At 61.3% G+C, this 115343-nt stretch carries 99 protein-coding genes (2 of these 99 cut by a window edge); 54 read left to right on the top strand and 45 right to left on the bottom strand.

What is annotated here, in order from left to right:
* From flhA to yegS, 22 genes are all read left to right on the top strand, one after another.
* A protein-coding gene (gene flhA / locus G9Q84_RS09755; protein WP_185160066.1) for a flagellar biosynthesis protein FlhA crosses the window boundary here: on the top strand, positions 1 to 228 show its final stretch. Its footprint begins 1887 nt before the window's first position; 228 of the gene's 2115 nt are visible here — the last part of the coding sequence; the start codon falls outside the window, past its left edge; it ends in the stop codon at positions 226 to 228.
* A gap of 12 nt (positions 229 to 240) precedes the next feature.
* Complete coding sequence (gene flhF, locus G9Q84_RS09750) at positions 241 to 1557, top strand: flagellar biosynthesis GTPase FlhF (RefSeq protein ID WP_032887905.1); 1317 nt, start codon at positions 241 to 243, stop codon at positions 1555 to 1557.
* A gap of 106 nt (positions 1558 to 1663) precedes the next feature.
* Positions 1664 to 2497, top strand: a complete 834-nt coding sequence (gene fleN / locus G9Q84_RS09745) for a flagellar synthesis regulator FleN (RefSeq protein ID WP_003192912.1) — start codon at positions 1664 to 1666, stop codon at positions 2495 to 2497.
* Positions 2494 to 3234 (top strand): RNA polymerase sigma factor FliA, encoded by a 741-nt coding sequence (gene fliA, locus G9Q84_RS09740; protein ID WP_015885174.1) that lies wholly within the window; start codon positions 2494 to 2496, stop codon positions 3232 to 3234. Before fleN ends, fliA begins: the two co-directional genes overlap by 4 nt.
* 170 nt (positions 3235 to 3404) lie before the next feature.
* The gene (locus G9Q84_RS09735) at positions 3405 to 3779 is read left to right on the top strand and encodes a chemotaxis response regulator CheY (protein ID WP_160385018.1); all 375 of its coding nucleotides are present in this window, start codon (positions 3405 to 3407) and stop codon (positions 3777 to 3779) included.
* Positions 3780 to 3797: 18 nt separating this feature from the next.
* Entirely contained in the window at positions 3798 to 4586 is a 789-nt protein-coding gene (locus G9Q84_RS09730; protein ID WP_122754425.1) for a protein phosphatase CheZ, read from the top strand.
* 11 nt (positions 4587 to 4597) lie between these two features.
* Positions 4598 to 6796 carry a chemotaxis protein CheA gene (locus G9Q84_RS09725; protein WP_122754424.1) on the top strand — a complete coding sequence of 733 codons (2199 nt, stop codon included), beginning with the start codon at positions 4598 to 4600 and terminating at the stop codon, positions 6794 to 6796.
* Between the two features lie 48 nt (positions 6797 to 6844).
* Positions 6845 to 7984, top strand: a complete 1140-nt coding sequence (locus tag G9Q84_RS09720) for a protein-glutamate methylesterase/protein-glutamine glutaminase (protein ID WP_032887910.1) — start codon at positions 6845 to 6847, stop codon at positions 7982 to 7984.
* Positions 7984 to 8724 (top strand): flagellar motor protein, encoded by a 741-nt coding sequence (locus G9Q84_RS09715; RefSeq protein WP_032887912.1) that lies wholly within the window; start codon positions 7984 to 7986, stop codon positions 8722 to 8724. The genes G9Q84_RS09720 and G9Q84_RS09715 overlap by 1 nt, the downstream gene beginning before the upstream one ends.
* 15 nt (positions 8725 to 8739) lie before the next feature.
* Entirely contained in the window at positions 8740 to 9627 is an 888-nt protein-coding gene (gene motD / locus G9Q84_RS09710; protein WP_032887913.1) for a flagellar motor protein MotD, read from the top strand.
* Positions 9628 to 9677: 50 nt separating this feature from the next.
* Positions 9678 to 10466 carry a ParA family protein gene (locus tag G9Q84_RS09705; RefSeq protein WP_032887915.1) on the top strand — a complete coding sequence of 263 codons (789 nt, stop codon included), beginning with the start codon at positions 9678 to 9680 and terminating at the stop codon, positions 10464 to 10466.
* Complete coding sequence (locus G9Q84_RS09700; protein ID WP_032887917.1) at positions 10466 to 11266, top strand: CheW domain-containing protein; 801 nt, start codon at positions 10466 to 10468, stop codon at positions 11264 to 11266. The genes G9Q84_RS09705 and G9Q84_RS09700 overlap by 1 nt, the downstream gene beginning before the upstream one ends.
* 80 nt (positions 11267 to 11346) lie before the next feature.
* Entirely contained in the window at positions 11347 to 11829 is a 483-nt protein-coding gene (locus G9Q84_RS09695) for a chemotaxis protein CheW (protein WP_032887919.1), read from the top strand.
* Positions 11830 to 12222 (top strand): DUF2802 domain-containing protein, encoded by a 393-nt coding sequence (locus G9Q84_RS09690; RefSeq protein WP_032887921.1) that lies wholly within the window; start codon positions 11830 to 11832, stop codon positions 12220 to 12222.
* A gap of 266 nt (positions 12223 to 12488) precedes the next feature.
* The gene (locus G9Q84_RS09685) at positions 12489 to 14156 is read left to right on the top strand and encodes a ShlB/FhaC/HecB family hemolysin secretion/activation protein (protein WP_164558513.1); all 1668 of its coding nucleotides are present in this window, start codon (positions 12489 to 12491) and stop codon (positions 14154 to 14156) included.
* Between the two features lie 11 nt (positions 14157 to 14167).
* Positions 14168 to 14689, top strand: coding sequence for a toxin-activating lysine-acyltransferase (locus G9Q84_RS09680; RefSeq protein WP_032887925.1), 522 nt, complete (start codon positions 14168 to 14170; stop codon positions 14687 to 14689).
* Positions 14690 to 14713: 24 nt separating this feature from the next.
* On the top strand, positions 14714 to 22465 hold the full coding sequence (locus tag G9Q84_RS09675) for a hemagglutinin repeat-containing protein (protein ID WP_181643239.1): 7752 nt from the start codon (positions 14714 to 14716) through the stop codon (positions 22463 to 22465).
* An 11-nt stretch (positions 22466 to 22476) separates the two neighbouring features.
* The gene (locus G9Q84_RS09670) at positions 22477 to 22788 is read left to right on the top strand and encodes a hypothetical protein (RefSeq protein ID WP_032887929.1); all 312 of its coding nucleotides are present in this window, start codon (positions 22477 to 22479) and stop codon (positions 22786 to 22788) included.
* A gap of 59 nt (positions 22789 to 22847) precedes the next feature.
* On the top strand, positions 22848 to 23156 hold the full coding sequence (locus G9Q84_RS29270; RefSeq protein ID WP_122754421.1) for a hypothetical protein: 309 nt from the start codon (positions 22848 to 22850) through the stop codon (positions 23154 to 23156).
* A gap of 24 nt (positions 23157 to 23180) precedes the next feature.
* Entirely contained in the window at positions 23181 to 23507 is a 327-nt protein-coding gene (locus G9Q84_RS09665; protein ID WP_032887932.1) for a hypothetical protein, read from the top strand.
* Between the two features lie 33 nt (positions 23508 to 23540).
* A complete protein-coding gene (locus G9Q84_RS09660) occupies positions 23541 to 24086 on the top strand; it encodes a hypothetical protein (RefSeq protein ID WP_122754420.1) in 546 nt (181 codons plus the stop codon).
* A 92-nt stretch (positions 24087 to 24178) separates the two neighbouring features.
* Complete coding sequence (gene yegS, locus G9Q84_RS09655; RefSeq protein WP_122754419.1) at positions 24179 to 25096, top strand: lipid kinase YegS; 918 nt, start codon at positions 24179 to 24181, stop codon at positions 25094 to 25096.
* Here the strand turns inward: yegS and G9Q84_RS09650 are convergent.
* The 3 genes from G9Q84_RS09650 to G9Q84_RS09640 all read right to left on the bottom strand — a co-directional run bounded on the left by G9Q84_RS09650 (position 25055) and on the right by G9Q84_RS09640 (position 27408).
* A complete protein-coding gene (locus G9Q84_RS09650) occupies positions 25055 to 25714 on the bottom strand; it encodes a response regulator transcription factor (protein ID WP_032887937.1) in 660 nt (219 codons plus the stop codon). The genes yegS and G9Q84_RS09650 overlap by 42 nt on opposite strands.
* Entirely contained in the window at positions 25711 to 26604 is an 894-nt protein-coding gene (locus G9Q84_RS09645; protein ID WP_122754418.1) for a sensor histidine kinase, read from the bottom strand. Before G9Q84_RS09645 ends, G9Q84_RS09650 begins: the two co-directional genes overlap by 4 nt.
* Positions 26605 to 26958: 354 nt before the next feature.
* Positions 26959 to 27408: a hypothetical protein gene (locus tag G9Q84_RS09640; protein ID WP_177326444.1), complete on the bottom strand. Its 450-nt coding sequence runs from the start codon at positions 27406 to 27408 to the stop codon at positions 26959 to 26961.
* A 553-nt stretch (positions 27409 to 27961) separates the two neighbouring features.
* Here G9Q84_RS09640 and G9Q84_RS09635 point away from each other — a divergent pair.
* Together G9Q84_RS09635 and G9Q84_RS09630 are read left to right on the top strand one after the other, a co-directional pair.
* Positions 27962 to 28897, top strand: a complete 936-nt coding sequence (locus G9Q84_RS09635; protein WP_032887940.1) for a chemotaxis protein CheV — start codon at positions 27962 to 27964, stop codon at positions 28895 to 28897.
* Positions 28898 to 28936: 39 nt separating this feature from the next.
* Positions 28937 to 29743 (top strand): MOSC domain-containing protein, encoded by an 807-nt coding sequence (locus tag G9Q84_RS09630; protein ID WP_032887942.1) that lies wholly within the window; start codon positions 28937 to 28939, stop codon positions 29741 to 29743.
* A 65-nt stretch (positions 29744 to 29808) separates the two neighbouring features.
* Here the strand turns inward: G9Q84_RS09630 and ppnP are convergent, their stop codons facing one another.
* From ppnP to G9Q84_RS09590, 8 genes are all read right to left on the bottom strand, one after another.
* Entirely contained in the window at positions 29809 to 30093 is a 285-nt protein-coding gene (gene ppnP, locus G9Q84_RS09625) for a pyrimidine/purine nucleoside phosphorylase (RefSeq protein WP_032887944.1), read from the bottom strand.
* Between the two features lie 64 nt (positions 30094 to 30157).
* The gene (locus tag G9Q84_RS09620; protein ID WP_032887946.1) at positions 30158 to 30700 is read right to left on the bottom strand and encodes a 3'-5' exonuclease; all 543 of its coding nucleotides are present in this window, start codon (positions 30698 to 30700) and stop codon (positions 30158 to 30160) included.
* Between the two features lie 73 nt (positions 30701 to 30773).
* Positions 30774 to 32657 carry an acetyl-CoA carboxylase biotin carboxylase subunit gene (locus G9Q84_RS09615; RefSeq protein ID WP_122754417.1) on the bottom strand — a complete coding sequence of 628 codons (1884 nt, stop codon included), beginning with the start codon at positions 32655 to 32657 and terminating at the stop codon, positions 30774 to 30776.
* Between the two features lie 525 nt (positions 32658 to 33182).
* On the bottom strand, positions 33183 to 33944 hold the full coding sequence (locus G9Q84_RS09610; RefSeq protein WP_122754416.1) for an enoyl-CoA hydratase/isomerase family protein: 762 nt from the start codon (positions 33942 to 33944) through the stop codon (positions 33183 to 33185).
* Complete coding sequence (gene atuD, locus G9Q84_RS09605; protein ID WP_032887952.1) at positions 33941 to 35098, bottom strand: citronellyl-CoA dehydrogenase; 1158 nt, start codon at positions 35096 to 35098, stop codon at positions 33941 to 33943. The genes G9Q84_RS09610 and atuD overlap by 4 nt, the downstream gene beginning before the upstream one ends.
* Positions 35099 to 35114: 16 nt before the next feature.
* Positions 35115 to 36731 carry a geranyl-CoA carboxylase subunit beta gene (atuC, locus tag G9Q84_RS09600; protein WP_095185443.1) on the bottom strand — a complete coding sequence of 539 codons (1617 nt, stop codon included), beginning with the start codon at positions 36729 to 36731 and terminating at the stop codon, positions 35115 to 35117.
* A 3-nt stretch (positions 36732 to 36734) separates the two neighbouring features.
* Positions 36735 to 37607: an SDR family oxidoreductase gene (locus tag G9Q84_RS09595; RefSeq protein WP_181643238.1), complete on the bottom strand. Its 873-nt coding sequence runs from the start codon at positions 37605 to 37607 to the stop codon at positions 36735 to 36737.
* A gap of 13 nt (positions 37608 to 37620) precedes the next feature.
* Entirely contained in the window at positions 37621 to 39399 is a 1779-nt protein-coding gene (locus G9Q84_RS09590; protein ID WP_099603030.1) for an acyclic terpene utilization AtuA family protein, read from the bottom strand.
* A 153-nt stretch (positions 39400 to 39552) separates the two neighbouring features.
* Here G9Q84_RS09590 and G9Q84_RS09585 point away from each other — a divergent pair, with 153 nt between their 5' ends.
* From G9Q84_RS09585 to G9Q84_RS09575, 3 genes are all read left to right on the top strand, one after another.
* Entirely contained in the window at positions 39553 to 40176 is a 624-nt protein-coding gene (locus G9Q84_RS09585; protein ID WP_032887960.1) for a TetR/AcrR family transcriptional regulator, read from the top strand.
* A gap of 93 nt (positions 40177 to 40269) precedes the next feature.
* Entirely contained in the window at positions 40270 to 41058 is a 789-nt protein-coding gene (locus G9Q84_RS09580; protein ID WP_099603031.1) for a substrate-binding periplasmic protein, read from the top strand.
* A 68-nt stretch (positions 41059 to 41126) separates the two neighbouring features.
* Entirely contained in the window at positions 41127 to 42140 is a 1014-nt protein-coding gene (locus G9Q84_RS09575; RefSeq protein ID WP_095185446.1) for a GNAT family N-acetyltransferase, read from the top strand.
* A gap of 49 nt (positions 42141 to 42189) precedes the next feature.
* Here G9Q84_RS09575 and G9Q84_RS09570 read toward each other — a convergent pair whose 3' ends face one another.
* The gene (locus tag G9Q84_RS09570; RefSeq protein ID WP_005789991.1) at positions 42190 to 42741 is read right to left on the bottom strand and encodes an RNA polymerase factor sigma-70; all 552 of its coding nucleotides are present in this window, start codon (positions 42739 to 42741) and stop codon (positions 42190 to 42192) included.
* A gap of 299 nt (positions 42742 to 43040) precedes the next feature.
* Here G9Q84_RS09570 and G9Q84_RS09565 point away from each other — a divergent pair, with 299 nt between their 5' ends.
* Positions 43041 to 43793 (top strand): thioesterase II family protein, encoded by a 753-nt coding sequence (locus G9Q84_RS09565; protein ID WP_032887966.1) that lies wholly within the window; start codon positions 43041 to 43043, stop codon positions 43791 to 43793.
* A gap of 51 nt (positions 43794 to 43844) precedes the next feature.
* On the top strand, positions 43845 to 56756 hold the full coding sequence (locus G9Q84_RS09560; protein WP_181643237.1) for a non-ribosomal peptide synthetase: 12912 nt from the start codon (positions 43845 to 43847) through the stop codon (positions 56754 to 56756).
* 336 nt (positions 56757 to 57092) lie between these two features.
* Here the strand turns inward: G9Q84_RS09560 and dsbG are convergent, their stop codons facing one another.
* The 3 genes from dsbG to dsbD are packed head-to-tail and all read right to left on the bottom strand — an operon-like array spanning position 57093 to position 60408.
* On the bottom strand, positions 57093 to 57854 hold the full coding sequence (gene dsbG, locus G9Q84_RS09555) for a thiol:disulfide interchange protein DsbG (protein WP_122754413.1): 762 nt from the start codon (positions 57852 to 57854) through the stop codon (positions 57093 to 57095).
* Positions 57830 to 58681, bottom strand: coding sequence for a TlpA disulfide reductase family protein (locus G9Q84_RS09550; RefSeq protein ID WP_095185451.1), 852 nt, complete (start codon positions 58679 to 58681; stop codon positions 57830 to 57832). Before G9Q84_RS09550 ends, dsbG begins: the two co-directional genes overlap by 25 nt.
* Positions 58681 to 60408, bottom strand: a complete 1728-nt coding sequence (gene dsbD, locus G9Q84_RS09545) for a protein-disulfide reductase DsbD (RefSeq protein ID WP_181643236.1) — start codon at positions 60406 to 60408, stop codon at positions 58681 to 58683. The genes G9Q84_RS09550 and dsbD overlap by 1 nt, the downstream gene beginning before the upstream one ends.
* A gap of 176 nt (positions 60409 to 60584) precedes the next feature.
* Here dsbD and G9Q84_RS09540 point away from each other — a divergent pair, with 176 nt between their 5' ends.
* The 5 genes from G9Q84_RS09540 to G9Q84_RS09520 all read left to right on the top strand — a co-directional run bounded on the left by G9Q84_RS09540 (position 60585) and on the right by G9Q84_RS09520 (position 65349).
* Complete coding sequence (locus G9Q84_RS09540) at positions 60585 to 61265, top strand: response regulator (RefSeq protein ID WP_032887975.1); 681 nt, start codon at positions 60585 to 60587, stop codon at positions 61263 to 61265.
* Positions 61262 to 62584, top strand: coding sequence for an ATP-binding protein (locus G9Q84_RS09535; protein ID WP_099603036.1), 1323 nt, complete (start codon positions 61262 to 61264; stop codon positions 62582 to 62584). Before G9Q84_RS09540 ends, G9Q84_RS09535 begins: the two co-directional genes overlap by 4 nt.
* A gap of 120 nt (positions 62585 to 62704) precedes the next feature.
* Entirely contained in the window at positions 62705 to 63472 is a 768-nt protein-coding gene (locus G9Q84_RS09530; RefSeq protein WP_181643235.1) for an N-acetylmuramoyl-L-alanine amidase, read from the top strand.
* A 161-nt stretch (positions 63473 to 63633) separates the two neighbouring features.
* Positions 63634 to 65046 carry an aspartate aminotransferase family protein gene (locus G9Q84_RS09525; protein WP_122754410.1) on the top strand — a complete coding sequence of 471 codons (1413 nt, stop codon included), beginning with the start codon at positions 63634 to 63636 and terminating at the stop codon, positions 65044 to 65046.
* Positions 65047 to 65127: 81 nt separating this feature from the next.
* Positions 65128 to 65349 (top strand): MbtH family protein, encoded by a 222-nt coding sequence (locus G9Q84_RS09520; RefSeq protein WP_032887983.1) that lies wholly within the window; start codon positions 65128 to 65130, stop codon positions 65347 to 65349.
* Between the two features lie 236 nt (positions 65350 to 65585).
* On the opposite strand, the gene G9Q84_RS09515 is transcribed toward G9Q84_RS09520, so the two are convergent.
* The 7 genes from G9Q84_RS09515 to minC form a co-directional block, all read right to left on the bottom strand.
* Positions 65586 to 67754, bottom strand: coding sequence for a mechanosensitive ion channel family protein (locus G9Q84_RS09515; RefSeq protein WP_032887985.1), 2169 nt, complete (start codon positions 67752 to 67754; stop codon positions 65586 to 65588).
* A gap of 52 nt (positions 67755 to 67806) precedes the next feature.
* The gene (locus tag G9Q84_RS09510) at positions 67807 to 67983 is read right to left on the bottom strand and encodes a hypothetical protein (protein WP_010208820.1); all 177 of its coding nucleotides are present in this window, start codon (positions 67981 to 67983) and stop codon (positions 67807 to 67809) included.
* A gap of 203 nt (positions 67984 to 68186) precedes the next feature.
* On the bottom strand, positions 68187 to 69476 hold the full coding sequence (locus G9Q84_RS09505; RefSeq protein WP_181643234.1) for a M18 family aminopeptidase: 1290 nt from the start codon (positions 69474 to 69476) through the stop codon (positions 68187 to 68189).
* A gap of 172 nt (positions 69477 to 69648) precedes the next feature.
* Positions 69649 to 70284 (bottom strand): RluA family pseudouridine synthase, encoded by a 636-nt coding sequence (locus G9Q84_RS09500; RefSeq protein WP_181643233.1) that lies wholly within the window; start codon positions 70282 to 70284, stop codon positions 69649 to 69651.
* A gap of 96 nt (positions 70285 to 70380) precedes the next feature.
* Positions 70381 to 70635 carry a cell division topological specificity factor MinE gene (gene minE / locus G9Q84_RS09495; RefSeq protein WP_003175252.1) on the bottom strand — a complete coding sequence of 85 codons (255 nt, stop codon included), beginning with the start codon at positions 70633 to 70635 and terminating at the stop codon, positions 70381 to 70383.
* 3 nt (positions 70636 to 70638) lie between these two features.
* Positions 70639 to 71451 (bottom strand): septum site-determining protein MinD, encoded by an 813-nt coding sequence (gene minD / locus G9Q84_RS09490; protein WP_017737535.1) that lies wholly within the window; start codon positions 71449 to 71451, stop codon positions 70639 to 70641.
* A gap of 200 nt (positions 71452 to 71651) precedes the next feature.
* Positions 71652 to 72389, bottom strand: coding sequence for a septum site-determining protein MinC (gene minC, locus G9Q84_RS09485; protein ID WP_032888096.1), 738 nt, complete (start codon positions 72387 to 72389; stop codon positions 71652 to 71654).
* Positions 72390 to 72508: 119 nt separating this feature from the next.
* Here minC and G9Q84_RS09480 point away from each other — a divergent pair, with 119 nt between their 5' ends.
* Positions 72509 to 73444 carry a lipid A biosynthesis lauroyl acyltransferase gene (locus G9Q84_RS09480; protein ID WP_032887990.1) on the top strand — a complete coding sequence of 312 codons (936 nt, stop codon included), beginning with the start codon at positions 72509 to 72511 and terminating at the stop codon, positions 73442 to 73444.
* A 30-nt stretch (positions 73445 to 73474) separates the two neighbouring features.
* Entirely contained in the window at positions 73475 to 74623 is a 1149-nt protein-coding gene (locus G9Q84_RS09475) for a patatin-like phospholipase family protein (RefSeq protein WP_032887992.1), read from the top strand.
* A gap of 109 nt (positions 74624 to 74732) precedes the next feature.
* Here G9Q84_RS09475 and G9Q84_RS09470 read toward each other — a convergent pair whose 3' ends face one another.
* From G9Q84_RS09470 to G9Q84_RS09430, 9 genes are all read right to left on the bottom strand, one after another.
* Entirely contained in the window at positions 74733 to 75518 is a 786-nt protein-coding gene (locus G9Q84_RS09470; RefSeq protein WP_032887994.1) for an outer membrane protein OmpK, read from the bottom strand.
* Positions 75515 to 75910 carry a hypothetical protein gene (locus G9Q84_RS09465; RefSeq protein ID WP_143521257.1) on the bottom strand — a complete coding sequence of 132 codons (396 nt, stop codon included), beginning with the start codon at positions 75908 to 75910 and terminating at the stop codon, positions 75515 to 75517. The genes G9Q84_RS09470 and G9Q84_RS09465 overlap by 4 nt, the downstream gene beginning before the upstream one ends.
* 47 nt (positions 75911 to 75957) lie before the next feature.
* On the bottom strand, positions 75958 to 77304 hold the full coding sequence (locus G9Q84_RS09460) for a nucleobase:cation symporter-2 family protein (protein ID WP_032887997.1): 1347 nt from the start codon (positions 77302 to 77304) through the stop codon (positions 75958 to 75960).
* A 176-nt stretch (positions 77305 to 77480) separates the two neighbouring features.
* Positions 77481 to 78764, bottom strand: coding sequence for a urate hydroxylase PuuD (locus tag G9Q84_RS09455; protein WP_032887999.1), 1284 nt, complete (start codon positions 78762 to 78764; stop codon positions 77481 to 77483).
* A gap of 51 nt (positions 78765 to 78815) precedes the next feature.
* Positions 78816 to 79319: an ureidoglycolate lyase gene (locus G9Q84_RS09450; RefSeq protein ID WP_027603915.1), complete on the bottom strand. Its 504-nt coding sequence runs from the start codon at positions 79317 to 79319 to the stop codon at positions 78816 to 78818.
* A gap of 225 nt (positions 79320 to 79544) precedes the next feature.
* The gene (gene alc, locus G9Q84_RS09445) at positions 79545 to 80540 is read right to left on the bottom strand and encodes an allantoicase (protein ID WP_032888001.1); all 996 of its coding nucleotides are present in this window, start codon (positions 80538 to 80540) and stop codon (positions 79545 to 79547) included.
* Positions 80541 to 80581: 41 nt separating this feature from the next.
* Positions 80582 to 81097 (bottom strand): 2-oxo-4-hydroxy-4-carboxy-5-ureidoimidazoline decarboxylase, encoded by a 516-nt coding sequence (gene uraD, locus G9Q84_RS09440; protein WP_032888003.1) that lies wholly within the window; start codon positions 81095 to 81097, stop codon positions 80582 to 80584.
* Positions 81094 to 82020, bottom strand: a complete 927-nt coding sequence (gene puuE / locus G9Q84_RS09435; RefSeq protein WP_181643232.1) for an allantoinase PuuE — start codon at positions 82018 to 82020, stop codon at positions 81094 to 81096. Before puuE ends, uraD begins: the two co-directional genes overlap by 4 nt.
* A gap of 148 nt (positions 82021 to 82168) precedes the next feature.
* Positions 82169 to 82387, bottom strand: coding sequence for a hypothetical protein (locus tag G9Q84_RS09430; protein ID WP_181643231.1), 219 nt, complete (start codon positions 82385 to 82387; stop codon positions 82169 to 82171).
* A gap of 14 nt (positions 82388 to 82401) precedes the next feature.
* Here G9Q84_RS09430 and uraH point away from each other — a divergent pair, with 14 nt between their 5' ends.
* Positions 82402 to 82755: a hydroxyisourate hydrolase gene (gene uraH / locus G9Q84_RS09425; RefSeq protein ID WP_032888007.1), complete on the top strand. Its 354-nt coding sequence runs from the start codon at positions 82402 to 82404 to the stop codon at positions 82753 to 82755.
* Positions 82756 to 82909: 154 nt separating this feature from the next.
* Positions 82910 to 88087 carry a dermonecrotic toxin domain-containing protein gene (locus tag G9Q84_RS09420; protein WP_181643230.1) on the top strand — a complete coding sequence of 1726 codons (5178 nt, stop codon included), beginning with the start codon at positions 82910 to 82912 and terminating at the stop codon, positions 88085 to 88087.
* Here the strand turns inward: G9Q84_RS09420 and G9Q84_RS09415 are convergent.
* The 3 genes from G9Q84_RS09415 to G9Q84_RS09405 all read right to left on the bottom strand — a co-directional run bounded on the left by G9Q84_RS09415 (position 88062) and on the right by G9Q84_RS09405 (position 90735).
* The gene (locus G9Q84_RS09415; RefSeq protein WP_032888012.1) at positions 88062 to 88703 is read right to left on the bottom strand and encodes a LysE family translocator; all 642 of its coding nucleotides are present in this window, start codon (positions 88701 to 88703) and stop codon (positions 88062 to 88064) included. The genes G9Q84_RS09420 and G9Q84_RS09415 overlap by 26 nt on opposite strands.
* Before the next feature lie 13 nt (positions 88704 to 88716).
* Positions 88717 to 90063, bottom strand: a complete 1347-nt coding sequence (locus G9Q84_RS09410; protein ID WP_032888014.1) for an NCS2 family permease — start codon at positions 90061 to 90063, stop codon at positions 88717 to 88719.
* Positions 90064 to 90300: 237 nt separating this feature from the next.
* Positions 90301 to 90735: a MarR family winged helix-turn-helix transcriptional regulator gene (locus G9Q84_RS09405; protein ID WP_032888098.1), complete on the bottom strand. Its 435-nt coding sequence runs from the start codon at positions 90733 to 90735 to the stop codon at positions 90301 to 90303.
* 82 nt (positions 90736 to 90817) lie between these two features.
* Here G9Q84_RS09405 and G9Q84_RS09400 point away from each other — a divergent pair, with 82 nt between their 5' ends.
* A complete protein-coding gene (locus G9Q84_RS09400) occupies positions 90818 to 91984 on the top strand; it encodes an aminotransferase-like domain-containing protein (protein WP_181643229.1) in 1167 nt (388 codons plus the stop codon).
* Positions 91985 to 91994: 10 nt separating this feature from the next.
* The gene (locus G9Q84_RS09395) at positions 91995 to 92597 is read left to right on the top strand and encodes a glutathione S-transferase family protein (RefSeq protein ID WP_032888018.1); all 603 of its coding nucleotides are present in this window, start codon (positions 91995 to 91997) and stop codon (positions 92595 to 92597) included.
* Positions 92598 to 92601: 4 nt separating this feature from the next.
* Here the strand turns inward: G9Q84_RS09395 and idi are convergent, their stop codons facing one another.
* Both idi and G9Q84_RS09380 read right to left on the bottom strand, forming a co-directional pair.
* Positions 92602 to 94176 carry an isopentenyl-diphosphate Delta-isomerase gene (gene idi, locus G9Q84_RS09390; RefSeq protein ID WP_242461424.1) on the bottom strand — a complete coding sequence of 525 codons (1575 nt, stop codon included), beginning with the start codon at positions 94174 to 94176 and terminating at the stop codon, positions 92602 to 92604.
* A gap of 99 nt (positions 94177 to 94275) precedes the next feature.
* Positions 94276 to 95160 (bottom strand): LysR family transcriptional regulator, encoded by an 885-nt coding sequence (locus G9Q84_RS09380; RefSeq protein WP_122754405.1) that lies wholly within the window; start codon positions 95158 to 95160, stop codon positions 94276 to 94278.
* A gap of 125 nt (positions 95161 to 95285) precedes the next feature.
* On the opposite strand from G9Q84_RS09380, the gene G9Q84_RS09375 reads away from it, so the two are divergent.
* Genes G9Q84_RS09375 through G9Q84_RS09365 form a run of 3 tightly spaced genes read left to right on the top strand, consistent with a single transcriptional unit; the run spans position 95286 to position 98222 of the window.
* On the top strand, positions 95286 to 96578 hold the full coding sequence (locus G9Q84_RS09375; protein ID WP_032888022.1) for a CitMHS family transporter: 1293 nt from the start codon (positions 95286 to 95288) through the stop codon (positions 96576 to 96578).
* Position 96579: 1 nt separating this feature from the next.
* Positions 96580 to 97905, top strand: a complete 1326-nt coding sequence (locus tag G9Q84_RS09370) for an acyclic terpene utilization AtuA family protein (RefSeq protein WP_032888023.1) — start codon at positions 96580 to 96582, stop codon at positions 97903 to 97905.
* Positions 97902 to 98222, top strand: coding sequence for an AtuA-related protein (locus G9Q84_RS09365; RefSeq protein WP_181643228.1), 321 nt, complete (start codon positions 97902 to 97904; stop codon positions 98220 to 98222). The genes G9Q84_RS09370 and G9Q84_RS09365 overlap by 4 nt, the downstream gene beginning before the upstream one ends.
* A 111-nt stretch (positions 98223 to 98333) precedes the next feature.
* Here the strand turns inward: G9Q84_RS09365 and G9Q84_RS09360 are convergent, their stop codons facing one another.
* The 5 genes from G9Q84_RS09360 to G9Q84_RS09340 all read right to left on the bottom strand — a co-directional run bounded on the left by G9Q84_RS09360 (position 98334) and on the right by G9Q84_RS09340 (position 101116).
* A complete protein-coding gene (locus G9Q84_RS09360; RefSeq protein ID WP_032888027.1) occupies positions 98334 to 98705 on the bottom strand; it encodes a glutathione S-transferase N-terminal domain-containing protein in 372 nt (123 codons plus the stop codon).
* A 101-nt stretch (positions 98706 to 98806) separates the two neighbouring features.
* Positions 98807 to 99352 carry a GTP cyclohydrolase I FolE gene (gene folE / locus G9Q84_RS09355; protein ID WP_083357562.1) on the bottom strand — a complete coding sequence of 182 codons (546 nt, stop codon included), beginning with the start codon at positions 99350 to 99352 and terminating at the stop codon, positions 98807 to 98809.
* A 78-nt stretch (positions 99353 to 99430) separates the two neighbouring features.
* Positions 99431 to 99988 carry a Smr/MutS family protein gene (locus tag G9Q84_RS09350; protein ID WP_032888029.1) on the bottom strand — a complete coding sequence of 186 codons (558 nt, stop codon included), beginning with the start codon at positions 99986 to 99988 and terminating at the stop codon, positions 99431 to 99433.
* 74 nt (positions 99989 to 100062) lie between these two features.
* The gene (locus tag G9Q84_RS09345) at positions 100063 to 100383 is read right to left on the bottom strand and encodes a hypothetical protein (protein ID WP_032888031.1); all 321 of its coding nucleotides are present in this window, start codon (positions 100381 to 100383) and stop codon (positions 100063 to 100065) included.
* Positions 100384 to 100525: 142 nt separating this feature from the next.
* Positions 100526 to 101116 (bottom strand): cysteine hydrolase family protein, encoded by a 591-nt coding sequence (locus G9Q84_RS09340; RefSeq protein WP_181643227.1) that lies wholly within the window; start codon positions 101114 to 101116, stop codon positions 100526 to 100528.
* A 239-nt stretch (positions 101117 to 101355) separates the two neighbouring features.
* Between G9Q84_RS09340 and prmB the strand changes: the two genes are divergently transcribed.
* Complete coding sequence (gene prmB, locus G9Q84_RS09335; RefSeq protein ID WP_122681113.1) at positions 101356 to 102264, top strand: 50S ribosomal protein L3 N(5)-glutamine methyltransferase; 909 nt, start codon at positions 101356 to 101358, stop codon at positions 102262 to 102264.
* A 128-nt stretch (positions 102265 to 102392) separates the two neighbouring features.
* Here prmB and G9Q84_RS09330 read toward each other — a convergent pair whose 3' ends face one another.
* Together G9Q84_RS09330 and G9Q84_RS09325 are read right to left on the bottom strand one after the other, a co-directional pair.
* Positions 102393 to 103199: a hypothetical protein gene (locus G9Q84_RS09330; protein WP_181643226.1), complete on the bottom strand. Its 807-nt coding sequence runs from the start codon at positions 103197 to 103199 to the stop codon at positions 102393 to 102395.
* Between the two features lie 99 nt (positions 103200 to 103298).
* Positions 103299 to 104261 carry an alpha/beta hydrolase gene (locus tag G9Q84_RS09325; protein WP_181643225.1) on the bottom strand — a complete coding sequence of 321 codons (963 nt, stop codon included), beginning with the start codon at positions 104259 to 104261 and terminating at the stop codon, positions 103299 to 103301.
* 142 nt (positions 104262 to 104403) lie between these two features.
* On the opposite strand from G9Q84_RS09325, the gene aroC reads away from it, so the two are divergent.
* The 4 genes from aroC (at position 104404) to G9Q84_RS09305 (ending at position 107670) form a co-directional block, all read left to right on the top strand.
* Positions 104404 to 105495 (top strand): chorismate synthase, encoded by a 1092-nt coding sequence (gene aroC / locus G9Q84_RS09320; protein ID WP_032888040.1) that lies wholly within the window; start codon positions 104404 to 104406, stop codon positions 105493 to 105495.
* 4 nt (positions 105496 to 105499) lie between these two features.
* On the top strand, positions 105500 to 106666 hold the full coding sequence (locus tag G9Q84_RS09315; RefSeq protein ID WP_177326446.1) for an MFS transporter: 1167 nt from the start codon (positions 105500 to 105502) through the stop codon (positions 106664 to 106666).
* Complete coding sequence (locus G9Q84_RS09310) at positions 106663 to 107193, top strand: 1,2-dihydroxy-3-keto-5-methylthiopentene dioxygenase (protein ID WP_181643224.1); 531 nt, start codon at positions 106663 to 106665, stop codon at positions 107191 to 107193. Before G9Q84_RS09315 ends, G9Q84_RS09310 begins: the two co-directional genes overlap by 4 nt.
* Positions 107194 to 107400: 207 nt before the next feature.
* Positions 107401 to 107670 carry a response regulator transcription factor gene (locus G9Q84_RS09305; protein ID WP_032888046.1) on the top strand — a complete coding sequence of 90 codons (270 nt, stop codon included), beginning with the start codon at positions 107401 to 107403 and terminating at the stop codon, positions 107668 to 107670.
* A 60-nt stretch (positions 107671 to 107730) separates the two neighbouring features.
* On the opposite strand, the gene G9Q84_RS09300 is transcribed toward G9Q84_RS09305, so the two are convergent.
* The gene (locus G9Q84_RS09300) at positions 107731 to 108009 is read right to left on the bottom strand and encodes a DUF3509 domain-containing protein (protein ID WP_032888048.1); all 279 of its coding nucleotides are present in this window, start codon (positions 108007 to 108009) and stop codon (positions 107731 to 107733) included.
* A 395-nt stretch (positions 108010 to 108404) separates the two neighbouring features.
* Here G9Q84_RS09300 and G9Q84_RS09295 point away from each other — a divergent pair, with 395 nt between their 5' ends.
* The 5 genes from G9Q84_RS09295 (at position 108405) to G9Q84_RS09275 (ending at position 114097) form a co-directional block, all read left to right on the top strand.
* Positions 108405 to 110231, top strand: coding sequence for a long-chain-acyl-CoA synthetase (locus G9Q84_RS09295; protein ID WP_181643223.1), 1827 nt, complete (start codon positions 108405 to 108407; stop codon positions 110229 to 110231).
* Between the two features lie 94 nt (positions 110232 to 110325).
* Positions 110326 to 110841, top strand: coding sequence for an ankyrin repeat domain-containing protein (locus tag G9Q84_RS09290; RefSeq protein ID WP_032888051.1), 516 nt, complete (start codon positions 110326 to 110328; stop codon positions 110839 to 110841).
* 41 nt (positions 110842 to 110882) lie between these two features.
* The gene (locus G9Q84_RS09285; protein WP_032888053.1) at positions 110883 to 111413 is read left to right on the top strand and encodes a hypothetical protein; all 531 of its coding nucleotides are present in this window, start codon (positions 110883 to 110885) and stop codon (positions 111411 to 111413) included.
* Positions 111414 to 111480: 67 nt separating this feature from the next.
* Positions 111481 to 111672 (top strand): PLDc N-terminal domain-containing protein, encoded by a 192-nt coding sequence (locus G9Q84_RS09280; RefSeq protein ID WP_003172956.1) that lies wholly within the window; start codon positions 111481 to 111483, stop codon positions 111670 to 111672.
* Between the two features lie 337 nt (positions 111673 to 112009).
* Positions 112010 to 114097 (top strand): LTA synthase family protein, encoded by a 2088-nt coding sequence (locus tag G9Q84_RS09275; RefSeq protein WP_032888055.1) that lies wholly within the window; start codon positions 112010 to 112012, stop codon positions 114095 to 114097.
* Positions 114098 to 114149: 52 nt separating this feature from the next.
* On the opposite strand, the gene G9Q84_RS09270 is transcribed toward G9Q84_RS09275, so the two are convergent.
* Positions 114150 to 114302: a DUF3309 family protein gene (locus G9Q84_RS09270; RefSeq protein ID WP_015885095.1), complete on the bottom strand. Its 153-nt coding sequence runs from the start codon at positions 114300 to 114302 to the stop codon at positions 114150 to 114152.
* Positions 114303 to 114632: 330 nt separating this feature from the next.
* Between G9Q84_RS09270 and G9Q84_RS09265 the strand changes: the two genes are divergently transcribed.
* Positions 114633 to 115343 carry the 5' portion of an SDR family oxidoreductase gene (locus tag G9Q84_RS09265; protein WP_032888057.1) on the top strand. Its footprint extends 105 nt past the window's final position, so only the first 711 of its 816 coding nucleotides appear in the window; its start codon is at positions 114633 to 114635; the stop codon falls past the right edge of the window.

Genomic DNA, 115343 nt, shown 5'->3' with positions numbered 1-115343 from the left:
CTGCTGGAGCCAAGCATGGCTGAAAAGCTGCAGCGTTCGTTGATCGACGCTGCACAGCGTCAGGAAATGCAGGGCCAACCGGTGATTCTGCTGGTGGCAGGTCCGGTCCGCGCGATGTTGTCGCGGTTTGGACGCTTGGCAGTACCGAATTTGCACGTTTTGGCTTATCAGGAAATTCCTGACAACAAGCAAGTGACTATCGTCGCGACAGTAGGGCCCAACGGCTGAGGGTAGTGGGTTATGCAAGTTAAGCGTTTTTTCGCCGCCGATATGCGTCAGGCCATGAAACTGGTCCGTGATGAGCTGGGCGCCGACGCCGCGATTATCGGTAACCGTCGTATTGCCGGCGGTGTCGAGCTGACGGCTGCCCTGGATTACACCCCCTCGGCGCTGGCGCCGCGTGTACCGAACATGGAGCTCGAAGACGAGCTGCGCAAGACCGCTTCGCGCATCGTCTCGGCCCAGGCTGAGCTGAGCATGCGTGGCGACAGCGATACCACCACCAATCGCCAGTTGTTCGCCGGGCTGCCGCTGACCGCTGCCGAACCATTGGTTGAGCCGACTTTCGTCGAGCCGCCGCGTCCTGCCGCGCCAGCCCCGGCCGCCGCAGTTGACCAGCGTGTGTTCGACTCGATGCGCTTTGAGCTCAACGGCCTGCGCGAACTGCTGGAAGTGCAGCTCGGCTCGCTGGCCTGGACGCAGCTGCAAGGCAGCAAACCGCAACAGGCCAACCTGTGGCGTCGCCTGCAACGCATTGGCTTGTCCGGCCCGTTGTCCCGCGACCTGCTGGCCCTGACCACCGAAATCGAAGAACCACGCCAGGCCTGGCGCATGTTGCTGGCCCACCTGGCGCGGATGATCGCTACCCCGGAAATCGAACCCCTGGAAGAGGGCGGTGTGATCGCCATGGTCGGCCCCGCCGGCATGGGCAAGACCACCACCCTCGCCAAGCTGGCAGCGCGTTATGTGCTCAAGTACGGCGCGAATAATATCGCGCTGGTGAGCATGGACAGCTACCGGATCGGCGCCCAGGAGCAGCTCAAGACGTTGGGCCGCATCCTCAATGTACCGGTGACCCACGTCGACCCGGGCCAGTCCCTGGCCAACGCCCTCGATCCGCTGCTGCGCAAGCGCGTGGTGCTGATCGACACCGCCGGCTTGCAAGCCAGCGACCCGGCGTTGCGCATGCAACTGGAAACCCTGGCCGGGCGTGGCATCAAGTCGAAAAATTACCTGGTGCTTGCAACCACCAGCCAAAAACAGGTTCTTACCGCTGCGTACCATAGCTACAAACGCTGTGGCCTGGCCGGTTGCATCCTCACGAAACTGGATGAAACCGCCAGCCTGGGTGAAGTGTTGAGCCTGGCTATCAGTCATGAATTACCGGTTGCCTACCTGACCGACGGGCCGCGGATCCCGGATGATCTTCATCTGCCGCGCCGTCATCAGTTGGTCAGCCGTGCCGTCAGCGTGCAAATGCAAGAAGAGCCTAGCGAGGAAGCGATGGCCGATATGTTCGCCGACCTCTACCACAACCCGGCAAAACGGGTCGGTTGAAGTCAGGATGAACACCGTGAAATGTACCTACATTGATGGTCTGCAAGCGATTCACGCGGCCAAGCCATGTAGCCTGCGTCTAAGCAAGACAAGGTAAAGAAATAAAATGGGCAGCATGCATCCCGTACAGGTGATCGCGGTGACCGGCGGCAAAGGTGGCGTCGGAAAGACTAACGTGTCAGTGAATTTGTCCCTGGCCCTGGCAGAGCTTGGCCGTCGCGTCATGCTGCTGGATGCTGACCTGGGGCTGGCGAACGTCGACGTTCTGCTGGGACTGACGCCCAAACACACCCTTGCCGATGTGATCGAGGGGCGCTGTGAGCTGCGCGACGTGCTGCTCCAGGGCCCTGGCGGGATCCGCATCGTGCCGGCTGCCTCCGGTACCCAGAGCATGGTGCACCTGAGCCCGGCGCAGCATGCCGGCCTGATCCAGGCATTCAGTGATATCGGCGACAACCTCGACGTGCTGGTGATCGACACCGCCGCCGGGATCGGCGAGTCCGTGGTCAGCTTCGTGCGCGCCGCGCAGGAAGTCCTGCTGGTGGTCTGCGATGAACCCACCTCGATCACCGACGCCTACGCCCTGATCAAACTGCTTAACCGTGACTACGGCATGAACCGCTTCCGCGTCCTGGCCAACATGGCCCAGAGTCCGCAGGAAGGGCGCAATCTGTTCGCCAAGTTGACCAAGGTCACGGATCGCTTCCTCGATGTCGCCTTACAATACGTCGGCGCAGTTCCCTACGACGAGTGCGTGCGCAAGGCTGTGCAAAAGCAGCGTGCAGTCTACGAAGCGTTCCCTCGTTCCAAATGCGCATTGGCGTTCAAGGCTATTGCCCAGAAGGTCGATACCTGGCCGTTGCCCGCCAACCCTCGTGGGCATCTGGAGTTTTTCGTCGAGCGATTGGTACATCAGACGAGCGCAGGACCGGTGCTATGACAGCGAATGGCTACAACGCCTACAAGAAATCTGCCCGTGACAGTCAGGGTGAGTTGATTGAGCGCTATGCGCCGCTGGTCAAGCGTATCGCCTATCACTTGCTGGCTCGCCTGCCCGCCAGCGTGCAGGTCGAGGACCTGATCCAGGCCGGCATGATCGGCTTGCTCGAAGTGTCGACCAAATACGACGCCAGCAAAGGCGCGAGTTTCGAGACGTATGCGGGTATCCGTATCCGTGGCGCGATGCTTGATGAGGTGCGTAAAGGTGATTGGGCGCCGCGTTCGGTGCACCGAAATACGCGCATGGTCAGCGACGCAATTCGTGCAATTGAAGCAAAAACCGGTCGCGACGCTAAAGATCATGAAGTTGCGGCCGAACTCCAATTGAGTCTCGACGATTATTACGGGATTTTGAACGATACCTTGGGCAGCCGCCTGTTCAGTTTCGACGACCTGTTGCAGGACGGCGAACACGAAGGGCTGCACGAGGACGGCGCGAGCGCGCATATGGAACCGTCACGCGACCTGGAAGATGAACGCTTCCAGGGTGCATTGGCGGACGCCATTGCCAACTTGCCCGAGCGCGAGCGGTTAGTGTTGGCGCTGTATTACGACGAAGAGCTGAACCTCAAGGAAATCGGTGAGGTCCTGGGGGTCAGCGAATCGCGTGTCAGCCAGTTGCACAGCCAATGCGCAGCCCGCTTGCGGGGGCGTTTGGGAGAGTGGCGAGCGCGCTGACAGGCAGTGTGGGGAGCATTGCAAAGCGATACCGCGAAGGTGATAGGCCTTCGTGGGTTCGATCCGTGGTGCCCCCGGCAGTCCTTTTTGTGTAATGCCTGTTGATTGAAATGGCGCGTCCAGGTGCTGGGCGCGTTTAAGACTGCTTGGAGGTCGAATTGGACAAGAACATGAAAATCCTCATCGTTGATGACTTCTCAACGATGCGGCGGATCATAAAAAACCTGTTGCGTGACCTTGGGTTCACAAACACGGTCGAGGCGGATGACGGCCTTACGGCGATTCCGATCCTCAACAGCGGGAGCATCGACTTTCTGGTAACAGACTGGAACATGCCGGGCATGACCGGTATCGACTTGTTGCGCCACGTGCGTGCCGACGAAAAACTGCGCAGCCTTCCCGTGTTGATGGTGACCGCCGAAGCCAAGCGTGAACAGATCATCGAAGCCGCCCAGGCCGGGGTCAACGGTTACGTAGTCAAGCCATTCACTGCACAGGCCTTGAAAGAGAAGATCGAAAAGATCTTTGAACGCATCCACGGCTAATGCCATCGCGGGGGAGCTATGGAGCATAAAGAAACGTCACAGGGAGACTTTGAGTCGACCCTGAAAAAGCATGCTCACCAGTTGGTCGACAGCCTTGAAAAAGGCCACTTCGGCGACGCGGTGCAGTTGATCCATGAGCTCAACCAGACCCGTGACCGCGGCCTGTACCAGGAAGTGGGCAAGCTCACACGCGAGCTGCACAGTGCGATCGTCAATTTTCAGATTGACCCGCACATGCCCCAGGCCGAAGAAATCTCGCAGATCACTGATGCCACCGAACGCCTGTCCTATGTGGTCAGGCTGACCGAAGCCGCGGCCAACCGCACCATGGACCTGGTGGAAAATGCCACGCCTCTGGTCAACGGCATGGCCAATGAAGCCCAGGCCCTCAGCGTTGACTGGGGCCGCTTCATGCGTCGCGAAGTCGGGGCTGAAGAGTTTCGTGAATTGGCCCGTCGGGTCGACAGTTTCCTGTCGCGCAGCGAACAGGAAAACCGCACGGTTTCCAGCAACCTCAATGACATTCTGCTGGCCCAGGATTACCAGGACCTCACCGGTCAGGTGATCAAACGTGTAACCCAGTTGGTTACCGAAGTGGAAAGCAATTTGCTCAAATTGGTGCTCATGGCTGGCCAGGTAGACCGTTTTGCCGGCATCGAACATGACCGCGAAGCGATCCTCTCTGAAAAAGATCCACAAAAACATCTCGCCAAGGGTGAAGGTCCGCAGATTCATGCCGATAAACGTGAAGACGTTGTGTCAGGTCAGGATGACGTAGATGACCTGTTATCCAGTTTAGGCTTCTAAGGAGCACCCACATGAGCTTCGGCGCCGATGAAGAGATCCTTCAGGATTTCCTTGTAGAGGCCGGCGAAATTTTAGAGCAACTGTCCGAACAACTGGTCGAGCTGGAAAGCCGACCGGATGATGCGAACCTGCTCAATGCAATTTTTCGCGGTTTTCATACTGTAAAAGGGGGCGCCGGCTTCCTCCAGCTCCATGAGCTGGTGGAGTGCTGCCACATCGCCGAGAACGTGTTCGACATCCTGCGCAAGGGTGAGCGTCACGTTGATTCGGAATTGATGGACGTGATTCTCGAAGCACTGGATGCGGTCAACGGCATGTTCAGCGAAGTTCGCGAACGCGCCCCGATCACGGCTGCCACCCCGGAACTGCTGGCCGCCCTGGCGCGCTATGCAGAGCCAGCCGACACCACGGCAGCGCCGGTGGTTGAGGCCGCGCCTGAGCCGGTGGCGGAGCCTGAAGCGGATGTGACGGACAACGAGTTCGAACAACTGCTCAACTCCCTCAGTGCCGTCAAGGCCGAAGCTGAAGCACCGGCCGCCGTTGCCCCGGCAGCGGCACCGACCAGTGAAGACATCACCGACGCCGAGTTCGAATCCCTGCTCGACCAGTTGCACGGTAAAGGCCAGTTCGCCGCCGATGCGGTGGCGCCTGTCGCGGCTGCCGAAGCGCCTGCGGCCCCGGCCAGCACCGACATCACCGATGACGAATTCGAAGCCTTGCTTGACCAGTTGCACGGCAAAGGCACGTTTGCGGTCGACGCCCTGCCGGAAGTGGCGGCAGCGCCTGCTGCTGCGGCGGCGGCTGCCAGTGCCAAGCCTGCGGACGATGGGTTGATCTCTGATCACGAATTCGAAGCGCTGCTGGATGATTTGCACGGCAAGGGCAAGTTCAGCGAAGTTGCCCCAGCGGCTGCAGTCGCCACGGCAGCACCGGCTGCTGCTAAAGCGGCTGCGCCTGTGGCAGCGGCCAAGCCCGCAGCCCCGGCTCCAGCTCCTGCGCGTGCGGCTGCGCCACCACCGGCGGAAAAACCCGCCAGTGAAGCCGAAACCACCGTGCGGGTTGATACCGCGCGTCTGGACGACATCATGAACATGGTCGGCGAGCTGGTACTGGTGCGTAACCGCCTGGTGCGCCTGGGCTTGAGCAGTGGCGATGAAGCCATGCAGAAGGCCGTATCGAACCTCGACGTGGTGACGGCTGACCTGCAAACCGCGGTGATGAAAACCCGGATGCAGCCGATCAAGAAAGTCTTCGGCCGCTTCCCGCGCCTGGTTCGTGACCTGGCGCGCCAGCTGAAGAAAGAGATCAACCTGGAACTGGTGGGTGAAGAAACCGACCTCGACAAAAACCTTGTCGAGGCCCTGGCCGACCCGCTGGTCCACTTGGTGCGCAACGCTGTCGATCACGGCGTCGAAACCCCTGAAGAACGCGAAGCCTCGGGCAAGTCCCGTGGCGGCAAGGTGATTCTGGCGGCGGAGCAAGAAGGCGACCACATCCTGCTGTCGATCACCGATGACGGCAAGGGCATGGACCCGGCGATCTTGCGCAATATCGCCGTCAAGCGTGGCGTGATGGACAAGGACGCCGCCGACCGCCTGACCGACACCGAGTGCTACAACCTGATCTTCGCCCCTGGCTTCTCGACCAAGACCGAGATCTCCGACGTGTCGGGCCGTGGCGTGGGCATGGACGTGGTGAAGACCAAGATCAGCCAGCTCAATGGCTCGATCAACATCTACTCGACCAAGGGCCAGGGCTCCAAGATCGTCATCAAGGTGCCGTTGACCTTGGCGATCATGCCGACCCTGATGGTGATGCTGGGCAACCAGGCGTTCGCCTTCCCGTTGGTCAACGTCAACGAGATCTTCCACCTCGACCTGTCGCGCACCAACGTGGTGGACGGTCAGGAAGTGGTGATCGTGCGTGATAAAGCGCTGCCGTTGTTCTACCTCAAGCGCTGGCTGGTTGCGTCGGCTGCCCATGAGGAGCAGCGCGAAGGCCATGTGGTGATTCTCTCGGTGGGCACTCAGCGGATCGGCTTTGTCGTCGATCAACTGGTTGGCCAGGAAGAAGTGGTCATCAAGCCTTTGGGCAAAATGCTGCAGGGAACCCCGGGCATGTCGGGTGCGACCATTACCGGTGACGGTCGGATCGCGCTGATTCTCGATGTTCCGAGCATGCTCAAGCGTTACGCCGCACGGCGTATTTGATTCTGGCGGGGCAGGGCGGTAATGCCCGCCCCGCCTAACGGAGTGTTTATGGCAGTCAAGGTCCTGGTGGTGGACGATTCGGGTTTCTTCCGCCGCCGCGTCTCGGAAATTCTTTCCGCCGATCCAAGCATCCAGGTGGTCGGTACGGCCACCAACGGTAAAGAGGCGATTGATCAAGCCATTGCGCTAAAGCCGGACGTGATCACCATGGACTACGAGATGCCGATGATGGATGGCATCACGGCAGTTCGGCACATCATGCAACGCTGCCCGACCCCGGTATTGATGTTCTCCTCGCTGACCCATGAAGGTGCCCGAGTGACCCTCGATGCGCTGGATGCCGGTGCGGTGGACTTCCTGCCGAAGAATTTCGAAGACATCTCGCGCAACCCCGATAAGGTCAAGCAACTGCTGTGCGAGAAAGTCCACAGTATTTCCCGCAGTAACCGTCGCAGCCTGTTCAGCGCCCCAGCACCCGCCCCGGCGCCGGTAGCTGCGCCGTCTGCGCCCACCAGTTCCTCGTTCAGTCGCCCGGCGCCTGCCCCGGTTACCCGGCCTGCGCCGCCGCCGGTACGCACGTCGGCACCGGCTGCCGCGCATGCCCATTCGCCAGCGCCCAAGCGTAAGGCTTACAAGCTGGTTGCCATTGGGACTTCCACCGGTGGCCCGGTGGCCTTGCAGCGCGTATTGACCCAATTGCCGGCCAACTTCCCGGCGCCGATCGTGTTGATCCAGCACATGCCAGCGGCGTTCACCAAAGCGTTTGCCGAGCGCCTGGACAAGTTATGCCGCATCAGCGTCAAGGAAGCCGAGGATGGCGACATCCTGCGCCCTGGCCTGGCGCTGCTGGCCCCAGGCGGCAAGCAGATGATGGTCGATGGCCGTGGCGCGATCAAAATCCTTCCGGGTGACGAGCGCCTCAACTACAAGCCGTGCGTGGACATTACCTTCGGTTCGGCGGCCAAGTCCTACGGTGACAAAGTTCTGGCGGTGGTGCTCACCGGCATGGGCGCCGACGGTCGTGAAGGCGCGCGCCTGCTCAAGCAGGGCGGCAGTGCGATCTGGGCCCAGGACGAAGCCAGCTGCGTGATCTATGGCATGCCCATGGCCATCGTCAAGGCTGACCTGGCCGACGCCGTTTACAGCCTGGACGACATCGGCAAGCATCTGGTGGAGGCCTGCCTCTGATGGATGTATTGAGCCTGATCGGCATCATCATGGCGTTTGTCGCCATTATCGGCGGCAACTACCTCGAAGGCGGCCACCTCGGCGCCCTGGCCAACGGCCCGGCGGCGCTGATCGTGATTGGCGGCACCGTGGGCGCTGCGTTGTTGCAGTCACCGATGAGCTCGTTCAAGCGTGCGATGCAGATCGTGATCTGGATCATCTTCCCGCCACGTGTCGACTTGGCCGGTGGCATCGACCGGGTGGTCAACTGGAGCCTCACCGCACGCAAGGAAGGCCTGCTGGGCCTGGAAGGCGTGGCCGATGCCGAGCCCGACAGCTACTCGCGTAAAGGCCTGCAGTTGTTGGTCGACGGTGCCGAGCCGGAAGCGATCCGCAGCATCCTGGAAGTGGATTTCTACACCCAGGAAAGCCGCGACATCAACGCCGCCAAAGTGTTTGAAAGCATGGGCGGCTACGCGCCGACCATCGGCATCATCGGTGCAGTCATGGGCCTGATCCACGTGATGGGCAATCTGGCCGACCCTTCGCAATTGGGCAGCGGCATCGCCGTGGCGTTCGTCGCGACTATCTATGGTGTGGCCAGTGCCAACCTGGTGCTGTTGCCGGTAGCGAGCAAGCTCAAATCCATTGCCATGCGCCAGTCCCGTTACCGCGAGATGCTGCTCGAAGGCATTCTCTCGATTGCCGAGGGCGAGAACCCGCGCTCCATCGAATTGAAGCTTCAGGGCTTCATGGATTGATGGGGAGTAATGCCAATGAGCCGTCGCCGTCGCGAGCCTGAGGAACACGTCAACCACGAGCGGTGGCTGGTGTCCTATGCGGACTTCATCACCTTGCTGTTCGCATTTTTCGTGGTGATGTACTCCATCTCGTCGATCAACGAAGGCAAGTACAAAGTCATTTCCCAGGCGCTGATCGGCGTGTTCAACGACGCCGACCGTTCGCTCAAGCCGATCCCCATTGGCGAAGAGCGGCCCAAGAGCGTGACCCCGGCCAAGCCGCTGGTCAACGACAGCGACGAAACCGCTGCCGGCGTGGGCGGCACCAGCGATCCGCTGAAAAGCATCGCCGATGACATCAGTGCCGCGTTTGGCGACCTGATCAGCTCCAACCAGATGACCGTGCGCGGCAATGAGTTGTGGGTGGAGATCGAGCTCAATTCCAGCCTGCTGTTCGCCAGTGCCGATGCGTTGCCCAGCGACCAGGCGTTCACCATCATCGACAAGGTGGCGGCGATCCTCAAACCGTTTGAAAACCCCGTCCACGTCGAAGGTTTTACCGACAATGTGCCGATCAGCACCGCGCAGTACCCGACCAACTGGGAGCTGTCCTCGGCCCGTGCCGCCAGCATCGTGCGCATGCTCGCGATGCAGGGTGTGAACCCCGGGCGCCTGGCGTCGGTGGGGTATGGCGAGTTCCAGCCGGTGGCCAATAACGCCACCCTGGAAGGCCGCGCGCGCAACCGTCGGGTGGTGTTGGTCGTCTCACGCAACCTGGATGTGCGCCGTAGCCTGACCGGCACCGGCACCGCCAATGCAACACCGGATGCGGCCTTGAGGCGCGCTGGCACACAAACTGCACCGGCCCCTGCAAAGCCGCCGGTTCGGCAGAGTGCCGTCAATTCTCCGTCACCGGCTCAATAACCTATGCAATGTCTCGGTCGCGCACGTGCCCACCGGGAGGAACCATCCGAATGAGAGTCTGGGCAGTTGCCAATCAAAAAGGTGGAGTCGGCAAGACCACCACCTCCATCGCTTTAGCCGGCTTGCTGGCCGAGGCGGGCAAGCGTGTGGTCGTGGTCGACCTCGACCCCCACGGCTCGATGACCAGCTATTTCGGTTACGACCCGGACGCGCTGGAGCACAGCAACTATGACCTGTTCCTGCACAAGGGCAGCGTGCCGAGCGACTTGCCCGGCCAACTGCTGCTGCCGACCAGTAACGAGAGCATTTCCCTGCTGCCGTCCAGCACCGCGCTGGCCACCCTTGAGCGCCAGTCGCCGGGGCAGAGCGGCCTGGGCCTGGTGATCGCCAAGACCCTGGCGCAACTGTGGCAGGACTTCGATTACGCGATCATCGACAGCCCGCCGTTGCTCGGCGTGCTCATGGTCAATGCCTTGGCGGCCAGCCAGCAGTTGGTGATCCCGGTGCAGACCGAGCACCTGGCGGTCAAAGGCCTGGAACGCATGGTCAGCACCCTGGCGATGATCAACCGCTCGCGTAAACAGGCGCTGCCGTACAGCATTGTGCCGACCTTGTTCGATCGCCGTACCCAGGCGTCCCTGGGCACGTTGCGCGTATTGCGTGACGCCTATCCGCAGACCATCTGGAACGGCTACATCCCGGTGGACACGCGCCTGCGCGATGCCAGCCGCGCCGGGCTGACGCCTTCGCAGTTCGATGGTAAAAGCCGTGGTGTGTTGGCCTACCGCGCATTGCTCAAGCACCTGCTGTCCCAGCAGCTTGTTGCGCAGGTGGCGTGATGAATCGTCCTGTCGAACTCAAGACCCGGCCGCAACTGGCACTGGAATCCTACCTGGATGCCTTGTTGCAGGAAGCCACCGCAGAAGAATTGCCGGAACCGATCCTGGTCCTGGAGCCAGCGGTAGAAGAACCGTCGTCCAGTACCCTTGATGAGTTCCAGTTGGCCGTATTGGAAGAGCAGGCGCGTGATGCCTACGTCGCGCCGGTGATCGTGCCGGTCGCCGTCCCGGTGGTCATGCCCGTCGCGCCGGTGGTGGTCGAGCCCGTGGTGGAAGTGCACCTGCCACCGAATATTACGCCGCCGCCCGTGAGCGGCGATGGTCGTCCGGCCTGGGCGGCGGAGCCTTTCGAATGCCTGCTGTTCGACGTCGCCGGCTTGACCCTTGCGGTGCCGCTGGTGTGCCTGGGCTCGATCTACTCCCTGGCCGGCCAGGAACTGACGCCGCTGTTCGGGCAACCGGAGTGGTTCCTCGGAATCCTGCCGAGCCAGGCCGGTAATCTCAAGGTACTGGACACCGCGCGCTGGGTGATGCCCGATCGCTACCGCGACGACTTCCGCCAAGGCCTGCAATACGTGATCTCGGTGCAGGGTTACGAGTGGGGGCTGGCGGTGCATCAAGTCAGCCGCTCGTTGCGCCTGGACCCTAACGAAATCAAATGGCGCAGCCACCGGGGCCAGCGGCCTTGGCTGGCGGGCACCGTAATCGAACACATGTGCGCGTTGCTCGACGTCGCCGAACTGGCCGAGTTGATCGCCAGCGGTGCCGTCAAGTCGATGCCCGTGAACATACGCAGTTGATTGAACAATAAGGGCCGCACGCGAGTGCGGTCGACGAAGCACACACGCCGTTCGTAACGGCATTTGAAGGGGTCATGGGTATGAATAAGTCAGCATCTGCACAAGGTTTGGATGATCCGATCCTGCAATGGGTTACCTTCAAACTGGACAACGAAACCTACGGCATTAACGTGATGCGCGTGCAGGAAGTGCTGCGCTACACCGAGATCGCCCCTGTTCCAGGTGCGCCGAGCTACGTGCTGGGCATCATCAACCTGCGCGGCAACGTGGTGACGGTGATCGACACCCGCCAGCGTTTTGGCCTGGATACCGTCGAAGTCAGCGACAACACCCGTATCGTCATCATCGAAGCCGACAAGCAAGTGGTCGGGATCATGGTCGACAGCGTGGCCGAAGTGGTTTACCTGCGCCAATCGGAAGTGGAAACCGCGCCGAACGTGGGTAACGAGGAATCAGCCAAGTTCATTCAGGGCGTGTGCAACAAGAACAACGAACTGCTGATTCTGGTTGAGCTGGACAAGATGATGAGCGAAGAAGAGTGGTCGGATCTGGAGAACATCTGATTGTTCCTTGAAGCAGCAGTGATTGTCCTGGCCCTGCTGTGGGCCGGGACGCTGGCGTTTATGCTGCGCTATGTGCGCCAGCAGCGAGAATTGGCCATGCAACAGGCCGAGCGCGATGCGCTGCGCGACCGGCGCATTCTGGAGCTGGTCAAGCGGGTTGATCACTTCCAGCAAAGTGCGGTGAGGGTCGGGGATGAGGTGCATGAACTGCGCGCCATCCTCGCGCCGTTGCCGGACAAGCTGGCGCAGATTGAGCAGCGCGACCCTGCGAGCCTGTCGTTTGCCCAGGCAGCGAAGCTGGTGGGCATGGGCGCGACGGTGGATGAACTGACCCAATCCTGCGGTTTGACTCAGGCTGAGGCGCAATTGATGAGCAAATTGCACAAAAACTGAGGATTAATTTTCACACCTGAAAACCGCTATAACCCTTGAGTTAGAGCGTTGCAATGTGACAGTCATGGCGGCCTGCAGTGGCCGCTTTTGCGAATCAAGTCACAGTGCCATGTTTTGCTGGGGCACTTTTGTGTCGTTGTGGTGACAAAGCCTGCGCATGTAGGAAGTTTCACTCACAAGGATGCGAAATGTCTCTCGTCGCTGTATCTAGAACAAAACCATCAGTTTTGCTGCAGTCGTGCGTTTCCACCTGTACTGCAGTTGGTTTGCTAGCCAGCGCGGCTGCGTTTGCGGCCGAGCCGCAAGCGCCGGCCCAGCAATTGATCCAGCAGCAACAGCGCGAGCGTGCACAACGCGAGCAGCTGGAACCGTCGCCCGACGTTCGCCTGCAAGCGCCCCAAGACACCGAAGCCAGCCTGCGCCTGCCGCGTGATGAAACGCCGTGCTTCAAGATCGACCGCGTGGTGCTCAGTGGCGACCAGGCCGAGGATTTCCAGTGGGCCCTGCGTGCCGCCAACCCGTCCGATGATCCAGTGCAAGGGCGTTGTGTTGGCGCGCGCGGGATCAACCTGACCATGAAGCGCATCCAGAATGCGATCATCGCCAAAGGTTTTATTACCACCCGCGTGCTGGCCCGGGCCCAGGACTTGAATCAGGGCACCCTGTCCCTGGTGGTGGTGCCCGGCCGGATCAAACACATCCGTTTTGCCGCCGGCACCTCGGCCCGCGCCAACTATTGGAATGCGATGCCCGCGTCCGATGGCGATGTGCTGAACCTGCGCGACATCGAACAGGCGCTGGAAAACTTCAAGCGCGTGCCCACCGCCGAAGCCGACGTACAGATCACCCCCGCCGAAGGCGCCGATGCGCAGCCAGGTGAAAGCGATGTGGTGATCGCCTGGAAGCAGGCCGTGCCCGTGCGGGTCAGCCTGTCGGTGGACGACTCCGGCAGCAAGCAGACCGGCAAGTACCAGGGCAACGTCGCGCTGTCGCTGGATAACCTGGCGACCCTCAACGACCTGTTCTACATCAGCTTCAACCACGACCTCGGCGGCGGCGAAAGCGGCGACCGTGGGTCCAAGGGCCACACCATTCACTACTCGGTGCCCTACGACTATTGGCAGTTGAGCCTGACCTCCAGCGAATACGACTACCACCAGACGATCGCCGGGGTGAACCAGGCGTATTCCTACAGCGGCCGCAGCCGGACCAATGAGGTGCAGCTGTCGCGCGTGATCTATCGCGACGCGGTGCGCAAGACCACCGTGTCCCTCGGTGGCTGGAGCCGTACCTCCAGCAACTACGTCGAAGACACTGAAATCGAATCTCAGCGCCGGCGCATGGCCGGTTGGCAGGCCGGGATCAATCACCGTGAATTCATCGGTGCGAACACCCTCGACCTTGGCGTCGGCTATCGCCGTGGCACCGGTGCGCGCGATGCCTTGCGCGCGCCCGAGGAAGAAAACGGCGAAGGCACGTCGCGCTCGCAGATCATTACCGCCAACGCGCAATTGCAAGTGCCGTTCAGCGTCGGCCAGCAGAAGCTGCGTTACATCGGCGGCTGGCGCGGGCAATGGAACCGCACGCCGCTGATTCCCCAGGACCGCTTTTCAATCGGTGGGCGCTACACCGTGCGCGGCTTTGATGGCGAGCAGATTCTGTCGGCGGAACGCGGCTGGACCTTCAGCAACGACCTCGGCCTGAGCCTGGGCAACACCGGTCAGGAGCTCTATCTGGGCGTGGATTACGGCCAGGTTGGCGGGCATTCCACCGAGTATTTGCTGGGTCGCCGCCTGGCCGGTGCGGTGGTAGGCCTGCGCGGCGGCTACAAGCAGTTTTCCTATGACATCTACACCGGCAAACCTCTGGAAAAACCCAAGGGTTTCCAGACCGCCGACGTGACCAGTGGCTTCAGCGCCAACTGGTCATTTTGAAGGAGGCCAGCATGTCGGATGACACCCTCGAAGTGCTTGCGCCCACGGGGCCCGACAGTCCCATCGACGAAGCCCAGGTGTTGGGTTCGGCGGTGTGGTTGTGGATGCACTCGGCGGCGCATCGCGATGCGCCATTGCACAGCCTGTCGACCCTGTTGCTGCCGGCGATCAAGCGCCGTCAGTTCATCCTGATCAGCGAAGCGGGGCGCCCGGTGTTTTTCCTGTCGTGGCTCAACCTCAGTGCCGAGGCCGAGGCGCGCTATCTGCGCGAACCAGCCGTCTGCCTGCCTGCCGCGGACTGGGACAGCGGCGACCGCCTGTGGATCAACGACTGGGTCGCGCCGTTCGGGCATACCCGACGAGTCAGCGGCCTGTTGCGACGGCGGCTGTGGCCCGGGCGGATCTTCCGTTCGCTGTACCACCGAGGCGATGAGCGCGGACTGCGCGTCATGAATTTCCAGGGTATCGCCGTCCTGGACCTGGAGGCGCAAGCCTGGTTTGCCACTCACCCGTTACCCAGCGACGCGCTCTGATCAGCCACCGCGCAAAGGACTTGCATGAATAAGCATCTGTATCGAATTGTTTTCAACCAGGCTCGCGGCCTGCTGATGGTGGTGGCCGAAAACGTCAAGAGCGCGTGCAAGGCTCCCGGCACGACCGGCGCCGTAGCGCGCCCGGGTACGGCGGTTGCCACGCTGACGCCGCTGCGGTTTGCGCTGATGCTGGGCATGGGCTGGGTCGCGCTGGCGGCGCCGGTACAAGCGCAGGTGGTGGTCGATGGCTCCGCGCCGGCGGGCCAGCGCCCGACCATCGGCGCCGCCGGCAACGGCACCACGGTGGTGGACATCACCCGGCCAAGCGGCGCGGGCGTGTCGCGCAACACCTACACCCAGTTCGACGTGGACAAGCGCGGGGTGATCCTCAACAACGGCGTGACCAACAGCCAGACTCAACTGGGCGGGTGGATCGAAGGCAACCGCAACCTGGCCAATGGCAGCGCACGGGTGATTCTCAACGAGGTCAATTCGAGCAACCCTAGCCAGTTGCGCGGCTTTGTCGAAGTGGGGGGCTCCAAGGCGCAGGTGGTAATTGCCAACCCGTCGGGCATCACCTGTGAAGGCTGCGGGTTTATCAACGCCGACCGCGCGACCCTGACCACCGGGCGCGCGCAGTTCGAGAACGGCCTGATCAGCGGCTATGAAGTCTCGGGCGGCAAGATCAGCATCGGCGGCGAAGGCATGGACACCAGCCGCGCCGACTACACCGAAATCATCGCGCGCACCGTTGAGGTGAACGCGGGCATCTGGTCCAAAGACTTGACCATCAAGGCCGGCACCACCGGCGCGGCCCCGACCGACACGCCAACCGTCGCCATCGACGTGGCGCAGCTGGGCGGCATGTACGCGGGCAAGATCACCTTGGTCGGCAATGGCGCAGGCGTGGGCGTGCGCAATGCCGGGCAGATCGGCTCCAGCGCCGGTGAAGTGGTGATCGGCACCGACGGCCGGATCGAAAACCACGGCCAGATCAGCAGCGCCACCGATTTGACCGCCCGCGCCGACAAGGGCATCGACAACGACGGCACGCTATACGCTCAAGGCAACCTGGCCGTGCACACCGCTGGTGATATCGACAACCGTGGCATCGTGTCCGCCCAGGGCAATGCCGCGCTGACCGCCACCGGCGCCAATTCGGCGATTCGCAGCCACGCAGGTTCCGCATTGGCCGCGGGCGTGGACAGTACCGGCAAGCTCGGCAGCAGCGGTTCGCTGACGCTGACCTCGGCTGGCACCTTGACCGCCAAAGGCCAGAACCTCGCCGCGCAGACCCTCAAGGCCAGCGCCGCCCAGGTCGACCTGAGTGACAGCCAGACGTCCGCCCAGACCGTTGAGTTGACCAGCACCGCCGGCAATCTCGACTTGCGTCGCAGCCGCGTCACCGCCGGCCGCGCCCTCACGGCCGACGCTAACCAGGGCGTGCTCAGCGATGCTGCACAGGTAGGCGCTGCACAGATCAGCGTGACCGCGCTGGACCTGTCCAACGTCGGCGGCAAGTGGGTGCAGACCGGCAGCAACGGTATGCAGATGACCGTCGCGCGCAGCCTCGACAACAGTGGCGGTACGCTGTCCAGCGGTGGCGCCCTCGTCGTCAGCGCTGACACCCTGAACAACGCGGATGGCCTGGTGCAGTCGGGTGGCCTTGGCGACTTGTCCGTCACCGCGCGCCAGCACCTGAACAATCAGAAGGGCAAGCTGGTCACCGCCGCGCAATTGACCCTCAACGGCGGCACCCTGGACAACAGCAGCGGGCAGATCACTGCCGGCGGTGCGCTGGGGATCAAGGCCGCGCAGTTGAACAACGCCAATGGCACCGTCGCGGCCACGCAAACCTTGACGGTCAAGGCCGACAGCCTGCAGAACCAGGGCGGTACCCTCGGTTCGGTGGCCGCCGACCTGATCCTCAACAGCGACACTAGCGTGCTCGACAACCGTGGCGGGCGTCTGGAGGCAGCCAAGGCGCTGACCCTCAATGCACTCGGCCTGAACAACCAAGGTGGGGTGATCACCGGCGCGCAACTGCTGCTCAATACCCAGGGCCAGCAACTCGACAACAGTGCAGGCACCGTTAACGCCAGCGACACGCTGAGCGTCGACAGCGGCGCGTTGATCAACGACGGCGGCATCATGCAGGCCAAGTCGGACCTGCGCGTGGATACCCACGGCCAACAGCTGAGCAACCGCAATTCCGGCAGCACCGGCGGCATCCTCGGCCAGCGCGACGTCACCGTGCGCGCCGGTCAAGTGTTCAACGACCAAGGCTTTATCGGCAGCGCGCGCACCCTGGACATCAACGCCCAGCAACTGAGCAACCAGGCGGGCTTGTTGCGCGCCGACGGGCATCTGTTGCTGACCGCCGCGAGCGTGGACAACAGCGCGACCCAGGGCGCGAACCAGGGCATCAAGGGCCAGAGCGTCGATCTCGACACCGATACGCTGACCAACCGCGCTGGCTCAATCGTGTCCGACACCACGCTGAACGTGAAGGGCAGCGGCAGCGTGGACAACGACGCGGGCATCCTTTCGGCGGGCAGCGTGCTGACCCTGGCCGATCGCAACCCGGCGCAGAAAAGCCTGGCCATCAACAACGGCGCGGGCACCCTGATTGGGGGCCAGTCCGTGTTGCTCGACAGTGCCAATTACAGCGGCGCCGGCAAGGTCCAAAGCCTCGGCGACCTGACCTTCCGGTTGACTCAAAACTTCATCAACAGCGGCCTGGTGCAGAGCAACGGCGACCTGTCGCTGCAGACTGGCGGCACGATGACCAACCAGGGGGCGGTGCAGTCCGGCGCGCTGGTGCGCGTGGATGCCGGCGCTATCGACAACGGTGCCAACGGCGTGATCAGTGGGCGGCGTGTGCAGGCCAACGCGGTCAACCAATTCGACAACCGTGGCGTGGTCGACGGCGAGACGACCCGCCTCAGTGCTTCGACCCTGAACAACCTCGGCACCGGGCGCCTCTACGGTGATCATTTGTCGATCACCGCCGGTACGCTCAACAACATCCTCGAAGGCGCAACGGCGGCGACCATCGCGGCACGCAACCGCCTGGATATCGGCGCTCAGGTCATCAACAACCGTGAGCACGGATTGATCTTCAGCGCCGGCGATACGGTGATCGGCGGCTTGCTTGACGCCAACGACCAGGCCAGCGGCCAGGCACAGGTGCTCAACAATGCGAGCGCCACCGTCGAAGCGCTGGGCCATCTGAGCGTCAACGCCAAGCAGATCAACAACACCAACGAACACTTCGCAACCGACCGCGTGCTGGTGTCCAACCAAGTGCTGCAGGAGTACCTGCTGTCGGGCTCGACCAACCGTTACACGCCGGACCAGATCTCGCTGTACAACGACGAGGTGCTGCACCTGGTCACGCCGGAAGGCTACGGCACGCGCTGGAACCGCTATGACTACACACGCAGCGTCACCGAGACGCAAATTGTCAGCTCCGACCCTGCGCAGATGCTTGCCGGTGGCAACCTCACGTTGATCGCCGACCAGGTGCTCAACGACAAGAGCCGGATCATTGCCGGGCAGGCGCTCAACGGCAGCATCGGCCAAGTGATCAACACCGAAGTGACCGGCGAACGGGTCACGGCCGACAACGGCAGCGTGGCCAATTACTATCGCATCCAGCGCAAGGGCCGTGACCGCCAGGGCGTCGGCCTGACCGGTTATACGCCGGCGCCGCTGATCGAGCAGATCTCCCTTAAACCCACGGTGTACACCGAGTACGCGGCCATCAACGGCAGCGGCACCCAGGTTGGCGCGCTGGTTCTGGCCAACGTTACCGACAGCACTGCGGGTACCGGTGAGCTGGCGGGCGCTGGCCGCACCCACGCCGTGAGCCCGATCAGTGAAGTGAAGGCACTGACCCAACTGGACGCGGCAGGCGCGGTGGAGCAGATCCGCACGGGTGGTTTCAACCCCGACCTGCCCAACAGCAGCCTGTTCCAGACCAACCCGAACAGCACCGCCGGTTATCTGGTGGAGACCGACCCGCGCTTCGCTAACTACCGCAAGTGGTTGTCTTCGGACTACATGCTCGGGCGCCTGAACCTCGACCCGGCGGCCACGCAGCAGCGTCTCGGCGACGGCTTCTACGAACAGAAGCTGATCCGTGAGCAAATCGCGCAACTCACCGGCCGGCGCTTTCTCGACGGCTACGCCAGTGATGAGGAACAGTATCGCGGCATGATCGACAGCGCCGTGACCCTGGCGGATCAGTGGAAACTGATTCCTGGTGTCGCCCTGACCGCCGAACAAATGGCGCAGTTGACCAGCGACATCGTCTGGCTGGTGTCCAAGGACGTCACGCTGGCGAGCGGTGAAGTCCGTCAGGTGCTCGTGCCGCAAGTCTATGTGCGGGTTCGCGAAGGTGATCTGGATGGCTCCGGCGCACTGATGGCTGGGCGCACGTTGAACCTTGATGTGCGCGGTGATCTGGTGAACTCCGGCAGCCTGTCCGGGCGCGATGGCGTGAACATCAGCGTGCAGAACCTCGACAACCTCGGTGGCCGTATCCAGGGCAACGACGTGGCCCTGACCGCCAGCCAGGACATCAACAACATCGGCGGCCTGATCAGCGCCAACAGCCGTCTGGCTTTGAGCGCCGGCAACGACATCAATGTGCGCTCGGTCACCACCGACAGCGAGAGCGATCAGGGCACCCGCACTGGCTTGTCGCGGGTGGCGGGGTTGTACGTGTCGGCACCGGCGGCGAACCTGATTGCCACCGCCGGCAACGATATCAACCTGCAAGCCGCGCAAGTGAGCAACACCGGCGTCGGCGGCAAGACGTCGCTGGTGGCGGGCAACGACATCACCCTGACTACAGTGAAAGAGTCCTACACCCAGTCCAACCAGTGGGATGGCGACAACTGGCGCAAGGAAGCCGGACGCAATGAAGTCGGCAGTTCGGTGCAGGCCAACGGCGATGTTCGCGTGGGCGCCGGGCGTGACGTGCAGGTGCGCGGGGCGATGGTCAACAGCGACGCGGGGGCTGTTGCTGTGAGTGCGGTGCGCGACATCAATGTCGAGGCCGGCGAGCGCTTCAACAGCGCCGACGAAGCGCACAAGGTCAAGGGCAGCAACGGGATGTTTTCGAGCAAGACCACCACCACCCGCGACACGGTCAGCCAGACCACCGCACAGGCCTCGACCTTCAGTGGCGAGCAGGCGGTGATGCAGGCCGGCAACAACATCACGATTACGGGTAGCAACGTGGTTTCCACATCGGGCACGGTGCTGGCGGCGGGCAACGACATCAAGGTATTGGCAGCCACCGAGCAACTTGACGAAAAACACATGAAGGATGTGAAGACCAGCGGTATGTTCAGCGGGGGCGCCATTGCCGTCACCGTTGGTTCCAAGCAACAGACCAATAAAGACAGTAGTCAGCAGACTACGGCGGCCGCGAGCAACATTGGCGCAACCGACGGCAACGTGCTGATCAGCGCCGGCGGCGAATACCGTCAGGTGGGCAGCAATGTGAACGCGCCCAATGGCGATGTGTCGATCGACGCGTCCGAGGTCAATATCCTCGAAGCGCGCAACCTCAGTGCGCAGCAGCAGGAGCAGCGCTTCAAGCAGACCGGCGTGAGCCTGACCCTGACCAACCCGATCGTGAGTGCGGTACAGACCGGCCAGCGCATGAACAAAGCCGCTGAACGTACCGATGACAAACGTATGAAAACTTTGGCGGCGCTGAGTACTGTGTGGGCCGCCAGCGATGCGCACACTCAGGTCATGGCCGACCCGGCGGCGGCGGGCGGTATCAACTTGAGCATTGCCCTGGGCATGAACAAGAGCGAGAGCAAAAGCGAGCAGACCAGCAACACCGCAGCCGCTTCGACGGTCGCGGCGGGAGGGGATGTGACGATCGTATCCTCGGGCGGCACGCGCAACAACAACCTGACCGTGCAGGGCAGTGAGATCACGGCGGGCAACAATGCGTTGTTGAAAGCTGACGGCAACATCCTGCTGGCGGGTGCGCAGAACACCATCGAGCAACACAGCACCAACAAAAGCGTCAACGGCAGCCTTGGCATCGGCATCTCGTTTGGTAGCGAGAAAAACGGTCTGAGCTTCAACGCGTCCGCCTCTCAGAGCCGTGGCAATGCCGATGGCAATGACTTGGTGTGGAGCAATACCCACGTGACTGCTGGCAAAGAGGTCAGTCTGATTTCCGGTAAGGACACCACCCTGCGTGGTGCGGTGGTGTCGGGTGAGACGGTCAAGGCCGATATCGGCGGCGACCTGAATGTCGAGAGCCTGCAGGACACCAGCACCTTCGCGTCCGAGCAGAAGAGCATGAGCGCTGGGATCAGCATCTGTATCCCGCCGGTCTGTGCCGGTGCGGCGACCGCTAGCTTCAGCTCCACAAACGCCAAGCAGAAGTCCAACTTTGCCAGCGTGATCGAACAATCGGGCATACGTGCCGGCGACGGTGGTTTCGACATCAACGTGCGCGGCAATACCGACCTCAAGGGTGGCGTGATCGCCAGTTCCGACAAGGCCATTGCCGACGGCAAAAACAGCCTGACCACCGGCACGCTGACGGTGTCCGACATCCACAACGTGTCCGAAGCCAGCGCCAAAACTTCAGGCGTCGACCTGAGTTCGGACATGCTCGACGGCAAACTGGGCACGGCCAAGGCGCTGCTCGCCAACAGCATCAACAACGGCTCGGACTCCGACTCCGCCGACAGCGACACCCGCAGCGCGATCAGCGCCGGCACCTTGGTGATCACCAATGCCGAGCGCCAGCGTGTGGTTGGCGGCATGACGGTTGACCAGACAATTGCCAACCTGAACCGCAACACCGAGGCCGCCCATGTCGCCGTGGGACGGTTGGATGTGGCGGAAATGGGGCGCAAGGTAGCGGCTGAGCAGGAGATCAAGCGTGAGTTCTATCATCAGGTCTCGCTGCTGGCGGATGAGGCGTATCGCAAGATCTTTATCGAGAAGGCGCGGGTGTATGAGGTCTCGAAGGACAAGGAGGGCAAAGTTCAACGTCGCGAACTGAGCGACGAAGAGAAAATGAACCTCAAGAAAGGGCCGGACGGCAAAGTGCATATCGCCAACAATGGCATTTTCAACGATATCGATGGTGCGGCCAAATACGCCGAGCAGCACAGTTCGGCTGATAGCGGGCCGCAATACTTGATCCACTTCGAGCAAGCCAACAACTTCACTTCCGAGCTGATGATCGCTGCTTATCAGAAGAATCTGGAGAATGATTTCTGGGGGTTGTCCAATGCAACGGTGCAAACCAAAGACTACATGACGCAGTTCGGCCAGAGCGGGTTGCACATCGATGGTCACAGCCGGGGCACGTTGACCACTGGCAGCGCCATGGAGTCGCTGGCCCGTGATCCGGCCAACGTGGGCATTCTCGGCAAAACGTCGATGAACTTCTTCGGTGCTGCCTACAGCGTGCAGAAGGCCGACTCGTTGTTAGGGGTCTTACAGAGTCGTTCAGGGGTGAGCTCCGAATCACAGCGCGAGGCGATGGAGCTGCGCTACCAGAATCACAATCTCGATCCGGTTGCGCGCTTGCCGCTCGTAGGGTTCAACCCCGCTACGGGCGGTACGGTCCCGGACGGCAGCGTGCGTGTATGGGAATGGCTGAAAGTGCTTGGCGGCGATAAGACAGTGCACAACTGCTACGGCAATGGAGGGCCCGCCTGCAAGCCCTTCTGGAAAGATTCAACCGATGGCGTTCCACACTTTAAGCGCGCCGGAGAATAAGGAAGAACGTTATGTTGAGAAGTACGTTGCTGTTGACTATTGGCGCTGTGTTACTGACCGGCTGCACGGGGAGGGGCTTTCAACCGCCGCCGCCGGAATTCACCAATTGGAAAAAAAGTGGGGTCTCCCAAGAAGGCGTCAAGAGTGCGATGAGAGCTTGCGGGTATATCAACCTGACAGGCACGGGGGACACAACGCCTATTGACCAGGTACTCACACAGTTTTATTGCATGAAAGACTCGGGTTTCAAGCGCACAGATAACATTGACCTGTGCAAAGAAGGCCGCATTGGTGAATCACCGGTGTGCGAAGGCCGCCGTTAATCGATCACTGAAAGGTCGCAGGGAATGAACGATTAACGCAAACCTTAAGGAACACCCCTATGTCCAGGAGCGGGCTGCTGTTGAGTGTTTGCGCTGTACTGCTGGTCGGCTGCACAGGCAGGGGTTTTCAGCCGCCGCCGCCTGATTTTGTCTATTGGCAAAAGAGTGGGGTCTCTTTAGAGGGCGTCAAGAGCAGTATGCTCGCGTGCGGGTACGAGAATGTGGCGGGCACGGGCGGCGGCTCAATCGATGAGCGGCTTAGGAGCTTCTACTGCATGAAAGATGCGGGCTTCACACGCAAAGATAACTTGGACATGTGCAAGCTTGGCCGTATCGGCGAATCACCGGTGTGCGAAGGCCGTCGGTAACCCATCCCTAAAAGGAAGCAAGGAATGAACGATTTACGCAATGGACTGTACGGCGTCGCGCTGGCATTGGCGGCGACAGGGTTGGGCGGTTGCGCCTCGTCGATGACGGTCACCGGCGAGCCGGGGGTGAGGATGGGCCAGAGCTATGCACAGGTGCTCGCGGTGGTCAGCCGCAACAACGCCGTGACCAAGCAGGTCGATGGCGAAGGCTTCCGGGCGGAGGGTTACTCGTCGATGTTCAAGGACTGCCGCATCAAGTACTTCATCTTTCAGGGCGCCGATGGCTTGCAGCAGGTGAAGTACGAGCCCGCACCGCAGTTGTCGGTCAGCCAGAATTGCCGTCAGCCGTAAACAGCCCTTTATTCCTTTGCGAGTTGACTGCTGATGAGCGTTTTACGTGGGGTTCCCGTGGCGTTGCTGGTGCTGCTGACAGGCTGCGGCCAAGTGGCGAATATCCGTTCCTTGTCTACCGGCTACGTCGCACCAACGTCTGGCGAGACTGCCCGTGTGCGGTTGATCACCGATGGTATGGTGCGCGCGGTGCCGGGGCGTGATTGCCTGGACTGGAATGTACCGGGCGCTGGGGTGATGGCGTCGACGAAAGCGGGCTTCCCCGATCACAACGGCGAGAGCCTGGGCATGCCTGGGCCGATTTACTCGTGGGCGGCTGCGGTATCGTCGGAGTTGGTGGTGCCGGCGAACACCCCGATCGCGTTTCATTACTTGGGGAAACTGCAGTATTCCCGGCAATGCTCCAGCACCATGACCTTTGTGCCTCGGCCGGGGATGGACTACATGGTGCAGGCGTCCATCTATGCGAGCTGTTCGTTCCAGCTGCACGAGCTGCCGCCGGGCGGTAAGCAATGGGTCGAGGTGGAGCCTGCGCCCAAGGGCAAGGTGTCGATGTGCAACGCGATGGATAATTTCTAGCGAGCCAATTATTTTTCGACCTTAATGACTTTTTCCTACTCCTCAAAGGTCAACATCCTTCAAGCACCATTGACTCCAGGAGTACGCCCCCCATGACCACCCCCAAGGCACTGTTGATCCTTCACGGCAAGCAAGCCCTCAACGAGGACGTACGCGCGGCCGTGCTGGCCCGGCGCGAGTCGGGTTTGGAGCTGGCGGTGCGGGTGACGTGGGAGGGCGGTGACGCTCAACGGCTGGTCAAGGAGGCTGTGGACGGCGGTTACACCCACATCATTGCCGGCGGCGGCGACGGCACCTTGCGCGACGTGGCCGAAGCCATGGCCCAGGCCAAGAGCGACGCCAGCCTGGTGCTGATGCCCCTGGGCACCGCCAATGATTTTGCCAAGGCTGCCGGCGTGCCGTTGGAGCCTGCCCAGGCCCTGGCATTGCTGGATGTGCCCCCTAGGGCAATCGACCTCGGCCAGGTCGGCGGGCAGATTTTCCTGAACATGGCCACTGGCGGCTTTGGTAGCCAGGTCACGGCCAATACCTCCGAAGATTTGAAGAAAGTCCTCGGCGGCGCTGCTTATCTGTTTACCGGCCTGACGCGCTTCAGCGAGTTGAAGGCCGCCTACGGTGAGCTGGAAGGACCGGACTTTCACTGGAAGGGCGAGTTGCTGGCGCTGGGTATCGGCAACGGCCGCCAGGCGGGCGGTGGGCACATACTGTGCCCCGGCGCATTGGCCGATGATGGTTTGCTCGACGTCAGCATTCTGCCGGCGCCTCAGGAAGTGGTCGGCACGCTGCTCAATCTGGTGAGCGACGGTGGGATCGACAACATGTTCGTACGGGCGCGCCTGCCGTGGGTCGATATCAAGGTGGCGCAGGGCTTGTACATCAACCTCGATGGCGAGCCGCTGGAAGGTGACGACCTGCACTTCGAGGCCTTGCCCAAGGCGCTTCGCGTGCATTTGCCGGTGGATTCGCCCCTAGTCGTCCAGGCTGATGATCTGCTCGCGCACAGCGAATAACACCAGGCCTGCCACATCAAATATCTGCAGACGCTTCATGATTTGCGAACGGTGGGCTTCTACGGTCTTGATGCTCAGGCCCAGGCCGTGGGCGATCTCACGGGTGGATTTGCCACGCACGATCAGGCGCAGGATCTCCAGTTGGCGTGCCGTGAGGTTATGGCTTTGACCGGCGGGCGTGATCGGCCCCTGGCTGCGCACCAGCGCCTGGTTGATCACGGTGTGGGCGATCGCCGGGCTCAGGTAGCGCTCGTTGTTGCGCAAGGCCTGCAGCGCGTGTTCCAGCTCATTGGCGGTAGTGTCCTTGAGCAGGTAGCCATGGGCACCGGCTTGCAGCGCGCGCATGATCAACTCCGGGTCGGTGTGCATCGACAGGATCAGCACCTTGCTCTTGGGGTGCGCACTCTTGAGTTGCTTTAAAGCGTCGAGGCCGCCGGTGTGCTTCATCGACAGGTCCAGCAGCACAATGTCCGGCAGCAAGCGATTGAACTGCTCCAGCAATTGGGCGCCATCACTGGCTTCGCCCGTCACCGTGTAGCCGGGAATATCCTGGATCAGCGCACGCACGCCGGCCCTGATCAGGGCATGATCGTCCACCAGAAGTAATGTGCAGGTCACTCGATAACCTTAGGGGCGCTGGCCCGTTCGAGGGCGCGGGGCGCCCAGGGGAAGAGCGCTTCGATGCGCGTCCCGTTGCCTGGCTGGCTGCTCACGGACAATGTGCCGCCAAGCTGATCAACCCGCTCGGACATGCCCGCCATGCCCCGCTGGCCTTCCAGGCTGGGATTGATGGCGGGCAAAAAACCCTGGCCGTCATCACAAATACTCAGCGACAGGCCTTCGGGTAGACGTTGCAGGCGCACCAGCAGGTTGTGTGCCTGGGCGTGGCGCAGCATGTTGGTGACGGCTTCCTGGGTGATGCGAAAGGCCGCCACGGCCATTTCTTCCGGGATGCCGGTCAGCCGTTGCTGGCATTCCAGGCTCCAGTGCACCGGGGTGTTTTCCAGGGTCTTGAGCAGGTGCGCGCGCAGGCTGGCTTCGAGGCCCAGGCTGGCGAGCTGTCGGGGGTTGAGGATGGCAGAGACGTCGCGCACCTTGGCCAGGGTCTCGTTCAAGGTGTTGCACAAGACGTTGCACTGGGTTTGCAGCTCATCCGGCATACGGCGCTTGAGCCATTCGCTTTGCAGCTTGGCGGCGGTCAGCAGTTGCCCGATGTCGTCATGCAGTTCGCGGCTGAGGCGGTGGCGTTCGTTTTCCTGCACTTGCAGCAGGCGATCGGCCAATTCCTGGGGCTGGAACTTGATGGATTTGCGCGAGTACCACTGTTGCAGGCCTACCACTAATAAGGTGGCCAGGTTGAGCAGCAGTACCATCAGCGGCAGCGGTGCGGAATGGGCGTAGGCCCACAGGCTCAGCAGCAGTGAGCCAAGGCATAGCGTGAGGATCAAACGGCGTGCATTGCTGCGGGACGCGGACCTTGCGATGAATGTCTTGAGGCTGGCATGCATAGCGGATGGAGCCAATGAAGGTTCGCTGCGGGAAGACCGGTCGACACTGACCGGGCGCTGTTTGAGATACGTTATTGAATCGTTTTCAAAGTTAATAAATTCAGTCACTTTGAGGGGGTGATAGTACCACTACTCTTACCGTCGGTCGCCAGGCGCCTGTCTGGCGGGATTATCTAAGCGCGCAAATATTCAGGGACGATAGTCCCAAAGTTAATGAAGGGGGGATGTATTACTTCAACAGGAATGTAGGGGTTATGGCTAATTGATATCTACGCATGCGCCATTCAGTTTCAATGGGTTGGTTAAACCTGTCGTTTTTAGAAAACTGCGCGTTATTTACGACCTCATAACCGCTCAGGACGAGGGGTGTAAACGCTGCTGCGGTTTATATCTGAAATCCTTTTGTGGGATTTGCAGTGTGACCGTAGCAATCAATGAGGTTTGTTCCGATTCATCCAGTGCCAATAGGCCTGTCTTTGCATCGATAAGCTCCAGTTGCCAGGCCAGCAGTCTCAGGCAGTCTTCCAGGGCGCTCAGGGCCTGATCATGCAGCTGCAACGGGTTTTCGGCGTTGGCGATCACGTATTGGATATGCCGCGAAAATTCGCTGATCGCCTGTAGGGCCAGGCAATCGGCTTTTTCGGCGAGCTTGATCAGGCTGGCTTTCATGCAGTCGATGGCGTCGCTGTCGTTGCGAATCAGATGCAGGTGACTCAGGCACTCTTCCGACTTGGCCAGCAGGTTTTCAGCCTCGTGCAGGAATTCGGGAAGTGCAAGTTGCCACTCGTTACCGTCGTTCATCATGCAAGTCTCCACAACATAAGGTGGGGTGATGAGAGGTCGCATTGGGTGAGTGGCGTAAAACTACTGCTGAAAGATAACTGGAGTCTGTAGGTTGCTTCTGAGCGTTCAGTAGGACGTTTATTTGAATGATGGCGACGGCTGCGCGCGGCCCTCGTGAGCGGGCTCAATTGCACACCTTCAGTTGCCGCGACGTGAGTGTCTGGTAGACCCGTGGAACGAGGGCTTGGGATGGCAAACAAAGCCTGACTCCATTCATGCAATGAGAATGGCGTCACATTAATGACTATTAGATAAAGCGAATATCAGGTTGGGCCTGATTGCTTATAGGGGAATCCCTTACATGGCGGAACTTTACATCGCTTTGAATGTCCGGCAACGCCGATGTACCGCTGTCTGGAGAGGTTCATGCAGTAGAGCATGATGTCAGTGTGACATCAATGAATTTACGTGGCATTTTAGCAGGGGGTCAAGGTCTGGCTTTCGCCGCCGATAACAGCAGTAATGAATTGCACAATCCCTTCGCGCATCTAGCTGCGCACACCAGGAGCTTTTGATGGCCGGCATTCTCGACACAGTAGACCAACGCACGCAACTGGTGGGTGAGAATCGCCTGGAGATCCTCATGTTTCGCCTGGCCGGGCGGCAACTGTTCGCAATCAACGTGTTCAAGGTGCAGGAAGTCCTGCAACTGCCCAAGCTGACCCTGATGCCTCAGCGTCACCCCTTCGTGTGCGGCGTGGTCAACCTGCGTGGCCAGACCTTGCCGGTGATCGACCTGTCCCAGGCCATCGGCATGCGCCCACTGGTACCGGGCCCGAACAGCACCATCATCGTCACCGAGTACAACCGCTCGGTACAGGCGTTCCTGGTGGGTGGTGTGGACCGCATCGTCAACATGAACTGGGAATCCATCCTGCCGCCGCCGACCAGCGCCGGGCGTCAGCACTACCTGACCGCCATCAGCAAGGTCGATGACCAACTGGTGGAGATCATCGATGTGGAAAAAGTCCTCGCCGAGATCGTGCCCTATAACGCCAAAGTTTCCCGTGAAAAACTTGAAGACCCTGTGTTGGAACGTGCCCGTGGCCGCGAAGTGCTGCTGGTGGACGACTCCAACGTCGCCCTGTCGCAACTGCGCGACACCTTGGGTCAACTGGGTGTGAAGATGCACATCGCCAGCGACGGCCTCAAGGCACTGAACATGCTCAAGGCCTGGGCCGACGCCGGCCACGTGATGACCGACAAGCTCCTGATGATCTTCACCGACGCCGAAATGCCCGAGATGGACGGCTACCGCCTCACCACCGAAATTCGCAACGATCCACGCCTGCGCAAGCTCTACGTGGTGCTGCACACCTCGCTGTCGGGCAGCTTCAACGACTCGATGGTGAAGAAGGTTGGGTGCGACAACTTCCTGTCCAAATTCCAGCCCGACAAACTGGTGGATGTGGTGCGCCAGCGACTGATGCTGGACGAAGCCACCGCTTGACCTTAGGGTTGCATCTTTGCCCCTCAGGAATGCAGGCCCATGCTTCGTCTCAGCGCGTTGTACCGTTACCCCTTGAAGTCCGGCAAGGCCGAAACCTTGCAGCACATCGGCCTGGATAAACTCGGGTTGAATGGGGATCGACGCTGGATGCTGGTGGACGAGGCCAGCGGGCGTTTCCTCACGCAGCGGGCGGTGGCGAAGATGAGCCAACTCTCTGCGCTGTGGAACCGCACGGGCGGCCTGACCTTGAGTTCGCCTGGCTACGCGCCGCTGGACGTGGCGCTGCCCGGCAGCGACGCCGAGTTGCGCGGCGTGACCATCTGGCGCGACACCTTGCGCGTACCGGACGCCGGTGATGAAGCTGCCGCCTGGGTCAGCGACTTTATCGGCAAGCCGACACGGCTGGTGCAGATGCCCTTGGACCGTGCCCGCACCACCCAGGCCGGTTTCGGGCGTGATGATGATCAAGTGGCGTTTGCCGATGGTTATCCGTTGCTGCTGATCGGGCAAGCGTCGCTCGACGACCTCTCGCAAAAAATCGGCCGCCCCATGGAGATGCTCCGCTTTCGCCCGAACCTCGTGATCGAGGGCGGCGAAGCTTTCGCGGAAGATGGCTGGAAGCGTCTGCGCATTGGTGATGTGGAGTTTCGCGCCGTGAAACCCTGCTCACGTTGCATTCTCACCACCATCGACCCGCAAACCGGTGAACGCAGCGCCGACCGTGAACCGTTTGTCACGTTGGAGGCTTATCGCAAGACGGAAGACGGCGCGATGTTCGGCCAGAACCTGGTCAACGATGGTAATGGACGCCTGGAAGTGGGCATGCCAGTGACCATTCTCGAATAGCCTTCGGCGCCCATAAAAAATGCCCGTCTCCCATGAGACGGGCATTTTTTTGACCGGGCGAATGCTTAGCCGCGGTACTCGCACAGGTAAGCAGTATCCACGGCGACCTTCAGCTGGAACTTGCTGTTGGCCGGTACGTGGAACTGGCTGCCGGCGGCGAAGGTTTCCCACTCGCTGGCGTCAGGCAGTTTAACGGTCAGGGCGCCGGAGACTACGTGCATGATTTCACGCTGGGCGGTGCCGAATTCGTATTCACCCGGGGCCATCACGCCGATGGTCGCCGGACCTTCTGCGGTGCCGAAAGCGATCGACTTGACGGTGCCGTCGAAGTACTCGTTGACTTTGAACATGGGCGAATCCTCGGAAAAAGGGTCTGGAAAGGTCGGCCAGTATGCCCAAGGGCAGGGGAGCTGCCTAGACCGGTAAAATCAGCGGCAACAGGCGCGCGGTATTGCGTGCATCTTCCAGCGCCCGATGTTGCTGGCCATGGAACTGCATTCCCGCCAATTGAAGGGCGCCATTGAGGCCCAAGGGCTTGTCCAGGCGCCGGGCCTTGGCGAAGCGCTGCTTGAGGTTCACATGAGGTGTCTTGGCGAGTGCACTCACCAGGCTGTTGCGCTGCCATTCGAGCTCAAGCTGCGCGCGGTCATAGTCACCCCAACTCGCCCAGCCTTCCAGGCGCGGTTGATGCTGGCCCAGCCAGCGTTCGAACAGCGGCCACACCTCGGTGATGGGCGCGGCGGTGTCGATATTGGCCTGGGTGATATGGGTCAGCTGGCGGCAAAAGGGCGTCAGCAATGGGCGCCGCAATGGCCGCACAAAGCGCTGGAAGTGGTCCAGTTCGCGGCCCTGGCGGTTCACCAGGCTCGCGCCGATCTCGATGACTTCCATCTCCGTCACGGGCCAGCCGCCTTCATCCGTTGTGGCTTCAAGGTCAATAATCAGCCAATGAGGCATTGTGCAGGTTCCCGTACTCGTCCCTTCCTGATGGGGATAGAGCGTAGCCCGGCCCTGTAGTTCCGCCTAGGGACTATTCGATCTCCAGCAATACCTGCCGATTACGCACCTGATCGCCCGCCATTACCTGCACGGCCTTGATCACACCGTCGATGCCCGCCGTGAGCGGGTGCTCCATTTTCATGGCTTCAAGCACCAGCAGCAGTTGGCCTTTGCCGACACGCTCGCCTGCACGGACCCGCACATCGACAATGGCGCCATCCATCGGCGCCTTGACCGTGCCGCTGCTGGCGTCGGCCTGGCGGCGGGCGACCTGTTGGGTGCGGTTGGTCACGGTCAGGCCAGGTAGCCGTAATTGGTCGCCGTCGAGGTGGTAAGCGATACGGCGCCGGATCCCGTTGAGCACGCGCGTGGCGTAGCGGCCGTCGGTGCTGAGTTGCAGGTCGTCAACGGTGACCGTTTGAAGGTCGCCGTTGACCTCCAGGCGGTATGTCCAGGGGATGCTTGCGTTATTGCGCCATCCCGCCAGACCCAGGGCGTGCTGGTCGGCGCTGTGGTGATAAAACAGCGCGGCGGCCAGGGCAAGCTGTTCTTTCGACGCGGCGGGCGGCGGTATTTCGCGAAAGTGCTCGGCGATAAACCCGGTGCTGAAATGGCCGTCGATAAAGTCCGGTTGCTTGAGCAGGTCGGCCAGCAGTTGCTGGTTGGTATTGACGCCCAGCAGCACGGTGTCTTCCACGGCGCGCAGCAGCTTGCGCCGCGCCTCTTCGCGGGTGGCGCCGTGGGCGATGATCTTGGCTTGCATGGCGTCATAGAACGGGCTGATTGTTTGGCCTTCGCTGACGCCATGGTCAATACGTACGCCTGCGGCCGGCTCCCAGCGCAGCACCTCACCGGTTTGCGGGAGGAAACCTTGGGCCGGGTCTTCGGCGTACAGGCGCACTTCCATGGCATGGCCGCTCAGGGTCACCTCTTTTTGGCTCAATGGCAGTGGGTGGCCGGCGGCGACCAGCAGTTGCCAGGCCACCAAGTCCAGGCCGGTAATCAGCTCGGTGACCGGGTGCTCCACTTGCAGGCGCGTGTTCATTTCCAGGAAGTAGAACTGACCGTTGCGGTCGAGCAGAAATTCCACGGTGCCGGCGCCGACGTAATTCACCGCGCGCCCGGCCTTGAGCGCCGCCTCGCCCATGGCCTGGCGCAGTTCCGGGGTCATGACGGGGCAGGGCGCTTCTTCGATGATTTTTTGGTGGCGACGCTGGATCGAGCAGTCGCGTTCGCCGAGGTAGATCAGGTTGCCGTGGCTGTCGCCGAACAGTTGGATTTCGACGTGACGCGGGTCGATCAGTGCCTGTTCGAGGATCAGTTCGTCACTGCCGAAGGCGTTCTGCGCTTCGGAGCGGGCGGTGCGCAATTGCTCCAGCAAGTGCTCGGGTTTGTGCACCAGGCGCATGCCTCGGCCACCGCCGCCGGCGCTGGCCTTGATCATCAGCGGGTAGCCGATGCGGTCGGCCTGGTGTTGCAGGGTGGCGTCGTCCTGGGCGCTGCCCTGGTAGCCGGCGATGCAAGGCACTTCGGCTTCCAGCATGGCGAGTTTGGACCGGCGCTTGCTGCCCATCAGTTCGATGGCCTCGACGCTGGGGCCGATGAAGATCAGGCCGGAGTCTTGGCACGCGCGGGCGAAACCGGGGTTTTCCGAGAGGAAGCCGTAGCCGGGGTGTATGGCGTCGGCGCCGGTTTTTTCGGCGGCCTCAAGGATGGCCGGGATGTTGAGGTAGGACTGTTGTACCGGGGCGGGGCCGATGCGCACGGCTTCGTCGGCCATCTGCACGTGCAGGGCCTGGGCGTCGGCGTCGCTGTAGACGGCGACGGTGCGGTAGCCCAATGCCTGGGCCGTGCGCTGGATGCGGCAGGCGATTTCACCGCGGTTGGCGATCAGGATCTTGTTGAACTGCGGCATAGGTGTTTTCCCTGGGACTGAGTACATATCCGTTTCTTCGGTAACGGCAATCTATGGTTCCGCGCTTACAAAGGGTGGCCTTCGCCCCAACACTCGGTACCCGGCCGAGGCTCGGTGTGCCAGCTTGTTTGACTGGGCGATCGCAGTTCGAATGTGGGAGGGGGCTTGCTCCCGATAGCAGTGGTTCAGTTACACATCTGTTGGCTGATACACCGCCATCGGGAGCAAGCCCCCTCCCACATTTGGATCTCCACCTATCAGATAGGTCTCACCCTGCTTTTGACCTGCTTTTGATCTGACCCTTACATCCTTTTTGCTGACGAAGTCAGCGGTCTTTTGATCTTGATCTCAGGCGCCCCGTTAAACACGCTGGCCGCACACCGAGCCTGGGCGAGGTGCCGAGTGTTGGGACAAGAGCCTTTTGCTTGTGTGTGGCTGGGCTGGCATTCCGGCTCTTCCAAAAGTGAGTCGCCGTAAGGGCCAAACCATAGGTAGCCGTTACCCAAATAACGGATATACCCCCAATCAACGAGCCCATTCAGGCCGACGCCTCTGCAAAAAAGCCCGAGTCCCCTCAACTCCCTCCGCCCCGCTGACCGCCTCGGCAAACCACTGCGCCCCGCGATCCAACACAACCCCAATCGGCTCATCCACACTGGCCAACAACAACGCCTTGGTGCGCGCGTTGGCGCCTGGTGCGCAGCGCAGCACCTGCCCCAGGACTTCATCCAAACGCTCCGCCAACGCCTGCGGATCGCGCTCGGTGAAGTGCACCAGCCCCAGCCGTTCAGCTTCCTGCCCATCAAATCGCGCGGCGGTCAGTGCCAGTCTCCGCGCCTGGGTCAGACCGATCCGCTTGACCACAAACGGCGCAATCTGCGCCGGCAGCAACCCCAGGCTGGTCTCCGGCAAACCGAACTGCGCCTGGTGATCGGCAATCGCGATGTCGCTCACACAGGCCAAGCCAAACCCGCCGCCGAGCACCGCGCCTTGCAGCACCACGATGACCACTTGCGACACGGCTTCAACCTCTTGCAGCAACGTGCCAAAGGCCCGGTTCAGCGCCTGCAATTGATCGCCTGCGCTGACCAGGTCCTTCACGTCGGCTCCCGCGCAGAAATGCCCGCCGGCGCCGCTCAGAACCACCGCGCGGACTTGGTCGTCGAGTTGGGCCACTACCGATCGCAGTTCGTGGACCATCTCCAGGCTCATGGCGTTGCGGCATTCGGGCCGATTGAGGGTGATGTGCAGCACGCCGTTATGGGGCTCCAGCAGCAAGGTGCTCATGGTTTTTTTCCCGGTAGCGTGCCCATCAATTTGCAGATGATGCCCAGCATGATTTCGTCGGCACCGCCGCCAATCGATACCAGACGCACATCGCGATAAGCACGGGCAACGGGGTTGTCCCACATAAAGCCCATGCCGCCCCAGTATTGCAGGCAACTGTCGCTGACCTCACGGCCCAGGCGTCCGGCCTTGAGTTTGGCCATGGAGGCCAGGCGGGTCACGTCCTGGCCTTTGATGTATTGCTCGGTGGCCTGGTAAACCAGCGCCCGCAGGCATTCGATTTCGGTGGCCAGTTCGGCCAGGCGAAAGTGGATCACCTGGTTGTCTATCAGCGCTTTGCCGAAGGTCTGGCGTTCCTTGCAGTACTCGATGGTGCTGTCGATGCAGTACTCCAGGCCCTTGATCATATTGGCCGCGCCGAACAGGCGTTCTTCCTGGAATTGCAGCATCTGCATCATGAAGCCCGCGCCTTCGTGGCCGATACGGTTGCGCTGGGGGATGCGTACGTTGTCGAAGAACACCTGGGCGGTCTCGGAGCTGTGCATGCCGAGTTTTTCCAGGGGCGGGCTGACGCTGATGCCGGGGGTGTTCATCGGCAGCATGATCAGCGATTTGTTGATGTGCGGCTTGTCGTCCGAGGTGTTGGCCAGCAGGCACATGAAGTCCGCGCTGGGCGAGTTGGTGATCCACATTTTGCTGCCGTTGATCACGTAGTCATCGCCGTCCTTGCGTGCGTAGGTCTTGAGCCCGGCCACGTCGGAGCCGGCGCCGGTTTCCGAGACGCCGATGCAACCGACTTGCTCGCCGCTGATGGCCGGGCGCAGGAATTCGTCGCGCAGTGCATCGCAGCCGAAGCGGGCGAGGGCGGGGGTGCACATGTCGGTCTGCACGCCGATGGACATGGGAATGCCGCCGCAGCGAATGGTGCCGAATTCTTCGGCGGCGACGATCGAATAGCTGTAGTCCAGGCCCATGCCGCCGAACTGTTCGGGTTTGGAAATGCCCAGCAGCCCGAGGTCGCCGGCCTTGCGCAAGATCGCGTGGATGGGAAAGCGCCCGGCTTTTTCCCATTCGTCCACGTAGGGGTTGATCTCGCGATCGACGAAGGCGCGGACGGTGCGGCGCAGTTCCTGATGTTCCTGGGTGAAGATCATTGTTCTTGTTCTCCTGTTAGAAACGCGCCACACCGAAGCTGTTGGGCTGCAATTGCCGCACCTCGGCGTCATGGCAAATATCCAGCAAAAAGCCGAGCAACGTGCGGGTATCCCGGGGATCAATCAGCCCGTCATCCCACAGGTTTGCGCTGCCGTACAGGGCGGTGGATTGGCTGTCGAGCTTCTGCGCGGTGACCTGTTCCAGCATGTCCAGCACCTTGGGGTCGGGCACCAAGCCGTCTTTGAGCTGCTTGGCCTCGGTGACGATACGCAGCACCTTGCCCGCCTGCGCGCCGCCCATCACCGCCGTGCGGCTGTTGGGCCAGGCGAAGATAAAGCGTGGGTCCAGACCCCGGCCACACATCGCATAGTTGCCCGCACCGTAGGAGCCGCCGACCACCACGGTGAGTTTAGGCACCCGCGCATTGGCCACCGCCTGGATCATCTTCGCGCCGTGCTTGATTACGCCTTGTTGCTCTGACTCGGTGCCGACCATAAAGCCAGTGGTGTTGTGCAAAAACAGCAGCGGCGTGCGGCTCTGGTCGCACAGCTGGATAAACTGCGCAGCCTTGCTCGCGCCTTTGGGCGTGATGGGGCCGTTGTTGCCGATCACGCCAATGGCGCGGCCCTGGATATGCAGGTGGCCGCAGACGGTGTGGGCATCGAACTCGCCCTTGAATTCAAGGAATTGGGAACCGTCAGCCAGCCGCGCCAGGATCTCGCGCACGTCGTAGGGTTTTTTCGGATCATCGGGGATCAGCCCCAACAGTTCCTCGGCGCAGTACAGTGGTTCTTTGTAGGTGCGTTTTGGCGCAGACGGCAGGCGGTCATCCCAGGGAAGCAGGCTGACGATCTCACGCACGATACGCACGCCATCGGCGTCGTTTTCCGCCAGGTATTCGGCGGTGCCGGCCGTTTGCGCGTGCATCTCGGCGCCGCCCAGTTCCTCATCGGTGGCCACTTCGCCCGTCGCCGCCTTGAGCAGCGGCGGCCCGGCCAGGAACAGCTTGGCCTTGCCGCGCACCACCACCACGTAATCCGACAACCCCGGTTGGTACGCGCCACCCGCCGTGGCCGAACCGTGCACCACGGTGATCTGCGGCAGGCCCATGGCTGACATGCGCGCCTGGTTCGCGAAGCTGCGTGCGCCTTCGACAAAAATCTCGGCAGCATAGTTGAGGTTGGCGCCGCCGCTTTCGGCCAGGGTCACCACCGGCAATTTGTTCTCCAGCGCGATCTGCTGCAGGCGCAGGGATTTTTTCAGCCCGGTAGGAGAAATGGTGCCGCCCTTGATCGCGCTGTTATTGGCCACCACCAACATGCGCACGCCGCTGACGTAGCCGATTCCTGCGATCAACCCACCCCCGGCGGCGCTGCCGTCCTTGTCGTCGTGGAGTTTGTAGCCGGCCAGGCTGGCCAGTTCCAGGAACGGCGCGCCGGGGTCCAGCAGCAAGTTGAGGCGCTCGCGGGGCAACAATTGGCCCCGTTTGTCGAACTTGGGCTTGGCTTCCTGGGCCTTGCTCAGCAGGTTTTGCTCCAGTTGGCGCAGGTGCTGAATGCTGTCCAGCATGGCCTCACGGTTGCGTGCGAACGCTGCGCTGTGGGCGTCGATCAGGCTTTCAATCACCGGCATGATTTATTTCCCTTCCTTGAGCACGTCCGGCAGGTAAGCGCGGTGAAAACCATTGAACGGTTCGCTCGGCGGCTGGGCCTTGTGCAGCGGCCAGGCACGGCTGCCGAGGCAGGCGGCGCCGTCGATGCGCAGGGTGCTGCCGCTGATAAATGCAGCGGCGGGGCTGAGCAGGAACACAATGGCGGCGCTGACTTCCGATTCGGTGCCGATACGCTTGAGCGGCACGTGTTCACGCAGGGTGGGGATCACCGCCTTGAACGCGCCCTCGTAGGTGTCCATGCCGCTGGAGGCGATCCAGCCCGGCGCCACGGCGTTGACCCGAACCCCGGCGCAGCCCCATTCGAAGGCGGCGGTTTTGGTGAAGTTGTCCATGCCGGCACGGGCGGCGCCGGAGTGGCCCATGCCGGGCATGCCGCCCCACATGTCGGCGAGCATATTGACGATGGCGCCACCGTGTTTGCTCATGGATTGGTTGAACACTTCGCGGGCCATCAGGAAACCGCCCACCAGGTTGGTGCGCAGAACGGTTTCAAAGCCTTTCTGATTGATCGACGCGAGCGGTGATGGGTACTGGCCGCCAGCGTTATTCACCAAACCGTGGACCTGGCCGTGGTCATTCAGGATTTGGCTGACCAGCGTCTTCACCGCCTCTTCATCGCGAATATCGCAGGCGCTGCAATGGGCGATGCCGCCATCTTCGGCAATTTCCGCCGCGACCGCTGCGAGCTTGTCCGGCTTGCGTCCGACCAGGATCACCTGGGCGCCGAGCGCTGCCAGCTCATGGGCGGTGCAGCGGCCAATGCCACTGCCGCCACCGGTGACAATCACGGTGTGACCCTGGAATAGGTCGGCTTTGAAGATCGAGTCGAAGGCCACGGCAACGCTCCTGTTATTGGCATTGATCGGCAATGTGTTGCGGCACCGCAATGGGAATTTCCAGCAGTTGCTGGGCGAAAGCCTTGCCTTGGGGGTCGATGCGCAGGCTGGCAATGCCGCCGCCGCCCAACGCGTTTTCCAGCAGGAAATTCAGGCTGTGGCTGCCGGGCAGATACCAGCGCTCGACGCGGCCGTGCAGCGGGTCGAGCACGTGGCTCATCCAGTCGACGATCACCGCGGGCGTCAGCGCTTCGGCGATCCATGGCAGGTACTCGGGATCACGGGCGATCACGCCGATATTGCTGTGATTGCCCTTGTCACCGGAGCGTGCCACGGCGAGTTTCACGAGGGGCACGCTGGCGTCGGCGCGACCTTGGGGCTTGGGTGGATCCATCGGCGCGGCGGGCAGGGTTGGGGCATCGGTGATGGGTAGCGCGCAAGCGTGGCGTTCACCTTGGAAGTCGATCAGTAACTCGCATGAGGACTTGTCGATCAGAAACGAAAACAACCGAATCAACGGATACACCGTCGGGCGACCCCCTACGATTCCGGTCAACCCCGGCGCCATCCCGGTAGCGGCCTGGGCGATCTCGCGCGCGAACAGCACCAGCGCCTGCTTGCTCGGGTGTCGCACCGCCAACTTGACCACCACTTCACGACAGTCATGACGCATCGCATGTGCGCCATAGGTTGCTTCGCTGCCCAGCAGCTCGATATTCACCTCGGTGTACGGCGCCCAGCCGCGTTGGCTGAACAGTTGCGAGGTCTTGTTGATGATCGCCTGGCTGACCCGCTCGGCCTTGGCCACCGCGTCGATCCCGGCAATCAGGCAACTGGCGGTGCAACGCGAGCCATCGGGATACGTGGCGCTGACCTTGTACTGGTCGGTGGGTGGCGAACCCTTGGCGCCGTGCAGGTGCACGCGGTTTTTTCCCTGCTGCTGCAGTTTGACCTGGCTGAAATCGCAGATCACGTCGGGCAACAGATAGGCGCGTGGGTCGCCGATTTCATACAGCAACTGTTCGGCCACGCTGAGTTCGCTGATCAACCCGCCGGTGCCGTCGACCTTGGTTACGGTGAACTGGCCGTCGGCGCTGACCTCGACGATGGGGAAACCAATGTGTTCGTAGTCCGGCACATCGCGCCAATCGGTGAAGTTACCGCCGGTGCACTGGGCGCCGCATTCGATGATATGCCCGGCCAGGGCCGCTTGGGCGAGGCGGTCGTAGTCGTGCCAGGACCAGTCGAATTCATGCACCAGCGCTGCGCTGACCACGGCGCTGTCGACCACGCGGCCGGTGATAACGACATCGGCACCCAGCGCCAAGGCTTGGGTGATGCCCGGTGCGCCAAGGTAAGCGTTGGCGGACACGCACACCGGCGGCAGCGGTGTGCCGCTGAACATATCGGTCGTGCCCGTGAGGTTTTTCAATTGGGGTTGCAGGTCATCGCCCAGCAGAACGGCTATTTTCAGCGGTACCTGGGCTTTATCGCAGGCCGCTTGCAGGGCTGCGGCGCAGGCTTGGGGATTAATGCCGCCAGCGTTGCTGATTACGCGGATGCCTTGGCCCTGGATATCGGCCAGCAGCGGCGTCAGCACCTCGACAAAATCCGTGGCGTAACCGGCCTGGGGGTCTTTCATCCGTGCGCCGGCAAGGATCGACATCGTGACTTCCGCCAGGTAGTCGAACACCAGGTAATCCAGCTTACCGCCGTGCACCAACTGGGCGGCGGCAGTGCAGGTGTCGCCCCAGAAGGCGCTGGCACAGCCGATACGAACCGTCTTGCTCATGAGAAATCCTTCCTCGAATGGCTGCTGGCGAGACTACCAAGCAAGCGCTTGGTTTGTAAACTCCAGTCACAAGTTTTAGCCAAGCGCTTGCTTGGTTGGCGGCCACGGCCTAAATTGCCGGCCAAGACGTCAGTAGAAGTAGAGGAGAGCAGCATGGATGAGCACAAAGCCCTGCGGGTGATGCGCACCATGGTCGATGGCGGCCAATTGACCGATCCCGACAGCGCCCGGGGCAAGTTGCTGCAAACGGCGGCCCACCTGTTTCGCAACAAGGGTTTCGAGCGCACCACCGTGCGTGACCTGGCCAGTGCGGTGGGCATTCAGTCCGGCAGCATCTTTCATCACTTCAAGAGCAAGGACGACATCCTGCGGGCGGTGATGGAGGAAACCATCCACTACAACACGGCGCTGATGCGGGCTTCGCTGGAGGAGGCGACAAACGTGCGCGAACGTGTGCTGGCGCTGATTCGCTGCGAGTTGCAGTCGATCATGGGCGGCAGCGGCGAAGCCATGGCAGTGCTGGTGTATGAATGGCGCTCACTGTCGGCGGACGGCCAGGCCCAGGTCCTGGCGCTGCGCGACGTGTATGAAGACCTCTGGCTGCAAGTGCTGGGCGAGGCCAAGGCTGCTGGCTACATCAAGGGCGATGTGTTTATCGCGCGCCGCTTCCTCACAGGCGCATTGTCCTGGACGACCACCTGGTTTCGCGCCGAGGGCAGCATGACGCTGGAGCAGTTGGCCCAAGAAGCTTTGTTGATGGTTCTGAAAGCCGACTGAGGCGCAAGCTATTAATTTGCTGGCGGAAAGTTGTCTCGCCAGACAAAAACGCCTAGCTTATCGCCATCAGAGTTTTGAACGGTGTGTGCCTTGATGTTTTCGCCATGGCGGCTGGCTGCAGGACTTACCTTTTGGGCACTGGGCACTGCGTGGTGGATGCCGGCGTCGGCTGCGCAATTGGTGCGCATCGGCGCGGCGCATTTCCCTCCTTATACGGTGCGCCCGGAGCAGGGCGCCGACACGGGATTGCTGCCGCAACTGGTGGAGGCCTTGAACGCCTCGCAAACCGACTACCAATTTGTGCTGGTGCCGACTTCCATTCCTCGACGTTTCCGCGATTTCGAGCAGGGCCGGATCGACATGGCCATCTTCGAAAACCCCGCGTGGGGCTGGCAGAAAATTCCCCACACCAGCGTCGACATGGGGCTGGAGGACGCGGAAATCTTCGTCGCTCAGCGTGAACCGGGTCGCGCCCAGGACTATTTCGCCGACCTTGCGGGCAAACGCCTGGCGGTGTTCAGCGGTTATCACTACGCCTTCGCCAGCTTCAACCCCGACCCCAAGAACATGGCCGAGCACTTCAACGCCACCTTGACCTATTCCCACGACAGCAACCTGCTGATGGTTGCGCGCGGGCGTGCGGACATTGCCTTGGTGACCCGTTCGTACCTGAGTGACTTCATGGTGCGCAATGCGGATATGGCCGCGCAGTTCCTGGTGTCTGAGCGTATCGATCAGGTCTATCACCATTACGCCTTGCTGCGGCCGAAGGCGCCGATCACGGGCCAGGCTTTTTCCGCGTTGCTCAAGCGTCTGCGCGATGACGGCGAGATGCTGAAGATTTTCGAGCCGTACCGCATCGACGTGATGCCGGTACCTTGATCGGCTAAATTTCCTCTCCCGGCTCACGTCACTTCTTTATCTGTCGACGGTTACCGTGAGCCCCTCCCATGTCCAATCTGAATGACCTGTCGGTCCTGCCGTTACCGGCCGGGCCTGCCTTGAATGCTGATGAAACCGAAAGCCACCTGAGCCTGACCCTGGAAGGCCAGCCGCTGGCGCGTTTGCGCCTGGAGCGTGGCGATGACCTGCAGGTGCATTTGCAGACCCCCGCCGAGGTGCCTTCCCCCCGCGCCTTGTGGGCTGCCTGCTACTGGTTGTTTACCAAGGAGCCGACTCGGCAACGTCTGACCTGGCACCTTGAGCATGCGCCCGAAGACGCCTTGCGCAGTGGTTTGCTGGTGGCTAGCGAGATCGCCGGGCAGTACCGATGTGAGCGCACCCTGTTCTGGCAATTGCCCCAGCCATGGTTGGGACTCTCGCCCAGTGGCAGCTACCCGCAGCAGATGATCATCAGCGCCGGCAAGCGCCACCCCGTCCGTGCGCCGAAGCCTCGGGGTGAGGTTTACCGGCGTTATGACGCACGTCTTGGGGCCTGGATTTCCCTGCGCACCGTTGAGGTCGATGTGGATTTGGCGCGCTTCAATCGCTGGCAGAACAGCACGCGCGTGGCGAGTTTCTGGCAGGAAACCGGCAGCCTGGAGCAGCACCGGGAATACCTGGATAAGCTCGCCGCCGATCCGCACACCCTCACGCTGATCGGCTGTTTTGATGATGAACCCTTTGCCTATTTCGAAGCCTACTGGGCCAAGGAAGACCGTATCGCGCCGTTCTACGATGCCGCTGACTACGACCGTGGCATCCACATGCTGGTGGGGGAGGAACATCATCGCGGTCCGCACAAGGTCGCCAGTTGGCTATCGGCGCTGGTGCACTACCTGTTCCTGGATGACCCTCGAACCCAACGTGTGGTGGCAGAACCGCGCGCCGATAACGCGAAGATGATCGGCCATATGCACAACCAGTGTTTCCACTGTGAAAAGGAGTTCGATTTCCCGCACAAGCGCGCGGCGCTGATGATTTTGGGGCGGGAGCGGTTTTTTGAGCGGTGCGGGCTGGTGTGAGCGGTGGGGGCGGGCGTGCTCGCCCCCATTATGGGCAGATCCGTGTGGATCAGACGCGTCGTGCAAACGTATCGCTATGGCTGCCCGACACCTTGCGGCAGTGCACCAGCGCATCGCGAATCATGAAGTTCACCAGCGTTGGTGACACCCCCAACTCCTTGGCGATGTCCTTTTGCGGCACGCCGTGCAGACGGTACATCTCGAACGCGTAACGGGTGCGCTGGGGCAGCTCAGTCAGGGCGTCGGCGATGTTTTCCAGGGTGTTGAAATTGATATGGGAGGTTTCCGGTGAAGCGCCGTGAATAACCACATTCAAGCCTTCCTCTTCCGTCCCGGAGTATTTGAGCTCCAGGGCCTGCTTACGGTAGTGATCGATGGCCAGGTTACGGACGATCTGGAACAGGTAACTCAATTGGGCCTTGAACGAGGATGTGATCGTCGGCGCCGATTGCAGGCGGAAGTAGGCATCCTGCACGACGTCTTCGGCGCGGGAGCGGCAGCCGGTAATTCGTGCTGCGATCTTCACCAGAATCAGTCGGTTGTCGACGAATGCCTGGAGAAGTGGTGAGTCGCACCTGCCTGTGGATACTTGTTCCGTCATGGAAATCACCTTGAAAAATAGGTTGGGGGAGGGCGTCCTTGCTGAGGCCTCCTACACATCGGGCAACAAATTAGGCTGAATGATAATGATTGTCAAATGAGAAGACGAACTAATCTTATGCTTTCTTGTTCGGCGTGAACCACGTCTCGCTCATGCCCGGCGACTAATTATTTGCCGGTGCCGTCCGTTCTTCTGGGTGAAAGGTCCGTTAGTCAGGCGGCCAAGGATCAGCACCCGCAGGAGGACGAGATGGGTTTTTATCGTGCATACAGCGTGTTTCAGTTTGGGGTCTTCGAGCGATGAGCGCGCCGACCCGACTGCGCCTGTTCTGCCTGCCCTATTCAGGCGCCAGCGCCATGGTCTATGCACGTTGGCGCCGGGTGTTGCCCGAGTGGCTGCAGGTATGCCCGCTGGAATTACCCGGTCGTGGCATGCGCATGGACGAGCCCTTGCAGCGCGATATCAAGGCCTTGGCTGCGCAACTGGCGGACGAAATCTGCCACGACTTGAGCGGCCCCTACGCGTTGTTCGGCCACAGCCTCGGCGGCCTGCTCGCCTTTGAATTGGCCCATGCGTTAAACGCACGCAACGTCCCTGCGCCGCTGGCGCTGTTCGCTTCCGGCACTGCCGGCCCGGCGCGTCGCGATGTCAGCGAATACGCCATCGAAAAGACGGATGAGCAACTGATCGCCCGTCTGCGCGAACTGCAGGGCACCGCCGAAGCGGCCCTGGCCAACCCCGAATTGATGCAACTGATGCTGCCGATCCTGCGCGCTGACTTCCTGCTGTGCGGCAGCTTCACCTACGGCGAGCGTGAGCCGCTGGGCATGCCGATCCATGTATTCGGTGGCAAGCAGGACAGCGTACGCGCCGACCAATTGCTCGACTGGCAACTCGATGCCGCCAGCGGCTTTTCCCTCGATATGTTCGACGGCCACCACTTCTTCCTCATGCAGCACGAAAGCACCGTATTGCGCTGCCTGCGGCGCTACGCCGACGAACACCTGGCCCGCTGGCGCAATGGCGCGGCGCGGCAGCTGGTCGCCGGCTGATAGCTACTCAATTTCCGAATTTCCCGTAAGCCGATTTCAGGCAGGAACCCCATGATGGACGCCTTCGAACTTCCCCGCACCCTGGTCCAGTCCCTTCAACGTCGCGCCGCGCAGACCCCGGACCAGGTGGCTCTGCGCTTCCTCGCCGAGTCCGCCGAGCACAGCGTTGTGCTCAGTTATCGCGACCTCGACCAACGCGCCCGCACCATTGCCAGCGCCCTGCAGGCCAATGCCGCGCTGGGCGACCGCGCAGTGCTGTTGTTCCCCAGCGGTCCGGATTACGTCGCGGCGTTTTTTGGCTGCCTGTACGCCGGGGTGATCGCAGTGCCGGCCTACCCGCCGGAGTCCACCCGCCGTCATCACCAAGAGCGTTTGCTGTCGATCATCAGCGACGCCGAACCGCGCCTGCTGCTGACCATTGCCAGTCTTGCCGATGGCCTGGCACAGATAGAAAATGCGCCGCCGGTGTTGAGTGTCGATACCCTCGATGCGCCAGTGGCCGATGCCTGGATCGCCCCCGACCTACAGCCCGACGACATCGCGTTCCTGCAATACACCTCCGGCTCCACAGCGCTGCCCAAAGGCGTGCAAGTCAGCCACGGCAATCTGGTGGCCAACGAAGTGCTGATCCGCCGTGGCTTTGGCATCGACCTCAACCCCGACGACGTGATTGTCAGCTGGCTACCGCTGTACCACGACATGGGTCTGATCGGCGGCCTGTTGCAACCGATCTTCAGTGGCGTGCCGTGCGTGCTGATGTCGCCTGCGTACTTCCTTGGCCGGCCATTGCGCTGGCTGGAAGCGATCAGCCAATACGGCGGCACCATCAGCGGCGGCCCGGATTTCGCCTACAGGCTGTGCAGTGAACGGGTCAGTGAGTCAGCCCTGGAACGCCTGGACCTGAGCACGTGGCGCGTGGCCTATTCCGGCTCCGAGCCGATCCGGCTCGACACCCTGGACCGCTTCGCCGAGAAATTCGCCGCCTGTGGTTTTAGCTCAGACAATTTCTTTGCGTCCTACGGCCTGGCCGAGGCCACGCTGTTTGTCGCTGGCGGCACCCGGGGTCAGGGCATCCCGGCGCTGCGCGTCGACGAGACGGCGCTGGCCGCCAACCGCGCCGAACCGGGGCAGGGCAGTGCGATCATGAGTTGCGGCACCAGCCAGCCGGAACACGCGGTGCTGATCGTCGATCCCCACACCTTGAGTGAGCTGCCCGACAACCGCGTCGGCGAACTCTGGGCCACCGGTCCGAGCATCGCCCACGGCTACTGGCGCAACCCCGAAGCCACGGCCAAGACCTTCGTCCAGCATGCCGGGCGGACCTGGCTGCGCACCGGCGACCTGGGCTTTATTCGCTTTGGTGAGGTGTACATCACCGGCCGCCTGAAAGACCTGTTGATCGTGCGCGGTCATAACCTCTACCCGCAAGACATCGAGCAGACTATCGAGCGCGAAGTGGAAGTGGTGCGCAAAGGCCGGGTTGCGGCGTTTGCGGTGAATGACCAGGGCCTGGAAGGCATCGGCATCGCCGCTGAAATCAGCCGCAGCGTGCAGAAAATCCTGCCGCCCGAGGCGTTGATCAAAGCCATCCGCCAAGCCGTGGCCGAAGCCTACCAAGAAGCGCCGAGTGTGGTGGTGTTGCTCAACCCCGGCGCATTGCCCAAGACCTCCAGCGGCAAGGTGCAGCGTGCGGCCTGCGCGCTGCGTCACGCCGACGGCAGTCTCGACAGCTATGCGCAGTTCCCCGATCTGCAAGGACTGGCGGGCGATGCTGCGCTGGAATCCGAACTGCAACAGCAGATCGCGGCGATCTGGTGCGAACAGTTGCAGGTCGCGACCGTTGCTGCCGACGATCACTTCTTCCTGCTCGGCGGTAACTCCATCACCGCTACCCAAGTGGTCGCACGCCTGCGTGAAACCCTCGGCCTGGAGCTGAACCTGCGCATGCTGTTCGAGGCGCCGACCCTGTCGACGTTTGCCGCCAATGTTGCGCAATTGCAGCAGGACGGCGGCGTAGCCCAAGGTGCAATTCATGCCTTGTCACGCCAGGACGAACTGCCTCAGTCCCTGGCCCAGAATCGCCTGTGGATCACCTGGCAACTGGACCCTCAGAGCAGCGCCTACACCATTCCCGGCGGCTTGCGCCTGCGTGGCGAGCTGGACGAAGACGCAGTGCGCCTGAGTTTCCAGCACCTGATCCAGCGCCACGAAGCCCTGCGCACTCGCTTCTACGAGCGCAACGGCCAGGCCTTCCAGCGTGTTGACGCCAACGTGGCGTTCGACCTGCAAGTCATCGACCTTAGCGACTTGCCCGCTGCGGAGCGCGAAACCCGCGCGCAGCAGATTCGCGAAGACGAAGCACGCACTCAATTTGATCTGGAAAAAGGCCCGCTGCTGTGGGTGACACTGGTGCGCCTGGACGACGAAGACCATCAACTGCTGGTGACGCTGCATCACATCATTGCCGATGGTTGGTCGCTCAACATCCTTATCGACGAGTTCTCGCGCCTCTATGCCGCTGCATCCCAGGGACAATCCCTGGAACTGCCGGCCCTGGCCCTGCAATACGCCGACTACGGCAGTTGGCAACGTCAATGGCTGGCCGAAGGTGAAGGTCAGCGCCAACTGGCGTACTGGAAAAACCAACTGGGGGACGAGCACCCGACCCTGAGCCTGGCCACCGACCATCCGCGCTCCGCGCAGCACATCCGCAGTGCTTCGCGCCATAGCGTGCGCCTGAGCGTCGGCCTCAGCGAAGCGATTCGCCAGACCGCCCAGGCCAATGAGTCCACGCCATTCATGCTGTTGCTGGCGGCGTTCCAGACCTTGCTCTATCGCTACAGCGGCCAGCGCGATATCCGCATCGGCGTGCCCAATGCCAACCGCCCGCGCCAGGAAACCCAGGGCCTGATCGGCTTTTTCATCAACACCCTGGTGCTGCGCGCCGAACTGGACGGGCGCCTGCCGTTCAACCAGCTATTGGCCGCCACCCGCGAGACCGCACTGGGTGCCCAAGCCCATCAGGACCTGCCCTTCGAGCAACTGCTGGAAGCCTTCCCTCAGGCCCGCGAGCAGGGCTTGTTCCAGGTCATGTTCAACCACCAGCAACGCGACCTCAGCGCCTTGCGCCGCCTGCCGGGCATGCTCGCCGATGAGCTGCCGTGGCACAGCCGCGAAGCCAAGTTCGACCTGCAACTGCATACCGAAGAAGACCGCAACGGCCGCCTGAGCCTGGCGTTCGACTACGCCGATGAAGTGTTTGAAGGCGCAACCATCCAGTGCCTCGCCGAGCACTTCATCAACCTGCTGCACGCCATCTGCGAGCAACCCCAGCAAGCCCTCGGCGACCTGCGTTTGCTGCAAGCGGACGAACAGCAACCGTGGAGCCAAGCGCCGTGTGCGCCCGCCCAGCAGTGGTTGCCCGAGCTGCTCAATCAGCAGACTTCGGACAACACCGCGTTGGTCTGGCAGGACGGCAGCCTGACCTTCGCCCAACTGCATGCCCAAGCCAACCGCCTGGCCCATTACCTGCGCGACAAAGGCGTGGGCCCGGACGTGTGCGTGGCTATCGCCGCCGAGCGTTCGCCGCAACTGCTGATCGGCCTGCTGGCGATCATCAATGCCGGTGGCGCCTACGTGCCGCTGGACCCGGATTACCCCGCTGAGCGCCTGGCCTACATGCTCAAGGACAGTGGCGTGCAACTGCTGCTGACCCAGACCGCAGTGTTGGAAAAACTGCCGAGCGCTGACGGCGTGTGTGTCATCGCCATGGACAGCCTGCATCTGGAAAGCTGGCCGACCCAGGCGCCGGGCCTGCACCTGCACGGCGACAACCTCGCCTACGTGATCTACACCTCCGGTTCCACCGGCCAGCCCAAAGGCGTGGGCAATACCCATGGGGCCCTGGCCGAGCGCTTGCAGTGGATGCAGGCCACTTACCAACTGAACGACACCGACGTGCTGATGCAAAAGGCACCGATCAGTTTCGACGTGTCGGTGTGGGAATGCTTCTGGCCGTTAATCACCGGCTGCCGCCTGGTGCTGGCCGGCCCTGGCGAACATCGCGACCCGCACCGCATCGCGCAGTTGGTGCAGGAACATGGCGTGACCACCCTGCACTTTGTGCCGCCGCTGTTGCAGCTGTTCATCGACGAGCCGCTGGTACCCGAATGCACCAGCCTGCGTCGCCTGTTCTCCGGCGGTGAGGCGTTACCAGCCGAACTGCGCAACCGCGTATTGGCTCAGTTGCCGGCGGTGCAGTTGCACAACCGCTATGGCCCGACCGAGACCGCGATCAACGTCACCCACTGGCACTGCACCGCTGAAGATGGCGAGCGCTCGCCGATTGGCCGACCGCTGGGCAATGTGATCTGCCGCGTATTGGACGATCACCTCAACCTGTTGCCAGCCGGTGTGCCGGGCGAACTGTGCATCGGTGGCATCGGCCTGGCGCGGGGGTATCTGGGACGTGCCGGTTTGACCGCCGAACGGTTTATCGCCGACCCGCTGGGCGAGGCGGGTGCGCGCCTGTATCGCACTGGCGACCGTGTGCGCTGGAATGCTGACGGCGTGCTCGAATACCTGGGGCGTCTCGATCAGCAGGTCAAGCTGCGCGGCTTCCGCGTGGAGCCTGAAGAAATCGAAGCGCGCCTGCTGGCGCTGGACGGTATCGCCCAGGCCGTGGTGCTGGTGCGCAATGCCACACTGATCGGCTACTACACCGCAAGCAGAGCGCTGGACGAACAGGACGTGAAAGCCGCCCTGGCCGCCGAGCTGCCCGAGTACATGGTGCCCGCGCAACTGATGCGCCTGGACGCCATGCCCCTGAGCCCCAGCGGTAAGCTGGACCGCCGCGCATTGCCGGAGCCGGTGTGGCAAACCCGCGAACACATTGAACCCGAAACCCCGTTGCAACAGCAGATCGCCGCAATCTGGCGCGAAGTGCTCGGCCTGCCGCAAATCGGCCTGCGCGATGACTTCTTCGCCCTCGGCGGCCACTCATTGCTGGCCACGCAAATCATCTCCCGCACCCGCCAGGCCTGTGACGTTGAGCTGCCGCTGCGTACCTTGTTTGAAGCCAGTGAACTGGGCGCGTTTGCCGAGCAAGTCGGCCTGATCCAGGCCTCGGGCCAGCGCAACCAGCAAACCGCGATTGCCAAAGTTGACCGCAGCCAACCGGTGCCGCTGTCCTATTCCCAGCAGCGCATGTGGTTCCTCTGGCAGATGGAGCCGGACAGCCCGGCCTACAACGTCGGTGGCATGGCGCGACTGCGGGGCGTGCTGGATGTGGGGCGTTTCGAGGCGGCGTTGCAGGCCTTGATCATGCGCCACGAAACCCTGCGCACCACGTTCCCCAGTGTCGACGGCGTGGCCTATCAAAAGGTCTCGCCGCAGACCGGCGTGCGCATGGACTGGCAGGATATTTCGGCGCTGAATGAAACCGAGCGCGAGCAGCGCTTGCAGCAGTTGGCCGATCACGAGGCCCACACGCCGTTCAACCTGGAAACCGGCCCGTTGCTGCGCGCGTGCCTGGTCAAGGCCGGCGAGCAGGAACACTACTTGGTGCTGACCCTGCACCACATCGTCACTGAAGGCTGGGCCATGGACATCTTTGCCCGTGAACTCAGCGCGCTGTACGAAGCCTTTATCGACGAGCGTCTGTCGCCACTGTCGCCGTTGCCGGTGCAATACCTCGACTACAGCGTGTGGCAGCGTCAGTGGCTGGAGTCCGGCGAGCGTCAACGCCAGTTGGATTACTGGACCGCGCAACTGGGCACCGAACACCCCTTGCTGGAACTGCCCGGCGACCGCCCACGACCACCGGTACAAAGCCACCAGGGCGAGCTGTACCGCTTCGATCTGAGCGACGCGTTGGCTGCCCGCGTGCGTGCCTTCAATGCCGAACGCGGCCTCACGCTGTTCATGACCATGACCGCGACCCTGGCCGTGTTGCTCTACCGCTACAGCGGCCAGACCGACCTGCGCATCGGCGCCCCCGTGGCCAACCGTATTCGCCCGGAAAGCGAAGGGCTGATCGGCGCATTCCTCAATACCCAGGTGCTGCGTTGCCAGCTCAACGGTCAGATGAATGTCGGCGAGTTGTTCGAGCAAGTACGCCACACCGTGATCGAGGGCCAATCCCACCAGGACCTGCCGTTCGACCATCTGGTGGAAGCCCTGCAACCTCCGCGCAGCGCCGCGTACAACCCGTTGTTCCAGGTGATGTGCAACGTGCAGCGCTGGGAATTCCAGCAGAGCCGTCAACTGGCCGGCATGACCGTCGAATACCTGGCCAACGATGCTCGCGCGACCAAGTTCGACCTCAACCTGGAAGTGACCGACCTCGACCATCGCCTGGGTTGCTGCCTGACTTACAGCACTGATCTGTTCGACGAACCGCGCATTGCGCGCATGGCTGAACATTGGCGCAACCTGCTGGAAGCGTTGATTGCAGACCCCGATCAACGCCTCAGCGAACTGCCGCTGCTGACCGCCACCGAACAACGCGCATTGCAGGACAGCCTGGGCGTCGAGGCCGGTTTGCATCCTCTCGACCAGTGCATTCATCAGCTGTTCAGCCAGCAGGCGCAAATGCGTGCGCAGGCTCCGGCGCTGACCTTTGCCGGCGTAACCCTCACTTACGCGGAACTCAATGCATGCGCCAATCGCCTGTCCTGGATGCTGCGCGAACGCGGCGTTGGCCCGCAGGTGCGGGTCGGCTTGGCGCTGCCACGCTCCCTGGAAATGGTCATTGGCCTGCTGGCGATCCTTAAGGCCGGCGGCGCCTATGTACCGCTGGACCCGGAATACCCGCTGGACCGCCTGCACTACATGATCGAAGACAGCGGCATCGGCCTGTTGCTCAGCGACGCAGCGATGTTCGAAGCCCTGGGTGAACTGCCGGCCTCGGTGGCGTGCTGGTGCCTGGAAGACGACTCGCCAGTGCTGGCGAATTACCCGGCCGATGAGCTGCCATTTATCAGCCTGCCGCAACACCAGGCGTACCTGATCTACACCTCCGGCTCCACCGGCAAACCGAAAGGCGTGGTGGTGTCCCACGGCGAAATCGCCATGCATTGCCAGGCTGTGATCGAGCGTTTCGGCATGCGCCCGGACGACTGCGAGCTGCATTTCTATTCGATCAACTTCGACGCCGCCACCGAGCGTTTGCTGGTGCCGTTGCTCAGCGGCGCGCAGGTGGTCTTGCGGGCCCAAGGCCAATGGGATGCGGAGGAAATCTGTGGGCTGATCCGCACCCATCGCATCAATATCCTCGGCTTCACCCCAAGCTATGGCAGCCAGTTGGCGCAGTGGCTGGCGACTCAACACCAGACCCTGCCCGTGCGCATGTGCATCACCGGCGGTGAAGCCCTGACCGGTGAACACCTGCAGCGCATTCGCGCAGCCTTCCAGCCAGAGGTGTTCTTCAACGCCTATGGCCCGACTGAAACCGTGGTGATGCCGTTGGCCAGCCTGGCGCCGGAGCACTTGGAGGAGGGCGCCGGCAGCGTGCCGATCGGTAGCATTATCGGCGACCGCGTGGCCTACATTCTCGACGCCGACCTGGCCTTGGTGCCCCAAGGCGCGACCGGCGAGTTGTATGTCGGCGGCGCGGGCCTGGCCCAGGGTTACCACGAGCGTCCGGGCATGACGGCGGAGCGTTTTGTCGCCGATCCCTTTGCCGCCAATGGTGGCCGCCTGTATCGCACCGGCGACCTAGTGCGCCAACGCGCCGATGGTCTGGTGGAGTACCTGGGGCGTATCGACCATCAAGTGAAAATCCGTGGTTTCCGTATAGAACTGGGCGAGATCGAAACCCGCCTGCTGGAGCACGAAGCTGTGCGCGAAGCGGTGGTGCTGGCGCTGGATTCGCCGAGCGGCAAACAGCTCGTGGCGTACCTGGTCAGCGACGCAGAGCACGGCCCATTGCGCGAGGCGCTGAAGGCGCATCTCAAGGCGCAACTGCCGGACTACATGGTGCCCGCGCACCTGATCGTGCTCGACAGTATGCCGTTGACCGCCAACGGCAAGCTCGACCGCCGTGCCTTGCCGCAACCGGACCCCGAGGCCAATCGCCAACAGTACGTAGCCCCGCGCAACGAACTGGAAAGCACCTTGGCCGCGATCTGGTGTGCGGTGTTGAACGTGCAACAAGTCGGCCTGGACGATAATTTCTTTGAGCTGGGCGGCGACTCCATCCTGTCGATCCAGGTGGTCAGCCGTGCGCGGCAGGCAGGAATTCATTTCAGCCCCCGCGACCTGTTCCAGCACCAGACGGTGCAAACCCTGGCCGCCGTGGCCACGCGCTCCGAGCAGGTCACGGCGGAGCAGGGCGTACTCACCGGCAGCTCGGGCCTCACGCCGATCCAGCATTGGTTCTTTGACACCGAGATCCCGGCGCGTCAGCACTGGAACCAGGCGTTGGTCCTCAAGCCGCTGCAATTGCTCGAACCCCATCGCCTGGAGCAAGCGCTGCTGGCGGTGCTGGAGCACCACGACGCCCTGCGCCTGAGCTTCACGCGGCGCAATGCGCAATGGCATGCCGAACATTTGACCGTGCCCCAGGGCGGCGTGCTGATGCAGGCGCAAGTGCGCGATATGGCCCAGTGCACCGCGTTGTTCACCGACACCCAACGCAGCCTCGACCTTGAACACGGCCCGCTGCTGCGCGCCTTGCTGGTGGATGGCCCCGAAGGCCAGCAACGCCTGCTGATCGCGATTCATCACCTGGTGGTGGACGGCGTGTCGTGGCGTGTGTTGCTCGAAGACCTGCAGAACGTGTATCGCCAACTGAGCGAGGGCGAGTCCGTCAGCCTGCCGGCCAAGACCAGCGCCTTGCGTGACTGGGCCGCGCGCTTGCAGGCTTATGCCAGCAGCGAATCCCTGCGTGAAGAATTGAGCGTGTGGCAGGACCACTTGGCGGGCCCGACGGTGGCGTTGCCGGTGGACCGTGCACAGGGCACGTTGCGCAATCGCGATGCCGACACGGTCAGCGTGCGCCTGGATGCCGAACACACCCGTCAGTTGTTGCAACAAGCCCCAAGCGCATACCGCACCCAAGTCAATGACCTGCTGCTGACCGCCTTGGCCCGCGTGCTGTGCCGCTGGAGCGGGCATGACTCGGCGCTGATCCAACTGGAAGGCCATGGCCGCGAAACCCTGTTCGATGAGATCGACCTGACCCGCAGTGTCGGCTGGTTCACCAGTGCCTATCCACTGCGCCTGACGCCCGTGCAAATCGAAGAAGCGGCCGGGCAGGGCGCCTCGATCAAGGCGATCAAAGAGCAACTGCGGGCGGTACCCCACAAAGGGTTGGGCTATGGCGTGCTGCGCTACCTGGCGGACGACCTGTGCAAGCAGGCCATGGCCGCGCTGCCAACCGCCGACATCACCTTCAACTACCTCGGCCAGTTCGACCAGAGCTTCGGCAGCGAGGCGCTGTTCCACCCGCTGGATGAGTCGGCGGGCCTGGCCCATGACCCGGATGCGCCGCTGCCCAACGCCCTGAGCGTCGACAGCCAGGTGTATGGCGGTGAGCTGGTGCTGCGCTGGACCTTCAGCCGTGAGCGCCACGATGCAGACACCATCCGCGAGTTGGCCGAGGCCTATGTCGCCGAGCTGTACAGCTTGATCGCCCATTGCCTCAAGGATGATGCCGGTGGTCTCACACCGTCCGACTTCCCCCTGGCGAAATTGACCCAGCCGCAACTCGACAGCTTGCCGGTCCCGGCCAGTGCCATCGAAGACGTGTACCCGCTGACTCCGATGCAAGAGGGCCTGTTGCTTCACACTTTGCTGGAGCCGGGCACCGGTCTGTACTACATGCAGGACCGCTACCGCATCAACAGTGCCCTGGACCCTGAGCGTTTCGCCCAGGCCTGGCAAGCGGTGATCGCCCGTCATGAAGCCTTGCGTGCCTCGTTCTGCTGGAACGTTGGCGAAGACATGCTGCAAGTGATCCACAAACCCGGCAGCACGCCGATTGAATACCTGGACTGGAGCAACGATCCCGAGGCTGAGCAAGAGCCGCGTCTGCAAGCGCTGCTCAAGGCCGAGCGTGAAGCCGGCTTCGATCTGCTCAACCAGGCGCCGTTCCACCTGCGCCTGATCCGCGTCGGCGAAGCACGCTACTGGTTCATGATGAGCAACCACCACATCCTTATCGATGCGTGGTGCCGTTCGCTGCTGATGAATGACTTTTTCGAGATCTACATGGCCCTGGGCGAAGGCCACGACGCGCAGTTGGCCACGGCGCCGCGTTATCGCGACTACATCGCCTGGCTGCAACGTCAGAACCTGAATGAAGCGCGCGAGTGGTGGCAACAGAACCTGCAAGGCTTTGAGCGCACCACGCCGATCCCGAGCGACCGCCCGTTCCTGCGCGAACATGCGGGCCACAGCGGCGGCATGGTGGTGGGCGACTGCTACACCCGTCTTGATGCCCGCGATGGCGCGCAACTGCGTGAACTGGCACAGGCCCACCAACTCACCGTCAACACCTTTGCCCAGGCGGCATGGGCCCTGGTGCTGCGCCGCTTGAGCGGCGATCGCGACGTGCTGTTCGGCGTCACCGTCGCCGGGCGTCCGGTGGAAATGCCGGAGATGCAACGCACCGTCGGCCTGTTTATCAACAGCATCGCGCTGCGGGTAAAGCTGCCGGAAGACGGTCAACGTTGCAGCGTGCGCCAGTGGTTGAACGGCTTGCTCGACAGCAACATGCAATTGCGCGAGTACGAATACCTGCCATTGGTGACCATCCAGGAACACAGCGAATTGCCTAAAGGCCAACCGCTGTTCGACAGCCTGTTCGTGTTCGAAAACGCCCCGGTGGAAACCTCGGTGCTGGACCGCGCACAAAGCTTGAATGCCACCTCGGATTCCGGCCGCACCCACACTAACTTCCCGCTGACCGCCGTGTGCTACCCCGGCGATGACCTGGGCTTGCACCTGTCTTACGACCAGCGTTACTTCGACGAAACCACCGTGCAAAACATGCTCGGCGAGTTCAAGCGCCTGCTGTTGGCGCTGGTGCAGGGGTTCCATGGCGACATGGCCGACCTGCCGTTGATTGGCGAACAGGAGCGTGAATTCCTGGTTGAAGGCTGCAACCAGAGCGCACACGTCTATCCGCTGGACCTTAGCTATATCGAGCTGTTCGAAGCGCAAGTGAGCGAGCATCCGCAGCGGATCGCCGCCAGTTACCTGGAACAGCAGTGGACCTATGACGAACTCAACCGCCGCAGCAACGGCTTGGGCCATGCATTGATCGCGGCGGGTGTCGGCCTGGATCAACCGGTGGCCTTGCTGGCCGAGCGTAACCTCGACCTGCTGGGCATGATCATCGGCAGCTTCAAGGCCGGTGCGGGTTACCTGCCGCTGGACCCGGGCCTGCCAAGCCAGCGCTTGAGCCGCATCATCGACATGAGCCGTACGCCGTTGCTGGTGTGCACCGAAGCATGCCGCGAGCAGGCCATTGAGTTGCTCGACGGTTTTGACTGCCAGTTGCTGGTGTGGGAAGAAGTGCCGGCTCGTGGTGAGAACCCAGGCATCTACAGTGGCCCGGACAACCTCGCCTATGTGATCTACACCTCGGGCTCCACGGGCTTGCCCAAAGGCGTGATGGTCGAGCAGCGCGGCATGCTCAATAACCAACTGAGCAAACTGCCGTACTTGGACCTGAGCGCGGCGGACGTGATCGCGCAAACCGCGTCGCAAAGTTTCGACATTTCCGTATGGCAATTCCTCGCCGCGCCGCTGTTCGGCGCGCGGGTGGACATCGTGCCGAACACCATCGCCCACGATCCCCAAGGTTTGCTGGCCCACGTTGAGGCACAAGGCATTACCGTGCTGGAGAGCGTACCGTCGCTGATCCAGGGCATGCTGGCCCAGGACCGCATCAGCCTCGACGGCTTGCGCTGGATGCTGCCCACCGGTGAGGCGATGCCGCCGGAACTGGCGCACCAATGGTTGCTGCGTTACCCGCAGATCGGTTTGGTGAACGCTTATGGCCCTGCGGAATGCTCGGATGACGTGGCGTTCTTCCGCGTTGATTTGGCATCGACCCGTGGCACCTATCTGCCGATTGGCACGCCGACTGACAACAACCGCCTGTACCTGCTGGATGGCGCGCTGGAGTTGGTGCCCCATGGGGCTGTCGGCGAGTTATGTGTAGCCGGCACGGGGGTGGGGCGTGGTTATGTCAGCGATCCGTTGCGCACCGCTCAAGTGTTTGTGCCGAACCCGTTCGGCGCACCGGGCGAGCGCCTGTATCGCACCGGCGACCTGGCGCGTCGGCGCAGCGATGGTGTGTTGGAGTACGTCGGGCGTATCGACCATCAAGTGAAGATTCGCGGCTACCGCATCGAACTGGGTGAAATCGAAGCGCGCCTGCACGAGCAACCGCAAGTGCGCGATGCAGCGGTGGGTGTGCAGGAAGGCGTCAACGGCAAGCATCTGGTGGGTTATCTGGTGGCCGCTGATGAAACCCTCAACCCAAGCGAGCGCCTGGACCGCATCAAGCAACGCCTGCGCGCCGATCTGCCGGAATACATGGTCCCGCTGCACTGGCTATGGCTCGACCGCCTGCCGCTCAACGCCAACGGCAAACTCGACCGCAAGGCCTTGCCGGAACTGGAAATCGGCCAGTTGCACAGCCAGGATTACCTGGCACCGCGCAACGAACTGGAAACCACCTTGGCCGCGATCTGGGCCGAGGTGCTGAAAGTCGAAAGGGTAGGGGTACAGGACAACTTCTTCGAACTGGGCGGGCACTCGTTGCTGGTCACGCAGATTGCCTCACGGGTGCAGAAGACCTTGCAGCGCGATGTGCCACTGCGGGCGATGTTCGAGTGCAGCACGGTAGCGGAGTTGGCCGAGTACATCGAGGGGTTGGCGGCCAATGAGATCAGCGCGGAGAAGGTGGATCGGTTGAGTGATTTGATGGCGGAGTTGGAGGGGCTTTAATCTTCGCTGGGTTTGAGGGCCTCATCGGTATCTACACAACTTTCAGTGGTCTGTGCCCCAACACTTGGCACCTCGCTTAGGCTCGGTGTGCCCGAACGAAGGCTCTGGAGCCGACCGGAGTTGGGTCTGGTGTACTGGGTTAAAAATGTGGGAGGGGGCTTGCCCCCGATGAGGGAGTGTCAGTTGATGCATCTTTGGCTGACCCACTGCTATCGGGGGCAAGCCCCCTCCCACACTTGAATGTATTCACCAATAGAAATGTGTGAACCCAAACCACTGTGGGAGGGACGGTGCGACGATTCGACTTGCCCCCGATGGCGTCAAACCAGGCGCCGCTTACTTCGGCCCCATGATCTTCACCAACTTATCCGGCGACGGCGCACCCTGCTGTTGCTGCAGCCCACCCTTGTCATCCAGGTAGAAAATCGCCGGGGTGGCAGACAGTTCCAGTTCATCCATCAACTTCATATTGGCATCGAGCTTGGCTTCGATATCGGCCGGGATTTTTGGCAGTGCCTGCAATTTGCTGCTCTTGCCGGCGGCTTCGTGTTCTTCCAGGGCTTTTTGCGGGTCTTTGGCGGCGAACAGGGCGGCCGATTTCGCGGCGCTGTCTTCGCGGATGATGCCGACCATGATGTGGCGCAACTGCACCTTGCCGGCTTTGACCCACGGCCGGGCCTGTTCCCAGAACATGTTGCAATACGGGCAGTTGGGGTCGCTGAAGAGGTAGACGATACGCGGTGCGTTTTTGTCGCCGTCCTGGATCCAGCTGCTTTTTTCCATCTTGGCCCAGACTTCCTTGGCCATCGGCGCGTACACCAGTTTTTCCAGCGGCGCGGTGCTCAGGTCATCGCCCTGGGCGTCGTACAGGTTGCCGGCGATCACGTGTTTGCCGTCGGCGGTCAGGTACAGCGCCATGCCTCGATTCTGGTATTGCGCGGCATAGCCGGTGAGGCCGCTGGGGGCGTCGAACTTGCCGATGATCTTGGCGCCCTTGGCTTCGATCTGTTTGATCGGTGCCGGCCAGTCATCGGCGTGGGCCAGGTTGGCTGCCAGCGTCAGTGGTAAGAGGCTCAACAGGTGGCGGAGGCTTCGCATGTCGGTTTCCTTGTGGCAGCAGGGGCGGTGTCGAAGGGTTCCATGGCACGGGCCAGGCTGGCCTGGGACAACTCGCCCAAGTGGCTGTTGATGAGGCGTCCATCAGCTTGGTAGAACAAGGTGGTCGGCAGGGCCATGGAGCCCACGGCCTGGCCGAGGCGACCGCTGGCGTCAAACAGCACGTTGTCCAGGTTCAGGCCTTGGGTGGCCAGGTAGGTGCTGACGCTTTGCATGCTTTCGGCCTGGTTGACGAACAGGAAGGTCACGTCAGGGCGCATGCGCTGGGCGCTTTCCAGCACCGGCATTTCGCGGCGGCATGGCGGGCACCAGGTGGCCCACAGGTTGATGACCAGCGGTCCGCCCTGGTAGTCCGCCAGTTGCACCACTTCGCCATTGGCGTTGCGCAAGGTGATGTCTGGCAGGCGTGTGCCTTTTTCATACACGCTCAAGGAAAGGCTGGTCATGCCCCAGAACAGCAGACCGGTGATGACCCCGGCGCTCAACGGCTTACGCAGCGCCGGTCGCCGCCAGCCGTAGAGCACTGCGCCGATGAGCAGGGCGATGATGCCTGGCCAGGCGAGAAAGCCGCCGTCGCGCAGGTCGACCATCTGCAGCCAGTCGCTGCTGTAGTAACTCCAGTACATCAGCACAAAGCTGACGCGGGCCGCGAGCATGCCCAGCAGAAACAGGCTGAACAGCACTGACTCCGGGTTTTCACCACCACGCTTGGCCACGCGCCAGCCCACCAGGGTGGCGAGAATCAACGCGCTGATCAGCAGGATGTGATTCAGCGCGATGGCGAAGGTGCCGATGGTCAGGGTCAGCATCAGAGGGCGTCCCGAGTTTGCGTCCAGCGTTGCAGGAAGGCGTCGGCATTCACTTCGCCGGTGATGCGTTGTGCGCGGCGTTCTTCACCGTCGGGGCCGATCCAGACAAAGCTCGGTGGCCCCGGCACCTTGTAGCGGCCCAGCAGTTCGCGGCTGGCGGCATTGTCGGCGGTGACGTCTAGGCGCAGCAGGCGCACGTCTTTTAGGGCGTCGAGAACTGCGGGTTTGCCGAACACCTGTTTTTCCATGATCTTGCACGACACGCACCAGTCGGCGTAGTAATCCACCAGCACCCATTGGCCCTGGGCCTTGGCGCTGTCGAGTTGGTTTTGCAGCACGGCGGGGTCATTGATGGTCATGAAGGCGTCATGGGCGGAGGGCGCCCCGGCGACCTTCGCGCCGCTGTACACCTTCAGCGGTTGCCACAGGTCGTCGCTGCCACCGGCCGCACCCACCACCAGCACCGCGCCCCACAGGCCCAGCACCAGGGAGCCGGCGCCGAATACCTTGGCCGCCAGGCCGTACTCGCGGGCGAGGGTCCAACCGCAGTAGGCCATCACCAGGGCCAATGCACCCCACAGGCCGACCCACAGGCTTTCGCCAACTACCGGGCGAATCATTAGCACGGCGGTGCCCAGGAACAGGAAGCCGAAGATGCCCTTGAGCACGTTCATCCAAGTGCCCGGCTTGGGCAGGAAGCGGTTGCCGACAGTCACCAGCAGCAACAACGGAATGCCGATGCCGATGCCCATGGCGAACAGGATCAAGCCACCGTGCAGCGCGTTGCCGCTTTGGGCGATATACAGCAGGGCGCCAGCCAGGGGCGCGGTCATGCACGGGCCGACCAGCAGGCCGGACAGCGCACCAAGCACACCCGCACCGATCAGGCTGCCACCGCTTTGCTGGCGGCTGACGTTGTCCAGTCGGTCGCGCAGGAAGGCGGGCAGTTGCAGTTCAAAGAAGCCGAACATCGGCAGGGCGAGCAGCACAAACAGAGCGGCGAAACTGCCCAATATCCACGGCGTTTGCAGCAGGGCGGCGAGGTTGGCGCCGAGCAACGCAGCCAGTACGCCCAGCGCGGCATACACCAGCGCCATGCACACTACGTAGCTGCTGGCCAAGGCAAAACCACGGCGAGGGCTGGCGCCGCTGCCCACCACCAGGCCCGCGAGGATCGGCAGCATCGGCAACGAACACGGTGCAAACGCCAACAGCAGGCCCAGGCCGAAGAACACCAGCAGGCTCCAACCCAGGCTGCGCTGTTGCAGGCCGCTGGCCAGGCTCTGGTCCTGGGCTTGAGCGGTGGCCGCTACGGCAGGATTGCCACCCAAGTCCACGGTGATCGACTGCGGTGGGTAGCACAGGCCAGCATCGGCGCAGCCCTGCCAGCCCAGCTTGATCTGGCCGGTGGCGCCAGCAGGGAGCTTCACTTCCAGGCCCTGGCGGTACACTTCCTGCTCGCCGAAGAACTCATCGCTATGGGCTTCACCTTGCGGCAGTGCCGGCTGTGCGGTCAGGCCCTCGAACTTCATGCGCTGCTTGTACAGGTAATAACCGTCGGCAATCTGCCAATACAGCTGGGTCTCGCCACTTTCAAGAGGTTCGGAGGTAAAGGTGAAAGCTTTGCCCACCGGGAGGAAATCGGGTTTGGTCTCAAACGGGTTGCCCGGCGCGGCTTGGGCCAACCCGGCGAACAACACCAGCAGAAAGGTAAAAAGATGCCGCATGGTCAAGCCTTAGTCCGATACAAGTGAGGCACACAATGTGTGGCGTTGATTAACCGATGATTAACCGGGGCTATTCTAAAGTGTAGGGATTATCTGAGCTTGCCTCTTTTCACGGCATAATCTGCGCTTAATCCGCTGCACCTTTAATCACCCCCATCTTTTATGAAGGGTTCACCATGCACGTACTGGTCTGTGAAGACGACGAACTGATCGCCAGCGGCATCGTGGCCGGCCTCACCGCCCAGGGTTTTACCGTCGAGCGCGTGGCTACGGCTGCGGCTGCTCGGGCGATGCTCAAAGCGGCGACTTTCGACATCATGGTGCTCGACCTCGGCCTGCCCGACGAAGACGGCCTCAAGCTGTTGCAGCAACTGCGCAGCCAGGGCCTGGAGATTCCGGTGCTGATCCTCACCGCGCGGGACTCGGTGACCAACCGCGTCGACGGCCTGCAAGCCGGCGCCGATGACTACCTGCTCAAACCCTTCGACTTGCGCGAATTAGCCGCCCGCCTGCAAACCCTGCTGCGCCGGATGGCAGGGCGCAGCGTCAACTTGATCGAACACGGCCGGTTGACCTATGACCCCAGCAGCCGTGAAACCCTGTTGGGTGGCCAGCCGGTGGATTTGTCCCGGCGTGAGCAGGCGCTGTTGCAGGCCCTGCTGCACAACAAGGGCCGTGTGCTGTCCAGTGAGCAGCTCAAGGACAGCGTCTACGGCTTTAACGATGAGCTGGAAAGCAACGCACTCAACGTGCATATCCACCACCTGCGGCGCAAATTGGGCAATGGCATTGTCGAGACCGTGCGTGGTCTGGGCTATCGCCTGGGCCCGGCGGATGATGGAGAGAACGTTTCGTGAAGAGCCTGCGCCTGCGCCTGACGTTCAAGCTCGGCGCCGCATTCGTGTTGATCTGGGCCCTGGCAGCGGCCTGGATGCTCAACGACCTGCGCAACCAGATGATGTTCTCTCTCGACCAGCGCCTGGTGGCGTCGGCGCGCATGGTGGCGGGGCTGACCGAGCAGATGCCGGGCCTGGCCAGTGTCAGCGGCGGCGCGCATTTCAGTGCCGAGCAACTGCATGTGCCGGGCGGCATGGCCTGCCAGGTCAGCTCCTTGCGCGGGGAAATCCTCGCGCGAAGCCACACCACGCCGGATCAGGGCCTGGAGTCCCAACGCAGCGGTTTTCGCGACCAAGAGATCGACGGCGTGGGCTGGCGCAGCTTTACCCTGTCCCGTGGCGATCTGCTGATCACCACCGCCGACCGCCAGGTGGAGCGCGAGGCGTTGAATATGTCGATCCTGCTGGCGGCATCGGTGCCGGTGGGCGTGGCCATGCTCGGTTGCCTGTGCCTGCTGTGGTTGGGCATCGGCCAGAGCCTGCTGCCGCTCAACCGTATGCGCGATGCGCTGATGCGGCGCAGTGCGGACTCTCTCGAACCCCTTCAGATCCACCCGCTGCCCAGCGAACTCAAACCGCTGCTCGACACCCAGAACCAACTGTTGCAGCGTATCGCCAAGACCATTGAGCGCGAACGTCGCCTCACTGGCGACGCGGCCCACGAACTGCGCAGCCCGCTGACGGCGATCAAGACCCACCTGCAAGTGGCGCGCATGACCGAAGGTGCGGCCCGCGACCAGTCCCTGGCCCACGCTGAGGAGGGCGCCGACCGCCTGCATCGCACCCTGGAACAATTGCTGTTGCTGGCGCGAGTGGAAGGCAGCCTGTCGTTTGACGATGGCGTGCAGTCCAGCGCCGAAGACGTCGCACGGCTGGCGATCCAGGATGCCAATGCTGGCGATAACTCACGCATCGACCTGATCCTGCCGGACAACCTTTCCAACGCTCCGGTGGAAATGCCCGTTGGCCTGGCGGTTGCGGCCCTGCGCAACCTGCTGGACAACGCCTTGCGCCACACCCCGGCGGACACTCGCGTGGAACTCAGTCTGTTCACCCAGGCAGGCAACGTGGTGTTTCGCGTGCGTGACCACGGCAAGCAGATTTCCAGCGAAGACCTGCAGTACTTGACCCAACGCTTCTGGCGTAATGGCAACAGCGAAGGCTGCGGCCTGGGCTTGGCAATCGTGCAAGCGATTGTGCAGCGCTGTTCCTGCTCGTTGACGTTCGACAGCCAGGCGGATGGCCTGCGCGTCGAGCTGGGTATGCCGTTACGGCGCTGATCTTTTTTCATCTGCCAAATAGTTACCGCCCTCTTGAAGTTCAGCGCTTCAGGATGGCGGTAATTTTTTTGCACTTGAACGGGCCGAAGGACTCGGCCTGTACTGAAAAGGACAGTTCTTATGTTAGTCATCGATACCACTTTTCCTGCCAAAGGCTTCAATGAACGCAACGGTGAAACCGTGCGGCAGTTGATCCTGCATTACACCGCAGCTCCCTTCACATCCTCCTTGCAGACGCTGACGCAGGAGGGGGTCAGCGCTCACTATCTTTTGCCCGACCCGGATGAGCCTGGTTACCGCGCTGCCGGGTATGACGAACTGCGCGCGTTTCGCCTGGTGGATGAAACCAAGTCTGCGTGGCATGCCGGTGCGAGCCAATGGGCAGGGTGGGACAACCTCAATAGCCGCTCCATTGGCATCGAGATCGTCAACCTGGCACGGGACGATGCGGGTGTCTTTACCTTTCCTGAGTACTCGCACGAACAGATTGAAGTGTTGAGTGCATTGGTGCGCGACATCCTCGGACGCTACCCGCAGATCGGCCCGACCGACATTCTCGGGCATTCGGACGTGGCCTATTGGCGCAAGAGTGATCCAGGGCCTCGACTGCCTTGGCGGTGCTTGTACGACGCCGGTGTAGGTGCCTGGTTCGATGAGGCGGCGCGGACGATGTATCAACGCCGATTTTGTGTAGGGCTGCCGCCGGAAGTGGAAGTGGAGCGTGCGTTTCAGCGATATGGGTATAAACCGGCGCAGAATCGACAGGCGTTTGAGCAGCGCACGCGGGCGTTTCAGATGCACTTTCGGCCGGGGGATTATCGTGGCGTATTGGATGCCGAGACGTGCGCGATCCTGTATGCCTTGAATGAGAAATACCGAGGACTTTGACGCAGAGCACCGTTCAACGGCATCAGTTAACGATCACCAGCCCTAAATCCCTCAGCCGCTGATGCGTTTCCAGAACAGGAAATCCGTGCGCATGCCCTTGGGCCAGACGCCAACGGATTGGCAGTTTGGTCACCATCATCAGCGTATTGAGGGATAGAGAGATGTCTGTCGCTACCAGCCGTATCGAAAGCGCCCCAGTGCATGTCAGCCCGGCGCCTGTGGAAACGCTCTACCAGTTCGACGAAACACCGCTGCTGGCCCGTCAGCGCCAGCAGGAATCCAATGCGCGCAGTTATCCGCGGCGTATCCCTTTGGCGCTCAAACGTGCCAAGGGCATCTACGTGGAAGACGTGGAAGGCCGCCAGTTCATCGACTGCCTGGCCGGGGCCGGCACCCTGGCGCTGGGGCATAACCACCCGGTGGTGATCGACGCTATCCAGCAAGTGCTGAGTGATGAGCTGCCGTTGCACACCCTCGACCTGACTACGCCGGTCAAGGATCAATTCGTGCAGGACTTGTTCGGTCTGTTGCCGGCCGAGTTGGCGCGGGAAGCCAAGATCCAGTTTTGCGGGCCCACTGGCACTGATGCGGTGGAAGCCGCGCTGAAACTGGTCCGTACCGCCACCGGGCGCAGCACCGTGCTGTCGTTCCAGGGCGGTTATCACGGCATGAGCCAAGGCGCTTTGAGCCTGATGGGCAGCCTGGGGCCGAAGAAGCCCTTGGGGGCGTTGCTTGGCAATGGCGTGCAGTTCCTGCCGTATCCCTACGATTACCGCTGCCCGTTTGGTCTGGGCGGTGCGCAAGGTGTGCGGGTCAACCTGCACTACCTGGAAAACCTGCTTAACGACCCGGAAGCTGGCGTGTTGCTGCCGGCGGCGGTGATTGTTGAAGTGGTGCAGGGTGAAGGCGGCGTAATCCCGGCCGACCTCGACTGGCTGCGCGGCCTGCGACGCATCACCGAGCAGGCGGGTGTGGCGTTGATTGTCGACGAAATCCAGAGCGGTTTTGGCCGCACCGGCAAGATGTTCGCCTTCGAACACGCGGGCATCATTCCGGATGTGGTGGTGATGTCCAAGGCCATCGGCGGCAGCTTGCCGTTGGCGGTGGTGGTGTACCGCGACTGGCTCGACACCTGGCTGCCGGGCGCCCATGCCGGCACGTTCCGTGGCAATCAAATGGCTATGGCGGCGGGTTCGGCGGTGATGCGCTACCTCAAGGAACACGACCTGCCCGGCCACGCGACAGTTATGGGCGAGCGCCTCGGCGAACACTTGCGCATCCTGCAACGCGACTTCCCGCAGTTGGGGGATATTCGAGGTCGCGGGCTGATGCTCGGTGTGGAACTGGTCGACCCGGACGGCACCCTCGATACCCAGGGCCACCCTCCGGTGCACCGCCAATTGGCGCCGCTGGTACAGCGCGAGTGCCTCAAGCGCGGGCTGATCCTGGAACTGGGTGGTCGCCATGGCAGCGTGGTGCGCTTCCTGCCGCCGCTGGTGATCACCGCCGCTGAAGTCGACCGTGTGGCCGAGATCTTCGGGCGTGCCCTGGCCGCCGCCGTGGACAGCCTCTAATTTTTCGATGGCTTGGTACGTTTCTACAGATATCAGTGCTGCGCGTGGTGCGCAGCCAGCTTTTTGCGATGGAGAACAGCAATGACCTCAGTATTTGACCGCGACGACATCCTGTTTCAGGTAGTGGTCAACCATGAAGAACAGTATTCCATCTGGCCCGACTATAAGGTCGTGCCGGAAGGCTGGCGCACCGTGGGCAAGAGCGGCATGAAGAAAGAGTGCCTGGCCTACATCGAAGAAACCTGGACTGATATGCGCCCGTTGAGCTTGCGCCAGAAGATGGATGGAGCAGCGCTCGTTTAAACATGGCGGTTTGTGTCAGGTAGTCAGGCTCTATGGGGTGAGCGCGCGTATTGTGGCAAGCGGGCCTGGTGCGGTGAGCGGGCTTGCCCCGCGCTGGGCTGCAAAGCAGCCCCACTCCAGCCACTGAGTTGTATCAGATACACCGCATTCCACCCGTTCAGGACCGCTTCGCGCTCCAGCGCACGGCAAGCCCGCTCACCATAACAAGCCGCTCGGCAAAGGTGGGTGCGGCGACTTCAAGCGTCCTTCTCTTTCTCCAGCCCACCCGAAGCTCCCGTCACCACCTGCACACTCAATCGAGGTGTGGCCAAATCCAACCCGGCCTCGTCCAGATGCCGTTTCAGCGACAGGTTGAACGCCCGTGACACTTCCCATTGCTTGATCGGCGCCGTCTTGAACCGGGCGCGCAGGATCGCGCTGCCTGACTCAAAGCTTTCCACCCCCTGGATCTCCAGCGGGGACCAGATATTGCGGCGCTGCAGCGGGTCATTGCGCATTTTCTGGCCGACATCACGGATCAGCTTGATCGCGTTATCAATGTCCATGTTGTACGGAATTGCCACCCGGAAGATCGCGTAGCCGAACTCTCGCGAGTAGTTCTTGATGCTCTTGATCTCGCTGAACGGAATGGTGTGCACAATCCCGTCGATGTCGCGCAGGCGCACGGTGCGGATGGTCAGGCCCTCGACGGTGCCGAGGTGGCCGCCTACATCCACGTAGTCATCAATCGCCAGGGAATCTTCGATGATGATGAACAGGCCGGTGATCAAGTCCGCCACCAGCGACTGCGCACCAAAACCGATGGCCAGGCCGATCACACCGGCACCCGCCAGCAGCGGTGTGACGTTCATGCCCATATTCGCCAGGGCGACGATGGCGGCAATGATGAAGATCGTCACGAACAGCACGTTGCGGATCAACGGCATCATGGTCTGCGCCCGCGCATTGGCCAGGCCTTTGCGCGAGCGGGTGAGGGCGTGGTGGATCGCCGTGTCGCTGAGGATCCAGATCAGCCAGGCGAACAGCAGCGTACCGGCTAGGCCGAACAGTTTGACCGCGATTTCATGCCCCTCGCCTTCGGCAAAGCCAATCAGCGACAGGCCCCAGACCCGCAGGCCCAGCTCGATAAACACCAGCCATACCGCCAGGTGGGCCAGGGTGTAGATGAAGCTTTTCAGGCGCTCGGAGTACAGCGCATGGCGCTTGTGCCCGCGTTGCGGCTTGAGAGCATGGCGGCGTACCAGACCGTTGATGACCATGCACAACACCAGCAACACCGTGCACAGCAGCGATTGGCGCAGGGCGGTGCTGGTGTCGCCGGCAGAGACGAACGTGGCAAACAGCGAAATGCCCACCAACAGCAAGGCCGGGAGGTACCAGAACGAACCGATGATCGAGAGGGTGTCGCTGAGGGCGCGACGGGTGAGGCGGCGCGACAGCGGTTGGTTGCGTATCAGGTGGGCGATCGGGCGGCGAAACCGCAGGATAAACACGCCGGTGGACAACGCCGCCATCACATTGGCGACGGTTGCGGCGGTGTGAGACAGGTGTTGGCCGAGCGCGGTTACCAGGCGTGGGTCGCTCAGGGCTTCACCAAAAGCGGCAAAGCTGCCGATCCACCACAGCGGACGAAAGGCCTGGTGCCGCAGGATATACAGCGCACGATGGCGGTGCGGGCCGTCGAGCAAAGAGAACGCGATCACGCAGATGGCTGAGAAACAGGTACCGACCACCAGCGCGTAAGCCAACACCATCGCCAGGGATTTACCCAGGGAAGAGGGCAGTGCGTAGCTCATGTACACGGTGATCACCAGCGCGATCAGCCACGGGCCCAGTTTGCGCAGGGCAAAGCGCACCATGTCCCAGGTGCGCGGGTGTTGCGGCAGTTCTTCAGGCAGACCGAACCGTTCGCGGACGCGGTGGCTGAGCCATATCAGCACGTAGGCCAGCAGGCTCCACACCGCGAGAATAAGGGCAAAGCCAAAAATGATTGGCAGCCATTCGTTGGCCGGCAGCATCAAAGCGTCGAGTTCGTCCTTGGCCTGGTCGATCTCATCGGACCAACGCCCCAGCGGGCTGTCGTTGCCGGAGAACTGTTGCTCCAGGGTCGACAGCGTGCTGCCGATCAGCCCAAGCACGCCCTGTTCGGCGGCCGGCTGGGCTTTTTGTGTGGCGGCGCGGAGTTTTTTCAGATCGCTCAGCAGTTGGGTGCGCTGCTGGTCGTTTTCCAGGGTCTTGATCACCTCGTCCAGCGATTGGCCGAGGGGCACTTCTGCCTGGGGCTGGGACTTGTTAGTGCTGCCGAGCAGGCCGGGCAAACCGACTGCTTGGGCAGAAGTCAGCGGCAGCAGGGTGAACAGGGCGATCAGCAGGTAGCAGGGCAGGGCAAACAGACGGGAAAGCACGAGGCGGTCAACCTTGGAAACGACGGGTTGAGCGAGTGTACGAGTGCACGCGTCATTCGGCCAGTTTGGCGAGGATCTTGTACACCACGGTGCCCAGGATCAGCAGCATACCGATCCACATGCCGAACACGCCGAGGGGCTTGTCGCGAAAGTTGAAGCCGACCGCGAGCATGATCATGCCGATCAGAATAGGGATAAGCATGGCGTGGAAGGAGGACATGGAGATCATGGTGCGACGGCCTTGTCGGAGTGGGAATACTGACAAGTCTAGGTCGGATTGCGGGAAGTGCAGATGATATAGATCAGGTACGTAAACCAAATGTGGGAGGGGCTTGCCCTCGATAGCGGTCTGTCAGTCAGCTTGTTTTTAGCTGACCCACCGCATCGGGGGCAAGCCCCCTCCCACATTTCTGGCTGTATTCAGCCTTTGGATCAAGGCAGGTCGCGACTGGCGTAGAACGCACCCAGTACCTTCACCAGATGCGCCAGGTCATGGCTGCCGCACAGTTCACGAATGGAGTGCATGGCAAACGTCGGCAGGCCGATGTCCACGGTACGCACGCCCAGGTGGCTGGCGGTGATCGGGCCGATGGTCGAGCCGCAGCCCATGTCGCTGCGCACCACAAAGCTCTGTACCGGCACTTCTTCGGCCATGCACAGGTGGCGGAAGAACCCGGCGGTTTCGCTGTTGGTCGCGTAGCGCTGGTTGCTGTTGACCTTGATTACCGGGCCGGCATTGAGCTTGGGGCCGTGGTTGGCGTCGTGCTTGTCGGCGTAGTTCGGGTGCACACCGTGGGCATTGTCCGCCGACACCAAAAGGGATTTCTGAATGGTACGTACGAATTCATCACCCTCCGGCAACAGGCGTCGCAGGGTCTGTTCCAGCATCGGGCCATCGGCACCGCAGGCCGAGCAGGAACCGACTTCTTCGTGGTCGTTGCACACCAGTACGCAGGTTTCGTCGGTCTCGCTGTTGAGCAGGGCTTGCAGGCCGGCGTAGCACGACAATAGGTTGTCGAGGCGCGCGCCGGCGATGAAGTCGCCATTGAGGCCAATTACAGCTGCACTCTGGGTGTCGTAGAAGCTCAGCTCGTAATCGAGCACCACATCAGCGTTCAACCCGTGCTCGCGCGCCAGTTGCTCGGTGAGCACGGCTCGGAAGTCCACGCGCTCGTCACCGGCAAACTGCGCGAGGATCGGCGGCAGTTCGGTCTGGGCGTTGATTGCCCAGCCCTGGTTGGCTTCGCGGTTCAGGTGAATGGCCAGGTTCGGGATGATGGCGATGGGCAGCTTGAAGTCGATCAGTTGGCTTTCGACTTTGCCGTCGCGGCGGAACGTCACGCGGCCTGCCAGGGACAAGTCGCGGTCAAACCACGGCGCCAGCAAGGCGCCGCCGTAGACTTCCACGCCCAACTGCCAGAAGCCCTGGCGTTGCAGCTCGGGCTGGGGCTTGACCCGCAGGCACGGGCTGTCGGTATGGGCGCCCACCAGGCGAATCCCGCCCTGCAGCGGCGAGTGACGGCCGAGCTTGAAGGCGATGATCGAGGAGTCGTTGCGGGTCACGTAGTAGCGACCGTTGGCTTCGGTGGCCCAGGTTTCGCGCTCGTCGAGACGCTGGTAACCGGCCGCTTCCAGGCGCTGGGCCAGGGCGGCAGTGGCATGAAAAGGAGTAGGGGAGGCCTTGAGGAAGTCGATCAGGCCTTGATTCAACGCTTCGCGCATAAATAGCTCCAGACAGCAATGCGCGGAGTTTACCGTTCGGTGACGGGAAGTGCACAGTACAAATGTGGGAGGGGGCTTGCCCCCGATTGCAGTGGGTCAGTCAACAATACAGTGACTGATTCTCCGCCATCGGGGGCAAGCCCCCTCCCACATTTGTTCTGTGTTCACAGCTTTAGAAGGGCGCTGGGCACTCGAAGCGCAAACGCTCGCCACTCTGCGGATGAGTAAAGCTCAGCATGCTTGCGTGCAAGCACAGGCGCGGCCACGCAGCCAGGGCTTGCTCATGGGCATACAGGCCGTCGCCGAGCAACGGATGACCGATCGACAGCATGTGCACGCGCAACTGGTGTGAGCGCCCGGTGATCGGCGTCAGCTCCACACGGCACCAGTCGCCGCAACGTTCCAGCACCCTCCAGAAGGTCATCGCGTGTTTGCCGAACTCGTGATCCACCACATGCCGTGGTTTGGTCGGCGGGTCGTAGCGCAAGGGCAGATCAATGCTGCCGCTGTCGAGCTCCGGCTGGCCCCAGGCCAATGCGGTGTAGGCCTTCTCGGTTTCACGGTCGTGAAACTGGCGGGACAGTTCGCGATGGGTATCGGCATCCCGGGCGAGCAGGATGATCCCCGAGGTTTCCCAGTCCAGGCGATGGACGATGCGGGCTTCGGGGTAGCCGTTTTCCTGCAGGCGGGTGATCAGGCAGTCCTTGTTGTCGTCAGCGCGGCCAGGCACCGAGAGCAGCAGGGTCGGCTTGTTCACCACCAGGACAGCGTCGTCCTGATGCAGGATATGGATATTGGACAGCGGCATTAAACAGCCTCGTAACAAACGCCAACGGCGGCTCGCCCACCCGGTTCCCGCTATGGGATCAAGGTGTGCGAGCCGCCGTGGCGGCCGCCTGTTCGATCAACGATCAGGCAGGGTGATATTGAGTTCCAGAATCGAGCAGCTGCCGTCATTTTCCAGAGCGACATGCACGTCATCGTTGCCGATGTTGACGTACTTGCGGATCACCTCGACCAGTTCCTTCTGCAAGGCTGGCAGGTAGTCCGGGGTGCTGCGTTGGCCGCGTTCGTGCGCCACGATGATCTGTAGACGCTCTTTCGCGACCGACGCGGTGCTTGGCTTTTTGTTGGCGCGAAAGAAGTCGAGAAATTTCATTGTTTAGTTGCCTCCAAAGATACGCTCGAAGAATCCCTTCTTCTTAACATCGAGGAAGCGATGTTCCACGGTCTTGCCCAGCAAGCGATCAACCGCATCGCTGTACGCCTGGCCGGCGTCGCTCTGGTCGTCAAGAATAACCGGGACACCCTGGTTGGAAGCCTTCAGGACGGCCTGGGATTCCGGGATCACGCCCAGCAGGGTCACCGCGAGGATGTCCTTGACGTCCTCGACACCGAGCATTTCGCCGTTGCTGACGCGCTCAGGGTTGTAGCGGGTGAGCAGCAGGTGCTCCTTGATCGGGTCTTCACCTTTCTCTGCGCGCTGGGACTTGCTGGCCAGCAGGCCGAGCATGCGGTCCGAGTCACGTACGGAGGACACTTCCGGGTTGGTTACCACGATGGCTTCATCGGCGAAGTACATCGCCAAATGAGCACCGGTTTCGATGCCGGCCGGGGAGTCGCAGACGACGTATTCGAAGGTTTCCTTCAGTTCAGCGAGGACTTTGCCTACGCCTTCTTTGGTCAACGCATCTTTGTCACGGGTCTGGCTGGCGGCCAGTACGTACAGGTTCTCAAGGCGCTTGTCCTTGATCAGGGCCTGTTGCAGGTTGGCTTCGCCGTTCACCACGTTGACGAAGTCGTACACCACACGGCGTTCGCAGCCCATGATCAGGTCGAGGTTACGCAAACCGACGTCGAAGTCGACGATGACTGTCTTGTGGCCGCGCAGAGCGAGGCCGGTACCGATAGCGGCGCTGGTGGTGGTCTTACCCACACCACCCTTGCCGGATGTAACCACGAGAATCTTGGCCAAGGTGTTTCACCCCTAAGGAAAAAGGACTTTTCAGTCCCTGAAAAACATCTCTTGGAACTCGCTGCAGGCGGACGGTCTTTGTAGGAAAAAGACGGGTTAGCGTAGGAAAAACGCCAACCTTCAGATGTTCCTACACAAGTATTGCCGGTTTCGCTGTGCTATCAGAGTCTAGAGATGCTTGGAAAATGCGGCAGTATCCGTTAAAGACGGATGATGTTCAACACATCGCCCGACAGGCTGACCTGCACCCCGGCCCCCCACAGCGGATCACGGCGCAAATCTTCGGAAACCTTGTACTGGCCTGCGATGGACACTAGCTCAGCGGTCAACTGCTGGCAAAAAATACGGGCCTTGGTATCACCCTTGATGCCGGCGAGGGCACGTCCGCGCATCGGGCCGTATACATGGATGTTGCCATCGGCGAGAAGTTCCGCGCCGGGACTGACCGAGGAGATGACAACCAGGTCGCCGCCTTGGGCGTAAATTTGCTGCCCACCGCGTACGGGAGAGGTGATGATCTTTGTAGGCTTTATCGTCGGCTCCGGTGGTTTTTCCGGTTTTTTCTTCTCTTCACCGACCAATGGTTCGAGCGGACGCTCGCGTGCGCCGGACGGTGGCAGTACTGGCAGTTCAATGGCGATGGCCGCGGCAATGTCTTCGATACGGCTGGCACGAATGGCGAGAGTGCGCAGGCCATGGGAGCGGCACACGCGCATCAGGCCGGGCAGATCGACAGCGCCCTGGCCGGCCGGCAGTTTGTCCAGGGCCAGCACCAGCGGGGCGTTGTTAAAGAAGTTTGGCGCCAGGGCGACCTTGGCGGCGAGCTGGCGGTCCAGGGCGTCGAGGTCGTTACGGGCGAGTTCCAGCACGGTGATGGCGAGCATGCTGCCTTTCAGCTGGAACACGGGATCTTGGTCTAGCGGTTCGGTTTGGCTCATGGTCGGCATAAAGCGGCTTGTCACGAAAAGTGTCGAGACTTATAACGAGAACATCCACTGGCCGCAAGCCGGGTCGAACCGTTGTAGAATGCGCGGCCCTGTCTTTACCGGAATCTGTAATGGATCGCCCGCGTTTTCGAGCTGCATTTTTTCACCCGCGTTTCTGGCTGCTATGGCTTGGGCTCGGCCTGCTGTGGCTGGTCACCCAATTGCCATACCGCGCGCTGCTGGCCATTGGTCGGTTACTGGGCGCGGGTATGTACCGTGTGGCCAGCGAGCGTCGCCGCATCGCCGCGCGTAACCTGGAACTGTGCTTCCCGGAAAAAACCGCTAAAGAGCGTAAGCAGTTGCTCAAGGAAAACTTTGCCTCCACAGGCATCGCCTTCTTTGAAATGGCCATGAGTTGGTGGTGGTCGCGCCAGCGCCTGTCGCGTCTGGCCCATGTCGAAGGGCTGGAGCACCTCAAGCAGGCCCAACTCGATGGCAAGGGCGTGATCCTCATGGCCCTGCATTTCACCACCCTGGAAATCGGCGCGGCGCTGTTGGGCCAAAAGCACACCATTGATGGGATGTACCGCGAGCACGGCAATCCGTTGTTCGACTTTATCCAGCGCCGTGGCCGCGAGCGCCACAACCTTGATTCCCTGGCCATCGAGCGCGAAGACGTACGCGGCATGCTTAAGCTGCTGCGCGCTGGCCGCGCCATCTGGTACGCACCGGACCAGGACTATGGCGCCAAGCAAAGTATTTTCGTACCGCTGTTCGGCATCCAGGCCGCCACCGTCACCGCCACCAGCAAGTTTGCCCGCCTGGGCAAGGCGCTGGTGGTGCCGTTCACCCAGGAGCGCCTGGCCGACGGCAGTGGTTACCGCCTGGTGATCCATCCGCCGTTGACCGACTTTCCCGGCGAAAGCGATGAGGTGGACTGCCTGCGCATCAACCAGTGGGTCGAAACCTCTGTACGCGAATGCCCCGAGCAATACCTGTGGACCCACCGCCGCTTCAAGAGCCGGCCACCGGGCGAACCCAAGTTGTACGAAAAAAGCCGCCGATAAGGCGAGATTTTCCCCACACGGAGTGATGCGATGCGCCCAGCTGAACCGGTAACAGGCTTGATTCTTTCCGGCGGCGGGGCGCGAGCGGCGTATCAGGTGGGTGTTTTGGCGGCGATTGCCGAGCTGTTGCCACCAGGGGCGCCCAACCCGTTTCCGGTGATCGTCGGCACCTCGGCCGGGGCGATCAATGCGGTGACACTGGCCAGTGGCGCGATGGATTTCACGGCGGCGATCCAGCGTCTTACTGCCTTCTGGCAGGGCTTTCGCAGCCATCTGGTGTTGCGCAGTGATTGGCCGGGGGTTATTCGCCAGGCGAGTCGTTTCCTCATCCACAGCCTGTTGGGCCTGGGCGCGCAAGTGCCGGTAGCGTTGCTTAATAGCTCTCCGCTGCGGGACTTGTTGCAAGAGCGCCTGAACCTGGGCGGCATCGACGAAGCCATCCGAAACAAGCATTTGCACGCGGTGGCGGTCACCGCGTTCGGCTATGAATCCGGGCAGGCGGTGACCTTCTATCAAGGTGGCGGCACCATTGATGCGTGGTTGCGCCATCGGCGTATCGGCGTCCCGACGCAACTGACGGTTGAGCACCTGCTGGCCAGTTCAGCGATCCCTTTGCTGTTTGCCCCGGTGAAACTCGACCAGGAATATTTCGGTGACGGTGCGGTGCGCCAATCAGCCCCGATCAGCCCGGCGCTGCACCTGGGGGCGACCCGCGTGCTGGTGGTGGGCGTCAGCGGCAACCCGCGGGGCAATGAGCCGTCGGTGCAGCGCACCTACACCGGTCAGGAACCGACCCTGGCCCAGATCGGTGGGCACATGCTCAACAGCACGTTCATCGACAGCCTGGAAAGTGATATCGAATTGCTGGAGCGTCTGAACCAGTTCAGCCATCACCAGCCAGCCGACAGCGCGGCCCGAGGCCTGGCACCGGTTGAAGTGCTGGTGATTGCGCCAAGCCAGCCGATCGATGAAATCGCGGCAAGGCATCGGCAGGAATTGCCGGCGGCGTTGCGGTTGTTCTTGCGTGGGCCGGGGGCGACCAAGACGAGCGGGGCGGGGGTGCTGAGTTACTTGCTGTTCGAGGCGGGGTATTGCAGCGAGTTGATTGAGTTGGGCAGAAAAGATGCGCTGGCCAAGCGTGAGGAGATCATGCGGTTCCTGGGCCTGCCGCCTATCTGAATGTGGGAGGGGGCTTGCTCCCGATAGCAGTGTGTCAGTCAACAAATAGAGTGACTGACACTTCGCTATCGGGAGCAAGCCCCCTCCCACATTTGTCTTGCATTGGCTTTTAGAAGTGATACTTGACCAGGAAGCTCGCCGTGTCCTGGGTGGTCTTGAATGCACCCGAATCTTCGATCCCGTACTTGTTCTTCCAGTAGTCGTACTCAAAACCCACATACAGCTGCTTATCGCCCCAATGCAGCGCTTTACCCAGGTCGTATTTAACCTGCGGGTTGAAGTGCAGGTTGGCGTGGTAAGTGCCACGGGCGTTTTTGTCGTTATCCACCACCCAATCCATGAAGCCGTCGATCAGGATGTCGGAGCTGCCGACGGGAATGGTGTAGGCCCACACCGGAGTGATTTGCCAAACGCCATCACCCGCGCGATTGCCTTCGGTCTGGCGCTGATAGAAGTTCAGTTGGAAGTAGTCGAAACCAGGGATGTTCAAGTCGAACGCCGGGCCGAGCAGGTACGACTCGTTATCGCCTTCGCCGAACTCGTAAGTGAAGGCCAGCAGCACATCCTTGATCGGTCCGAAGGACAGGTCTTTGTCGAGGATTTTACCGAATGACAACCGTGGGCTGATCTCGCCGTAGTAGGTGCTTGGGCCGACGTTGCCGTCTTCCTTGCCGTTGTAGAAGATACGGTCGACGAACACAAAGTTGTCGCCGTACTTCCACGCGTCGGCGTGTTCGAAGGTGACGGTTTGCTGGATCTGCGGGTTGACGGTAAAGCTCTTGCCCCACAGGTACGTCAGGCTGTTGTTCTGCCACTGCAACAAGTCACCGGCCACGGCCTGACCACCCGCAAGCAGGGATCCTGCCAGCATCAGGCCTTTGAACATAGGTTTCATTCGGTTGCTCCCGAGTTAAGGTTTTGTGGTTTTTCTTCTACGCAGGCGCTCTGGTGTGGCGCCTTTTGGTTCGCTGCAAAAATCGTCTGTTTGGTCAGCTTTAGTGCTTTTAGCAAGAGCTGCGCCAAGGTGTTTGAAACGCCAAAAAATCCCCGTCGGCTGCAACAAATGCAGTCGAATACAGAGGCGTTTTGTGCACCGTGGCAGCAGACATTAGGCCGGGATAAGTTGGCCTTGCAGTCAGCTTTTACATTCGCTGTTTTTTTTTGAGTCGATTCGAGCGGGCGCGGAGAATACTGGCTCCCAAGCCTTGGCTCAAGTGCGCTCTTACAGAGCGTGTCGGGCATAAATGGGGCACGGCTGATGGCCGCCCCCAGGTGGAGGGTGTGCATGGTGGGGTTCCTTGTTCGGTATTGTTTTTGTTGTCGTAACGAAGGAATCAATGCGTATGAGCGACGGCAGGGCGTTCTGAACCGCCGAGGATGTTGAACAGGATATTCAGCGACAACGCGCTGAGGGTGGCCATGGCGATTCCACTGTGGGTAATCGGGCTCATCCACAACGGCAGTTGGGCGAAGAACTCCGGGCGCACTACGGGAATCAGGCCCATGCCGATGCTCACCGCTACCAGCAACTGGTTGCGGCGGTCGGCGATGTCAGCTTCCTGAAGGATCTTGATGCCGGTGGCTGCGACCATGCCGAACATGGCAATCGCCGCACCGCCGAGCACTGCCGGTGGAATCGATGCCACCAGGTACGCCGCTTTGGGCAACAGGCTGAGCACAATCAGGAACGCGCCGGCCATGATCGTCACCGAGCGGCAACGCACGCCGGTCATCTGCACCAGGCCGATGTTCTGGGCGAATGAGGAGTGGGTAAAGGTGTTGAAGAACCCGGCGAAGAACGACGCGCCGGCATCACACAGCAAGCCCCGACGCAGCATCTTGGGGGACACTTCCTGACCGGTGATCTTGCCCAGGGCGAGGAACATCCCGGTGGATTCGACAAAGATAATCACCACGACCAGGCACATCGACAGGATCGGCGCCAACTCGAACTTCGGCATGCCGAAGTGCAGCGGTGTCACCACCTGCACCCACGGCGCCTGGGCCAGGCCGCTGAGGTCGACCATGCCAATGATGCCGCACAAGCCGTAGCCAAGCCCCATACCGATCAGCACCGAAATGTTCACCCAGAAACCGCGCATGAAGCGGTTGATCAGCAGGATGGTAGCCAGTACCAGCGCGGCAATCGCCAGGTAGATCGGCGAGCCAAATGTGGCTGCCGCGCTGCCGCCGCCGGCCCAGTTCACGGCCACGGGGAATAGCGAAAGGCCGATGGCGGTGATCACGGTGCCAGTCACCAACGGTGGGAAAAAGCGCACCACCTTGGACATGAAGGGCGCAATGATCATCCCGAAGAACCCCGCCGCGATGGTCGCGCCGAAGATACCCTGCAAGCCGATACCCGGCATGCCGGCCATGGCGACCATGCTGCCGACGGCGGCAAAACTGGCGCCCATCATCACCGGCATACGAATGCCCACCGGGCCGATGCCGAATGACTGGATCATGGTGGCGATACCGGCCACCAGCAGGTCGGCGTTGATCAGGAAAGCGATTTCTTCACGGCTCAAGCCCGCGGCCTGGCCAATGATGAGGGGTACGGCGACGGCGCCGCCGTACATCAGCAAGACGTGTTGCAGGCCTACCAGAATCAGTTGCAAGAGGGGCAGCCGCTCCATGGCAGGGGCGGCAGGAATCTGCGGTTCGACTAACTCGGTCATGCAACACCTCGGATCTTTTTTATTTTTGTGTTGTGTGGAACGCAATCTCTAAATCACTACAAGTCCCCGGTGGGATGGGGGCTTGCCCCCGATTGCGGTGGTTCAGTCACTGATGTTTTGAATGACACACGGCTATCGGGGGCAAGCCCCTCCCACATTGGAACTGTGTGAATCTGTCAGTTGGTACGCGCCCCCTGGTTGATCCACGTGCCAATCAAATCCCGCTCCTGCTGGGTCATCTGGGTGATGTTGCCCAGCGGCATGATCTGGCTCGCCACGGCCTGCGCCTGAATGCGTGCTGCCTGTTGCTGGATCTGCGCCGGGGTATCGAACATCACCCCAGCCGGAGCGGTGCTGAACAGCGGGCTGGTGGGCTTGGCCGAATGGCACACGGCGCAACGCTCCTGGATCACCCCATGCACCTTGTCGAAATCAATCGTCGCCTGGGCGGGGGCCGGCTCGGCGGCGGGAGCTGCTGGAGCCGCGGGTTTCAAACCACCACCCAACGCCGTTTCAGGCAGTGGCTGGTATTCGATGGCCGCAGGTGCCTTGGCAATCGGCTCTGCCGGTTTTGGCCCAGTGACGTATGCCAGGCTAATCATCGCCAACGCGCCGACCGGTAAGGTCCATGCATACTTCTGGCTGTTGTGACGGGTGTTGAAATAGTGCCGTACCAACACCGCCGCCACCGCGATACCCGCCAGGATCAGCCAGTTGTATTGGCTGCCGTAGGTGCTCGGGAAGTGGTTGCTGATCATGATGAACAGCACCGGCAAGGTGAAGTAGTTGTTATGGCGCGAACGCAGCAATCCCTTGGCCGGCAGGGCCGGATCAGGCGTGCGGTTCTCGGCGATGGCCGCCACCAGCGCGCGCTGCGCCGGCATGATGATGCGGAATACGTTGCCCACCATGATGGTGCCGATCACCGCACCGACGTGCAGGTAGGCGCCACGGCCGCTGAACACTTTGCTGAAGCCATAGGCCGCCGCAATCAACAGCACAAACAGGATGAAACCGAGCAGGGCAGGGCGTTTGCCCAGGGCCGAGTCGCAGAGGAAGGAGTAGATGAACCAGCCGGCGAACAGTGAGCCAATGCCCAGCAATACGCCTTCGGTGCCGCTGAGGCTGCTGCCAGGTGCGAGCAGGTACAGCGTCGGGTTGAGGTAGAACACCACGCACAGCAGCGCGACGCCCGACATCCAGGTGAAATAGGCTTCCCATTTGAACCAGTGCAGGTTGTCCGGCATGGTCGGCGGGGCCAGTTTGTATTTTTCCAGGTGGTAGATACCGCCACCGTGGATCGCCCACAAGTCACCGGCGAGGCCGCTCTTGGGGTTGACGCGGTTGAGGTTGTTTTCCAGCCAGACAAAGTAGAACGAAGCGCCGATCCAGGCGACGCCAGTGATCATGTGAACCCAGCGCACGCTAAGGTTCAGCCATTCCAACAGATGTGCTTCCACAGTCTTTACCTCTCGCCTGTCACCCTTGTTGTCGGGTGATCCGGCCTTCTCTTATTGGTGGGGGGCGAGGATCAACCGCTCATCCTCTTTGAAAAAATGCTCATCGCAGTTATTGCCTGTGCCACTGCGATCAACCACCAGGAAGTCATCCCGCTTTTCGATCGTCAGCACCGGGTGGTGCCAGACGCCGCGATGGTAATTAATGCCCTGCCTGCCGTTGGTGACGAAGGCGCGGACCAAGCCCGATACAGGTGCATCGCCAAGTGGCGCGACCACGATCAGAAAGGGGTTGCCGAGCAGCGGTATGAAAGCCTGGCTGCCCAGCGGGTGTCTTTCCAGCATGCACACGGTCAGCGGCATATCCAGCGCGTCGGCGCGGAAGATGCTGATGATGGCGTTGTCTTCAGGCTGTGCGGTTTCTACCGTTGCCAGCTTGTGAAAGCGCATGGTCGACCCGTTGTTGATCATGAAGTGATCGCTGCCATCGGTTTCGATAACGTCTCCGAAAGGTGCGAAGGCTTCTTTGGTCAGGGGTTCGATCATCAGTGTGCGCATGGCTGTCTTCTTATCCGGATTCTGTGTTGGTTATGCGGTTGCTTGTGGGTGTGATGAACGTGTGTGGTGAGCGGGCTTACCCCGCGCTGGGCTGCGAAGCGGCCCCAACAAGATCACTGCGTTTCTTCTGTGAAAACGCGGTGTCTGCATCCAGGGTCGCTTCGCGCCCCAACGCGGGGCAAGCCCGCTCACCACAACAAGCTACTTTGCCACAGGATTCAGCGTTTACTTGGCGACTTTACCCAGTACACGCAGGCGGCTCACGCCCCCATCCGGGAACACGTTCAGGCGGATGTGAGTGATCGGGCCCAGTGCCTTGATCTGCTCGGCGAAGGTGTGTTCGGCGTGCATTTCCAACTTCTGCGCCGGCAGCAGTTCGCGCCAGAACAGCGATTGGGTTTCGATCTGGCTGTCGGTGCCGCCTTTCACGAAGGCGCCTTGGATCGAGCAGGTGTCCGGGTAGTTGCCCTTGAAGTGCAGGGTGTCGACGATGATCTTCTCGATCTCGCCCGGGTGGCCCAATGCGACGATCACCCAGTCATTGCCTGGTGTACGACGACGAGCGGTTTCCCAGCCATCGCCCATGTTGATGCCACGACCTGGGTTGAGAATGTTGCTCATGCGGCCGAAGTGTTCATCGGAGCACGCCAGTGCACGGCCGCCGTTCAGGGCAGACGCCAGGTCGACCTGTTCGTTGTCGCCCACCGACGACCAGTCGCGGAACGGAATACCGTACACACGCAGACGGGCTACGCCGCCGTCCGGGTAGATGTTGAAACGCAGGTGGCTGAACGCCTGATCGTTGCTGATCTCGTGGTAGTGGTGGCTGTTGCCTTGCAACTCGACGGCCGACAGCACTTCGGTCCACTGGGTGTTGTCATCCGGGTCGCCCGAGGCCAGGAAGCAGGCTTCCAGGGACGCCGACGGCGGGAAGTTGCCGGTGAAGAATGAAGTGTCGATGTCCACGCCCTTGATCGAACCCGGTACGCCCAGGCGGATCACTGCGCTGTCGTAGCCTTCGAAGCGCTTGCGGCGTGACTCCCAGCCGTCCATCCACTTGCCGTTGTCATCGAAAACGCCCTCCTTCCACACGGCCGGGGTCGGCTGGAACAGGCGGTTGGCGTCAGCGAACCAGTCATCGGTCACCGAAAGGATCTTGGTGCCCAGACGGGCGTCGGCCAGGTTGACGAACTTCTCGAAAGGTACGGCGTAAGCTTTCATTCTTCTTGTCTGCCTTATATAGAGTGGCTGGGGATGGTCGTTTAGAGGGTCAGTAAACGGAACAACGCGATCTTGTTGATCTCGGCCAGGGCGCATTTGAATTCGGCGTCCGCCGAGTTGTGAATGCGCGTCTCGAATGCGGCCAGGATCTGGTGCCGGTTGCTGCCTTTCACCGCCATGATGAAGGGAAACTTGAACGTGGCTTTGTAGGCATCGTTCAGCTCGGTGAAGCGCGAGAACTCTTCGGCCGTGCATTGGTGAATCCCCGCGCCAGCTTGCTCATCAGTGCTGGCTTGGGTGAGTTGGCCCTGGACGGCAGCTTTGCCGGCCAGGTCCGGGTGGGCGTTGATCAGGGCCAGTTGACTGGTGTGATCAGCGCTCAACAGGATGTCGCTCATGCGCTGGTGCAGGGTTTCGATCTGGTCGATCGAAGGGTCCTGGCCCAGGTCGAAGGCCTTTTCGGCCACCCATGGCGAGTGTTCGTAGATATCGGCAAAGGCGGCGACAAACTCATCGCGGCTCAAGGTCGATGGCTTCAGGGTCTTGAATGCAGTCATTTGGCCGCTCCCGTGTACGGGTGGGTTTCATGCCAGTGACGGGCGATATCGACGCGGCGGGTGAACCACACGTGTTCATGGCCCTTGGCGTATTGGATAAAGCGCTTCAGCGCAGCCAGGCGCGCCGGGCGGCCAATCAAACGGCAATGCAGGCCGATGGACAACATCTTCGGTGCCTCGGCGCCTTCGGCGTACAGCACGTCGAACGCATCCTTCAGGTATTCGAAAAAGTCATCGCCCTTGTTGAAACCTTGCACCTGGGTGAAGCGCATGTCGTTGGTGTCCAAGGTGTAGGGGATCACCAGGTGCGGCTTGCCGGTTGGGTTGTTCGGTTCCCAGTAGGGCAGGTCGTCGTCGTAGGTGTCGCAGTCGTACAGGAAACCGCCTTCTTCCATCACCAGGCGACGGGTGTTCGGGCCGGTGCGGCCGGTGTACCAGCCCAGCGGGCGTTCGCCGGTCAGTTCGGTAAGGATGCGGATGGCTTCGAGCATATGCTCGCGCTCCTGGGCCTCGTCCATGTACTGGTAGTCGATCCAGCGGTAGCCGTGGCTGCAGATCTCATGGCCGGCCTCGACCATGGCGCGAATCACGTCCGGGTGGCGCTGGGCGGCCATGGCCACGGCGAAGATGGTCAGCGGGATATCGAATTCTTTGAACAGCTTGAGGATGCGCCACACGCCGGCACGGCTGCCGTATTCGTACAGCGACTCCATGCTCATGTTGCGTGCGCCTTGCAGCGGTTGGGCCGAGACCATTTCCGATAGGAAGGCTTCGGACTCTTTGTCGCCGTGCAAAATATTGCGCTCGCCGCCTTCTTCGTAATTGAGTACGAAAGACAACGCGATGCGTGCCTTGCCCGGCCAGTGGGGGTGAGGAGGGTTACTGCCGTAACCGATCAGGTCGCGTGGGTAGTCAGCGCTCACTGCAGTCTTCCTTCTTGTTCGTGGTAGCAAGTGCGTGGCGACCGGTAGAAAAACCTGGTGGCGTCACAGCGATGAGCTGATTGTATACAACTTGATGGTCACTTTGTAAGCCTGTATTTCTGCATTTTTTCCAGGCGGTTGCCACCGATTAGCTTTGCAAGAAACTTGCCTGGTTGGTCAGTAAATGGATGAAAGGGCGTTTAAAAGCAAGGCTTGCTGAGAATTTGCAGTGAGGATAGCTGCGCAAAGTGGTGAGTAAAAGTTTGTAATTTTTATTGTGTACAATTTTTATTAAAAGTGTCTTAATCAGCGCATCGCCGGATTTTGCATGCCCTGTAAAGGTGCGGCCTATTTTCACTCTACTCAAGGGAGCTCCGTTCCATGGGACGACTGACCACACACGTACTCGATGCCGCCCACGGCTGCCCCGGCAGCGCCATCCAGGTTGAACTGTACCGCGTCGAAGGCACGCAGTTGGAGCTGGTCGCCAGCGCCCTGACCAACAGCGACGGTCGTTGCGATGCACCGCTGCTGCAAGGCGATGACTACCGCACGGGTGTTTACCAGCTGCAATTCAGCGCCGGCGATTACTACCGTGCCCGTGGCGTGCAGTTGCCGGAGCCGGCCTTCCTTGATGTCGTCGTACTGCGTTTTGGTATCAGTGCCGAACAGGATCACTACCACGTGCCTCTGCTGATTTCGCCTTACAGCTACTCTACCTATCGCGGTAGCTGAGTCGTCACCTCGCTTCACACCCCCAAAGCTCTTCGTTGGTTTCGCCCGCGCACACAGCGGGCTTTTTTTTGCGCGCAGAAACGTTCAATTATCTAGCGCCTTATTGGCGTGATTGCTCAATAGGCTAGGTGTTTTCCTCGACGAAGACACTGCCGTGACCTCACTTACCGACCCTGATGACGACGCGCTACAGGCCCTGCGTACCCAGCTCACGCTGCGTATCAACAGCAGCCTCCATCCCAGTCGCCTGGTCAATCGACTCGCGCTGGCGGACTTGGGCTGCGCCGAAGCGGCGAGTACCCTCAGCCGTCTTATCAGCGCTGCGCCCCGGGTGCTGCGGGTGGTTCGTGCCGAGCTGCGCAAAGCATTCGAACTGGACCCGGACCGCCTGCTCTTTACCGAACCCAAGCCGCCCGCCGTCGCGCAGAAAACCGACAGCCTGACCGACCGCGCCTTGCGCCTGATGGTGTTGCCGTCGGTGTCGATCAACCTCAATCAGTTCACCGCCCTGAGCGACAAGGACGACCTGAACCGCCGCTTCACGTTCACGCCCCTGGAGGCGCTGCGCCGGGTGATCGCCCTCAACCTGTTTGACCGGCTCGCCCAGGCGCACAACGGTTATTGGCAGGGGTTGGCTGCCGGCACCTGGCTGACGCGTCAGGAGCGTTGGGTGCAGGTGCATCAGCAACTGTTCGCCCACCAGGCCTTCATCGCCCGTCAATTGGACGAGCTGTCGAGCGCCGGGCGGGTCATGGTCCAGGCGTTGGTGGATGCGCCGACGGTGGAGGCGCGCCAGCGTGCGGGCGAGCGTTGGGCCAGTGTGCAAGCGTGCGAGTTGATGTGGCCTGGCGCCGGGCCGCGGTTGATGCCGATCCCTGGCGCCCTGCATATTTATCGTGAGGGCGACCCGATGGGCATGCCCCATGTGATGTATCTGCCGGGCGTGCAGCGCAACTTTTATGAGTACCCCTCGTTCGACCAATTGCAGTGCGCCCTGGTGGCGCTGATCAACGGCGCGCTGTTCGACGACCTGTGGCAATGCCTGCCCCTGCGACGTCGGCACGAGGTGTGTGAGCCGGCCTCGACCGCTGCCGCGGGTCGTGGCGTACGGTTGTCGGGCGATGCATTGGCCTACAGCGCGCAGGCGGTACTGGACGCGCAATGGGAAAACGAACTGGCCTGCGCTGTGTCGATCAACCTCAAACAGGTGTTTTCCGCCACGCCCCAGCCTGCGGTGACGAACGCCACACGCTTTCTCGCCTACATTGAACGGGCACGCCGGCACTGGGTCGGTAAACCACGGCTGGAGCGGTTGCGCCGTGAGCTGCTGGACTGGGACCAGCATCGACGACGCCAGGAAATCATCTTCGCCAGCACCGCGTCGAGCCTGGCGATCAACACGGCACTGCGCCAGGTCAAGCGTTACGAAAAGGGCCTGATGGCGCTGCTCGATCACAGCGACCCGGTGGTGGACACGCCGGCCTGGCTGGAATATGTGGCGCTTGAAGCACAACTCAAGGCCCACGAGGACACCCTGGCCGCACAGGTGCAGGACGCGCAACTGCGGCTGTTCGAGGCGGCGTACTGGGGGGAACGCCCCAGCGGCCAACTCAAGCGCGCGAGCGCTTATATCCTCGGCCTGAAGGACCTGTTGCGCGTTGAAGTTCAACTGCAGCACCGGCTCAAGCGTCTGCGCGCGCCCCATCGAGACCTGCTGCTCGAAGTATTGGAGGCACCGTTGGCCAGCAAGCGCGAGGGCAGTCTTACCCGTGTGCTGTCCGTGCGGGTGGGCGATGACTGGCCGCTGCACAGCGTGTTTGCGGTTACGCGCCAGGCTGCGCTGGATGCTCCCGAGCGGCGAGAACCGGTGGTGCTGTGTGCACTCGGGCGCGAGGGCGGTGTGGCTGGGTTTTCCAGCCTGGGGGAGTTGTCCCGCAGCGTCGAGGCCAGCCTCGGCAGTCGCGATACGTCGCTGTTATGGGGTTACGTCGAGCGACAACAGCGTCAAGCCTTACGCGCACGAGTTGCCGCGCGCACGCTGAAAGTGAGCTATCACGCCATCGACGGCAACCCCCTGCTGCTGGCACTCAAAAGGCTGCTCAAGAGCTATGTTCTGCTGCAGCACAGCGCGAATATTTTCAATGGAATTGAAGACCCTCAACTCAGCCGCCAATTGCTGGCGGTCGAGCTGCATGAGCACCTGCTTGCCCCGGCCAACCAGGCGTTGATCCAAGCACGCGACCATGTTGATCTGGTCCGCAAAGCCGCAGAAGCGAAAAAAAAGCTGCCATCGTGGCTGACTGACGCGACGGCGGCGCAGGTCAACCGCTTCAAGCGTGTGCAAGGTCGTTACCTGAGCAGCGTATTTGCCTATGAAGAGCGCCTCCAGCAGCGCTTGCCCGATGTGCACGCTTTTGCCCGCGACCTGCTGATCGCGCGTTTGCGGGAAGACGGCCTGTACCCGGAGTTGAACATCGACACGCCATTTATCGAAATGCCCGATCAGGTCGATGGCAGGTTTTGTGGCTGGGAAAGCACCTGCACAGTGGGCGATCGCAACGAAGCCCTTACTCCCAGCGCGACGCGCACGCAGTTCAGTCTGCTGCAACTGGCGCTGCACAACCTGGACCCGAAGATGCGGCCCACCTATTGGCGCTTCCGGCACGCCACCTATCTGCAACCGGCATGGAAGCAACGCCTGAGCGTCAGCTACTTGGTCAATATGGTGTCCTCGCTGGACATCGGCGGCCAGTACGAGGCGTTGATCCAGCGCACGTTCCACTCGCCTGACCCGCGTGAGCAGGGGCGCGTTCCGCCACTGTTGAGGCGCGCGTTGGGGGCGGGTATCGACGCCGACCGCTATTCGGCGCTCAGGCAGGGGGTAAGCGAGCAGGGGCTGAGTCTGTTCAATACGGCGATCGGCGCCCGCGCCCCCGAAGATCTGCGCAGAAACGGCCATCACGTGCAGCTCTATGTGGTGCATCTGGCCGGCCACACCCTCCTGCATGATCGCTACATCGCAGGGATCGTGGTCATCCATGACCAGATTTCCCAGGCCTGTGTGGTGTATTGGCCCACCGCGCCGCAGGCAGGCAGCCTTAGCGAATATGCCAGCCTGCAATTGGCGCGCGAGCATCTCAATGGCATGAGTTCGTTGCCCGCGAATGTCACGGCGTTGGCCCGGCACGTCGCGCCCGGTTGGGCGTTCGAAGCGATCGACCACCACGGCCGCAAACCGAGCAAGGGGTCACGGTTACCCGGCCCGTTGGATTTCGTGCCGACTTTCGTCATGTTGCAAGGGCTGTGGCACGTCGCCGAGTTCGTGCGTTCATTCAAGGTCAGGCACCTGGAACCCACGGCGCTTGTCGAGCAGATTGAGCAACAAATCCGTGAGCAGATCGACAGTGATCAGACGAACTGGCTGGTACTGGTGCCGACCGCACACTGGGACGCTCGCGCCCTGTTGTATGAGGCGCGGGTGCTTGAGCAGCAGCGCCGGGCGCAGGCCATCAGCAACTCCGGCAAGACCTTGGAGAAACACCGAGAGCAGCGATTGGAGGAGCGCAGCGATAGCCGTCGGCGTGCCTTGTTGTCGCTTGCCGTGCCGTTCTTCGGCCTGGGTAATCAGCTGTATGAATTGCTGCTGACGTCGCGGCGTTATCACCGCGAGGGCGACCCTCGGGACGCGGTGGCGGTGGCATTTGGTGCGGTGTTCCTGGCAGTTGACCTGCTGCTGACCTTTGTCCCTGGGCCCAAACTCAAACCGGGGAACCTCGCCCGTCCGGGGCTGCGCTCGATAGGCACGGGTCTGCACCGCCTGCATCGCGCAGCGTTCTCGGAGTTTGGCCAGGTCGCGCACGTGCCCAAGTTGCCCGGCGCGGGTACGGCGCTCAAACCCCTGGAACGCTTTCGCGTCCAGGGCCTGCCCCAAGGCGCGATCGCCTTGAAGGGGGCGGGTGAAAAAGGTGTCTACGTGAAGCGCGGCGAGCATTTCGTGGTGGACGGAACGCATCACTACCCGGTCTACCGCCGCGAGGGTGAAGGTTTTTTCCGCCTGAAGAGCAAGGACGCGGCGGGGCAGGATGAATTAATCCTGACGCTGCACGAACCCGGCGAGTGGCTGCTGGGGGCGGACGCGCCGGTCGCCGGCCCGAGCTCGGCAGTACTCAACCCGTGGCGCGCGGCTGCCACGCAGTCGGATTGGCAACCACCGGTGGTACCCACTGCGACCCGGGAACGGATTCACCGCTCAAGCGTGGCGTCCCGTCATTGGTTCGATTGGCGCCTGCATGGCGCCGATGATGTGGGCGTCGGGGCCTCGGTGAACGGCGTGTTTCATGTACACATGGATCCTCCGGGATTCCCTTTCGATGCCATCTATGTCGGGAGCCGCTATGACACGCCGACGCAATCGGCTATTGGCTACTACCGGTTGTTGCATCAGGGTGAGCACGTGCCCTTGAGCGACATGGCCTTTATTTCCAGGAACGAGCCGCTGGTGTCCAGGGCTCGCGTTGATATCGAACACTGGACCAGCAGCGGCCTTGATGAACAGCCGATTCCTGTGTCGCGTACGTCAACGGGCGAATGGCAGCTGCATGCGCCGCTGTTCGATGGGCCATTGGAGCCGTCGGTCGAAAGGGCGTTCCCGACGCTGACGAGCAGCAGCCGAACCTTTGCGGTGGCAAGGCTGATCGAGTTGGCGGACTCATCCCGTTCAGTCACCGCCAGCCATCTGCTTAACGTGCGCGCAACGCTGGACAGCTGGTTAACCCCAAGCCCCGTGCAACTTGGCCAGACCGATGACCTGCTGCGCATGCTGCGACCCACCGAACGGTACGGCGGCTATACCTATATCGGATTCGAAGGCCGGGCGCCGGGCTTCACACGCGTTGACTTCACGCCCACTATCGCGCTTGACGAGGTGCTCAAGGCCGGCGGCGCGCAGCATTCGGCTCAGAGGCAGATTGCCCAGGGTGCAGCCACCCGCGCGACGCTGGAGCAGCAGGGCTTCAGGGTGCAGGAGTGGAGTGTAAAGCGCGGCACGGTCCGCAGTCCCGAGTGGCTGGTGACCCACCCCCAGTCAAACGCGCTGTACTACATCACCTTCCAGTGGTTGGATCGCGGCAGCATCTTGCTCAGGTCAAAGCTCACCCACGCATGGTTCAATCAAGCCATCAAACAACATCGGACTTCCGCCATGGCCGCGTCGGTCCGGGAGGCGCTGAGCGAACAGCGCCTCGTGCGGATGATGGCCGGCATTCAATGGCCGAGGCATGGCAATCGCCCGCCCACGGTGTATTTCGTCAAAGTGAGCCCGCGCGAGCGTTGACCAGTGAAATAACGCCGGCACCACCGAACAGGCTCGCGCTGATGCGGTTGAACCAGCTCTGGCCCGCGCCGCTGCGCAGGTACCGCGCGGCGCCATGGGCGCCGAGGCCGTAGGCGAGCTTGCAGGCCAGGTCGAGCAGAGTCCACGTGGCGATCATGATCAGCAGTTGCGGGAGGAAGGCGTGCTGGCTGCTGAGAAATTGCGGCAGGAAGGCGGCGAAAAACAGGATGTCCTTGGGGTTGCTGGCCCCCAGCACAAAGGCCCGGCCAAACAGCGCGCGAAAGCGCGGCACTGGCGCAGCCTGGGGGACTGTCGCGCCCTGGGAAGGCTGGCGCGATTGCTGCCAGCTCTGCCACGCCAGGTAGAACAGGTACAGCGCGCCGACGATCTTCAGCGCGTTGAACACCTTTTCCGACGCAAGCAGCAATGCGCCCAGTCCCAGCGCCGAAGCGCTCAGCAGACAGATCGAGGCAAACACCCCGCCCAGAAACGCCGGGTACGAGCGGCGCAGGCCGTAGTTGAGGCTGTTGCTGATCATCAGCAACGACAGCGGCCCCGGGATCAGGATCACTACCAGCGCAGCGCCGCTGAACAGCAGCCAGGTTTCCAGACTCATTGCTTGCTCCTTGTTATAGAAAGACGAACTTGGCGATAAAAATCACGCACAGCACCCAAAGGCTGGCGGAAATCTCGCGGTATTTTCCGGTGCCGGCCTTGAGCGCCACGTAGGTGATAAAGCCCAAGGCGATGCCGTCGGCCACCGAAAATGTCAGCGGCATCATGATCGCGGTGACGATCGCCGGAATGCTGTCGGTGGCCTCATCCCAATTGATGTGCGCCATGCTCGCCATCATCAGCATCGCCACGTAGATCAGCGCACCGGCGGTGGCGTAGGCCGGGATCATACCGGCCAGCGGCGCGAAGAACATCGCCGCCACGAAGAGGACGCCCACGGTCACGGCAGTCAGCCCGGTTCGACCACCTGCGGCCACCCCGGCGGCGCTTTCCACGTAGCTGGTTACCGGTGGCACACCGACCATGGCGCCGAACACGCTGGAGGCGCTGTCGGCCTTGAGGGCGCGGGACAGATTGTCGATCTTGCCGTCAGCCTTCACCAGCCCGGCCCGTTGCGCAACGCCCATCAGTGTGCCCGCCGTGTCGAACATGTGCACAAAGAGGAAGGCGAACACCACGCTGATCATGCTCACATTGAACACACCCTTGATGTCCATCGCCATCCAGGTCGGCGCCAGGCTCGGCGGGGTGGAGAGGATGCCGTTGTAGTGCACCAGGCCCAGTCCCCAGCCGGCCAGGGTTACGGCGATGATGCTGATGAGGATCGCGCCGAACACACGGTGGTAGCTGAGGATCGCGATGAGCAGGAAGCACACGGCCGCCAACAGCGGCGCCGGCTCATGCAGCGAGCCGAGCTTGATCAGCGTGGCTGGGCTTTCGACGATGATGCCTGCGGTTTTCAGGCCGATCACACCGAGAAACAGGCCGACCCCGGCGCCCATGGCATGGCGCAGGCTGACCGGGATGCTGTTGAGCAGCCATTCCCGCACGCGTGAGAGGGTCAGGCCCATAAACAATACCCCGGAAATAAACACCGCACCCAGCGCGGTTTCCCAGGTGTAGCCCATAGTGCCGACCACGGTGTAGGTGAAAAACGCATTCAAACCCATGCCGGGCGCCAGCCCAACCGGCCAGTTGGCGTACAGGCCCATCAGCAGGCAACCGAGTGCGGCGGCGATGCAGGTAGCAACGAACGCCGCGCCGTGATCGATGCCGGCGTCGGCCATGATGTTGGGGTTGACGAAGATGATGTAGGCCATGGTGATGAAGGTGGTGAGGCCGGCGATCAGCTCGGTCTTCACTGTGGTGCCATGCAGGCGCAGCTTGAACAGGCGTTCCAGCCAGCCGTTCGATGAGGGGGCAAGGTCCAGCGTCGGGGCTTCGGATTTGCGGCTATCCACAGCGAGTACTCCTCAAGAGTTTTATTGTTATTTCCAGCGCCGGTCACATGAGTGGGCAACAGCGCTTTGAGGTACTGGCGGGCTTTGTTGACCAATAGGTCAAGAACTCGCACGAAGCGAATTATGCTTTTGTATACAAAGAAAGCAAATAATGTTTTCTATTTTGTGTGCGAAAGAGATGAAAGGCAACTCGTGAGGCAAGCGGGCTCGCCACAACCGGCCCGTTCGCCACAGGGGTTACGGCTGACCAGACAGTGCCTGGTTCACCGCCAACCATCCATTCACAGCCTCTTCCCCGGCTTCATTGAACGCTCGTTGCAACAGCTTCACCTGTTCACGGCGCAATGACTGCTCAAAACGCAGCCCTTCCTCGGTCAATTCCAGCAAGCGTTTGCGCTTGTCGGTCTCGGACGCGACGCTGTCGACCAAGTGCATTTCCTGCAATTGGCGCAGCGGAATGTTCAGCGCCTGTTTGCTCACACCGAGCAACTCCAGCAGCTCTTTCACGCTCAAGGCCGGGTAGCGCGAGATAAAAAACACGATGCGCTGGTGCACTCGACTCAGGCCTCGACGTTCGAGCATTTCGTCAGCCTTGGCGGTAAATGCCTGGTAGCCGAAGAAGAACGCTTCCATGGCCTGTTGCTGGCTGTTTTGGTTTTTAAGGTCAAGCATGTTGACGTATCCGCTCAAGCTGTCGTAATTTCGGTCAACCAGTTTGACGTATTTCCCACAGCCTTCGCTAGCGGTGACCTCCATGGCCTTCTCCGAACGTGTTACGCGCCTTAAAAGCTCCTTGATCCGTGAAATCCTCGCCGCAGCCCAGCGTCCGGAAGTGATGTCGTTCGCCGGTGGCCTGCCGGCCGAAGCCATGCTGCCTGCGCTGAACTGGGATGACATGCCGCTCAATATCGGCCAATACGGCATGAGCGAAGGCGAACCACACTTACGTGAATTACTGGCCGCCGAGGCGCGAGCGCTGGGCGTGCCGTGCGAGGCCAGCCAGGTCATGGTGGTCAGTGGCTCCCAGCAAACCCTGGATCTGGCGGCCAAGCTGTATATCGACAAAGGCACGCAGGTTCTGCTGGAAGGCCCGACGTACCTCGCGGCGTTGCAGATCTTCCAACTGTTCGGCGCCGAATGCCTCACTGTCCAGTTGGAAGCCGACGGGCCGAACCTCAGCGCATTGCGCGCCAGCCTCGAACGCCATCGCCCGGCGTTTATCTACCTGATCCCCACGTTCCAGAACCCGTCGGCCGTGCGCTACAGCGAGGCCAAGCGCGAGGCGGTCGCCGCGTTGCTCGATGAGTTCGGTGTGACCCTGATCGAAGACGAGCCTTACCGCGAACTGACCTTCGACGGCGGCAGTGCGCGCCCCATCGTCAGTCGCCTGCAAAGGGCCAGTTGGATCTACACCGGCACTGTGTCCAAAACATTGTTGCCTGGCCTGCGGGTCGGCTACCTGATCGCCAGCCCGGACTTGTTCCCGCACCTGCTCAAGCTCAAGCAATCGGCGGACCTGCACACCAACCGCGTAGGCCAATGGCAGGCGATGCAATGGATCGGCAGCGAAAAATACCAACAACACCTGGTGGAACTGCGCAGTTTTTACCGCCAGCGCCGCGATGCATTCCAGGCCGCGCTGGAGCGCCATTTTGGCGATCTTGCCGACTGGCAAGTGCCCCAGGGCGGATTATTCTTCTGGCTGACCTTGAAACAGCCGCTGGATACCCGCACCTTATTGGCCCAAGCGCTGGGCCAGAACGTTGCGTTCATGCCCGGTGAACCGTTCTTTTCCGAGCCGGACCAACACCTCGGCTCGTTGCGACTCAACTTCAGCCATATCGACCCGGCCCGCCTGGACGAAGGTCTCAAGCGCCTGGCCGCGGTGGTCCGTCAAGCACAGCACGCGCAAGCGGCATAAGGGGAGCCCCATGTATAAGGTTTATGGCGATTACAAGTCGGGCAACTGCTACAAGATCAAACTGATGCTTAACCTCTTGGGCGTCCCGTACCAATGGGTGGATGTGGACATCCTCAAGGGTGACACCGAAACCCCCGAATTCCTGGCCAAGAACCCCAACGGCAAAATCCCCGTGCTGGAACTGGAAGACGGTACTTGCTTGTGGGAATCCAACGCGATCCTCAACTTCCTCGCCGACGGCAGCGAGTTCTTGCCGATCGAACCGCGTTTGCGCACGCAAGTGTTGCAATGGCAGTTCTTCGAGCAGTACAGCCACGAGCCCTACATTGCGGTAGCGCGGTTTATTCAGCTTTACCTGAACATGCCAGAGGATCGCCTTGAGGAATACAAAACCACCCACAAAGGCGGCTACAAGGCATTGCGGGTGATGGAGCGGCAACTGCAAACCACGCCCTATCTGGTGGGCGAGCAGTATTCGATTGCCGATATCGCGCTGTATGCCTACACCCATGTGGCCCATGAAGGTGGTTTTGATTTAGCGCCGTACCCTGCTGTGCAGGCCTGGTTGAAGCGCGTGGCCAGCCATCCCAAGCACGTGGCAATGCTGGACTGACAGGCTATGGATTTGGGGGCGATGGCTGCTCGGGCGCAAGCGCGGTGAAAGGCAATTGGCGCGCAGCGAGTGTGTAAAGCCATCGCAGGCCTGTGTCAGAGCGCTGGGATAATCGCGTCAGGCCCATGATCCAGGTCACTTCTGCGCGGGATACCTTCGAGGGGGCCTCCGGGTGTGCCTGGACGTTGCGCAGTGTCAACAACGCCAAGCCGATGGTCCAGACCATGAACCGACGAATACCTGGATGCCTGGCTGGGATCAGCAACGCAAACTGCAGCGCTCGCTGTAAGTGAGCGTTGGCGGTGCCAACCATTTGCCCTACAACTTGGACATGCTTGGGATCACGGACTCCGGCCTGCAAAACGCAAGGCTGCAGATGATATTCGGCCAGTAGATCCTGCGGCAGCCAACAAACTCCCCGGGAACGATCCTCCCACTGATCCTTGAGAATATTGGTCAACTGCAACCCGGTGCCGAATGAACGTGCCAGGTGTTTCAGGGTTTCGCGTTGCGTTGACAGTTGCGGCTCAAAGTCGATGAAAAACTCGGTTAGTGTCTCTCCGACAACGCCCGCTACGTAATAGCAGTAGCGGTCCAACTCCGTGCGTGTAGCCAATCCCTGTAGACCGGCCTTGTCCTGAAACTCGGCCATCCCTGTGGTCATTATGTTCAGGCAATCAAGGATCGCCCTTCGCTTGGCCGGATTGAGCGTGTCGTTAACGACCAATATCAAAGGCATATGTCTGATCAGCTCGCGCTCGGCTGCAAGGGTTTGCTCCGTCAGGTGCTGAGTCAATTCATCGCTCAAGCATTTTGCGTCCCCCTGGCCACTGATCACCTCAAAATACCGACGTTGGTAATAGCGTTTTTGAGCGGACGTGAGACCGGGTTCGTCTTCTATCGTGTCTGCCATTCGGCACAGCAGATAGGCATTAGCTACTGCCGGGCGAAGTTCGGCCGGCAATTGAGGAATGGTCAAGGCAAACGTGCGCGATACCTGGGGAAGGATTTCATCCTGGTACACGAAAGGCGCGCGGGGATTTTCCATCATGGCCTGCAGTCGCCAGTCTTCCAGCCGACAGGCCGGGTGAGCGAGGATGACGTTGAACCAGGCGGTCAACGCTTCGGGCGCGGTGTCGACCCACTGCTGCAAGGCCGGGATTTCTATCCAGCGCCATTCAGAGGCCTCTGTTGGGTTGGCCTGCGGTTCGCCATCAAACGTGCCGATATAAATATGATCGAACTCATGCTCGATCAAATTCCCTGGGACGCGGGCCTGGTAGGTCAGCGTCATGACCTCACGCAAAGGGCAGGCCAAACCCATCTCTTCACCGAGCCGTCGATGGGCGGCGTGTTCAGTCTCTTCGCCGGGGCGCGGATGCCCGCAGCACGTATTCGTCCATAGGTTCGCGGAGTGATATTTGCCAGCAGCGCGCCGTTGCAGGAGCAGCCGACCTTTGTGGTCGAATATGAAAATGGAAAACGCTCGGTGCAGCAGCCCTTCACGGTGCACCTGCAGCTTTAAACCAGTACCGATTTGACGATCGTTCCCGTCCACCAGTATCAGTGTTTCTTCCATGTCTTAAATCTCGTGTTGTGCGCCGGTGGGGTCCGATTCAGTTTGCTGAAACGCGCCAGTGCCGGCAGGGAAAATACACGGCATAGCCGTGATAGTGCATCAGCCGGGCAGTGTCTGGCTCAGGAGCTCAAAACACCGCTGGGCCGCCGGGCTCAGCCCCATCCCGCTTCGACTGATCAACCCGATCTCCCTGTTCACTCCGGGATGATCGATGTTGATGCGTTTCAACCCTTCCAGACTGTCCGCCGCCGACTCCGGCAGCACACTGATTCCCAGCCCCTGGCGCACCAACGCCAGCACCGTCGACATGTAGTTGGCCTCCATGCCGGCGTTCAGCGTCAGCCGTGTTTCATCAAACAGCGCATCCACGTGCTCACGCACACTGCTGTCGCGCCCGGTGAGGATGATCGGCTGGTCTGCCAATTGCTCCAAGGTCAACTGGCGATGGTGGGCGAGGGGATGATCCAGCGGTACAAACGCACACAACCGATCATTCAGCACCGGCAGAAAATCCAGTCCATGGCTGAGTCGTGCACGTACGCCGATGCCAAAATCCACTTCCCCTGCGCGCACCTGGGCATGAATGCGGTGGGCGACCAGGTCATGCAACCGTACTTCGATGCCGGCGAAGCGTTCGCGAAACAGGCGCAAGGCCGGCGGTAAAGTGCCAGCGCACACTGAGGGCAGGGCGGCGATGGTGACCACCCCTCGGCGCAGGGCGGCGAGGTCGCGCGAGCCGGTGACAATGTTGTCCAGGTCCAGCAGCAATTTTTCCATGGGGCCACGCGCCTCATGGCCGGCAGCGGTGATGCTGACATGGCGCGGGCTGCGGTCTAGCAGGGTGACACCCAGCCAATCTTCCAATTGCTGAACTTGAACCGTGAGTGCCGAAGGCGACAGATGCAGCTCATTGGCCGCCTTGGTAAAGCTGCCGGTACGGGCGACTGCGAGGAAGGCTTGAATATGCTGGATGCTATTTTTCATAGGCGCGGCTTCATTTTGTTTTTCCGAACATACGGTGGTGAATATTCCAATTTACAAAGAGTAACGCGCTTCCAATACTCCAGGGAAAACAATAACCGGCCAAAAAGGCCGTTCTGGAGTAACCCATGCTCGCAACCCTGGGTGTCATTACCATCCTGTGCCTGCTCGCTGCCGTCATGAGCAAACGCCTCTCACCACTGGTGGCCCTGATCGCCTTGCCGATCATCGCCGCGCTGCTCGGCGGGTTCGGCCTGCAAACCAGTGCCTTCATCATTACGGGGATCAAGAACGTCGCCCCGGTGGTGGGCATGTTTGTGTTTGCGATTCTATTTTTCGGGATCATGACCGATGCCGGCATGCTCGACCCCATCATTGATCGCATCCTGCGTACGGTCGGGACGCGTCCAACACGCATCGTCGTCGGTACCGCGACCCTGGCTTTGCTGGTGCATCTGGACGGTTCCGGCGCGGTAACGTTTTTGGTCACGGTGCCCGCGATGCTGCCGCTGTACACGCGGCTGGGGATCGACAAACGCATCCTCGCCTGTGTGTGCGCTATGGCCGCCGGCGTCAACTTTTTGCCCTGGACCGGCCCGGTGCTGCGCTCTTCGGCAGCGTTGCATGTGCCCGTGGCGGACCTGTTCCAACCGCTGATCCCGGTGCAGATCGTCGGCCTGATCTTTGTCTTCGCCTGTGCCTGGTGGCTCGGCCATCGTGAAGAAAAACGCCTGGGCCTGGGCGCTGGCTCCAGCGTGGATGCGATGCCGCAACGGGTGCTCAGCGACGACGACATCAAGCTGCGTCGGCCGCGCCTGTTCTGGGTCAACCTGATCCTCACTGTGCTGGTGATGGTGGTGATGATTGCCGGTTGGGTCGACCCGGTGGTGATGTTCATGCTCGGCACCGTGGTGGCGCTGTGCATCAACTACCCGAATGTCGACGCCCAGCGCGCTCGCATCGACGCCCATGCGAAAACCGCCCTGACCATGGCCAGCATCCTGCTCGCCGCCGGGGTGTTCACCGGCATCATGCAAGGCACCGGCATGCTCAAGGCGATTGCCGAAGTGGCGGTGGCGCAGATTCCGGCCGGCCACGGAAAGCTGATCCCGGCAGTCGTGGGCTTTCTGTCGATGCCGCTGAGCATGTTGTTTGACCCCGATTCCTACTATTTCGGCGTGATGCCGGTGATCGCCGAAGTCGGCAAGGCCTTGGGCGTCGACCCGCTGCAAGTGGCCCAAGCCTCGTTGCTGGGCGTGCACACCACCGGTTTCCCGGTCAGCCCGCTGACCCCTGCGACCTTCCTGTTGGTGGGCCTGTGTAAGATCGAATTGGCCGATCACCAGCGCTTTACCATCCCTTTTCTGTTTGCCGCGTCAGTGTTGATGACCCTGACTGCGTTGCTCCTGGGAGTGATCTGAGATGAAAACCTTGCGTATCGGTTCCGGCGCCGGCTACTCCGGCGACCGCATCGAACCTGCCGTGGAACTGGCCGAACACGGTGACCTGGATTACCTCGTGTTCGAATGCCTGGCCGAACGCACCATCGCCTTGGCGCAACAGGCCCGTATCAGCGATCCACAGGGGGGCTACGATCCGTTGCTGAGTGAGCGCATGCGCCGCGTGTTGCCGTTTGTTGGAAGGCAGACCGCGCGTCGTCGCTTGCGCGTGATCACCAATATGGGCGCGGCCAACCCGGTGTCGGCGGCGCTTGAAGTGCGGCGGATTGCCAGTGAATTGGGGTTGAGCCTCAACGTTGTAGCTGTGGTGGGTGACGACGTGTTGTCAGTGTTGCAGCCCGATCACGTGCTCGATAACGGACAGACCGTTGGCTCACTGGGTGAGCGGTTGATTTCCGCGAATGCCTACCTGGGTGTCGACGGCATTATCGATGCGTTGCACGCCGAGGCGGACGTGGTGATTACCGGGCGCGTGGCAGATCCGTCGTTGTTCCTGGCCCCGCAGATGTTTGAGTTCGGTTGGACGGCGGACGATTGGCTGCGCCTGGGCCGTGGCACATTGGTCGGGCATTTGCTGGAGTGTGCAGGGCAGGTCAGCGGTGGTTATTTTGCCGATCCTGGTTTCAAGGATGTGGACGATTTGGCGCGCCTGGGTTTCCCGTTGGCCGAGATCGATGCCGACGGTGAGGCCGTGATCACCAAGGTTGCGGGCTCCGGCGGGCGGGTCAGCCGCGCGACGTGTACCGAACAACTGATCTACGAAGTGCATGATCCGGCGGCGTACCTGACGCCGGACGTGACGGCGGACTTTTCCCAGGTGGGGTTCGTCGAAGAGGGGGTTGATCGCGTGCGTGCCCAAGGGGCCAATGGCCGTGCGCGACCCGAGCAACTGAAGGTCAGCGTCGGTTATCTCGACGGCTGGATCGGTGAGGGGCAGATGTCCTACGGCGGCCCGGGTGCAGTCGCACGGGCGCAACTGGCGCGGGATGTCGTACTCAAGCGTTTGGAACTGATGGGTGTGAAGATGCAAGACCTACGCGCCGAACTGATTGGCATGGACTCGCTCCACGGTCCACGCAGCAGCGTAGAGCCCTGGGAAGTGCGTCTGCGCGTGGCGGCGCGTTGTGAAGACCGAGGGGACGCGGTGCGCGTCGGTAATGAAGTGGAAACCCTTTACACCAACGGCCCGTCCGGCGGCGGCGGTGCCAGTAAAAGCGTACGGCAAGTGGTGGCGGTGGCCTCGTTGCTGCTGCCCCGAGACGCGGTCAGCCCGAGGATCGAAGCATGAAACTGCACACGCTGGCCTATTCCCGCACCGGGGATAAGGGCGACACCTCAAACGTCTCAATCATTGCCTATCGCGCCGAGGATTATCCGTTGCTGCGTGAGCAGCTCACGGCCGAGCGTGTGGCTGCGTACTTCGCCGGGCTGTTGGAGTCGGGTGCGGCACCGGTTCGACGCTATGAATTGCCGAACGTGCAGGCGTTGAACTTTGTGCTGCCGGGGATTCTGCGTGGCGGGGTGACTCGCTCGCTGGCGCTGGATGCGCACGGCAAGTGCCTGGGCTCGGCGCTGCTGGATCTGGAATTGATAACACTGGACTGAATGTGGGAGGGGGCTTGCCCCCCCGATAGCGGAGTGTCAGCCGGCTAATCCAGTGACTGACACTCCCTCATCGGGGGCAAGCCCCCTCCCACATTAGTTTTGCGGTGTTTGTCAGATCGCGGCAAACCGCTTATCGAGGTAATCGATGATTACCTTGGAGTCATACATCCAAGTGGTCTGGCCGTTTTCTTCGATGCGCAGGCACGGCACCTTGATCTTGCCGCCTTGCTCCAGCAGGGTCTGGCGGTCCTGCTCGTTGTTCTTCGCATCCTTCAGCGCCACCGGCACATTCAGGCGGTGCAGGGTACGGCGGGTCTTCACGCAGAACGGGCAGGCGTGGAATTGATACAGGGTCAGGTCCTTGGCCGCTGCGTTCACCTGCGCCTGTTGTTCGGCAGGGCGCTGCTTTTTGCGCGGACGGGTAAGTAAGTCGCCGGCGATGATGACGTGGCCGAGGCCCACTCGAAGTGCTTTGACGAACATGGCTGAAACCTCTTGCCCATGAAGAAGGGGCCGCAGCTTACCTTAATTCTGCAGGCGAAAAAAAACCGGCGATGAACGCCGGTCTTTTTCTGCGCAGCCTATTACTTGATCAGGCTGAGGAACTCGCTGCGAGTGGCCGCGTTTTCGCGGAACTCACCCAGCATCACAGACGTGATCATCGACGAATTCTGTTTCTCCACACCGCGCATCATCATGCACATGTGCTTAGCTTCGATCACCACCGCCACGCCCAGGGCGCCGGTCACTTGCATCACGGCATCAGCGATCTGGCGGCTGAGGTTTTCCTGGATCTGCAGGCGGCGCGCATACATGTCGACAATCCGCGCGACCTTGGACAGGCCCAGCACTTTGCCACTCGGGATGTACGCGACGTGGGCCTTGCCGATAAACGGCAGCAGGTGGTGTTCGCACAGCGAGTACAACTCGATGTCCTTGACCAGCACCATTTCGCTGTTGTCGGAGCTGAACAAGGCACCGTTGGTGACTTCTTCCAGCGTCTGCTCATAACCGCGGCAGAGGTACTGCATCGCCTTGGCGGCACGTTTTGGCGTGTCGAGCAGGCCCTCGCGGGAGACGTCCTCGCCGAGTTGGCCGAGGATCTCGGTGTAATTCTGTTCCAGGGACATGAAACTACCTGTGGGATTTTCGCAAAGCGCAAGGTTACGGTGGCGGACACATCGCTGCAAGCCTGACGATGTCACTTGTTACTCGTCACGGCCTTCCATCATCGTACGCTTGAGCATCACATACACCGCCCCCGCGCCGCCGTGGCGGGCCTGGCAGGAGGTGAAGCCCAGCACCTGAGCGTGTTGGCGCAGCCAGGTGTTGACGTGGCTTTTGATCATCGGTCGCTTACCGTCCAGCCGCACGGCTTTGCCGTGGGTGACGCGTACACAGCGGATTTCGAATTTGGTGGCTTCAGCGAGAAAGGCCCACAGGGTTTCGCGGGCTTTCTCCACGGTCATGCCGTGCAGGTCGAGGCTACCTTCGAAGGGGATCTGGCCGACCTTGAGCTTGCGCATCTGGCTTTCCTGCACGCCATCGCGGGCCCACATCAACTCGTCTTCGGGGCCGACGTCGATCACGAATTGGTCCGACAGGCCATCCACGGTGGTGGCATCGGTGCGCACGGTCGCGGCCTGGCGCAGTTTGGCGATTTGCGCCCGATCAGCCTTGGGTTTGCCGGTATCGGCGCGGTCGTGCTTGATCGGCTTGACGCCGCGCAGCTCGTTTTTGAACAGGGAAAAATCGTCGTCTTGCATGTCGGCCTCCGCGAAGGGCGGGCAGTTTACCTAATTCGCGGCGGCCGGGCGCAGGAAACGCTATCCAAGCGCCATCAGTCGTGTTTTTTCATCAGGTGTGCAGCGATATTCAGTGATAACGGCTGGCGCATTTTCCGACGGCTACGACGCCACAACCACACGCCCAGCCACAGCACCAGCACGCCGATGCCCAGCAGGAGGGCAGAGCCACCGGGGCTGGCATTCAGTTCGCCAAGGGCCGGTGAATGACCAAACAAGCCGGCGCCACCAGCGCCCGCAAGCAACAAACCTACAATCGCCAGCAACGCGGCAATGCCGGCCACCAGACGCAGACGCCAGTTACTCGGGCCCTTTGGGCGCAAGCGACGAGCGTCAAAACCATCGGATATCTTCATTCCGACCTTTCCTCCAGGGTATCGGCCCTTCGACCGGAAGATACGCAGCTTGTTCCTGTACCCGAGGCAAATGCGCCAAATCAAAAGGCTTAGCGGATGAGCGGGGCAATAAACATTGCCGCGCCGCTCATCAGAAGGGCGATCAGATCAGATCTTTGGTCAGCGCAAGGGTGGCGAAGTTGTCGGCCATGATGGCCATTTCGGTTTGCTGTACGTGCTCGGCAGTCAGGATGCCGCCTTTGTAAGGCAGGTTGCGGGTGGCGCAGGCGTCTTCCACCAGGGTGCAGCGAAAGCCCAGGTTCTTGGCCGCGCGCACGGTGGTGCTGACGCTGGAATGGCTCATGAAACCGCAGACGATCAGGTCCAGGGAACCGAGGTCTTGCAGGTGCTTTTCCAGGCCGGTGCCATGAAAGGCGCTGGGCAGAAGCTTGCCGATAATGGTTTCGTCGCCTTGAGGCTCAAGGCCGGGAATGAACTCACCGCGTTCGCCCTGAGGGTCGAACAGGCCACCGACGGTACCCAGGTGGCGCACATGCACGATCGGACGGCCAGCGTTGCGCGCTGAGGTCACAAGCTGCTTGATATGGTCGACCGCCGCGTCCATGCCCGAGAGGGCGAGTGGACCGCTGAGGTATTCCTTCTGGGCGTCGATGATCACGAGGGTCGCATGGTTCAGGTTGGCTGCTGCGTAACCGCGACCGCTGAGTTGAAACATCGTCTTTGGAACGGACATTCTGGGGCTCCTGTGAGGGGGGCTTTTGCGACATTGTCCACTGGCTGAGCAGTTCTGTGAATCGCTACCATCGTAAGCTACGCCGTTGCTGGCGTGCAGCCATGTCAAGAGGCGGGCTTGTTTAACACAATGCTGGCAAATTGGATGAAATCCGATGGGTGGCGCCAAGTTTTCGTACATCGTAGGTACAGGCGAAGGCTGTTAGAATCGCCAGTCGTTTTTTCCAGGAGTCTGCCCCCGTGATCACTTCCCGCCTGCGCACCTTGCGCGACCATATCCGTTGGGCTGTCAGCCGTTTCCATGGGGAAGACCTGTTTTTCGGCCATGGCACCGACAACGCCTGGGATGAAGCCCGGCAATTGGTGCTCGGCGCCTTGAGCCTGCCGTGGGAAATTGCCGACAGTTACCTGGACTGCAACCTGGAAGAAGAGGAAGTCTCCCATGTGCAACGCCTGCTTCACCGCCGTATCCATGAGCGCGTGCCGACCGCCTACCTGCTGGGTGAGGCCTGGTTCTGCGGCATGTCGTTTATCGTCGACAAGCGTGTGTTGATCCCGCGTTCCCCCATCGGCGAACTGATCGAAAACCGCTTCGAACCGTGGCTGGCCCAACCACCGGCGCGCATCCTCGATCTGTGCACCGGCTCAGGTTGCATCGGCATCGCCTGCGCCTACGAGTTCCAGGACGCCGAGGTCGTGTTGGGTGACTTGTCCTTCGAAGCATTGGAAGTGGCCAACCAGAACATCGAGCGTCACGGCGTAGACGAGCGCGTATACACCGTGCAGGGTGATGGTTTCGACGGCCTGCCAGGCCAGCGTTTCGACCTGATCGTGTCAAACCCGCCGTATGTGGACGCTGAAGACTTCGCCGACATGCCGGACGAATACCAGCATGAGCCGGAGTTGGGACTGGCCTGTGGCGATGACGGTTTGAACCTGGTGCGCCGGATGCTCGCCGAAGCGGCGGACCATCTGACCGAGAAGGGTTTGCTGATCGTAGAAGTGGGCAACAGCCAGGTGCATGTTGAGGCGTTGTACCCAGAGGTGGACTTTGCTTGGCTGGAGTTCCAGCGGGGCGGGCACGGGGTGTTCATGCTCACGGCCGAGCAGTGCCGGGCGCATCAGGCCGTCTTTGCCGCCAGGGTCTGAGTGGGTCATGCGGTCAGTGTGGGAGGGGGCTTGCCCCCGATGGTAGTGTCTCAGTCAACACATTCATGACTGAATACACCGCTGTTGGCGGCAAGCCCCCTCCCACATTTTTATTGCAGTGCAACCTATTAGCGGTGTGTCGCAATCCAGATCAACAGCCCTGCCTGGAACACCGTAAACGCCACCAGACAGGTGATGGTGAAACGTAGCCCGCTGTCCTCGCGCTTGAACTTGGTGACTTTTTCCTCTTCCTTGCGCAGCTTCACTTTCTGTTCCAACAGGTTCTGTTCGGCCTGTTGCAGCATCTGCGCGGCTTCGAGGATCTCGACGAACTGCACCTTCTCAGTGTTCCAACTGTCCAGCACATCACCGATCTTGCCTGGCTGTACGTTGCCTTTGAGGTGCTGCACATCGGCATACGCCACATCAAAACCCTGAATGCGCAAGAAGTGGTCGCGGCGCAGGCGCGTGGCTTCGTTGAGTGCGTCCTTGTTGGCCAGGTCGACGCCGTCGACGCGGTAGTGCGACCACTTCTTCTTAGCCCAGGCAGCGCCTTGAGCCACGAGGAAACGGCCGATGCCCCGGTTGGCCGGCTCGATTTCCAGGCTGTTGCCCGGACCGAAATGCACGCGATGGGTGTCGTGGTCGACCCAGATATCCAAGTGGTTTTGTTCGCGACGCACACGCTGGCCGGGCAACTGAATGACCATGCGCAACAGGCTGTGTTGCTTGTCATTGCGCTCGGCATAGCCGAACTGCACGAACCGCAACGGCCGCAGGCCAGTGGCGCGGTCGGTGGCCAGGGGGGCCAGGCGCAGCATCTTGAAATGTTCGGCCTGGACATCCGCCCACGGCAGAGGCGCCGCGTCGACGGCCTCGGTTTTTTCAGCCGGGGTGTCGGCGGTCGGTTCTGGTGTTGCTTCAGTGGTTGTCATGCGGCGCGATCCTGTCCAAGCCCAGCCAGCCGACAGTCTTTTTGCTGTCGACTCTTGGCTTATCGGCCGTTTTTACGAGGACTGGAGGCAAATTGTGGCTTAACGGGGTTGAAGTCCGGCGATAAAGCGCACCACGCGGTTGCCCAGCTCTGCGGCGAGGGGTAATTGCGGGTCATTGTAGGAGGCCAATTGCTGCTTCACGTCATTGGGCACGATGCGCATGACGTGGTTCATGCCTTCGATCACCGTCAGCTCGGCATCAGGCTTGGCCCTTTTCAGTTGCTGGGCGTCACCGACACCGACCTGTATATCGTTGGTGCCCTGGACGATCAGTGCCGGCATGCGCAGTTTGGCAAAGGCCGCGGACGGATCGGCGCGGAACAGGCTGATCAGGTAAGGCTGCACACTGGGTCGGAAAATAGCCTCCAGCGGGCCAGGTACATCGGCATCCACCTGACCGGCCTTGAGGTGATCGAGGATTTCATTACTGCGCAGCAGCAGGGCAGGGGGCAAGTGATCGGCCAGTTGCTGGCGGATGACCTGGTCCACCGGACGAGCGCTACCTGACAGGGAGATTACACCGGCCGGGTCGAGTTGCGGGGCGGCGAGGGCGGCGACCAGCGCGCCTTCGCTGTGGCCCAGCACAATCAGCGGGCCCATGCGTTTGTCGGCCTTGAGCATGTTGCCCCAGGCCACTGCGTCGGCCACGTAGGCGTCGAGGGTCAGGTTACGCTCGTCAGGTGTGGCGGCGAGGCTTGCCGCCACACCGCGCTTGTCGTAGCGCACGCTGGCGATGTTGTGTCGTGCCAGCACCCACGCCAGGCGCTTGAGACTGTCGTTGCGCGCGCCGTCGGCACTGTTGCCGTTGCGGTCGGTGGGGCCGGAGCCCGCGATAATCAGCACCACGGGCACCGGATGGTCGGATTGGGGCAGCAGCAGCGAACCAAACAGCTCGCCGTCGCCGGTGTCCAGGCTGATGGGCCGTTGCAGTACGACGGGGGACGCGGCGTGGGCCACGGCGGTAAACAGGGTGAGGGTAAACAGCAAAACTCGCAGCATCATCGCGCCATCATTGGTGAAGTGTCGGTTGGACCTGTGCCGACCGGTAAGGTTTCGAGGATGAACTAGTCGGTTGGCCCGCGTATACTGGCGCGCTTGGTTATCACCCCCGAGTGATTACAACTGATTTCACGGAGCGCCCTGCATGTCTGGCAATACCTTCGGCAAGCTGTTCACTGTCACCACCGCAGGCGAAAGCCACGGCCCGGCGTTGGTCGCCATTGTCGACGGCTGCCCGCCCGGCCTGGAACTGTCCCTGGAGGACCTGCAGCGCGACCTCGATCGCCGCAAACCCGGTACCAGTCGCCACACTACCCAGCGCCAGGAGCCTGACGAAGTCGAGATACTCTCCGGCGTCTTCGAAGGTCGTACCACCGGTTGCGCCATCGGCCTGCTGATCCGTAACACCGACCAGAAGTCCAAAGACTACTCGGCGATCAAGGACCTGTTCCGACCGGCCCACGCCGACTACACCTATCACCACAAATACGGCGAACGCGACTACCGTGGCGGTGGCCGCAGTTCCGCGCGCGAAACCGCCATGCGCGTGGCCGCTGGCGCCATCGCCAAGAAATACCTGGCCACCCAGGGCATCGTGATCCGTGGCTACATGAGCCAGTTGGGCCCGATTGAAATCCCGTTCAAGACCTGGGACAGCGTGGATGACAACGCTTTCTTCTGTCCTGACCCGGATAAAGTGCCGGAACTGGAAGCCTATATGGACCAGTTGCGCCGCGACCAGGACTCCGTCGGCGCCAAGATCACTGTGGTCGCCGAGGGCGTCAAGCCAGGCCTGGGCGAGCCGATCTTCGACCGTCTGGATGCAGAACTGGCCCATGCACTGATGAGCATCAACGCCGTAAAAGGCGTGGAAATCGGCGCAGGCTTCGCGTGTGTGTCCCAGCGCGGCACCGAGCACCGCGATGAGATGACCCCACAAGGTTTCCTCAGCAACAATGCCGGTGGCATCCTTGGGGGCATTTCTTCCGGTCAGCCAATCGTTGCGCACCTGGCGCTCAAGGCCACGTCGAGCATCACCACCCCAGGCCGCTCGATTGACGTCAACGGTAACCCGGTGGATGTGATCACCAAGGGCCGCCACGACCCGTGCGTTGGCATCCGGGCTACGCCCATTGCCGAGGCAATGATGGCCATCGTGTTAATGGACCACCTGCTGCGCAACCGTGGGCAAAATGCTGAGGTGCAGGTGAGCACTCCGGTACTGGGCCAGCTGTGACGGGCTGGTTGTGACAGCGCTCCCTTATTGGCGCCTCTCCAGCTTTTACCTGTTCTACTTCGCCCTGCTGGGGGCGACGGCGCCGTTCCTGGCGCTGTACTTCGATCACTTGGGCTTTTCCAGCGCGCGTATCGGCGAGCTGGTGGCCATCCCCATGCTGATGCGCTGCGTGGCGCCCAACCTGTGGGGCTGGCTGGGCGACTACACCGGCCGCCGCCTGGCCATCGTAAGGTTTGGCGCAGTGTGCACCCTGGTCAGTTTTTCGCTGATTTTTGTCAGTAAGACCTATGCCTGGCTGGCTTTGGTGATGGCCCTGCATGCGTTCTTCTGGCACGCGGTGCTGCCGCAGTTTGAAGTGATCACCCTCGCGCACCTGCAAAAACAGACGTCGCGCTACAGTCAGGTACGGTTGTGGGGCTCCATCGGCTTTATCCTCACCGTGGTGATCATGGGCCGGCTGTTCGACTGGCTGAGCCTGGATATCTACCCGGTGGTGGTCGTGGTGATCATGGCCGGGATTATTGGCGCCAGCCTGTGGGTGCCGAATGCGCAGCCTGCCAGCCAGGGTAATCGCCTTGCCGGTGAGGGTTTCCTCAAGCAACTGCGTAGCCCAGGCGTGTTGGCTTTTTACGCCTGTGTCGCGCTGATGCAGATGAGCCATGGGCCGTATTACACCTTTCTCACGCTCCACCTTGAGCACTTGGGCTACAGCCGTGGCGTGATCGGCATGCTGTGGGCCTTGGGAGTAGTGGCCGAAGTGCTGATGTTCCTGGCCATGAGCCGCATCCTCACGCGCTTCTCGGTACGTCGGGTGTTGCTGGCCAGTTTCCTGTTGGCGGCGCTGCGCTGGTTACTGCTGGGCTCGTTTGCCGAATTTCTTTGGGTGCTGCTATTGGCGCAGGTCATGCACGCGGCTACCTTCGGCAGCTTTCATGCAGCGGCGATTGCCTTTGTGCAACGCAGCTTCGGCGATAAACAACAAGGCCAGGGCCAGGCGCTGTACGCCGCTTTGGCCGGCACCGGCGGTGCGCTGGGCGCGCTGTATTCCGGTTATAGCTGGAACCTGTTGGGGCCGACCTTCACCTTTAGTATTGCCAGCGTCGCCGCCCTGGCCGCGGCCGTTATCATGGGTCTTCGATTGCACGAACAGAACCAAGGAACCCTTCAATGAGTTATGTCGCTGTCTACCACGTCGCTTCACCGGATACGCCGAACAAGGTCTTGACCCATGCCGAAGACATCGCTGCGACCCTGGCCGAGCACGGTGTGCGGTTCGAGCGCTGGCAGCCCAGCCCGATCGAGAAGGGCGCCAGCGAGGCTGAAATGATTGCCGCCTATCAGCCGCAGATCGACGCGCTGGGCGACGTCTCGGTGGCAGTATTCAGTGTCACAAGCGACCACCCGCAGAAGGACGAGCTGCGGGCTCGGTTCCTCTCTGAGCGCCGTAACAGCGAAGATGAAGTGCGTTTTTTCATCGCTGGCCAGGGCCTTTTCAGCCTGCACATAGGCGACTACGTATATGCCGTGCGCTGTGAGAAAAACGACCTGCTGGCGATCCCGGCCGGCATGGCGCACTGGTTTGATATGGGCGAGAACCCCCACTTGGTCACACTGCACTTAGCTAAAACGGTGCAAGGGGCGGTCCCGGCATTCACCGGCGATGATATTGCCAGCCGTTTCCCAGGTTTGGATGATTGAAACCAGGCAGCTGGAATGTTCAACCCCGCCAAGTTGGAAGTTGTTGTGGGAAGAGGCTTAGTTGCTTGTAGGGCTTGGCTGTTTATCGCGGCCAATGCGCACTGAAACCATTCGTTATGTAACTCTTTGCGGCACCAGTTGTATCACCTGTCAATAGGAGGAATCCGAAGGGTGATAGGAGATCAGCCAAAAAGAAGGAGAAATGTAATGAATGGGCCAGAGGAGCCGTGTCCGCCACCGTATTTCGTGCCCAACGCGCTCAGGAGACGCCTGAGCTTGTCCGGCAAGCCGCTGACCCCAGCGGAATTGGAGATCTTACGCTGGGCTTCCGAGGGCAAGACCGTCTGGGAAATCAGTCAGATCCGTGCGACGTCCGAGGCTACCGTCAAATTTCACCTGCGCAATATCTACGGCAAATTGGAAGTCACCAACCGTGTACAGGCAATGAACGAGGCCGCGCGCCAAGGCCTGTGCTGACCTCAACGAAAAAGGGCCGCGACGCTCAACGGCGTCGCGGCCCTTTTTTATGTGCAGTACTTAAGCCGAATGGTAAGTCGGCAGGGCAAAGCGATTCTGGCTTTGCAGCATCGAAATTTGCGGCAGGTCACTGGCTTGTTCGGCCAGGTCGCGGCGAATGGCACTGATCACCCAAGTAAGTTGGTCGGCAGTGTGCAACTGCTGGTAGGAGATCGAACGCTTGACCTGTTTGCCCTCACCATTGCGCAGTGTCAGCAGGATGCCGCCGTCTGGACGTGGCTGGGTGGTGACGTCGTAGTTGGAGAATACTGAAGCGAATTTATCTTGGATCAGGCTCATGTCTATCAGCTCCGTTGGCTCAATTTGGCAAGCATGGAGTGATAGGTGCAGTGATTGTGCCAGCTCCTGATTTATTAAAATATCCTTGTAAATCAATGGCTTATAAAAAATTGAGATTTTCAGATTCGTGCAAATTGCATGAAGGGCCATCATGCATCCTGCATTTTGCGTTACTTGGCGCGGCCGGATGGGCGTGCCGCTATCCATAAAGACTCCCTTTGCGGGGCTAAATTCCCTTTTTCAGTCGTCGTCTGTTGGGATACAAAACTTTTCAAATCCCGCGTGTACAGTCGAAGAAGGGCTGACGTATTTTCCTTCAATGCACTCGGCCTCCTTCTTACGGAGATATGGGTGCTTTTGGATCATACGAACAATAAGAAAAAGGATGTTCCACCATGAGCCACCCGCAGAACGACATGATCACCTGGGGCAAGCTGTTGCGTAAGGTGCCCTCCATTGTTCGTGCCCTGCCACGCGTCGTGCGTGGCATGCGTGCCGCCAATGTCACCGACCCCGCGCAGCCTTGCGGATTGGGCTGGCACTTTGAGCAAGCCACCCTGCGCAATCCGGATGGCAACGCTTTGTTGTATGGCGATCAGGTGCTCAGCTATACCGAAGCCAACCAGCGTGCCAACCGTATCGCCCATCACCTGCACGCCCAGGGCATCGGCAAGGGTGACGTGGTGGCTCTGTTTGTTGAAAATCGCCCCGAATTACTTTTGAACGTGCTCGCCGTGGCCAAGCTGGGTGGCATCTGCGCGATGCTCAACACTGCGCAAACCCAGGCGGCGCTGGTGCACAGCCTGAACCTGGTGAGCCCAGTGGCCATTATTGTCGGTGCGGAACTGGTGGCCTCCTATGAAACCGTGCGTGATCAGGTCGCGATCAAGGCTGATCGAACCTGGTTCGTCGCCGATCAGCAATCCACCGAGGTGCCCGACGGTTATATCGACCTGATGGCGGTCAGTGCCGAGTGCCCGCTGGAGAATCCGGCCAGCACCGCGCAGGTCTTCTTCAATGACCCGTGCTTCTATATCTACACCTCCGGCACCACCGGCCTGCCCAAGGCCGGGATTATGAAGCATGGCCGCTGGACCAAAACGGCCGTCAGCTTCGGCAGTATCGCCCTGGACATGGGGCCGGATGACGTCCTCTATTGCACCTTGCCGCTCTACCACGCCACCGGATTGTGCGTGTGCTGGGGCTCTGCAATTGTCGGCGCGTCAGGCTTTGCCATCCGCCGCAAGTTCAGCGCCAGCCAGTTCTGGGACGATGCGCGCAGATTCAAGGCAACCACCCTCGGTTATGTCGGCGAGTTGTGCCGTTACCTGCTCGACCAGCCGCCCACTGAAAACGACCGTGATAACCGCGTCACCAAGATGGTCGGCAACGGCCTGCGCCCTGGCGTGTGGGCGCAGTTCAAGGCGCGCTACGGCGTTGAGCATATCTGCGAGCTGTACGCGGCCAGCGACGGCAATATCGGCTTTACCAACGTATTGAATTTCGACAACACCATCGGCTTTTGCCTGCAGCATTGGGCTCTGGTGGACTATGACCACGAAGGCGGCGAGCCGCTGCGCGGCAGCGATGGCTTTATGCGTAAGGTGCCCTCGGGCGGGCAGGGGCTGTTGCTGGCGAGGATCGATGAAAAATCGCCCTTCGACGGCTACACCGATCCGGAAAAAAATCGCCGGGTGGTGCTCACTGACGTGTTTGAAAAGGGCGATCGCTACTTCAATACCGGCGATTTGTTGCGCAGCATCGGCTTCGGCCATGCGCAATTTGTCGATCGCCTGGGGGACACTTACCGCTGGAAGGGTGAAAACGTCTCCACCACCGAGGTCGAGAATGTCCTGCTGCAACACCCCCAGATCGCCGAAGTGGTGGCGTATGGCGTTGAGATCGAGAACACCAACGGGCGCGCGGGCATGGTCGCCATCACCCCCAGCGAGTCCCTGGCCGCGCTGGACATGCGCGAGCTGCTGCAATTCGCCCACGGCCAGTTGCCAGCCTATGCGGTGCCATTGTTCCTGCGGATCAAGGTCAAGATGGAAACCACCGGTACCTTCAAGTACCAGAAGGTCAAGCTCAAGGAGGAGGCTTTCGATCCGGACAAGGCCGGCAATGACCCGGTGTATGCCTGGCTGCCGGGTTCGGACTGCTACGTGCCGGTCACCGGGCAATTGCTCGCGCAGATCCAGGGCGGTCAGTTCCGCTATTGATTGTGGCTATGGGGGCTTTTGACAAAAAAGCCATGACAGGTGGGAACTCCCTCGCGACACTGGCGCCTATTCAGTACCAGATAAGGAGCCCCACATGTCCGACCAGCCTAAACAAATGACCGAAGACGAAGCCGCCGAATTTGCCGAGCAAGTTTTCGACGTGGCCCGCCGCGGCGACGCGGCCATGCTTGCCGCGCTTTTGGCCAAAGGCTTGCCGGCCAATTTCCGCAACCACAATGGCGACACCCTGCTGATGCTCTCGGCCTACCACGGCCACGCCGAGGCGGTGAAAGTGCTCCTGGAGTTCAAGGCCGATCCACTGATCGCGAACGACAAGAACCAACTGCCGATTGCCGGTGCCGCCTTCAAGGGCAACCTGCCGGTGGTCAAGGCGCTGATCGAGGGTGGGACGCCGGTAGAAGCCGCGTCCTCAGACGGTCGCACCGCGCTGATGATGGCGGCGATGTTCAACCGCGTTGACATGGTCGATTACCTGCTTGGTCAGGGCGCCAACCCCAAGGCCACAGATGCCCAGGGCGCGACCGCGCTGGCAGCGGCCCAGACCATGGGCGCGGTGGATACGGCGGCGCAGTTGCAGAAACTGGTGTAGGCTTTGCGCCCTCAAAAACCAGCCCGTTACAGGATCGCCCCATGAAAACCGCCCTCGTCGAACTTATCAGCAAAATCAGCGCCGGGGTCATGGGCGAGGACGAGGTCGCGCGCATCGCTGATGAGGCTGCCCAGGCCTACGCCGATCCTGCTGCATTTCTGGCAGCCAACCCAGACATCAACTACGACGACACCTTCCCGATTCCTTTGGGGGAGTGGGTGGTGGTCGGCAGCCTGCCAGAGACCGTGCTGTTCCAGGCCGACACCTATGGCGATCTGTTTGCGCAGATCGTCGCCTCGTTCGGTCCGGGTGTCGCGTTCAACCTCAAGCCCAAGCAACTGGCCAAGGCTGACGGCCTCACCGCGCTGAACCGCATCCAGATCCAGATGAGCGCCCTGAGCCCGGAGGATGGCGGCTATGTGCTGCTTGATTTCAGCCTGCCCTTGGATGACGAAATCCAGACCGTATTGGTGTTTGGCAACGACCTGCCTCGGGTGCTGGAGCTGTGCGCCGAAGTCGGTATCAAGGCGGAGCCGTCCCTGGAAGCGCTGAAGGTGGCGGTCCACGTCTGAAATAAAACGGAACCCCTGCCAGGGCTGACTATCCTACAAGTGCATGCCCTCACTTAGGAGCGACACCATGGGTTCCACATTTAATGGCTTGATTGGGCTGATCATCCTCGCGCTGGATATCTGGGCGATCATCAATGTGTTTAAAAGCGGCGCGAGCACTGGCGCCAAGGTGTTGTGGATCCTGTTGATCCTGCTGCTGCCGGTCCTGGGCCTGATCATCTGGGCGATTGCCGGGCCACGGGGTAACGTGCGGATTTGATCGCTTCACTCCGTCTGGAGTGGGCACAGTAAATGTGGGAGGGAGCTTCTCCCGATAGCGGTGTATCAGCCAGTCATCTGGCACTGACACATCGCGATCGGGAGTCAGTCCCCTCCCACATTTCGTTTCAGGATGCCTGTGATTTTTGTATCGAAATATTCGCTGTACAGAATTTTCACAACCCATCCAAGACAATTCTCCGGCTTTTTCTGCCTGCTATTAAAGGCGGTGCAGCGGTGCACGTTCAGTAATTAATAGCCTTGCTGTGATTGATCGGGCACCATTCGCGCCACCGCGATATTTCGTCACTTAAACTTCCAATGGGTCCTGAAACGACATGGCAAACCCGGACGCCCTGAGTCAGCAGCGAGCTTCTAATCGCCTGCTGCAACCGACCGTCAAATCCCATCTGGCATACACGCTGCTCTGCGCACTGGTCATGATGGTGATGTTCTCCCTGCTGCGCCTGGCGCTGCTGGTGTACAACCGCGAGATGATCCTCGACACCCCGGCCTCGACCTTCCTGGAAGCGTTCGCCAACGGCCTGCGTTTTGACATACGCCTGGTGGTGTATCTGCTGATCCCGCTGCTGCTGGCACTGTTCAGCGTACGGGCCATGGCCGCGCGTGGGTTCTTCCGTTTCTGGCTGACGATTGCGTCCAGCATCGCCCTGTTCCTGGGCTTGATGGAGATGGACTTCTACCGCGAGTTCCACCAGCGCCTCAACGGCCTGGTTTTCCAGTACGTGAAGGAAGACCCGAAAACCGTGATGAGCATGCTCTGGTACGGTTTTCCGGTGGTGCGCTACCTGCTGGCCTGGGCCGTAGGCACGCTGATCCTGAGCATCGCCTTCAAAGGCGCTGATCGCGCGACGCGCCCACGCGGCCCATTCAGCGGTGGCAGTATCGGCACCCGCCAGGTCGCGCCGTGGTACAGCCGCATCGCGGTGTTCGTGGTCTGCCTGCTGATCGCTGTGGTTGCCGCCCGTGGCACTCTGCGTCAGGGCCCGCCGCTGCGCTGGGGCGACGTGTACACCACCGATTCCAACTTCGCCAACCAGTTGGGCCTCAATGGCACCTTGTCGCTGATCGCGGCGGCCAAGGCTCGGTTCGGTGAGGACCGCGCCAATATCTGGAAGGCCACTCTGGATCAGCCGTTGGCGACCCAGACCGTGCGCGACATGCTGGTATTGCCCCAAGAGAAACTGGTCGATACCGACACCGCCGCCGTGCGCCGTGACTACATGCCGCCGGCCGAAAAGACCCTGCCGATCAAGAACGTCGTGGTCATCCTGATGGAAAGCTTCGCCGGTCACTCGGTAGGCGCATTGGGCCGTCCGGGCAACATCACGCCGTCCTTCGACAAACTGTCCAAGGAAGGCCTGCTGTTCGACCGCTTCTTCTCCAACGGCACTCACACCCACCAGGGTATGTTCGCCACCATGGCCTGCTTCCCGAACCTGCCAGGCTTTGAATACCTGATGCAGACCCCGGAAGGCAGCCACAAGCTGTCGGGCCTGCCGCAGTTGCTCAGCGCGCGTCAGTTTGACGACGTGTATGTCTACAACGGCGACTTCGCCTGGGACAACCAGTCGGGCTTCTTCAGCAACCAGGGCATGACCAACTTCATTGGCCGCAACGACTTCGTCGACCCTGTGTTCTCTGATCCGACGTGGGGCGTGTCCGACCAGGACATGTTCAACCGTGGCCTGCAAGAGTTGAAAGCCCGCGAAGGCGGCAAGCCGTTCTACGCACTGCTGCAAACCCTGTCCAACCACACGCCGTACGCATTGCCGACGCCATTGCCCGTCGAGAAAGTCACTGACCGTGGCAGCCTCAACGAGCATTTGACGGCCATGCGTTACTCCGACTGGGCCCTGGGCCAGTTCTTTGAAAAGGCCCGCAAGGAGCCGTACTTCAAGGAAACCCTGTTTGTAATCGTGGGCGACCACGGCTTCGGCAACGAACAGCAGATCACCGAGATGGACTTGGGCCGCTTCAACGTGCCGATGCTGATGATTGCACCGGGCATGCAGGAGAAGTTCGGCGAGCGTGACCACACCGTGGGCACCCAGATCGACATCGTGCCGACCATTATGGGCCGCCTCGGTGGCGACACCCTGCACCAATGCTGGGGTCGTGATCTGCTGAACCTGCCGGAAGGCGACAAAGGCTTTGGCGTGATCAAGCCTTCGGGCAGCGACCAGACCGTGGCCTTGGTCACCGCAGACCGCATCCTTGTTTTGCCCAAGGAGATGCCACCGAAGTTGTGGGAATACGAACTGGGCGCTAACCCGACCGGTAAGGTGATTCCTGAATCGCCGGACGAGGCTGCGTTGAAGCAGAAACTTGAGTCTTTCCTGCAGACGGCCACCAAGAGCCTGTTGGATAACACCGCCGGCGTAGTTGACGGCAAGCCGGACTAATTAACCGGCAATAAAAAAGAGGCCTTTTCAGGCCTCTTTTTTTATGCGGTTTTTATATCCGGCCGAGCAACAACAACACCAGCAGGACAACCAGAACAACACCCAGGATACCCGACGGGCCATAGCCCCAGTTGCGGGAGTGCGGGAAGACTGGCAGACCACCGACCAGCAGCAGAATCAGGATGATGATTAGAATGAGGCTCATGGTTTTATTTCCTTATAGGCCTTGTGCAAGGACTGATGATTTAACGTTACGACCGCAGGTTTAATTACGAACGCCTTAACAACTCCGACTCCTGCGCTTCGCATAAAATTCCGTGTTTTTTTAAAGCATTTTGCAAACACGCTTATTTCTTTTAATGCGCTCGCAGGTGCGTCGTATTAGTTGAAAAAGATTGAACTTAGGCTGTGCGCAGGCATCCGACCCGGCCCACGGTTTGCCTGGGGCATTCATCAATCTGATGGTGCGTGGGTGCAGGAAAAACCTTCGCTACACTGCCGATCACTTCTTCTGTGAACCACAAGGCAGCTTCCTATGCAAAATCGCATGATGATCACTGGCGCCGGGTCCGGCCTGGGTCGTGAAATCGCTCTGCGCTGGGCCCGCGAGGGTTGGCAATTGGCCTTGTCGGATGTCAGCGAGCCAGGCTTGCAGGAAACCCTCAAGCTCGTGCGCGAGGCCGGGGGCGATGGCTTTACCCAACGTTGCGACGTGCGCGACTACAGCCAGCTCACCGCGTTTGCCCAGGCGTGCGAAGTGAAGCTGGGGGGCATCGATGTGATCGTCAATAACGCTGGCGTCGCCTCGGGTGGTTTCTTTGCCGAACTGTCCCTGGAGGATTGGGACTGGCAGATTGCGATCAATCTGATGGGCGTGGTCAAAGGCTGCAAGGCGTTCCTGCCGCTGCTGGAAAAGAGCAAGGGCCGCATCATCAACATCGCCTCTATGGCCGCGCTGATGCAAGGGCCGGCCATGAGCAACTACAACGTAGCCAAGGCCGGTGTGGTGGCGCTGTCGGAAAGCCTGCTGGTGGAGCTCAAGCAGCAGGAAGTCGGCGTGCATGTGGTATGCCCGTCGTTCTTCCAGACCAACCTGCTGGACTCGTTCCGTGGGCCGACGCCGGCGATGAAGGCCCAGGTGGGCAAGTTGTTGGAGAGTTCGCCGATCTCGGCGGCGGATATTGCCGATTACATCTATCAGCGTGTCGCCGAAGGGGAATTCATGATCTTGCCCCACGAGCAGGGC

It is taken from the genome of Pseudomonas sivasensis (assembly GCF_013778505.1).
GTDB classification, from domain to species: Bacteria; Pseudomonadota; Gammaproteobacteria; order Pseudomonadales; family Pseudomonadaceae; genus Aquipseudomonas; species Aquipseudomonas sivasensis.
This window is presented reverse-complemented; position numbering and strand designations above follow the sequence as displayed.

Coding starts and splice junctions, on each gene's coding strand:
- G9Q84_RS09460 (WP_032887997.1), bottom strand. CDS start 77,304: ATGACCGAGTTAGTCGAACCGCAGATTCCTGCCGCCCCTGCCATGGAG.
- G9Q84_RS09340 (WP_181643227.1), bottom strand. CDS start 101,116: ATGTCCGTTCCAAAGACGATGTTTCAACTCAGCGGTCGCGGTTACGCA.
- G9Q84_RS09695 (WP_032887919.1), top strand. CDS start 11,347: ATGAATAAGTCAGCATCTGCACAAGGTTTGGATGATCCGATCCTGCAA.
- G9Q84_RS09680 (WP_032887925.1), top strand. CDS start 14,168: ATGTCGGATGACACCCTCGAAGTGCTTGCGCCCACGGGGCCCGACAGT.
- G9Q84_RS09530 (WP_181643235.1), top strand. CDS start 62,705: ATGTTAGTCATCGATACCACTTTTCCTGCCAAAGGCTTCAATGAACGC.
- G9Q84_RS09660 (WP_122754420.1), top strand. CDS start 23,541: ATGAGCGTTTTACGTGGGGTTCCCGTGGCGTTGCTGGTGCTGCTGACA.
- G9Q84_RS09280 (WP_003172956.1), top strand. CDS start 111,481: ATGGGTTCCACATTTAATGGCTTGATTGGGCTGATCATCCTCGCGCTG.
- uraD (WP_032888003.1), bottom strand. CDS start 81,097: ATGACTGCATTCAAGACCCTGAAGCCATCGACCTTGAGCCGCGATGAG.
- G9Q84_RS09640 (WP_177326444.1), bottom strand. CDS start 27,408: ATGATGAACGACGGTAACGAGTGGCAACTTGCACTTCCCGAATTCCTG.
- motD (WP_032887913.1), top strand. CDS start 8,740: ATGAGCCGTCGCCGTCGCGAGCCTGAGGAACACGTCAACCACGAGCGG.
- G9Q84_RS09520 (WP_032887983.1), top strand. CDS start 65,128: ATGACCTCAGTATTTGACCGCGACGACATCCTGTTTCAGGTAGTGGTC.
- G9Q84_RS09730 (WP_122754425.1), top strand. CDS start 3,798: ATGGAGCATAAAGAAACGTCACAGGGAGACTTTGAGTCGACCCTGAAA.
- dsbD (WP_181643236.1), bottom strand. CDS start 60,408: ATGCGGCATCTTTTTACCTTTCTGCTGGTGTTGTTCGCCGGGTTGGCC.
- idi (WP_242461424.1), bottom strand. CDS start 94,176: ATGGAAGAAACACTGATACTGGTGGACGGGAACGATCGTCAAATCGGT.
- G9Q84_RS09665 (WP_032887932.1), top strand. CDS start 23,181: ATGAACGATTTACGCAATGGACTGTACGGCGTCGCGCTGGCATTGGCG.
- G9Q84_RS09365 (WP_181643228.1), top strand. CDS start 97,902: ATGAAACTGCACACGCTGGCCTATTCCCGCACCGGGGATAAGGGCGAC.
- G9Q84_RS09645 (WP_122754418.1), bottom strand. CDS start 26,604: ATGCATGCCAGCCTCAAGACATTCATCGCAAGGTCCGCGTCCCGCAGC.
- dsbG (WP_122754413.1), bottom strand. CDS start 57,854: ATGCGAAGCCTCCGCCACCTGTTGAGCCTCTTACCACTGACGCTGGCA.
- minE (WP_003175252.1), bottom strand. CDS start 70,635: ATGAAATTTCTCGACTTCTTTCGCGCCAACAAAAAGCCAAGCACCGCG.
- fleN (WP_003192912.1), top strand. CDS start 1,664: ATGGGCAGCATGCATCCCGTACAGGTGATCGCGGTGACCGGCGGCAAA.
- yegS (WP_122754419.1), top strand. CDS start 24,179: ATGACCACCCCCAAGGCACTGTTGATCCTTCACGGCAAGCAAGCCCTC.
- G9Q84_RS09590 (WP_099603030.1), bottom strand. CDS start 39,399: ATGAGCAAGACGGTTCGTATCGGCTGTGCCAGCGCCTTCTGGGGCGAC.
- G9Q84_RS09450 (WP_027603915.1), bottom strand. CDS start 79,319: ATGCGCACACTGATGATCGAACCCCTGACCAAAGAAGCCTTCGCACCT.
- atuD (WP_032887952.1), bottom strand. CDS start 35,098: ATGATCTTCACCCAGGAACATCAGGAACTGCGCCGCACCGTCCGCGCC.
- G9Q84_RS09285 (WP_032888053.1), top strand. CDS start 110,883: ATGAAAACCGCCCTCGTCGAACTTATCAGCAAAATCAGCGCCGGGGTC.
- G9Q84_RS09580 (WP_099603031.1), top strand. CDS start 40,270: ATGTTTTCGCCATGGCGGCTGGCTGCAGGACTTACCTTTTGGGCACTG.
- G9Q84_RS09585 (WP_032887960.1), top strand. CDS start 39,553: ATGGATGAGCACAAAGCCCTGCGGGTGATGCGCACCATGGTCGATGGC.
- G9Q84_RS09505 (WP_181643234.1), bottom strand. CDS start 69,476: ATGCGCGAAGCGTTGAATCAAGGCCTGATCGACTTCCTCAAGGCCTCC.
- G9Q84_RS09275 (WP_032888055.1), top strand. CDS start 112,010: ATGGCAAACCCGGACGCCCTGAGTCAGCAGCGAGCTTCTAATCGCCTG.
- G9Q84_RS29270 (WP_122754421.1), top strand. CDS start 22,848: ATGTCCAGGAGCGGGCTGCTGTTGAGTGTTTGCGCTGTACTGCTGGTC.
- G9Q84_RS09395 (WP_032888018.1), top strand. CDS start 91,995: ATGTATAAGGTTTATGGCGATTACAAGTCGGGCAACTGCTACAAGATC.
- G9Q84_RS09540 (WP_032887975.1), top strand. CDS start 60,585: ATGCACGTACTGGTCTGTGAAGACGACGAACTGATCGCCAGCGGCATC.
- G9Q84_RS09290 (WP_032888051.1), top strand. CDS start 110,326: ATGTCCGACCAGCCTAAACAAATGACCGAAGACGAAGCCGCCGAATTT.
- G9Q84_RS09570 (WP_005789991.1), bottom strand. CDS start 42,741: ATGACGGAACAAGTATCCACAGGCAGGTGCGACTCACCACTTCTCCAG.
- G9Q84_RS09350 (WP_032888029.1), bottom strand. CDS start 99,988: ATGCAAGACGACGATTTTTCCCTGTTCAAAAACGAGCTGCGCGGCGTC.
- G9Q84_RS09470 (WP_032887994.1), bottom strand. CDS start 75,518: ATGAAACCTATGTTCAAAGGCCTGATGCTGGCAGGATCCCTGCTTGCG.
- G9Q84_RS09635 (WP_032887940.1), top strand. CDS start 27,962: ATGGCCGGCATTCTCGACACAGTAGACCAACGCACGCAACTGGTGGGT.
- G9Q84_RS09300 (WP_032888048.1), bottom strand. CDS start 108,009: ATGAGCCTGATCCAAGATAAATTCGCTTCAGTATTCTCCAACTACGAC.
- fliA (WP_015885174.1), top strand. CDS start 2,494: ATGACAGCGAATGGCTACAACGCCTACAAGAAATCTGCCCGTGACAGT.
- minC (WP_032888096.1), bottom strand. CDS start 72,389: ATGAGCCAAACCGAACCGCTAGACCAAGATCCCGTGTTCCAGCTGAAA.
- G9Q84_RS09330 (WP_181643226.1), bottom strand. CDS start 103,199: ATGACAACCACTGAAGCAACACCAGAACCGACCGCCGACACCCCGGCT.
- G9Q84_RS09475 (WP_032887992.1), top strand. CDS start 73,475: ATGCGCCCAGCTGAACCGGTAACAGGCTTGATTCTTTCCGGCGGCGGG.
- G9Q84_RS09620 (WP_032887946.1), bottom strand. CDS start 30,700: ATGCCTCATTGGCTGATTATTGACCTTGAAGCCACAACGGATGAAGGC.
- aroC (WP_032888040.1), top strand. CDS start 104,404: ATGTCTGGCAATACCTTCGGCAAGCTGTTCACTGTCACCACCGCAGGC.
- G9Q84_RS09715 (WP_032887912.1), top strand. CDS start 7,984: ATGGATGTATTGAGCCTGATCGGCATCATCATGGCGTTTGTCGCCATT.
- G9Q84_RS09615 (WP_122754417.1), bottom strand. CDS start 32,657: ATGCCGCAGTTCAACAAGATCCTGATCGCCAACCGCGGTGAAATCGCC.
- alc (WP_032888001.1), bottom strand. CDS start 80,540: ATGAAAGCTTACGCCGTACCTTTCGAGAAGTTCGTCAACCTGGCCGAC.
- G9Q84_RS09550 (WP_095185451.1), bottom strand. CDS start 58,681: ATGCTGACCCTGACCATCGGCACCTTCGCCATCGCGCTGAATCACATC.
- G9Q84_RS09415 (WP_032888012.1), bottom strand. CDS start 88,703: ATGAGTCTGGAAACCTGGCTGCTGTTCAGCGGCGCTGCGCTGGTAGTG.
- G9Q84_RS09705 (WP_032887915.1), top strand. CDS start 9,678: ATGAGAGTCTGGGCAGTTGCCAATCAAAAAGGTGGAGTCGGCAAGACC.
- G9Q84_RS09700 (WP_032887917.1), top strand. CDS start 10,466: ATGAATCGTCCTGTCGAACTCAAGACCCGGCCGCAACTGGCACTGGAA.
- G9Q84_RS09565 (WP_032887966.1), top strand. CDS start 43,041: ATGAGCGCGCCGACCCGACTGCGCCTGTTCTGCCTGCCCTATTCAGGC.
- ppnP (WP_032887944.1), bottom strand. CDS start 30,093: ATGTTCAAAGTCAACGAGTACTTCGACGGCACCGTCAAGTCGATCGCT.
- flhF (WP_032887905.1), top strand. CDS start 241: ATGCAAGTTAAGCGTTTTTTCGCCGCCGATATGCGTCAGGCCATGAAA.
- G9Q84_RS09375 (WP_032888022.1), top strand. CDS start 95,286: ATGCTCGCAACCCTGGGTGTCATTACCATCCTGTGCCTGCTCGCTGCC.
- G9Q84_RS09480 (WP_032887990.1), top strand. CDS start 72,509: ATGGATCGCCCGCGTTTTCGAGCTGCATTTTTTCACCCGCGTTTCTGG.
- G9Q84_RS09610 (WP_122754416.1), bottom strand. CDS start 33,944: ATGAGCACCTTGCTGCTGGAGCCCCATAACGGCGTGCTGCACATCACC.
- folE (WP_083357562.1), bottom strand. CDS start 99,352: ATGTCCCTGGAACAGAATTACACCGAGATCCTCGGCCAACTCGGCGAG.
- G9Q84_RS09310 (WP_181643224.1), top strand. CDS start 106,663: ATGAGTTATGTCGCTGTCTACCACGTCGCTTCACCGGATACGCCGAAC.
- G9Q84_RS09405 (WP_032888098.1), bottom strand. CDS start 90,735: ATGCTTGACCTTAAAAACCAAAACAGCCAGCAACAGGCCATGGAAGCG.
- G9Q84_RS09725 (WP_122754424.1), top strand. CDS start 4,598: ATGAGCTTCGGCGCCGATGAAGAGATCCTTCAGGATTTCCTTGTAGAG.
- G9Q84_RS09560 (WP_181643237.1), top strand. CDS start 43,845: ATGATGGACGCCTTCGAACTTCCCCGCACCCTGGTCCAGTCCCTTCAA.
- G9Q84_RS09380 (WP_122754405.1), bottom strand. CDS start 95,160: ATGAAAAATAGCATCCAGCATATTCAAGCCTTCCTCGCAGTCGCCCGT.
- G9Q84_RS09465 (WP_143521257.1), bottom strand. CDS start 75,910: ATGCACACCCTCCACCTGGGGGCGGCCATCAGCCGTGCCCCATTTATG.
- uraH (WP_032888007.1), top strand. CDS start 82,402: ATGGGACGACTGACCACACACGTACTCGATGCCGCCCACGGCTGCCCC.
- G9Q84_RS09670 (WP_032887929.1), top strand. CDS start 22,477: ATGTTGAGAAGTACGTTGCTGTTGACTATTGGCGCTGTGTTACTGACC.
- G9Q84_RS09360 (WP_032888027.1), bottom strand. CDS start 98,705: ATGTTCGTCAAAGCACTTCGAGTGGGCCTCGGCCACGTCATCATCGCC.
- G9Q84_RS09325 (WP_181643225.1), bottom strand. CDS start 104,261: ATGATGCTGCGAGTTTTGCTGTTTACCCTCACCCTGTTTACCGCCGTG.
- atuC (WP_095185443.1), bottom strand. CDS start 36,731: ATGCCGGTGATTGAAAGCCTGATCGACGCCCACAGCGCAGCGTTCGCA.
- G9Q84_RS09735 (WP_160385018.1), top strand. CDS start 3,405: ATGAAAATCCTCATCGTTGATGACTTCTCAACGATGCGGCGGATCATA.
- G9Q84_RS09270 (WP_015885095.1), bottom strand. CDS start 114,302: ATGAGCCTCATTCTAATCATCATCCTGATTCTGCTGCTGGTCGGTGGT.
- G9Q84_RS09400 (WP_181643229.1), top strand. CDS start 90,818: ATGGCCTTCTCCGAACGTGTTACGCGCCTTAAAAGCTCCTTGATCCGT.
- G9Q84_RS09575 (WP_095185446.1), top strand. CDS start 41,127: ATGTCCAATCTGAATGACCTGTCGGTCCTGCCGTTACCGGCCGGGCCT.
- G9Q84_RS09675 (WP_181643239.1), top strand. CDS start 14,714: ATGAATAAGCATCTGTATCGAATTGTTTTCAACCAGGCTCGCGGCCTG.
- G9Q84_RS09510 (WP_010208820.1), bottom strand. CDS start 67,983: ATGATCTCCATGTCCTCCTTCCACGCCATGCTTATCCCTATTCTGATC.
- G9Q84_RS09345 (WP_032888031.1), bottom strand. CDS start 100,383: ATGAAGATATCCGATGGTTTTGACGCTCGTCGCTTGCGCCCAAAGGGC.
- G9Q84_RS09305 (WP_032888046.1), top strand. CDS start 107,401: ATGAATGGGCCAGAGGAGCCGTGTCCGCCACCGTATTTCGTGCCCAAC.
- G9Q84_RS09525 (WP_122754410.1), top strand. CDS start 63,634: ATGTCTGTCGCTACCAGCCGTATCGAAAGCGCCCCAGTGCATGTCAGC.
- G9Q84_RS09630 (WP_032887942.1), top strand. CDS start 28,937: ATGCTTCGTCTCAGCGCGTTGTACCGTTACCCCTTGAAGTCCGGCAAG.
- G9Q84_RS09295 (WP_181643223.1), top strand. CDS start 108,405: ATGAGCCACCCGCAGAACGACATGATCACCTGGGGCAAGCTGTTGCGT.
- G9Q84_RS09500 (WP_181643233.1), bottom strand. CDS start 70,284: ATGCCGCTGTCCAATATCCATATCCTGCATCAGGACGACGCTGTCCTG.
- G9Q84_RS09720 (WP_032887910.1), top strand. CDS start 6,845: ATGGCAGTCAAGGTCCTGGTGGTGGACGATTCGGGTTTCTTCCGCCGC.
- G9Q84_RS09370 (WP_032888023.1), top strand. CDS start 96,580: ATGAAAACCTTGCGTATCGGTTCCGGCGCCGGCTACTCCGGCGACCGC.